Raw genomic sequence first — 115343 nt, 5'->3', positions numbered from 1 at the left:
TCCGCCGAGCGCGGCGGCGACCCGGACCGGCCCGGCAAGAAGAACCCGCTCGACCCGATGCTGTGGATGGCGGCCCGCGAGGGCGAGCCGAGCTGGGACGGCGCCTCGCTCGGCCGCGGCCGGCCCGGCTGGCACATCGAGTGCGTGGCGATCGCCCTCGACCACCTGGGCATGGGCTTCGACGTGCAGGGCGGCGGCTCCGACCTGATCTTCCCGCACCACGAGATGGGCGCCTCGCACGCGCAGGCGCTGACCCGGGAGCACCCCTTCGCCAAGGCGTACGTCCACGCCGGGATGGTCGCGCTCAACGGCGCGAAGATGTCCAAGTCCAAGGGCAACCTGGTGTTCGTGTCGAAGCTCCGGCACGACGGGGTCGACCCCGTCGCCATCCGGCTCGCGCTCCTCGCCCACCACTACCGCGCCGACTGGGAGTGGACCGACCAGGTCCTCCAGGACGCCGTCGAGCGCCTCGCGCGCTGGCGCGCCGCCGTGTCCCGGCCGGACGGGCCGTCCGCCGACCAGCTCGTCGAGGAGCTGCGCGAGGCCCTCGCCAACGACCTGGACGCACCCGCCGCGCTCGCCGCCGTGGACCGCTGGGCCGCCCGTCAGGACACCGAGGGCGGCGCGGACGAGGGGGCGCCCGGCGTGGTCTCGCGCGCCGTCGACGCCCTGCTCGGCGTGGCCCTGTAGGCACTCGCTCGGTACGTACGTACGCGGACACGGGCGAGCGGCGCCGGGCGGGAAGGCTCCGCCCGGCGCCGCCGTTCCACCGGCGCCTCACCCGGCTGTCGTACGGATCACTTGGTGATCACGATGGCGAGCAGGATGCCGGGGTTGTTGGTGTCGTAGTAGCCGATGACCGGCTGACCGTAGGCGAACGCCTCCTGTACCTGGTCACGGGTGCGGTCGAGCGGGTTGATGAACACACGCCAGTCGCCGTCCACGTACAGGTAGAGCAGCGTGGCCTGGCCGGGCAGGGGCTGGATGACGTCCCAGAAGCTCTCCGCCACGTTGCCCGACAGGGCCTGTGTGGAGATCGTGGGCGCCTGCGCCTGCGGGACCTGCTGCTGGCCGAGCTGCTGGAGCAGCTGCTGGAACGGCTGCTGCTGGCCGAGCTGCTGCATCTGCTGGCGCAGGTGCGGCGGCATCTGCTGGCCCTGGATCTGCCCCTGGCCCTGCTGGCTCTGCTGACCCTGTTGGCCCTGCTGACCGAACGGCTGCTGCTGGCCGATCTGGCCCTGTTGGCCCTGCTGGGGCGGGGCGGTGCTCGGGCCCTGCTGGCCGTACTGCTGGCCGAAGGGCTGCTGGCCGTGCTGCTGCTGTTGCGAGAACGGCTGCTGCTGGGAGAACGGCTGTTGCTGCGAGACGGGTTGCTGCTGGCCGAACGGTTGCTGTTGGCCGTACTGCTGCGAGCCGAAGGGCTGCTGACCGTACTGCTGGCCCAGCTGACTCATCTGCGGGGTGGTGCTCATGCGGGTGCCACCTTCCGTCAATGGTCGGTCCGTTTGCCTTGCTTCCTGTGCCGGCCGCGGTGGTTCAGCCCGTGACGACCAGGCCCACGACCTCGTCGTCCGAGAACCAGACGCGTACGTCGGGGGATCCGCCCGCGAACGCGGAGTGCACCGCCTGGCGGATCTCGGGGGTCGGATGGTTCAGATTGCGCCACTCCCCGGCCACGAAGAGCCGCAGCCGCGGCGGGAGTTCCGGCGGATACGGAAGCAGCTCGTCCCAGTAGCGCTCGGCGCGGCCCGAGCCCACCGCCGACGGCAGGAGCTTGGTGACCGCCGCCTTGATGTCGGGGCGGTTGCCGATCCGCTGCGAGGCCGGGCGGCCCGGCGCGTCCTGCTGCGGCGAGCCCGTCGCCCGCAACACCGCACGCGCGCGTGCGGACGTCATCGGCTGCTGGCCCGCCGCCTTGAGCATGCCCTGGAGCGAGACGACCGCGCCGACCACGATCGGGGACGCCGACGACGTGCCGGAGAACGTGTCGGTGTACCAGGCGATCTCCTCCACGCCGCCCTGGAGGTCGCCCGGCTGGTTCCAGAAGCCGCCGGTGGTCGTGGTCTCGCGGCCCCAGCCTTGCGCGTCCACGCGCGCCCCGTAATTGGAGAACGCCAGGCGCGAGCGGTCCGGGCCGTGGTCGCGGCCGTGCGTGCCGGGCGGCGGCGCGCCCGCGCCGACCAGGACGGCGTCGGACGACGGGTTGGACGGGTTGAACGGGTTGCGCCACCAAGACGGGAACTCGTCCGGACGGCGCTCGTACTGCGCGTCGTCGAGGGACTCGGCGCCGTTGCCCGCCGCCCCGACGACGACGACGCCCTTGGCCGTGGCGTGGCGGACCGCCGCGTAGTCGTCGGGCCACCACTCCAGGGCGATGTAGCCGCGCTGGTCGTCGCGGTCCTCGAAGTCGAACCTCGGTCCCGGCCGGTGCAGTTCGACGAGGATGACGTCGCCGGGCGCGAGCCGGTCCGCGGCCGCGTGGATGGTCGCCGCCGTGCCGCTGGGCAGGAAGGACGCGGCCGCCGTCACGGCGTCCGGCACGATGCCGGTGATGCCGAAGGAGTTCCGGTCGCCGCCCAGCACGCCGATCACGGCGGTGCCGTGGTTGCGCCAGGACAGGTCCTGGACCGGGGTGCCGATGACCACGCCCGCGAGCTTCGCGGACAGGTCCTCGTGGCTGAGCTGCCAGGCGCCCTCGATGTCGATGACGGTCACGCCGTCACCGCCGCCGCCGAGCCGCTGCCAGGCCCACTGCGCGTCCACGCCCTCGGGGGCCGGGCGCAGATAGCCCTGGCGGCCGGTGAAGTCGGGGGTGACCGGCGCGCCCTCCTTGCGGCGGCGGCCCTCGTCGGGCTCGCTGCCGCCGTCCTGTCGGCCGATCGCGCCCAGCGTGGCGGGGACGGCGCCGGGTTTGACGTACGCCGTGTCGACGCCGGGCAGCGCGGCCATCCGCGCGCGCAACTCAGGGGCGCGGTCCGCGCCGCCGCGCACCCGGTAGAAGAGGCTCAGGTCGGGCACGTCGTCCACGGTGCCCGCGGCTGTCGCCTGGAGCCGGTCCTCGTTGCCGAACAGCGGCTCCAGGGAGAGTTGTTCGTCGGTGAGGAACATGTTCAGGGCCGAGACGTCGGCCCCCGTCGCCGAGCGGACGCCGTGCTCCTGGGCGCGCAGCCGGGCCTCCGGCCGTGCGACGACGATGAGTTCCTGCTCGGTCGCCCGATAGGTGAATCCCGCTCCGTCGGGTCCAGGGCCACTGCCTCCCGGATCGCCGCCCTGCCGCACCTGGTCGGTCATCGCTTCACCGCTCCCTTCGGTTCCCGCACCCCGGGCGTTCGGTCGCTGCACACCCTGCTACCGCCGGGCCGGGACGTCCAGACCCCTTTCCCTCAACTGTGTTTGAACAGAAGTTGATTGGGGAACCGTGTGCAATTCATCGACAATCCCGTGTCACGCCGCATACCGGCCAAAAGCAGCGAGGCGGCTGGGGCGCGAGCGCGCGAAGGGGCGGCACCCGCACGGGTGCCGCCCCTTCGCGCCGCCGGACCGGTGCGCCCACCGGTGCGGGCACTCAGTCCTCGGAGGAATCCCCGGGCTCGGTGTCCGGCGGGGTGCCGGGCTCGTCCGACGAGGCGGTGCCGGGCTCGGCCGTGGACGCCGGATCGGGCTTGTCGCCGTCCTTGTCCGCAGCCTTGCTGTCGGCTTCGCCCTTGGGCTCCTCGGGCTTGTCGTCCGCCGCGGGCTTGGCCGTGGAGCCGGTGCCGGTGCCGGTGCCCGTGCCGGAGCCGGTGCCCGTGCCGGACTCCGCGCCCGTGTCCGGGCGCGGCTGCGGCTTCGGCGGGCGGGTGCGCTCGCTCGGCGTGTCCCGGAGGTAGGCCGCGCCCTCGCCCTCCGACGCCACCCCGCCGACCTGGCCGGGGCCGCCCCCGTCGCGCCGCCGCAGATAGCGCTCGAACTCGCGGGCGATCGCCTCGCCCGAGGCCTCCGGCAGCTCCGCGGTGTCGCGCGCCTCCTCGAGGGACTGCACGTACTCGGCGACCTCGCTGTCCTCGGCCGCCAGCTGGTCGACGCCCAGCTGCCAGGCGCGCGCGTCCTCCGTCAGCTCGCCGAGCGGGATCCTGAGGTCGATCAGGTCCTCCAGGCGGTTGAGCAGCGCGAGCGTCGCCTTCGGGTTCGGCGGCTGCGAGACGTAGTGCGGCACCGCGGCCCACAGGCTGACCGCGGGGACGCCCGCGTGCGTGCACGCCTCCTGGAGGATGCCGACGATGCCCGTCGGGCCCTCGTACTTCGTCTCCTCCAGGTCCATGGTGCGCGCCAGGTCCGGATCGGAGGTGACGCCGCTGACCGGGACCGGCCGGGTGTGCGGGGTGTCGCCGAGCAGCGCGCCCATGATCACGACCAGCTCGACGCCCAGCTCGTGGGCGAAGCCGAGCAGCTCGTTGCAGAACGAACGCCAGCGCATGGACGGCTCGATGCCCCGCACCAGGACCAGGTCGCGCGGCTTGTCGCCGCCGACGCGGACGACCGAGAGCCGGGTCGTCGGCCACGTGATCTTGCGCACGCCGCCGTCCAGCCACACCGTGGGGCGGTTGACCTGGAAGTCGTAGTAGTCCTCCGCGTCCAGTGCCGCGAAGACCTCGCCCTTCCACTCCTTGTCGAGATGCGCGACCGCGGTGGAGGCGGCGTCGCCGGCGTCGTTCCAGCCCTCGAACGCGGCCACCATGACCGGGTCGATCAGCTCGGGTACCCCCTCGAGCTCGATCACCCAGGCCTCCTTCCGACGTTCTCCTCTAAGTACGCCCCAACCTTACGGCGTCCCGCGGGGGCCTCCGCAGCCCCCCGGCGGCGCCGAGTGCCCGATCACTGCCCAGGTCATCCGCCTCTCACTCCTGCCGCGCCGGGTTCGGCCGCGGAGCCCGGAGCTCAGAGCGTGGAGCGCAGCCACTGCTCCACGCTCGCGATGTGCACGGTCGCCCAGGACCTGGCCGCTTCGGCGTCCCGGTCGCGCAGGGCGCCGAGGATCGCCCGGTGCTCGCGCAGCGTGCGGGTGACCGCGTCCTCCTGGGTGAGGCCGCGCCAGACGCGGGCCCGCGTCGTCGGCCCGGACAGGCCGTCGAGGAGGGAGCACAGGACGGAGTTCCCCGACGACTGGACGATGCCCCGGTGGAACTCCAGGTCGCAGGCCACCAGCTCCTCCACGGAGGGCGCCGCGCCGAGGGCGTCCAACTGCTCCGTCAGGGCGTCCAGTTCCGCCTCGCCGATCCGCGCGGCCGCCATCGCCGTCGCCGCCGGCTCCAGGATGCGGCGTACGGCGAGGAACTCCAGGACCGTGTCGTCGCGGTGGAAGTCGACGACGAAGCTCAGGGCCTCGAGAAGCAGCTGGGGATCGAGACTGGTGACGTACGTGCCGTCGCCCTGCCGCACGTCGAGGATGCGGATCAGGGAGAGCGCGCGCACCGCCTCGCGCAGCGAGTTGCGGGACAGGCCGAGTTCGGCGGCCAGTTCGCTCTCCTTGGGCAGCCGGTCGCCGGGGCGCAGCGCACCCGAGACGATCATGCCCTTGATCTTTTCGATGGCCTCGTCCGTGACAGCCATGGGGACCTCGCCTCGGTGAAGAGCAGCAGGAACGGATACCGGATGCCCCCTGGGGAAATAGACATCCGATGTATCGGCACATTATGTCCCCGTGCGGCCCCGCGTGGACCGGGGTTCAGCCGAAGCGTTCGATCCTGATGCGGTCCACCGGCTGCCCGCCGTCCACCAGGAGCCGCGAGGCGTGCTCGGCGAAGCCGTTGGAGCCGCAGATGTACGCCTCCCAGCCGCCGTCGGGCCTGCCGTCCCCGAGCAGGGGTGCCAAGTGCCCGGCGCGCAGGCGGCCTTCGGAGCGGGTGAGGATCACGTCCGTCTCGGCGCCGTACTCGTCGGCGTAGATGAGGTCCTCGCGGGTGCGGGCCGAGACGAGCAGCCGCAGCGGCACCGTCAGGCCCGCCCGCCGGTGGTGGCGGATCATCGACATCAGCGGGACCACGCCGGAGCCCGCGCCGAGCAGCAGCGCGGGCCGGTCGCCGGGCCAGGCGAAGAAGCCGGACAGCGGGCCGCGCACCTCCACGGTGTCGCCCTCCCGCGCGACGGTGTGCAGATGCCCGGAGACCTCGCCGCCCGGCACGTGGTCCACGGTCAGCTCGATCTCGCCGCTGTCGTCCGGCGCGGAGGCCAGCGAGTAGTGGCGCTGGGCGACATAGCCGTCCGCGGCGGTCAGGCGCAGCATCAGGTGCTGGCCCGGCAGATGCCCCTGCCACTCGGGCACCTTGAGCCGGAACGTCGTGGCGGCGCGCGTCTCCCGGTGGATCCGCGTGATGAGGGCCTGCTGCCAGTGGGCCGCGGCCTGCTCGCTCACGGCGATGCGCCCGGGCACCGCGAAGGCGGTCGGGGGGACGAAAGGGGGGACGGACGCCCCCGAGGAGGTGTCAGTCACCGGCGTACCGCTCCTCACGCCACGGGTCGCCCCGGTGGTGATAGCCGTTCTTCTCCCAGAAGCCCGGCTCGTCGTGGTCGAGGAGCTCCAGGCCCGCGATCCACTTGGCGCTCTTCCAGAAGTACAGGTGCGGGACGACGAGCCGGGCGGGCCCGCCGTGCTCGGGCGGCAGGGGCGCCCCGTCGTACTCCCAGGCGATCCAGGCCCGGCCGCCGGTCACGTCGGCGAGCGGCAGGTTCGCGGTGTATCCGGTGTGGGAGTACGCGACGACGTGCTTGGCGGCGGGCAGCGGCCCGCCCGCCCCGGCGAGGAACGCGTCCAGGCTCACACCGCCGAAGCGCACGCCGAACTTGGACCAGCTCGTCACGCAGTGGATGTCGCCCCGGTACTCGGACGCGGGCAGCGCGTGCGCCTCGTCCCAGGTCCAGGTGCGCGGGCGCGCCACCAGACCGCCGACGCGGAACGTCCAGTCCGCGGCCGCGAGGTCGGGCGTGACCTCGGCGGAGAGCACGGGCCAGGTGTCGCGGGCGTCGTACTGGCCCGGAGGAAGCCGCGGGTCGCGGTCGGCGGCGCGGGCGCGGCCGGTGAAGCCGCGGGTCGGTGCGGGGGACGGTGAGGTCATGACAGGCGCGCGGGTTCGGTCGGGGCCACGGCGTCGTTCAGGGCGCGCAGCGCGTGCGGTTCGTCGAGGGTGAGCAGGGCGCGGTCGCGCATCAGGACGCGGCCGTCCACGACGGTGTCGCGCACGTCGGCGCCAGCCGCGGCGTAGGCGAGCGTCGCGTACGGGTCGTGGCGCGGCGCCAGGTGCGGCCGGTGGAGGCCGACGACGATCAGGTCGGCGCGCTTGCCGGGCTCCAGGGAGCCGAGCGCGTCGCCGAGGCCGAGCGCCCGCGCCGACTCGATGGTGGCCATCCGCACGGCCTGCTCGGCGCCGACCGCCGTCGGGTCGCCGCCCGCCTTGTGCACGAGCGCCGCGAGCCGGACCGCGCCGAGCACGTCCAGCGTGTTCGAGCTCACGGCGCCGTCCGTGCCGATGCCGACCGTGACGCCCGCGTCGAGGAGGTCCGGTACGCGGGCGATGCCGCAGCCCAGCTTCAGGTTCGACGCCGGGCAGTGCGCGACGGCCGTACCGGTGCGGGCGAGCGCCGCGATCTCCGCGTCCGTCAGCTCGACGGCGTGCGCGAGGAGCGTGTCCGGGCCGAGCACGCCGAGCGAGTCGAGCAGCTCCACCGGGCGCATGCCGTACCGCTCGCGGACCATGGCCACCTCGGCCGCGTTCTCGGCGGCGTGCAAATGCAGCAGGGCGCCGTGGGCGCGGGCGAGCGCGGTGATCGCGGCCAGCTGGTCGGGCGCCAGGGTGTACGCGGAGTGCGCGAAGAGGACCGGCCGGGTGCCCGGCGCGGGGGTGCGGGCGGCCAGATGGGCACCCGCCCAGCCGAGCCGCTCCGCGTACGGGCGGCCGTCCGGCGGCTCCGGCACGTCCATGAACGTCGGTCCGGTGAGCAGCCGCCACCCGGCCTCGCGCGCCACCTCTTCGGCGGCCTCGTGGAACCAGTACATGTCGAGCGCGGTGGTCACCCCGCCGCGCACCGACTCGGCGATCGCCGCCCGCAGGCCCACCGCGACGGTCTCCGGCGTGAGCAGCTCGGCCTCGCGCGGCACGACCCGCTCCAGGAAGCCCTGGAGGGTGACGTCGTCGGCGGTGCCGCGCAGGAGCGTCATCGCCAGATGCGTGTGCGTGTTCACGAGCCCCGGCAGGACGAGACAGCCGCGCGCGTCGATCTCCTCGGCCGGGGCGTACTCCGCGCGCAGCCGCTCGGCGGGGCCGACGGCCACGATCTCACCGGCGCGCACGGCGACGGCGCCGTCGCTCACCACGGTGCCGGACGCGTCGACGGTCAGGACGTCGCCGCCGTGGACGAGGAGGTCTATGGGGAGCATGTGGCGCGTGTCTCCAGGGTGTTTCCGCGGGCGTCTGTCACCGGGTCCCCCCGGCCTGCGCCGGGACGTCGGCAGCCAGCAGGCGCAGCGCGTCCAAGGTTATCCGGGCGCCGCGGGCGACTCCGTCGGCGACCACCGACCGGTGCGGGTCGTAGCCGCCGGTGGCCTCCTCGTCGACCAGCTCGTCGGCGTTCGCGCCGTCCACGACGAGCGCGCCGCCCGCGACCAGGCCGCGCGTCGCGGCGAACACGTACAGGGCGCTCAGCTCCATCTCGATGGCGGCGACGCCCGCGGCCTCGTACGCCGCTGCGGGCAGCGGCACGAAGCCGGGCTGGAAGGCGGCCCGCGTCCACACCACGCCCCGGTGGTGCGGGGCCCCGGCGGCCCGCGCCGCACGCGTCAGCGCGAGCACCGCCTCCGGGGTTCCGAACGCCGGGTACTCGGCCGGGATGAGCTGCCCCGTCACGCCGTCGTCGCGCACCGCCGCGTCCGCGATCACCAGATCGCCGTCCGCGATGCCGCGCCGGATCGCGCCCGCCGTGCCGAGCCGGATGAAATGCGTCACACCCGCCTGCGCCAGCTCCTGGAAGAGCAGCAGTGCCCCGGGCGCGCCGACGCCGTGCGAGGACACGACCACGGGCAGCTCCCGCCAGCTGCCCGTGAAGGTGCGGTACTCGCGGTGGTACGACACCTCCTTCGCGTCGTCGAGGAACTCCGCGACGGCCGCGGCACGGGCAGGGTCGCCGACGACGACGGCGTACGGGGGAAGGCCGGTGCGGGGGACGCCGGTGATGGGCAGCGGGGCGGGTGACGCGGGGGACACGGTCATGGGCGCGCTCCTGACGGGACTCCGGTGGCTTGTGGGGCAGTGTGCCGGGAGCCGGGCACGGTGTCCGCGCCGGGGTCGGCGAACACCGTCGAACTCCCGTTCCGCCTGGTCGGGTACGGTGATCGAACCCACCGTCGCGCGGCCAGGACCCGCATCCGCCACCGGGAGTTGACCCCTATGAGCCAGGCGAGCAACGAGGAACTCAGGGCCGTGGTCTGGCGGGTCACCGCGCGCGGACCGGGGCTCGCCCTCATCGACCAGACGGCCCTGCCGCACGCCCTGCGGCGCCTCGACGTCCACACGGTCGACCAACTCGTCGACGCCATCGTGCGGTTGGTGGTGCGCGGCGCGCCCGCGCTCGGCGCGGCCGGGGCGTACGGCGTCGCCCTCGCCCTCGTCCAGGGGGAGCGCGAGGGCTGGGGCCGCGCGCGGGTCGACGCCGAAGTCGCCCGCGTCCGCGCGGCACGCCCCACCGCCGTGAACCTGATGACCTGCGTGGACCGCGCGGCCGCGCGCCTCGACGAAGGCCTGGGCGCGGTGCTCGCCGAGGCGGACGCCGTCGTGGAGGAAGACCTCGCGGCCAACCACGCCATGGGCCGGCACGGCGCCGACTGGCTCCTCGAACGCCTCGGCCGGGACCGGCCGCTGCGCGTCCTCACCCACTGCAACACCGGCGCGCTCGCCACGGCGGGCTGGGGCACCGCCCTCGGCGTCATCCGGGAGCTGCACCGCCGCGACCGCCTCCAGGCCGTGTACGCCGACGAGACCCGGCCCCTGCTCCAGGGCGCGCGGCTCACCGCCTGGGAGCTCGCCAGGGCGGGCATCCCGCACTACGTCCAGGCGGACGCGGCCGCCGCCGGGGTCATCCTGCGCGGCGAGGTCGACGCGGCGGTCGTCGGCGCCGACCGGATCGCCGCGAACGGCGACACCGCGAACAAGGTGGGCACCGTGGGCATCGCCCTGGCCTGCGCGCACGCGGGCATCCCCTTCGTGGTGGCCGCGCCCACCACGACCGTGGACCTCGCCACCGCGTCCGGCGCGGACATCCCCATCGAACTGCGCGCCGCGGACGAGGTCCTGGAGTGGGCGGGCGTCCGCACCGCCCCCGCCGACTCGCGCGGCCACAATCCCGCGTTCGACGTCACCCCCGGCGCGCTCGTGACCGCCCTGGTCACGGAGCGGGGCGTCCGCGAGGTGGCGAAGGGGGAGCTGCCGCTGTAGCCCCGCTCGGCCGGGCCCCCGGACGGTTCACCCGGCCAGGGCCAGTTCGAGCAGCCACTCCACGACCTCCGCGTGGTGCCGTGCCTGGCGCGGGTCGTCGCCCCACACATAGAGCCCGTGCCCGGCCACGACCACCGCGGGCATCCCCGGCCGCAGCGCCGCCTCCAGACGGTCCGCGAGCTCCGCCATGTCCTGGCTGTTCTCGATCACCGGAAGCACCACCGCGACCTCGTGGGTCTTGTGCCCGAGCCCCTTGAGCATCTCCAGGTCCCGGAACTCGATCCCCTCCGGCCGCCGCCTGCCCATGGCCACGGACGCCACGGTGTGCACGTGCACGACGGCGCCCGCCCCGGTGAGCCGCACCACGCGCGCGTGCAGGGCGGCCTCGGCCGACGGCCGTCCGGCGCCGACCGCCGAGCCCTCCGCGTCCGTCAGGACCACGTCCGCCGCGGTCAGTTCGCCCTTGTCGAGCCCGCTGGCCGTCACGGCGAGCCGTACGGGGTCACGGGAGACGACGACGGAGAGGTTCCCCGAGGTCCCGCGCATCCAGCCGAAGGAGGCGAACCGCGCGGCCTCCGCCGCGAGCACCGCCCCGGCCTCCGCCAAGCCGCTGTCCAAGCCGCTGTCCACGTCCGTGCCCGAGTCCATGCGCGACTCCCTGTCCGATTCGACGCTCACGACGTCACCAGCCCCACCTCGTCGAACGACCCCACTTCCGGATGCCCGCCGACGCCGTCGGCGAAGTACGGCTCCCCGGCACGGCGCACGCCGACCGTCCGCCACCCCGCCTCCCGGGCCGCGTTCAGCTCGCCGAGCCGGTCGGACAGGAACACCGTGCGGCCGGGCGGCACACCGATGGCGGCGGTGATGGCCCGGTAGGAGCCCGGGTCCTGCTTGGGCCCCGCGTTCTCCGTGTCGTACCAGCCGCTGACCAGGTCGGTGAGCGGCCCGTGCGCGGAGTGCGTGAACCACGCGCGCTGCGCCGCCACCGAGCCCGACGAGTACACATAGAGCCGGATTCCGGCCGCGTACCAGCTCCGCAGCCGCGGCACCACGTCGTCGAAGAAGGGGGCGACGAGGTCGCCGCGCGCAAAGCCCTCGGCCCAGACGACGCCCTGGAGCGCCTTCAGGGGCGTGGCCTTGCGGTCCTCGTCGATCCAGGCGCCGAGGACCTTCTCGATCCGTACGGCGTCCGCGTCGGGCTCGCCTATCTCCTCGCGGACCTGGGCGACGGCCCGCGCGACGACGGCCTCGTGGGACCGCTCGCCGAGCAGCGGGCCGAACCGCTCACGGGCGTAGGGGTACATGACGTCCACGACGAACCCCGTGGCGCTCGTGGTGCCCTCGATGTCGAGCACCACCGCGTCCACGGCGCCGGATCCGAGGTCCGCGCTCACGCCGCGGACCCCGCGTGACCGGAGTGGATCGCGTCGAAGTCCGGGAAGCGCCCGGCGATGTCGCTGCCGGTGAAGGTGCCGATCCAGCCGTCCTCCTCGTGGAAGAAGCGGATCGCCGTGAACGAGGGCGAGGTGCCCATGTCGAACCAGTGAGTGGTGCCGCGCGGCACCCCGAGCAGATCGCCCTTCTCGCAGTACACGGCGTGCACTTCGCCGCGTACGTGCAGATAGAAGACCCCCGCGCCCGCGACGAAGAAGCGCACCTCGTCATCGTCGTCGTGCGTGTGCTCGGCGAGGAACTTCTCCCGCGCCGCGCGAGCCGTCCGCGGCCACTGGGGGTCGTCGCTCGGATGCAGCGCGACGACGTCGACGGTGCGGAAGCCCTCCGCGGCGGTGAGCTTGTCTATCTCGGGTCCGTACGCGGCGAACACGGCGTCGGCGTCCGCGTCGGCCGGTACGTCCTCGCGCACCGGCCACCGCTCGTAGCGCACGCCCAGGGGCGCGAGCGCGGCGGCGATCGCGGCGGGGTCCGACGTGCGGCGGACGACGGTCTCGGGGCCGGACTCCGGCCAGGTCGTGAGGAGGGTCATCGGTCGCTCCCAAGGGGCAGACTGCGGTGCGTGCGCCGGCCGGACGCCTGTACGGATCGTAGCCGGGCCCGGCCCGCTGTCACGAGGGGTCCCACAGCCTGGACGGCGCCTCCGCGCGCACCACCGGAGCGATCTCCTCAGCGAACCGCTGGAGGGTCTCGACCTGTTCGGCGCGCGGGAGGCCGAACCCGTCGACCGTGAGGGACTGCAGGTCGTGCCGGTACACCTCGTGGTAGCCGAGGATCTTGTCGATGATCTGCTGCGGCGAGCCGATGAGCTGGGGCCCGTCGGCGATCGCCTCCTCGATGGTGCGGAAGGGCGTGTTGTAGCCCGCCCTGCCCTCCAGATGGGGCTTGAACGTCTGGCGCACCTTCGCCTCGTACAGGTCCCGGTAGCGGCGCACGGCCTCCTCCGCGCTGTCGGCGATGAGCAGCCCGCCCGAGCCCGCCGCCACATGGGCGTCGGCGGGGTCGTGGCCGTGGGCCTCGAACCGCTCGCGGTAGTGCGCGATCAGCTTCGCGTACGCCGCGCGCGGCTGGATCGCGTTGGCGGTGAACAGCGGATCGCCGTGCTTGGCGGCCAGTTCGGGGGAGTTCAGGGAAGTCGCCGAGCCGTGCCAGACGCGCGGCGGCCCCGCGTACGGGCGCGGCACCGTCGTCACGTCCTTCAGGGCGGGGCGGAACTCGCCCTCCCAGTCGACGTTCTCCTCCCGCCACAGCCGCCGGAGCAGCTCGTACTTCTCCTCCTGCAGATCCCACTGGCGCGCCTCGTCGAGCCCGAACAGGTCGAAGTGCCCCGCCTCGGCGCCCTTGCCGACGACCAGCTCCACGCGCCCGCGCGAGAGCTGGTCGAGCGTCGCGTAGTCCTCGGCGATCCGCACCGGGTCGAGGATCGCGACGACGGTGACGCCGGTCAGGAGCCGGATGCGGGACGTGCGGGCCGCGAGCGCGCCGAGCACGACCGTCGGGCTCGACGACAGGAAGTCGCCCGCGTGCCGCTCGCCCACCGCGTACGCGTCGTACCCGAGCCGCTCCGCCTCGACGCCGACCTCGACGACGTCCGCGAACCGGTCGGCCGCGGCGGGGAGTTCACCGGTCAGCGGGTGCGGGGAGTGGGAGATGAGGGAAAGCACCTGAAACTTCATGCTTCAAATGTGCGGGGCGAACGTTGCCGTGGTGTGGCGGCGGCATGGCACCCCTGGCGAGACATGAGTAAGGGGCGGCCGCCATGGCGACCGCCCCTTACCGACTGCCCTGAGGTCAGCTCTTCTTGCCGAGCAGGTCCTCGACCTTGCCGCGGATCTCGTCCGTGGCGAGGCCGCGGATCGTCAGCGTCGTACGGCGGCGCAGCACGTCGTCGGCCGTCTCGGCCCACTCGTTGTCACGCGCGTACACGACCTGCGCCCAGATCTCCGGGGCATCCGGGTGGACGCGCTCGGCGAGCTCCGGGTTCTCGTTCGCCAGACGGGCGATGTCGAAGGACAGCGAGCCGTAGTGCGTCGCCAGGTGACGGGCGGTGTCCGGCGCCATGCGCGGGCCGGGGGCCGGGCCGTCGACGAGCAGCCGGTGGGCGACCGCGCGCGGGTTGGCGATGCCGGGCAGCGGCAGCTTCTTCGGCAGCGTGGAGATCGGCTCGTAGTCGTCGCCCAGCGGGTGGCCCGGCAGCGACTCCAGCTTCTTCATGATGGTGCGGCCGATGTGACGGAAGGTCGTCCACTTGCCGCCCGCGATCGACAGCATGCCGCCGCGGCCCTCGGTGACGACCGTCTCGCGCTTGGCCTTGGAGGTGTCGCCCGGACCGCCGGGCAGCACCCGCAGACCCGCGAACGAGTACGTGATCAGGTCACGGGACAGCTGCTGGTCCCGGATCGAGAACGCGGCCTCGTCCAGGATCTGGGCGGTGTCCTGCTCGGTGACCGAGACGTCGCGCGGGTCGCCCTCGTACTCCTCGTCGGTCGTGCCGAGCAGCAGCATGTCCTCCCACGGCAGGGCGAACGTGATGCGGTACTTGTCGATCGGCGTGGCCAGCGCGGCCTTCCAGGGGGCGGTGCGCTTGAGGACGAGGTGCGCGCCCTTGGACAGGCGGATGGAGGGCGCCGCGTTCGGGTCCTCCATCTTGCGCAGGTGGTCGACCCAGGGGCCGGTGGCGTTCAGGACGAGGCGGGCGCTGACGCCGAACTCGTCGCCGGACTGGCGGTCCTTGAGGTCCGCGCCCGTGACCCGGCCGTTGCTGAAGCGCAGCCCGGTGACCTCGGCGTGGTTGAGGACGACGGCGCCCGCCTCGACGGCCGCGCGGACCGTCATCAGGGCCATGCGCGCGTCGTTCATCTGGTCGTCGCCGTACACCGCGACGGCCTTCAGGTTGTCGGTGCGCAGCTCCGGCACGTCCTGCGCCGCCTTGGCGGGGGAGAGCAGGTGGCCGACGCCGTCGCCGAACGCGGAGAGCGCCGAGTAGGCGAACACGCCCGCGCCGAGCTTGGCGGCGCCGTGCGGGCCGCCCTTGTACACCGGCAGGTAGAAGGTGAGCGGGTTGGCGAGGTGCGGTGCCACCTGACGCGACACCGCACGCCGCTCGAAGTGGTTCTCCGCCACCAGCTTCACCGCGCCGGTCTGCAGGTAGCGCAGACCGCCGTGGAGAAGCTTGGAGGAGGCGGAGGAGGTGGCGCCGGCGAAGTCGCCGGCGTCCACCAGGGCCACCCTGAGACCCGACTGCGCGGCGTGCCAGGCGGTGGAGATGCCCAGGATGCCGCCACCGATCACCAGGAGGTCGTACGCCGCCTTGGAAAGGCGTTCCCGGGTCTCGGCACGGCTCGGGTTGCCGCCGGCCGCCGGCGGCGTCCCGAGTGCCGAGATGACGGGGCCGCTCTCTAGGGTGGTCATGGTTATTGCTCCTCGTCAGCTGAGCTGTGGTCAGCTCTCGTCTTCGAGCCAGCCCATGGTCCGCTCCACGGCCTTGAGCCAGTTCTTGTACTCACGGGCGCGGGTGTCCGCGTCCATGCGGGGGGTCCATTCGGCGGCCCGGCGCCAGTTGGCGCGCAGGTCGTCGGTGGAAGACCAGAAGCCGACGGCGAGGCCGGCGGCGTATGCGGCGCCGAGGCAGGTCGTCTCGGCCACCATCGGACGCACCACGGGCGCGTCCAGGAAGTCCGAGAGGGTCTGCATCAGCAGGTTGTTGGAGGTCATGCCGCCGTCGACCTTGAGGGCCGCGAGCTCGACGCCGGAGTCCTTCGTCATGGCGTCGGTGATCTCGCGGGTCTGCCAGGCGGTGGCCTCCAGGACGGCGCGCGCGATGTGCGCCTTGGTGACGTACCGGGTCAGACCGGCGATCACACCGCGGGCGTCGGAGCGCCAGTACGGGGCGAACAGACCGGAGAAGGCCGGCACGAAGTAGGCGCCGCCGTTGTCCTCGACCGAGGACGCGAGCGTCTCGATCTCGGCGGCGGAGTTGATCAGACCCATCTGGTCCCGCATCCACTGCACCAGCGAACCGGTGACGGCGATGGAGCCCTCCAGGGCGTAGACCGGCTTCTGGTCGCCGATCTGGTAGCCCACGGTGGTGAGCAGCCCCGAGTAGGAGTTGATGGCCTTCTCACCGGTGTTCATCAGCATGAACGTGCCGGTGCCGTACGTGGACTTCGCCTCGCCCTCCTCGAAGCAGGTCTGGCCGAACAGGGCCGCCTGCTGGTCGCCGAGGGCGGAGGCGACCGGGATGCCGCCGAGCAGGTCGCCGAGCTTGCCGCCGCTGACCTCGCCGTAGACCTCGGCGGAGGAGCGGATCTCGGGCAGGATCCGCATCGGCACGCCGATGGACTCGGCGATGCGCTCGTCCCACTCCATGGAGTGCAGGTTCATCAGCATGGTGCGGGAGGCGTTGGTGACGTCGGTGACGTGCTTGCCGCCGTTCACACCGCCCGTCAGGTTCCAGATGACCCAGGAGTCCATGGTGCCGAAGAGGATGTCGCCCGCCTCGGCGCGCTCGCGCACGCCCTCGACGTTGTCGAGCAGCCAGCGGGCCTTGGGCCCGGCGAAGTAGGAGGCGAGGGGCAGACCGGTCTCGCGCCGGAAGCGGTCCTGGCCGACGTTGCGCCCGAGCTCCTTGCAGAGCGCGTCGGTGCGGGTGTCCTGCCAGACGATGGCGTTGTACACCGGCTCGCCGGTGTTCTTGTCCCACAGCAGCGTGGTCTCACGCTGGTTGGTGATGCCGATGGCCTTGATGTCGTCGCGGGTGATGCCGGCCTTCTCGATGGCCCCGGCGACGACCTCCTGGACGTTGGTCCAGATCTCCGTGGCGTTGTGCTCGACCCAGCCCGGCTTGGGGAAGATCTGCTCGTGCTCCTTCTGGTCGACGGAGACGATGCGGCCGTCCCGGTCGAAGACGATGCAGCGGCTGGACGTGGTGCCCTGGTCGATCGCCGCGATGAAGGGGCCTGCGGTGTGCGCGTCGGTCACGGTGTGCTCCTGAAGTACGTCGTGGTCGTGTGGTCGGCGGGTTCGCTCAGAACAGCTTGAAGAGGAAAGCGGCGAGAGCGCCGCCGATCAGCGGACCGACCACGGGAATCCACGCGTACGACCAGTCGGAGCCACCCTTGTTGGGGAGCGGGAGCAGCGAGTGGACGATGCGGGGGCCCAGGTCGCGGACCGGGTTGATGGCGTAGCCCGTGGGGCCGCCGAGCGAGAGGCCGATGCCGACCACGACGAGCGCGGTGATCAGGGCACCGAGGGTGCCGAGGCCGTTGCCGCCGTCGTTGAGGCCCTGGGTGAGGATCGCCAGGACGAGCACGGTCGTGGCGATGATCTCGGTGATGAGGTTCTGCGCGGCGTTGCGGATCTCCGGTCCGGTGGAGAAGACGCCGAGCACGGGACCGGCGGCGGGGGCCGCCTTCTGGTCGACGAGGCCTTCCTCGGCGGGCTGCGCCTTGATGATCTCGGGGTCCGTGAGGTGGGCCTGGAACTGCCCGTAGTACGTCGCCCACACGAGCACCGCGCCGATCATGGCGCCCAGGAGCTGCGAGCCCAGGTAGAGCGGTACGTCGCCCCACTTGGTGCCGCCCTCGACGGCGAGGCCGATGGTGACCGCCGGGTTCAGGTGGGCGCCCGAGACGCCACCCGCCAGATAGGCGGCCGTGAGCACCGCGAAGCCCCACCCGAAGGTGATGGCGAGCCAGCCGGCGTCCTTGGCCTTCGAGCGCTTGAGCGTGACGGCGGCGCACACGCCACCGCCCAGCAGAATGAGAACGGCGGTACCGATGGTCTCGCCGAGGAAGATGTCGTGGCTGGACACCCGCGACTCCTTTGTCCTTCGTCCAGGGGAAGCCGAACCCCGGGTCCCTCCGGTGGTCCGCGCCCTCAGGTGAGGGCGTTGCCGGCCCTTGGCTCGCCCCACTCTAACGCGTAATGCCGTTAGCTGTTCGACAATGCCGACCGGTGGACGCGAGTCTGACTCTGGGGTTACCAGCGCGTCAAGACTTCTGTAATTGAAAACACGATCGTTATTGATCGTTTCGCCCTATCGGTGGGCGGAGCCCGGACCGGAGAAGGGGCGCCTGCGCGAGCGGCGCGCCCATGGGCGCGCCGGGGCGTCCCGCGAGGCCTCAGAAGCGGCTGGCGCCCAGGTCCCGGGAGACGGCCCGCGCACAGTCCCGCACCGCCGCGATCAGCTCGGCCCGCAGCTCACCGTCCGGGCACACCCGCTCGACGGCCCCGGTGACTCCGACCGCCCCCACCGGCATCCGCCGCCGGTCGTAGATGGGCGCGGCCACGGAGGCGATGCCCTCCCAGGTCTCCTCCTCGTCGGTCGCGTACCCGCGCGCCCGCGTGAGGTCGAGGACGCCTTCGAAGGACTCGGAGTCGCAGACGGTCCGGTCCGTGAAGGCCCGCCGCTCGCTCTCCAGGGCCTCGCTGTGGGCCACCGGGTCGTAGGCCGCGAGCACCTTGCCGAGCGCCGTGGAGTGCAGCGGCTGCATGGCCCCCACCTCCAGGACCTGGCGGCTGTCGTCGGGCCGGAAGACGTGGTGCACGATCAGCACGCCCTGCTGGTGCAGCACGCCCAGGTACACGCTCTCGCCGCTGGAGCGGGCCAGGTCGTCGGTCCACACCAGGGCGCGGGCCCGCAACTCGTGCACGTCCAGATAGCTGTTGCCGAGCCGCAGCAGCTCCGCGCCCAGCTGATAGCGCCCCGACGCGGCGTCCTGCTCCACGAAGCCCTCCTGCTGGAGGGTGCGCAGGATGCCGTGGGCCGTGCCCTTGGCCAGGCCGAGGGCGGAGGCGATGTCCGAGAGGCCGAGCCGGCGCTCGCCGCCCGCGAGCAGGCGCAGCATCGCCGCGGCCCGTTCGAGCGACTGGATGTTGCGTGCCATCGCAGCCCTTTCCTCCATCCCGTGTCCCGCACCCCTGTGCCGGGCACTCGTTCCGCGGCTACCTCGCCAACGGGGTCGCCGTTCGGCAATGCTGAACACTATCGGTCGTTGCCGACCTCTGGCTAAGGGTGAGCACCCCCTCGTTTCGTGGCAGCCCCTCCGACGGCGATTTCCAGCCACACGTCCGTCCCGTGGAATGGCCTCACACCAAAACGCCCGTCCCGGCTACGCTGACCGGGTGCGCCTTCCACGGGAAGCCGCAAAGCCGACAGCCGTCGCACTCCAGGGAGCTCATTCATGGCCTCGTCGCCGACCCCCTCATCCGGTTCCGCAGCGGACGCCTCCGCCGGGAACCGAGCCGACGCCCTCCGCGAGGCGCTCGCCACCCGTGTGGTGGTCGCCGACGGCGCGATGGGCACGATGCTGCAGGCACAGGACCCCAGCCTCGACGACTTCCAGAACCTGGAAGGCTGCAACGAAGTCCTGAACGTCACCCGTCCCGACATCGTGCGCTCCGTGCACGAGGAGTACTTCGCCGCGGGCGTCGACTGCGTCGAGACCAACACCTTCGGCGCGAACTTCGCCGCCCTCGCCGAGTACGACATCCCCGAGCGCGTCTTCGAGCTCTCCGAGTCCGGCGCCCGCATCGCCCGCGAGGTCGCCGACGAGTTCACCGCCCGCACCGGCCAGCAGCGCTGGGTGCTCGGCTCCATGGGCCCCGGCACCAAGCTGCCCACCCTCGGCCACGCCCCGTACACCGTGCTGCGCGACGCCTACCAGCAGAACGCCGAGGGCATGATCGCGGGCGGCGCCGACGCCCTCCTGGTGGAGACCACCCAGGACCTGCTCCAGACCAAGTCGGCCCTGCTCGGCGCCCGCCGCGCCCTGGAGGCCACCGGCACGAACCTGCCGCTGATCTGCTCCGTCACCGTCGAGACGACCGGCACCATGCTCCTCGGCTCGGAGATCGGCGCCGCGCTCACCGCCCTGGAGCCCCTCGGCATCGACATGATCGGGCTGAACTGCGCCACCGGCCCGGCCGAGATGAGCGAGCACCTGCGCTATCTGGCCCGCCACTCGCGCGTCCCGCTCGCCTGCATGCCCAACGCGGGCCTGCCGGTCCTCGGCAAGGACGGCGCCCACTACCCGCTGTCGGCCGCCGAGCTGGCCGACGCCCAGGAGACGTTCGTCAACGAGTACGGCCTGTCCCTCATCGGCGGCTGCTGCGGTACGACGCCCGAGCACCTGCGCCAGGTCGTCGAGCGGGTGCGCGGCCTCACGCCGACCACGCGCGACCCGCGCCCCGAGCCGGGCGCCGCCTCGCTCTACCAGACTGTCCCGTTCCGCCAGGACACGTCGTACATGGCGATCGGCGAGCGCACCAACGCCAACGGCTCCAAGAAGTTCCGCGAGGCCATGCTGGACGGCCGCTGGGACGACTGCGTGGAGATGGCCCGCGACCAGATCCGCGAGGGCGCCCACATGCTCGACCTGTGCGTCGACTACGTGGGCCGCGACGGCGTCGCGGACATGGAGGAGCTCGCCGGACGCTTCGCCACCGCCTCCACGCTGCCGATCGTCCTGGACTCCACCGAGGTCGACGTCATCCAGGCGGGCCTGGAGAAGCTGGGCGGCCGCGCCGTCATCAACTCCGTCAACTACGAGGACGGCGACGGCCCCGAGTCCCGCTTCGCCAAGGTCACCGAGCTGGCCCGGGAGCACGGCGCCGCCCTCATCGCCCTCACCATCGACGAGGAGGGCCAGGCCCGCACCCCGGAGAAGAAGGTCGAGATCGCCCAGCGGCTCATCCACGACCTCACCGGGAACTGGGGCATCCTGGAGTCGGACATCCTCATCGACACCCTGACCTTCACCATCTGCACCGGTCAGGAGGAGTCCCGCAAGGACGGCATCGCCACCATCGACGCGATCCGCGAGCTCAAGCGGCGCCACCCGGACGTCCAGACCACGCTCGGCCTGTCCAACATCTCCTTCGGTCTCAACCCGGCCGCCCGCATCCTGCTGAACTCCGTCTTCCTGGAGGAGTGCGTCAAGGCGGGCCTCGACTCCGCGATCGTGCACGCCTCGAAGATCCTGCCGATCGCGCGCTTCAGCGACGAGGAGGTCACCACCGCCCTCGACCTGATCTACGACCGCCGCGCCGAGGGCTACGACCCGCTGCAGAAGCTGATGGCCCTGTTCGAGGGCGCCACCGCCAAGTCCCTCAAGGCCGGCAAGGCCGAGGAGCTGGCGGCCCTGCCCCTTGAGGAGCGCCTCAAGCGCCGCATCATCGACGGCGAGAAGAACGGCCTGGAGGCCGACCTTGACGAGGCCCTGGAGACCCGCAAGGCCCTCGACATCGTCAACGACACCCTCCTGGAGGGCATGAAGGTCGTCGGCGAGCTGTTCGGATCCGGCCAGATGCAGCTGCCGTTCGTGCTCCAGTCCGCCGAGGTCATGAAGACCGCGGTCGCCCACCTCGAACCGCACATGGAGAAGTCCGACTCCGAGGGCAAGGGCACCATCGTCCTCGCCACCGTGCGCGGCGACGTCCACGACATCGGCAAGAACCTCGTCGACATCATCCTGTCCAACAACGGCTACAACGTGGTCAACCTCGGCATCAAGCAGCCCGTGGCCGCGATCCTGGACGCCGCGCAGGAGCACAAGGCCGACGTCATCGGCATGTCCGGCCTCCTGGTCAAGTCCACCGTGATCATGAAGGAGAACCTGGAGGAGCTCAACCAGCGCCAGATGGCCGCCGACTACCCGGTCATCCTCGGCGGCGCCGCCCTCACCCGCGCCTACGTCGAGCAGGACCTGCACGAGATCTACGAGGGCGAGGTCCGCTACGCCCGCGACGCCTTCGAGGGCCTGCGCCTGATGGACGCCCTCATCGCGGTCAAGCGCGGCGTGCCCGGCGCGACCCTGCCCGAGCTCAAGCAGCGCCGCGTGCCCAAGCGCGACGCCGCCGCGATCGAGGTCAAGGAGCCCGAGGGCCCGGCGCGTTCCGACGTCGCCGTCGACAACCCCGTGCCCACGCCGCCGTTCTGGGGCACCCGCGTCATCAAGGGCATCCAGCTCAAGGAGTACGCCTCCTGGCTGGACGAGGGCGCCCTGTTCAAGGGCCAGTGGGGCCTGAAGCAGGCGCGTACCGGCGACGGACCGACGTACGAGGAGCTCGCCGAGACCGAGGGCAGGCCCCGGCTCCGCGGCCTCCTCGACGACCTGCAGACCAAGGGCCTGCTCGAAGCCGCCGTCGTCTACGGCTACTTCCCGTGCGTGTCCAAGGGCGACGACCTGATCATCCTGGACGAGCAGGGCAACGAGCGCACCCGCTTCTCCTTCCCGCGCCAGCGCCGCGGCCGCCATCTGTGCCTCGCGGACTTCTTCCGCCCCGAGGAGTCCGGCGAGACCGACGTGGTGGGCCTCCAGGTCGTCACCGTGGGCTCCAGGATCGGCGAGGCCACCGCCGAGCTGTTCGCCTCCGACTCCTACCGCGACTACCTCGAACTGCACGGCCTGTCCGTGCAGTTGGCCGAGGCCCTCGCCGAGTACTGGCACGCGCGCGTGCGCGCCGAACTCGGCTTCGGCGGCGAGGACCCCGCCGACGTCGAGGACATGTTCGCGCTCAAGTACCGCGGCGCGCGCTTCTCGCTCGGCTACGGCGCCTGCCCGGACCTGGAGGACCGCGCGAAGATCGCCGAGCTGCTCCGGCCCGAGCGCATCGGCGTCGAGCTCTCCGAGGAGTTCCAGCTCCACCCCGAGCAGTCCACGGACGCCATCGTCATCCACCACCCGGAAGCGAAGTACTTCAACGCGCGCTGAGGCCGTCCAACCGGTCGTTATCCAAGAGCGTTCGCGCGGGACGAGTCGTACACTGGTCGGTCCAGTACAGGCCGGTCTCCTTCTGGGGGCCGGCCTTCTCGTCCCTCATGGAGGTGTACGGATGACCAGTACGGTCCCCGCACTCGGTACCCGAACGGCCGAAGGCTCCGCCCTGCAGGCCGTTCTCCTCGACATGGACGGAACGCTCGTCGACACCGAGGGCTTCTGGTGGGACGCCGAGGTCGAGGTGTTCGCCGCGCTCGGCCACTCCCTCGACGAGTCCTGGCGCGACATCGTCGTCGGCGGCCCCATGTCCCGCAGCGCGGGCTTCCTCATCGAGGCCACCGGCGCCGACATCACCCTCGACGAGCTGACGGTCCTGCTCAACGACGGCTTCGAGGACCGCATCGGCCGCGCCCTGCCGCTGATGCCCGGCGCCGCCAGACTCCTCGCCGAGCTGTCCGCCCACGAGGTGCCGATGGCTCTGGTCTCCGCCTCGCACCGACGCATCATCGACCGCGTCCTCGGCTCCATCGGCGCCCACCACTTCGCCCTGACCGTCGCGGGCGACGAGGTGGCCCGCACCAAGCCGCACCCCGACCCGTATCTGCTCGCCGCGTCCGGGCTCGGCGCAGACCCGGCCCGCTGCGCGGTCATCGAGGACACCGCCACCGGCGTGGCCGCCGCGGAGGCCGCGGGCTGCCGCGTGGTGGCCGTGCCGTCCGTGGCGCCCATAGGCCCGGCCGCGGGGAGGACCGTCGTGCCCTCCCTCGAACACGTCGACCTGTCGTTCCTGCACGGCCTGATGAACACGCCCGCGGCGCGCAACTGAGCGGGGAACCAGCCAACCACCTGCCCATGGCCGAAAAGCCCAGACAGCGCGCCCGGTTGAAAGTGTGACCTTTCCCACTGGGAAGAGGGTCGACAGCTGCGGAAGCCTGTGCAGGTGGGGTGGTGCACCCCGGTTGGGGCATGCCCTTGTGTCCTGATTGGACCGGCCGTGCACGAAACCTTCCGGTGTCGGGTTATCGGTGCGTCCACGCCCGGTATCCCTGCGTGATGGCAGCCCAACTCCAGTCTCCGTCAACGCTCCTGGTGGTGCGGACTAATCTCGTCGCGAGAACATCGATGCCACCCCCCGTGCCCCTATCAACCCCACCCCGCCGTTGCCGGAAACACGGGATCAAGAGCTCTGGAGAACGTCCAGCATGAACCGCAAGACATTGGTGCTGCCGGCCCTGATAGGTCTGCTCGCCCCCGCGCTTGCCGCGTGTGGCGGTTCGGGCAGCGGGGACGGCGACGACCCCATCGCAGCGGGCACCACCGACCGGTTCACGGCCTCCAAAGAGGTACCGGCTCCCTTCGACCCGGCGTACGCCTACGACGCCGGATCCTGGAACGTACTGCGCCAGACCCTCCAGACGCTCATGGCCCTGCCGCGCGGGGGCGGCGAGCCGGAGCCCGAGGCGGCGCAGAAGTGCGGCTTCACCGACACGGGCAACGAACGCTACGCCTGCACCCTGCGCAAGGACCTCAAGTTCGCCGACGGCAAGCCGCTGACCGCCGCCGATGTGAAGTTCTCCATCGAGCGCGTGCGCGACATGAAGATCGCCAACCCCAGCGGTTCCGCCCAGCTCGTGTCCAACGTCGAGACCATCGAGGTCCAGGGCGAGCGCGGCATCGTCTTCCATCTGAAGAGCCCGGACGCGACCTTCCCCTACAAGCTCGCCACGCCGACCGCGGGCATCGTCAGCCCCGACCACTACAAGAAGAACGCGCTGCGCGACGGCTTCGCCCTCGACGGCTCGGGGCCGTACACCGTCAAGCAGGAAGTGAAGGACGACGAGCTGGTCAAGGCCGTCTTCACCAAGAACCCGAACTACAAGGGCTCCTTCACCCCGCAGAACAAGAAGGTCGAGCTGCGCACCTTCGCCACCACCACCGCCATGGGCAAGGCGCTGGACAGCGGCGACATCGACCTGATGACCCGCACCATGTCGCCGGAGCAGATCAAGCAGCTCGACGTGAACCCGGGCAAGAACGTCGACCTCGTCGACATGCCCGGCCTCGAGATCCGCTACCTCGCCTTCAACACCTCCGCGTCGACCGTGAAGGACAAGGCCGTCCGCCAGGCCATGTCACAGGTCGTCGACCGCGGCGCGCTCGTCGGCAAGGTCTACGGCTCCACCGCCGACCCGCTGTACTCCCTGGTGCCGACCACCATCACCGGCCACTCCAACTCCTTCTTCAACCGCTACAGCGAGCCCAGCGCGAAGAAGGCCAAGGACCTGCTCGCCGGCGCGGGCATCGACACGCCGGTGAAGCTGACGCTGCACTACACCACCGACCACTACGGCCCGGCCACGAAGAAGGAGTTCGAGGTCCTGCGCCAGCAGCTCAACGACAGCGGCCTCTTCGACGTCGACATCAAGGGCGACGTCTGGAACACCTTCCGCGCCGCCGCCCAGAAGGGCAAGTACGACGTCTACGGCATGGGCTGGTTCCCCGACTTCCCCGACGCCGACAACTTCCTGGCGCCGTTCCTCGCCGAGGACAACTTCCTCAGCTCGCCCTACCGCAACCGGACCATCAACAACGAGCTGATCCCCAGCTCGCGCCGCGAGGCCGACCGCCTCAGCGCCGCCAAGAGCATCGAGCGGATCCAGGACATCGTGGCCGAGGACGTCCCGGTGCTCCCGCTCTGGCAGGGCAAGCAGTACATCGCCGCACGTGACGACATCACGGGCGTCGAATGGGCTCTCAACTCCTCCTCCAACCTGCAGTTGTGGGAGCTCGCCCGTGGTGTGGGCGACTGACCGACGCCACACCCGCCGACAGAAACAACGACAAGGCACGCAAGTGAAAATCCGTAACCCGTGGCTGGCCCTGCCCCTCTCCTCCGGCCTGGCCGCCGCCCTGCTGACCGGCTGTGGCTCCGAGTCCTCCGGGTCGGCCGACGACAGCGACTCCGTGGTCGTCGGCATGTCCGACGACGTCCTCGCCACCGACCCGGCCTCCGGTTACGACCCGGGCTCCTGGCTGCTGTTCAACAACGTCTTCCAGTCGCTCATGAGCTTCCCCAAGGGCGCCACCGAACCGGAGCCCGAGGCCGCCAAGAAGTGCGGCTTCACCGACGGGACCACCAAGGTCTACTCCTGCACGCTGCGCGAGGGCCTGAAGTTCAGCAACGGCAACGCGCTCACCTCGAAGGACGTCAAGTTCTCCTTCGACCGCATGATGAAGATCAACGACGGCAAGGGCCCGGCGCTGATGTTCCCCATGCTCGACAGCGTCCGGACGCCGAACGCCAAGACGGTCGTCTTCAAGCTGAAGGTCCCCGACGCGACCTTCCCCAGCAAGATCGCCTCCGGCGCCGGCTCCATCGTCGACCACCGCGCATACCCGGCGGACAAGCTCCGCACCGACGGCGAGGCCGTGGGCTCCGGCCCCTACAAGCTCGACTCCTTCAGCAAGGACGAGGCCGTCTTCGCCGTCAACGACGGCTACCACGGCTCCGCCAAGCCGAAGAACGAGGGCGTCACCCTCCGCTTCTTCCACAGCGACCGCAAGGCCCTCAAGCAGGCGATCACCGACGAGAAGATCGACGTCGCCTACCGAGGCCTCGCCGCCGCAGACATCTCCGACATCCAGCAGGACACCGACCGCAAGCTCGAAGTCGTCGAGGGCACCAGCGCCGAGGTCCAGCACCTGGTCTTCAACGTGAAGGACCCGGTCGTCGGCAAGCCCGGCGTGCGCAAGGCCCTCGCCTATCTGATCGACCGCGAGGCGCTCGTCGACCAGGTGTACCAGGGCACGGCCACGCCGCTGTACTCGATCGTCCCGGCCGGCATCGGCAGCCACAACACCGCCTTCTTCGACACCTACGGCGCCCGCCCGCAGCGCGACAAGGCCGCCGCCGCCCTGCGCCAGGCCGGCTACGACGGCAAGGCCCGGCTCACCCTGTGGTCCACCCCGTCCCGCTACGGCCCGGCCACCGACCAGGAGCTGCGCGCCATAGCCAAGCAGCTCAACGCCAGCGGTTTGTTCGAGGCGGACGTGAAGTCCGTCGAGTTCGAGCAGTACGAGAAGGACATCAAGGCCGGCAAGTACGGCGTGTACGTCAAGGGCTGGGTGCCGGACTACCCGGACCCGGACAACTTCACGCAGCCGTTCTTCGGCAAGGGCAACGTCCTGTCGAACCGCTACGAGAACGACACGATCACCGGCAAGATCATCCCGAACACGGCCGCGCAGAGCGACCGCACCTCCACCGACAAGGACTACGGCCGGCTCCAGGACATCGTCGCCGCCGAAGTCCCCCTCCTCCCGGTGTGGCAGGCCAAGCAGTACGCGGTCGTGCGCGAGAACGTCTACGGCGTGGAGTCCTGCCTGGACGCCTCGACCGTGTTCCGCTTCTGGGAACTGAGCAAGGACTGACCGAGCGAGGCCCAGCAGAAACGACGCGGGCCCCGCTTCCCTCGGGGAAGCGGGGCCCGCGTCGCTACGTCCCGGCCGTGTGGGCACGCCCACCACCGGCCCGCCGCGCTACTGCGCCCCGGGCCGCACCAGACCGCTCTCGTACGCGTACACCGCGGCCTGCACCCGGTCCCGAAGACCCAGCTTCGTCAGCACATGCCCCACATGCGTCTTCACCGTCGTCTCGCTCACGAACAGATCCGCGGCGATCTCCGCGTTGGAAAGCCCCCGAGCCACCAGCTTGAGGACCTCCACCTCCCGCTCGGTCAGCGTGTGCAGCGTGTCCGGCACCGGCTCGTCGCCGGACGGCAGATGCCCCGCGTACTTGTCGAGCAGCCGCCGCGTGATGCTCGGCGCCAGCATGGCCTCACCGGCCGCCACCACCCGGATGGCCTGCACCAGCTCGTTCGCCGGAGCGTCCTTCAGGAGGAAGCCGCTCGCGCCCGCGCGCAGCGCCTCCACCACGTACTCGTCGAGGTCGAACGTCGTCAGGACCAGCACCTTCGCCGGGCCGTCCCGGCCGGGCCCGGTGATCTGCCGGGTGGCCTCCACCCCGTCCATCCGCGGCATGCGGATGTCCATGAGGACCACGTCGGGCTGCAGGGCCCGCACCTGATCCAGAGCCTGCAGGCCGTCTCCGGCCTCGCCGACGACCGCGATGTCCTGCTCGGCCTCCAGGATCATCCGGAAACCCGTGCGCAACAGCGGCTGGTCGTCGACCAGTAGGACGCGGATGGCCACGTAACTCTCCTTCGCCTAGCCCGGGCCCATTCTGCCCTGCTCGTCGCCGCCCGACTCCGGCGGCCTCACCGCAAGCGGATACGGCGGGGGAGCGCCGCCGAATTCCGGACAGACGGCCCTGTGGTCGCACCAGCCGCACAGCTTCGTCGGCCGCGGCCGCCAGTCACCCGACTCGGTCGCGGCGACGATCGCCTCCCACAGCGCGAGCAGCTTGCGCTCCACCCGCTCCAGATCCGCCGGCACCGGGTCATACGTGATCACATCGCCGCTGCCCAGATACACCAGCTGGAGGCGGCGCGGCAGCACGCCCTTCAGCCGCCACACCATCAGGGCGTAGAACTTCATCTGGAACAGCGCGCCCTCCGCGTACTCCGGGCGGGGCGCCTTGCCCGTCTTGTAGTCCACGATCCGGACCTCGCCCGTGGGCGCGACGTCCACCCGGTCGATGATCCCGCGCAGCTTCAGACCGGACTCCAGCTCGGCCTGCACGAACAGCTCCCGCTCGGCGGGCTCCAGGCGCGTCGGGTCCTCAAGGGTGAACCACCGCTCGACAAGCCGCTCCGCGTCCGCCAGCCAGCGCGTCAGCCGCTCGCCCTCCGCGTCGTCCGCGAACAGCTCGGCCAGCTCCGGCTTCGCCTCCCGCAGCCGGTCCCACTGCCCCGGCACCAGGGCCTTGGCGCGCGGCGCGGTCCGCTCCGCCGCGGGCGCGTCGAAGAGCCGCTCCAGGACCGCGTGCACCAGGGTGCCGCGCGTGGCCGCCTCGCTCGGCTTCTCCGGCAGCTTGTCGATCACCCGGAAGCGATACAGCAGCGGACACTGCATGAAGTCGCTGGCGCGCGAGGGCGACAGCGAATTCGGGCGCGCGGCCGTCACGGACGCCACCGCGGCGTCGGTCCTGGTCTCCATGACGACAGACCCTACGACCCACCACTGACAACGGCCGCATACCATCGACGACAGACCCTCTCGCCCTGCATGATCGAGCGTGTACCCGCGCCCACGGCAGGAGCGGGGGACGCTTCGAACGAGGGGACACCGTGGACGAAAGCGGCGGGAGCGGCAGGCCGCAGTCCGACAGCACGCCCGAGCGCGATCCGGCGGGCGCCCATCCGGCACGCCCGGAAGCGGACGGTCCCGGCCCCGAGCCGACACCGGGCCCCACGGCCGGACCCCCGGAACGCACGCCGGACGCCAGGGCTCCGGAGCCCGCGCACACCAACGACGGACCCTCAAGTCCCTCGACGGACGGCACACCCACGGAACCCCCGACGGACCGCACACCCACGGACCTCACGGACCCCGCGAAGCCGACGCCCCCGCAGCCCGCGAAGCCCGCGCCCCCCGCCCCGGAACCGGCGCAGGGCTCCGAGCCCGAGGCCTACGAGCCCGCCGCCCCCGAGGCCGTGACGACTCCTTCCGAGCCAGGGGCGGCGCCCGCCCCGGAAGCTGCGACTGCCGCCCCGGAACCGGCGCACAGCCGAGAGCCCGACCCCGCACCCCCTGGAGCGGCCCCGCCCGAGCCCCGGACGGCGACCGCCCCGGAGCCCGTGCGGACCGAGGACCGCCCCCGCGTGGACACCTCCAAGCCGCGCCCCGCAGCGAGCTCCGGCCGCACCGGCGCCGACCCGGCCAAGGAACAGCCCAAGAACCCCGGCGGCGGCCTCCTCATGGGCCGCCCCTTCGGCGTGCCCGTGTACGTGGCACCCAGCTGGTTCCTCGTCGCCGCCCTCATCACCTGGGTCTTCGGCGACCAGCTCGACCGCGTCCTGCCCGAGCTCGGCGGCGCCCGCTACCTGGTCTCGCTGTTCTTCGCCGTCGCCTTCTACGCCTCCGTGCTCGTGCACGAACTCGCCCACACCGTCGCCGCCCTCCGCTTCAAGCTGCCGGTGCGCCGCATCCAGCTCCAGTTCTTCGGCGGCGTCAGCGAGATCGAGAAGGAGTCCGAGACCCCCGGCCGCGAGTTCGTCCTCGCCTTCGTCGGCCCCCTGCTCTCCCTCGTCCTCGCGGGCGTCTTCTACGTCGCCATGCGCGCCGTCGAACCCGACACCGTGCCCGGCGTCCTGCTCGCCGGCCTGATGATCTCCAACCTCATCGTCGCCGTCTTCAACCTGCTGCCCGGCCTGCCCCTGGACGGCGGCCGCATGCTCAGGGCCGTCGTCTGGAAGATCACCGGCAGGCCGATGAGCGGCACCGTCGCCGCCGCCTGGGTCGGCCGCGCCCTCGCCATCTCCGTCCTCGTCGGCCTGCCCGTCCTCAACCAGTCCGGCGCGCTCGGCGGCGACGCCCAGGACCTCGGCGGCATGGACACTGTCACCGACGCCCTGCTCGCCGCGATCCTCGCCGCCATCATCTGGACCGGCGCGGGCAACAGCCTGCGCATGGCCCGCCTCCGCGAGCACCTCCCCGAGCTGCGCGCCCGCGCACTGACCCGCCGGGCCGTCCCCGTCGAGACCGACACCCCGCTGTCCGAGGCACTGCGCCGCGCCAACGCCGCCGGGGCCCGCGCCCTCGTCGTCGTCGACACCGACGGCGACCCGCTCGCCGTCGTCCGCGAGGCCGCCATCGTCGGCGTGCCCGAGCACCGCCGCCCCTGGGTCACCGTCAGCGGCCTCGCCCAGGACATCACCGAAGGCATGCGCGTACCCGCCGACCTCGCGGGCGAGGAACTCCTCGACCGCCTCCGCGCCACCCCCGCCACCGAGTACCTCGTCGTCGAGCCCTCCGGCGAGATCTACGGCGTCCTGTCCGCGGCCGACGTCGAGCGCGCCTTCGTCAAGGCCATGGCCCGGCCGACCTGAGACACCACGCCCCGCCGGTGGTCGGCGGCACTCGCCACGGCCGGTAGGCTGGTCACATGTCCGAACCGACCGGTGCCGCCCGCCGTCGCGGGCCCTTCAAGGTCGGGGACCAGGTCCAGCTCACCGACCCCAAGGGACGCCACTACACGTTCACGCTCGAAGCCGGGAAGAATTTCCACACCCACAAGGGTTCCTTCCCGCACGACGAGCTGATCGGCGCGCCCGAGGGCAGTGTTGTCCGCACCACGGGGAACGTCGCGTACCTCGCGCTGCGCCCCCTGCTCCCCGACTACGTCCTGTCCATGCCCCGCGGCGCCGCCGTGGTCTACCCCAAGGACGCGGGGCAGATCCTGGCCTTCGCCGACATCTTCCCCGGCGCCCGCGTCGTCGAGGCCGGTGTGGGCTCGGGCTCGCTCAGCGCCTTCCTGCTGCGCGCCATCGGCGACCAGGGCATGCTGCACTCCTACGAGCGCCGCGAGGACTTCGCCGAGATCGCCCAGCAGAACGTGGAGCGCTACTTCGGCGGCCCCCACCCCGCCTGGCAGCTCACCGTCGGCGACCTCCAGGACAACCTGTCCGACACCGAGGTCGACCGCGTCATCCTCGACATGCTCGCCCCCTGGGAGTGCCTGGAGGCCGTCTCCAAGGCGCTCGTCCCCGGCGGCATCCTGTGCGCGTACGTCGCCACGACCACGCAGCTGGCCCGCACCGTCGAGTCCATCCGCGAGCTCGGCGGCTTCAACGAGCCGACCGCGTGGGAATCGATGATCCGCAACTGGCACATCGAGGGCCTGGCCGTCCGCCCCGACCACCGCATGATCGGGCACACCGGCTTCCTGCTCACCGCCCGCCGCCTCGCGGACGGCGTCGAGCCGCCCATGCGCCGCCGCCGCCCCGCCAAGGGCGCCTACGGCGACGACTACACCGGCCCGAACGCCGACGGCGGCAACCCCCGCTGACGCGAACGGCCCGGCACCACGGCGGCCACACCCGCCGTCTCCAACGCACCGGCGCCGCCGCCGAGTTCCCGAAGTAGCACGGGAACTCGGCGGCGGCGCCGTCCTGTTGGGCCCCCGCCACCAGGCCGTACCCCGGTGTTCCGCACCCCTGTGAGGTGTGACACGATGCTGGCCATCCCACCTCCACCGGCACAGCCCTCACAGGAGAAACTCCTCGTGCAGCACCCCGCCGTCCCGGAACTGGCTCACGCGGTGAACCAGCCGTGGGCCACGCGCCCCATCCACTGGGTCGCCACCGCGGCCGCCCTCGCCGCCGTCGTCGCGGCCTCCGCCTTCCTGCAGCCGGACCCGGCCACCGCCGCCCAGACGCGCACCGAAACGGAATCCAAGGCCGCCGCCCCCGCACCGGACCCGGCGACCATCGACTACCCGCTGAACTGCGGCACCGCCAAGCCCGTCGTGGCCCAGAAGGCCTCCGGCGACCTCGACGGCGACGGCCGCCCCGAAGCGGTCGCCGCCGTCCACTGCCGGGCCGGCTCCGGCACCCCGCCCGACGGCGTCTACGTCCTCACCCGGTCCCGCCAGGGCACCCCACGCATCGTGGCCACCCTCGTCGACCCCAAGGACCGCGTCACCGCCCAGGACCTGCGCGTGCGCGGCACCACCGTCTCCGCCACGCTCCTCGGCTACTCCTCGCCCGACGTGCCCCGCTGCTGCCCCGACCGGCGCGACGCGACCAAGTGGCGATGGAAGAACGGCGCGTTCACCCGCTCGACAAGCGGCGAGGCGCGCAGCGTGTAACGGCCCGGGCCCGGGCACCACCCGTCCCGCCCGGCGAAACCCGGCGACACCAAAGAGGGCCCGCATCCGCCTCACACGGCGGATACGGGCCCAGGTGACACGTGGTCGCTAACACAGCGAAGCTATTCGGTCACTCTGCGTCGGGCCCATAGACCTCGACCTTGTCCGAAACCCGACGTACGTGAATACAGTCCCCGGGGCACTCCTTCGCCGAGTCCACCACGTCCCGCAACAGCGGAAGCGGAACCGGCGTCGACGCCCCAGGAGCCTGCAACAGCTCGTCGTCCGCATCCTTCACATACGCCAGACCGTCAATGTCCAGCTCGAAGACCTCAGGCGCGTACTGGGCGCAGATCCCGTCCCCCGTACACAGATCCTGATCGATCCAGACCTCGAGGGAGTCCTGCCCCTCACCCACGGTCCGAGCATCCTGCCCCACGGTCATCTCTCCTGCCGAAACTGCGCCAGACCCGGCCGACTTTGCAGCAAGTCCGGCCACCCCTGACGGGTGTTGAACAGTTCGACCCTACAACCGGCAGCTTTCCGATGTTGTTCGGTGGGTATTCCCCTGGCGTGAGGGAGAGCGCAAGGGTGAAGATCGGACACACCCCCACCGTCTTTGTGATCTAGGGGTTTCAATCAGCACCCACCCAGGTAGGGTCAGGAAGCGTCCAGCTCCCCTTGGAGGAGGTGAGGACCGTGGCAGCCCACGACGACGACATCAACCGCGGCATCCGGCCGGGGCGAGGGTCTGAAGACCCTGCCGGTCAGGTTGCCTATCTCGAGCAGGAAATCGCCGTCCTGCGACGCAAGCTCGCCGACTCTCCGCGGCACACGAGGATTCTCGAAGAGCGGATCGTCGAGCTGCAGACCAACCTGGCCGGCGTATCGGCACAGAACGAACGGCTCGCGAACACGCTCCGCGAGGCCCGCGACCAGATCGTGGCCCTCAAGGAGGAAGTCGACCGGCTCGCACAGCCCCCGGCAGGCTTCGGAGTCTTCCTCACGGCGAATGAGGACGGCACCGCCGACATCTTCACCGGCGGTCGCAAACTCCGCGTGAACGTCAGCCCAAGCGTCGACCTCGACGAGCTCAGGCGCGGCCAGGAAGTCATGCTCAACGAAGCGCTCAACGTGGTCGAGGCCATGGAATACGAGCGCGTCGGAGACATCGTCACCCTCAAGGAGATCCTCGAGGACGGCGAACGGGCCCTCGTGCTCGGGCACACCGACGAAGAGCGGGTGGTCAGGCTCGCCGAGCCGCTCCTGGACGTCACCATCCGCCCCGGAGACGCCCTCCTGCTCGAACCCCGCTCCGGCTACGTCTACGAGGTCGTACCGAAGAGCGAAGTAGAGGAACTGGTCCTCGAAGAAGTCCCGGACATCAGCTACGACAAGATCGGCGGCCTCGGCGGCCAGATCGAGATGATCCGCGACGCCGTCGAGCTCCCCTACCTCTACCCCGACCTCTTCAAGGAGCACGAACTCAGGCCCCCCAAGGGCGTCCTGCTCTACGGCCCTCCCGGCTGCGGCAAGACGCTCATCGCCAAGGCCGTCGCCAACTCCCTTGCCAAGAAGGTCGCAGAGGTCACCGGTCAGCCGACCGGAAAGAGCTACTTCCTCAACATCAAGGGACCCGAGCTCCTCAACAAGTACGTCGGCGAGACCGAGCGCCACATCCGCCTGGTCTTCCAGCGAGCCCGCGAGAAGGCGAGCGAAGGCACCCCCGTCATCGTCTTCTTCGACGAGATGGAATCCCTCTTCCGCACCCGCGGCAGCGGCGTCAGCTCGGACGTGGAGAACACCATCGTCCCGCAGCTGCTCGCCGAGATCGACGGCGTGGAAGGCCTGGAGAACGTCATCGTCATCGGCGCCTCCAACCGCGAGGACATGATCGACCCCGCCATCCTGCGCCCCGGACGCCTCGATGTGAAGATCAAGATCGAGCGCCCGGACGCCGAGGCGGCCAAGGACATCTTCGCCAAGTACCTCACCGAGCGCCTCCCGCTGCACGGCGACGACCTCGCCGAGCACGGCAGCGACAAGAGCGCCACGGTCCACGCCATGATCCAGTCCGTCGTCGAGCAGATGTACGCCGAATCCGAGGAGAACCGCTTCCTCGAAGTCACCTATGCCAACGGCGACAAGGAAGTCCTCTACTTCAAGGACTTCAACTCCGGCGCCATGATCGAAAACATCGTCGGCCGCGCCAAGAAGATGGCCATCAAGGCCTTCCTCGAACAGAACCAAAAGGGCCTCAGGGTCGCTCACCTCCTCCAGGCTTGCATCGACGAGTTCAAGGAGAACGAGGACCTGCCCAACACCACCAACCCGGACGACTGGGCCCGTATCTCCGGAAAGAAGGGCGAGCGGATCGTATACATCCGTACGCTCGTCACCGGAAAGCAGGGCGCCGACACCGGACGCTCCATCGACACGGTGGCCAACACCGGTCAGTACCTGTAGGAAATAGGGCGGCTGCGGGTGCCCTCCACGGGTACCCGCAGCCGACTGTTTTCCGCCGCTCGCGGACACCTCGCGGCCGCGTCCGCAACCCAGCGAGAGCAAAGCAGAAAATGATCTCCCCACCAGCGCAGAGGCGTTCTAGGCTCTTTCCTACCGCCGAGTCGCGCAGTGCGGGGACGGGCACCGCACACGCACCGGAGCACCAGCGGTACTTGAGCTGCGCCCCCGACCGAGGGCGCCGCCGGGCAAGGAGGGCCGCATGACCGTACGGCGAGTAATGGGCATCGAGACGGAGTACGGAATCTCCGTCCCCGGCCACCCCAACGCCAATGCCATGCTCACCTCGTCCCAGATCGTCAACGCCTACGCCGCGGCGATGCACCGGGCGCGACGCGCCCGCTGGGACTTCGAGGAGGAGAACCCGCTGCGGGACGCACGGGGCTTCGACCTCGCCCGCGAAGCCGCCGACGCCAGCCAGCTCACCGACGAGGACATCGGCCTCGCCAACGTCATCCTCACCAACGGGGCCCGCCTCTACGTCGACCACGCACACCCCGAATACAGCGCGCCCGAGGTCACCAACCCCCGCGACGCCGTCCTCTGGGACAAGGCCGGCGAGCGCATCATGGCCGAGGCCGCCGAGCGCGCCGCCCAGCTCCCCGGCGCCCAGCCGATCCACCTCTACAAGAACAACACCGACAACAAGGGCGCCTCCTACGGCACGCACGAGAACTACCTGATGAAGCGGGAGACCCCCTTCTCGGACATCGTGCGCCACCTCACGCCCTTCTTCGTATCCCGCCAGGTCGTCACCGGCGCCGGGCGCGTCGGCATCGGCCAGGACGGCCACGAGCACGGCTTCCAGCTCAGCCAGCGCGCCGACTACTTCGAGGTCGAGGTCGGCCTGGAGACCACCCTCAAGCGGCCCATCATCAACACCCGCGACGAGCCCCACGCCGACGCCGAGAAGTACCGCCGCCTGCACGTGATCATCGGCGACGCCAACCTCTCCGAGATCTCCACCTATCTGAAGCTCGGCACCACGTCCCTCGTCCTCGCCATGATCGAGGACAGCTTCATCGCCGTGGACCTCGCCGTCGACCAGCCCGTCCGCACCCTCCACCAGATCTCGCACGACCCGTCCCTCCAGCGCCTGATCACTCTCCGTAGCGGCCGCACTCTGACGGCCGTACAACTCCAGATGGAGTACTTCGAGCTCGCCCGGAAGTACGTCGAAGAGCGCTACGGAGCCGACGCCGACGAGCAGACCAAGGACGTCCTGACCCGCTGGGAGGACGTCCTCAACCGCCTGGAGCACGACCCCATGAGCCTCTCCGGAGAGCTCGACTGGGTCGCCAAGCGAGAACTCATGGAGGGCTACCGCCGCCGCGACGGCCTCGACTGGGACGCCGCCCGGCTGCACCTGGTCGACCTCCAGTACGCCGACGTGCGCCCCGAGAAGGGCCTCTACAACCGCCTCGTGGCCCGCGGCAAGATGAAGCGACTCCTGGACGAGCCCGCCGTCGAGCGGGCCCGCACCAAGCCCCCCGAGGACACCCGCGCCTACTTCCGCGGCCGCTGCCTGGAGCAGTACGCCGACGACGTAGCGGCCGCCTCCTGGGACTCGGTGATCTTCGACCTTCCCGGCCGGGACTCCCTCCAGCGGGTCCCGACCCTGGAGCCCCTTCGCGGAACGCGTAATCACGTGAAGGAGCTGCTCGACCGGTGCCGCACGGCGGAAGATCTGGTCCGCGTGCTCTCCGGAGGCTGAAGCGCGGCTGAAAGCGCGACGGCCGGGGAATCACAGAGGTGGGCCCCGCACGTTGCATCAAGTGCGGGGCCGATGTCGGACCCGGATTGTAGGGTCTGATCAAGAACGTCTAACCGAGCGGGGTGAGGTAGATGGCGACCAAGGACACCGGCGGCGGACAGCAGAAGGCGACGCGCTCCACCGAGGAGGTCGAGGAGCAGACCCAGGACGCGCAGGCATCCGAGGACCTCAAGGAACGCCAGGAGAAGCTGAGCGACGACGTCGACTCGGTACTTGACGAAATTGACGATGTACTCGAGGAGAACGCAGAGGATTTCGTGAGGTCATTTGTGCAAAAAGGCGGAGAATGACCTCAATGTCCGATTCTGGGGTGGGGAAGCAATGCTCGGGATGCCAGCGAACATTGCCCCTCGCTTCATTCGCCCGGGACAAGAATCGGCGTGACGGTCTCCAGGTGCGTTGTCGGGAGTGCGTGGCGGAATACGGCGCCGCGCGCTACCGCAGGCGCAGAGAGGCCGAAGGCAAGGCGGTCCGGGAGAAGGCGGACGTGCCGGACGGGCACAAGCGCTGTCCTCAGTGCGAGGAAGTGAAGCCTCACTCCGAGTGGGAACTGAACTCCACGTCGTCGGATGGCCACGCCAGCTATTGCAAGCCGTGCCGGGCCGAGCGGAATCAGCACGGCTACTTCAAGCGCAAGTACGGGCTCACCATGGAAGACCGGGACGAGATGATCGCCGCGCAGAAGGGGCTCTGCGTGATCTGTCTCAAGGCTCCGCCCGCGCACGTGGATCACTGTCACGAGACGGGTAAGGTCCGTGGCGTACTGTGCTTCAACTGCAATTCGGCCATCGGCAAGTTGGGAGATGATCCTGACGCTCTCCGTCGGGCCATCAGCTACTTGGAAGGAAACCCGTGGAAGCCAACACTCGTAGCACCGGGCGTCTACCGGCTGCCTTCCTGACGCCTGGGTCCTCGTCCTTCGTGGACTTCCTCTCCGTGCACCAGCCGGAACTGCTCCCGGGCAAGCGGACGTTGCCGCCGACGCAGGGCGTGATCGAGGCGCCGCACGGCACGACCATCGTCGCGACGACGTTCCCGGGCGGCGTGGTGCTGGCCGGTGACCGGCGCGCGACGATGGGGAACGTCATCGCCCAGCGGGACATCGAGAAGGTGTTTCCGGCCGACGAGTACTCGGCGGTGGGCATCGCCGGTACGGCCGGTCTTGCCGTGGAGATGGTCAAGCTGTTCCAGCTGGAGCTCGAGCACTTCGAGAAGGTCGAGGGCGCCCAGCTCTCCCTCGAGGGCAAGGCGAACCGCCTGTCGACCATGATCCGGAGCAATCTGGGCATGGCGATGCAGGGCCTGGCCGTGGTCCCGTTGTTCGCGGGGTATGACGTGGACCGCGAGCGGGGCCGGATCTTCTCGTACGACGTGACGGGTGGCCGCAGCGAGGAGCACGGCTTCGCGGCGACGGGTTCGGGTTCGGTGTTCGCGCGCGGCTCCATGAAGAAGCTGTACCGCGAGGACCTGACGGAGGAGCAGGCGACGACGCTGGTCGTGCAGGCGCTGTACGACGCGGCGGACGACGATTCCGCGACCGGCGGTCCGGATGTGGCGCGTCGGATCTATCCCATCGTGACGGTGATCTCCGAGGACGGCTTCCGGAGGCTGACGGAGGAGGAGTCCTCCGCGATCGCGCGCTCGATCCTGGAGCGGCGTCTTGAGCAGCCGGACGGTCCTCGCGCCGCGCTGCTCTGAGTACTCCGTTGTTGTTGTGAAGTTTTGACAGAAAGGGACGGATAGCCGGTGTCGACGCCGTTCTATGTCTCACCCCAGCAGGCCATGGCCGACCGGGCGGAGTATGCCCGCAAGGGCATCGCTCGCGGTCGCAGTCTGGTTGTGCTGCAGTACGCCGACGGCATTGTGTTCGTCGGTGAGAACCCGTCCCGTGCGCTGCACAAGTTCAGCGAGATCTATGACCGGATCGGTTTCGCGGCGGCTGGTAAGTACAACGAGTACGAGAACCTTCGTATTGGCGGTGTCCGCTACGCGGATCTGCGGGGGTATACGTACGACCGTGACGATGTGACGGCCCGTGGTCTGGCGAACGTGTACGCGCAGACGTTGGGCACGATTTTCTCCTCCAACGCGGAGAAGCCGTATGAGGTGGAGCTGGTCGTCGCGGAGGTCGGTACGACTCCGGACGGGGACCAGATCTACCGGCTGCCGCACGACGGCTCGATCGTGGACGAGCACGGCTCGGTCGCGGTGGGGGGCAATGCGGAGCAGATCAGCACCTTCCTGGACCAGCGGCATCGGGACGGGATGACGCTCGCGGAGGCGCTGAAGCTGGCGGTGCAGTCGCTGTCACGGGATACGAACGGCAGTGAGCGGGAGATTCCGGCGGAGCGTCTCGAAGTGGCGGTTCTGGACCGGACGCGGCCGCAGCAGCGCAAGTTCAAGCGGATCGTGGGCCGTCAGCTGGAGCGGTTGCTCGGTGCGGAGGGTGCGGCGGGGTCGTCTTCGGACGCGGAGGCCGATGCCGAGTCGGGTGAGGGTTCCGAGGGCGGTTCGTCCCAGGAGTAGTCCGGGAGCGGGCCGAGGGTCCGTGCAGAGCCCCGTGCTCCGGTGCGTCAGCGCCGGGGTGCGGGGCTCTGTGCTGTGGAGCCGCGGACGATGAGCTGGACGGGCAGGGGTGCGGGCTGGGGGGTGCGTCCGGCGAGGACGTCGAGGAGGGTGGTCATGGCTTGTTCGCCGAAGTCCTCGGCGGGCAGGCGGACGGTGGTGAGTTCGGGTTCGACGGCGGTGGCGAGGGTGAGGTCGTCGAAGCCGGTGATGCTGAGGTCGTCGGGGACGTGCAGGCCGAGGCGGCGTGCGGCCTTGCAGGCGCCCGCGGCGAGGACGTCGTCGTCGCAGATGAGGGCGGTGGGGCGGGGGCCGGGTGCGGTGAGCGCGGCTTCGGTGGCGGTGCGGGCGTCGTCGACGGTGAGGTCGGCCTTGACGGTGCGGTGTCGTGCGCCGGTGCCGTGGAGGGTGGTGGCGAGGGTGCGGCGGCGTACGTCGAAGGTCCAGGAGTCGATGTCGGCGGTGAGGTGGAGCAGGTCGCGGTGGCCGAGGTCGAGGAGGTGTTCGGCTGCCTGGCGGGTGCCGTCGGCGATGTCGAGGTTGACGGTGGCGGCGCCGAGGCTGTCGGCGGGGTCGCTGTCGAGCATGACGAGGGGGAGGGCGTCGCCGCGGAGGGTGGCGAGGGCGTCGGAGGCCATGGAGGAGGCGAGGACGCCGTCGAGGGCGGCGCGGGCGGAGTCGAAGGGGTCGCTGACGCGGGAGGCCTGGGTGGGGGCTCCGCTGGGGCCGACGCTGTCGGGGGAGGGGTAGAGGACGACGCTGAAGCCGTGGCGGGCGGCGACGCGGGCGGCGCCGGTGTGCAAGCGGGCGAAGAACTCGTTGGTGAGGGCGGGGACGACGAGGAGGGCGGTGCGGGTGCGGCCGAGGCGGAGGTTGCGGGCGGCGAGGTTGGGGCGGTAGCCGAGTTCGCGGGCGGTGGTGCGGACGCGTTCGGCGGTGCGCTCGGCGACGCGGCCGTGCCATTTGTCGCCGAGGACGAGGGAGACGGTGGCCTGGGAGACGCCGGCGGCGCGGGCGACGTCGCGGCTGGTGGGGCGGGGGGCCGTGGTGTCGTGCGGGGGCGTGGCCACGGACGTCTCCTGGTGGGGTGGTCGCCGCTGTGGGCGGGGTGCTTGGTGGACGGGGATCAGCGCTCATGGTACGTATGACGCGCGACGTTATACGTAACACTTGGGGCGCTGTGGCGCACGGGCGGGCGAGGAGAGCTCACTGATGGCTTCCGGTTACGGCGAGATCCTGCGTGCGCGGTACGCGACGCGGCTGCTCGCGGGCACGCTTGTGGGCCGCCTGCCCAATGCGACGGCGGCGATCGCCATCGTCCTCTTCGTGCGCGCGGAGGGCGGGACGTACAGCCTGGCGGGTGCGCTCGCGGCGGTGTACGGGGTGGCGACGGCGGTGGGGCAGCCGCTCCTCGGGCGTCTTGTGGATCTGTACGGACAGCCGAGGGTGATGCTTCCGGCGGCGGTGGCGTCGGCGCTCGGCATGGCGCTCTTCGCGGTCACCGGGCCGGACGTGCCGGTCGCCGCGTATCTGGCGATGGTGATCGCCGGTGTGTTCACACCGCCTCTGGAGGGCGGTCTGCGGGCGCTGTGGTCGGATGTGCTCGGCAAGGAGGAGCAGGTCCACACGGCGTACGCGATGGACGCGGTGGCGCAGGAGGTGATGTTCACGGTCGGGCCGCTCCTGGTGACGGGCATCGTGTCGCTGTGGTCGGCGCAGGCGGCGCTCCTGGTGGTGAACGCCATCGGGGTGCTCGGTGCGCTTTCGGTGGTGGTGTCGCGGCCTTCGCGCGCCTGGCGCTCGGCGCCCCGGGAGGCGCATTGGCTCGGTGCCCTGCGCTCGCCGGGGCTGCTCGCGCTGCTCGGGGCGTTCCTGTGCGTGGGGACGGCGCTGGGGGCGATCACGGTGGCGGGTGTCAGCTACGCGGACGGGCACGGTGGCGACGCGGTGTACGGCTGGATGATGGCGGGCCTTGGCCTCGGTGCGCTGCTCGGCGGTGTGGTCTACGGGGCGCGGCAGTGGAGCGGTGTGCCGGAGCGGCGTCTCGTGGTGTTGGTGGCGTTGCTCGCGGTCTTCTATCTGCCGCTGGTGCTCACGCCGGGCGCGGTGGGGATGGTGGTGCTGACGTCGCTGGCGGGGGTGTTCCTGGCACCGGCGCTCGCGTGTGCGTTCATCGTGGTGGACCGGCACGCTCCGCGGGGCACGGTCACGGAGGCGTTCTCGTGGCTGGTGACGACGTTCACGGTGGGGACGGCGGTGGGTACGGCTGCCGGTGGGCCGGTGGTCGAGCGGGGCGGTGCGGAGTGGGGGTTCGCGGTGCCGGGCCTCGCCGGGGTGGCGGCGGTGGTGGTGTTGTTGTGCACCAGGAGGGTGCTCGCGGTGAGTGGTGCGGGTGTGGTCGTCGCGGCCGACACAGGTGTGGGCTCTTCGGAAACTGATCGAAACGGTACTGTCGAACCCGGTTTCAGTGCGGGGCATCGGGCGTAATGTTCTGGCATGGACCGCCGCATTTTCGGGCTGGAGAACGAGTACGGTGTCACGTGCACGTTCAGGGGACAGCGCCGTCTGTCGCCTGACGAAGTGGCGCGCTACCTCTTCCGCCGTGTTGTGTCATGGGGCCGCAGCAGCAACGTCTTTCTGCGGAACGGCGCCCGCCTGTATCTGGACGTGGGCTCACACCCGGAATACGCAACACCCGAGTGTGACAACGTGACCGAGCTGGTCACCCACGACAAGGCCGGCGAGCGCATTCTGGAAGGCCTGCTCGTCGACGCCGAGCGCCGCCTGCACGAGGAGGGAATCGCGGGCGACGTCTATCTGTTCAAGAACAACACCGACTCGGCGGGAAACTCATATGGTTGCCATGAGAACTATCTCGTGGCACGCCATGGTGAGTTCTCGCGGCTCGCGGACATCCTCATTCCGTTCCTCGTCACCCGGCAACTGCTGTGCGGTGCGGGCAAGGTGCTCCAGACGCCGCGGGGCGCCGTCTACTGCGTGAGTCAGCGGGCGGAGCACATCTGGGAGGGTGTGTCGTCGGCGACGACGCGCTCCCGGCCCATCATCAACACGCGTGACGAGCCGCACGCGGACGCCGAGCGCTACCGCCGTCTGCACGTGATCGTCGGCGACTCGAACATGTCCGAGACGACGATGCTCCTGAAGGTCGGCGCGACCGATCTGGTGCTCCGCATGATCGAGGCGGGCACGGTGATGCGGGATCTGACGCTGGAGAACCCGATCCGGGCGATCCGTGAGGTCAGCCACGACACGACGGGCCGCCGCAAGGTGCGCCTCGCCAGCGGCCGGGAGGCCTCGGCCCTCGAGGTCCAGCGGGAGTACTACGAGAAGGCGGTCGACTTCGTCGAGCGCCGCGGCATCCGCACGGGCACGGTCGAGCGGGTCCTGGAGCTGTGGGGGCGCACGCTCGACTCGATCGAGTCCGAGGACCTGGACCGCATCGCCACGGAGATCGACTGGGTGATGAAGTACAAGCTCATCGAGCGGTACCGGGCGAAGAACAACATGACGATGTCGCACCCGAGGGTCGCGCAGATAGACCTCGCGTACCACGACATCCACCGCCGTCGCGGCCTGTACTACCTGCTTGAGCGGAAGGGGCAAGCCGCGCGGATCTGCAACGACTTGAAGATCTTCGAGGGCAAGTCGGTGCCGCCGCAGACGACCCGGGCGCGGCTGCGCGGTGACTTCATCCGTCGGGCCCAGGAGCAGCGCCGGGACTTCACGGTGGACTGGGTGCATCTGAAGCTGAACGACCAGGCGCAGCGCACGGTGTTGTGCAAGGACCCGTTCCGTTCGGTGGACGACCGGGTGGAGAAGCTGATCGCCGGGATGTGAGGGAGCGGCGGGCCCGGCCCGCCGCCGTTCGGCCGGTCCTCGGGGCCGGTGAGACGTCAGTGCGTGGCGGGAACGCAACGCGGGGCGCCGTACGTTCCTCGTGCGGCGCCCTTCTCACTGCGTAGAGTTGCGCGCACGCCAACTGACAAGATCGAACGATACGAGGCCCCCACCGTGCGCCGACGCTCACTCCTCCTGGCCGTTCCGGCCGGCCTGCTGACCCTGGCCGGATGTGGTGACGACAAGTCCGACAAGGCCAAGTCCAAGGACAGCAGCTCCCCGACGAATTCCACGCCTCCCAAGGGCAAGATCGTCGACGGCCCTGTGCCCGAGATCACGAAGGGCACGAAGTTCGGCGAGAAGCCGACGGTGGCCAAGGGTTCCGGCAAGCCGTCCTCCGACCTCGCGGTGAAGACGATCATCGCAGGCAAGGGCGTCGAGGTCGCCAAGGGCGACTATCTCCAGGCCCACTATCTGGGCCAGATCTGGGACACCGCGAAGGTCTTCGACAACTCCTACGACCGCAAGGCGCCCACGATCTTCCCGATCGGCGTCGGTCAGGTCATCCCGGGCTGGGACCAGGGCCTGGTCGGCAAGAAGGTCGACAGCCGCGTCGAGCTCGCCATCCCCCCGGTCCTCGGGTACGGCAAGGAGGGCAACAAGCAGGCGGGTATCAAGGGCACGGACACCCTGGTGTTCGTCGTCGACATCGTGAACACGTACGGCCCGAAGAGCTCCGCCAAGGGCGACGGCGTCGCGCAGGACAACAAGGACCTGCCGAAGGTGGGGACGAACACCGACGGCAAGGCCCCCAAGGTCGACGTGCCGAAGACGGACGCCCCCAAGAAGGTCGTGGCGACGTACGTCATCGAGGGCGACGGCGACGTGGTCAAGGAGAGCGACACGCTCCTGTGCCAGTACAAGGGCGTGCTGTGGGCGGACGGCAAGGAGTTCGACTCCTCGTACAAGAGCGGTCAGCTCGCGCAGTTCCAGCTCGCTCAGGTCATCCCGGGCTGGCGCCAGGGTCTGACCGGCAAGAAGGTCGGCAGCCGCGTCCTGGTCGTCGTGCCGCCGAAGGACGGGTACGCGGACAAGCCGCCGCAGGGCAGCCCCATCAAGAAGGACTCCACGCTGGTCTTCTCGGTGGACATCCTCGCCAAGATGTGAGGTCGCGGGATGCGAGACTGTCCCGGTTGCCCATAACGCACATAAGCAGGAGTTTTTCGTGAACATCGACAAGCCCGAGATCGACTTCCCCGTCGGTGAGGCCCCCTCCGAGCTGCAGATCAAGGACCTCTGGGAGGGCGACGGCGCCGAGGCCAAGGCGGGCGACTTCGTCAAGGTCCACTATGTGGGCGTGTCCTTCTCCACCGGTGAGGAGTTCGACGCGTCCTGGAACCGCGGCAACCCGCTGGAGTTCCAGCTCGGTGCCGGTCAGGTCATCGCGGGCTGGGACCAGGGCGTGCAGGGCATGAAGGTCGGCGGCCGTCGCGAGCTGACCATCCCGGCGCACCTGGCGTACGGCGACCGCGGTGCCGGTGGCGGCCGCATCGCCCCGGGCGAGACGCTGATCTTCGTCTGCGACCTCGTGTCCGTCTGAGACGGCTGACCCGGCCGCGGCGGTTCTCGCCGTCCGGCCGGATGTGTCCGTGGAGGGCCTGTGCCGGTGCCGGCGCGGGCCCTCCCGTCTGCCGGCGGCGGCCTCGGCGGATCCCCGCCGGGGGCGTACGCTGTGCCCTCGGCTTTTGCCACGACACGCCGTAGCGGTACGGTCATCGTTCGGAAGCACTGGTGAGTGGGGCACCTGGTGGCGGCGGGCGGTCGCCCACCGGGGAGCAGGGCCGAGAAAGGGCGTCGATGGCCATTGCCAAGGCCGAGCGGCTGATGAGTCTGGCGCTGTGTCTGCTCGGGACGAGGCGTCCGCTCAGCAAGCGTGAGCTTCGGGAGTCGATCGAGGCGTATGTCGAGGCCTTCGGGCCGGGCAGAGGCATGCCCTTCGGGCCGGGCCGGGCGGCGGCCGGTGGGCCGGGTGCCGCGGCGTCGGCGGCCGAGGAGTCCTTCAACCGCATGTTCGAGCGCGACAAGGACGATCTGCGGGAGCTGGGCCTCGTCATCGAGACGGTGGAGAACCTGGACGGCGAGACGGGCTATCTGGCCCGCCGGGACAGCAACCGGCTGCCGCCGATCACGCTCGACGCCGAGGAGGCGGCGGCGCTCGGCCTCGCCGCGAAGGTGTGGCAGCAGGCGAGGCTGGCCGGTGCCGCGAGCGGGGCGCTGCACAAGCTGCGGGCGGCGGGTCTGCCCGAGGGCGTGGACCCCTACGAGGCGCACGGCGCCCTCGAACCGCGCATCCCCGTGCACGAGGCCGCGTTCGAGCCCCTGATGCTGGCCTGCCGTGACCGCAGGCCCGTCGTCTTCGACTACCGCAAGGCGACCGCGGCCCGGCCCGAGCAGCGGCATGTCGAGCCGTGGGCGCTGGAGTGCTGGCGCGGCCACTGGTATCTGGCGGGCTGGGACCGGGACCGCGAGGACGAGCGGGTCTTCCGGCTGTCCCGCATCACGGGCAAGGTCCGCTCGCGGGCGGGCAAGTTCCGGGCCGAGGTGCCCGACGTGGTGACGGTGCGGGAGACCGTGGCGAGCTGGGCGGGTGAGAAGGCGGACCGCACCGCGCTGATCCGGCTGCGCAAGGGAGCGGGCTATCCGCTGCGCGCGCGGGCCGTCGGCGTGCGGGAGCTGGACGGCGGCTGGGACGAGCTGGAGATTCCGTACGGGCACGGGCTCGATGCCTGGCTGGTGGAGTTCGGGCCCGACGTGGTGGTGCTCGAGCCCGCCGAGCTGCGGGCCGATGTGATGGACCGGCTGCGTGCCGTGGCCAAGGGCTGAGGGGACGAGAGCGAGCAATGGCCGCGAACGCCATCGACCAGACCCGGCGGATGTTGTCCCTGGTGACGTATCTGCGCGAGCGCCCCGGGGCGCGCGTCGCGGATGTCGCGCGGGCCTTCGGCATCAGTCAGGACGAGCTGATCTCCGACCTGGACGTGCTGCCGCTGTGCGGGACGAGCTTCCGCGGGGGTGATCTGCTCGACATCGACACGGACGGCGACCGCATCTGGTGGCACAATCCGGACGCGCTCGGGGCGGACGCCGCGGAGCCGCTGCGGCTCGCCGCCGACGAGGCGACGGCGCTGCTGGTGGCGGCGCGCGCGGTGGCGACCCTGCCGGGGCTGCGCGAGGGCGACCGGCTCGCGCTGCTGCGGGCCACCGCGAAGCTGGAGGCGGCGGCCGGTGAGGCGGCCGGTGCCAGCTCGCGCCTGTCGGTGACCTTCGAGTCCGAGGGCGGTGTCTTCGCCGATGTGGACCGGGCGATCTCGGAGCGGCGCAGGCTGTGGATCCGCTACTACTCGCCCGCGCGCGACGAGCTGACCGAGCGCGAGATCGACCCGATCCGCCTGGTGAGCGTGGGCCACACGTATGTGGAGGCGTGGTGCCGCCGCTCCGAGGCGCGGCGCACCTTCCGCCTCGACCGGGTCGCCGAGATCAAGGTCCTGGACGAGCCGTCCGCGCCGCCCGAGATCGAGCTGCGGGACCTGTCGGAGGCGCTGGTGCAGCCCGCCGCCGAGGACCCCGAGGTGGTCGTGGAGGTCGGTCCGGGCGGTCGCTGGGTCGCGGAGTACTACCCGCACGACAGCGCGGAGGAGCTGCCCGACGGGGGGCTGCGGATCACGCTGCGCACCCCGGAGCCCGCCTCGCTGCGCCGCCTCGCGCTGCGCCTGGGCGGCGACGGCCGGATCGTCTCGCCGCAGGACTTGGCGGACAGCGCCCGGCAGGCCGCCCGGGAGGCGCTGGCCGCGTACGACGAGCTGCCGTACGGGGACGAGCGGGACGGGCGTGCGCCGCTCGCGCCGGGTCCCGGCGCGACGGGTGAGCGTGGGGCGTGAGGGCGCGCGGCACGGTGACAGGGCGCACGGGGGCGGAGCGTCCGCTGGCCGGCGTCCGTAGCCGGGGTGCCCTGAGGGCGCGGACGGCGGTGGACGGCGGCCGGGGCCGGGTGCGGGGGAGCGGTGCCGGCCGACGCGGGTGCGCGGCGGTCCCGGGAGCGGTGGCCGGCGGCGCGGGCGCGGGGTGCGTTCCGTTCTCGGCAGGGCGTGACCGTGTGTCGTCGGGCGGGTTCGCGCCCCGGCCTGACCGTGGGTCATCGGACCAGTTCCGGCCGGGGCGCGACCACGGGGCCCGACGCGACCCCTCTGCCGTGTGCGACCGCGTGCCCGGCCGTGGCCGTGCGCCGGGGCACGACCGTGCGCCGAAGCGGTGGCGCGGGCCGGGGTGCGACCGTGTGCCGAGGCACGACGGCGGGGCGCGACGCGGGACGGGGCCGCGGCCGACCGGGGTGAGGCGGCGGCGCCCGCGTGGTGGTGCGTGGGAACCCGCGCGGTGGAGTGCGGAGAGCGCGGAGAACAGAGCCGAGGAGACTTGCGCAGTATGTCACTGATGCCCCTTACGCCCCGCCCGGTGGCCGTCCTCTTCAAGGCCGCCTGCCCCGACTGCCGCGCGCGTTTCGAACTGGCGGCGGGCGCGCTGCGGTTGGCGATCGGTGCCAGCCGCCGCACCACCTTCTACTCCTTCACCTGTCCCGAGTGCGGCACCGCCGTGCGCAAGCCCGCGGGGGAGCGCATCGTCGAGCTCCTCACCGGCGGCGGGGTACGGACGCTGCGCCTGCACTCGACCGTCTAGGCTCGACGCATGTTCTGGGCGATGCTGGCGGTGGCCGTGGGATTCTGCGGTCTCGCCGTTCTGGGTGTGTTCGCGATCAAGGTCTTCGTGGAGGCCCAGCGGCTCGGGCGCCAAGTGACCGAGACCACACGGCGGATCAACCGTGCGGCCGAGGACCTGGAGCGGGCGGCGGCCGGTGTGGCCAAGGCGAGCCGGGACGTCGGCTGAGCGCGTGGAGGCGTCGGCTCCGGGACCGCGGGGCGACTTGCCGAGGTGGCCGTTGTCCATCGCCATGCGGCCTGCCGCCTGCCCCGACCCTCCGGGTACGCTGCTGAAGTGGTCCGAAATGTGAGGCGCGGGCCGCAACTGGGAGTATGCACGGGGATTGCCCCGCGTTTACTCCAGGGGGTTACGATCGCTGCCAAGCCCGGTGGTCGGACGACTGTCCGACAGCCGGTCCCGAAATCTGACGCCTCGGTGAAGAAGGTAGACAGCTATGGGTAGGCTCGGCCCCACCGAGATCATCCTGATCCTCGTCATCCTGGTCCTGCTCTTCGGTGCGAAGAAGCTCCCGGACATGGCCCGGTCCCTCGGCAAGTCGGCGCGCATCCTCAAGAGCGAGGCCAAGGCGATGAAGTCGGACGGCAAGCAGGACGAGGCCGCCCCGGCCGACCCGCCCGCCGACAACTCCACTCCGCAGCAGCGCACCATCCAGGCCGCTCCCGGCGATGTGAGCAGCTCCCGTCCGGTCGCCGAGCCGACCGACCACACGACGAAGCGCTGACCCAAGGCCGGCCCCGACGGTCGGCCTGCCGCACGAGATGAGGACGTGGGTTGCTCAAGTCTGCCCGCAAGAAGGAGAGGGACCCCGAGGGGCGGATGCCTCTCGCGGACCATTTGCGTGAGCTCCGCAACCGGCTCGCGAAGGGAATGCTGGCGATCGTCGTCGTGTCGATCGTCGCCGCGTTCTACAGCGAGGAACTCATGGAGTTCCTCTCCGACCCGGTGCCGCGCTGCGAGGACGGAAAGCCCACCACCGGCGGTGTCTGCGCCAAGGTCGCGTACATGGACCTGCTCTCACCGTTCACCACCACGGTGAAGGTGTCCCTCATGGTCGGTGTCGTGGTGGCCAGCCCGGTCTGGCTGTACCAGCTCTGGGCCTTTGTCGCGCCCGGCCTGCACAAGCACGAGCGCAAGTACACCTATGCCTTCGTCGCCGCCGCCGTGCCGCTGTTCTTCGGCGGCGCCTGGCTGGCGTACGAGATCATGCCCATCAGCATGCGGGTGCTGCTGAGCATCACTCCGGACGGCTCGGAGAACATCCTGCCGATGGACAAGATCCTGGACTTCAGCGTCCGGATGGTCCTGGTCTTCGGTGTCTCCTTCGAACTGCCACTGCTGCTCGTCATGTTGAACATGACGGGCATCGTCACCGGACGCCGCATGCTCACCTGGTGGCGCGGTGTCGTGATGGGCGTGTTCATCTTCGGCGCCGTGGCGACCCCGACCACCGACCCGTTCGGCATGATCGCCCTCGCGGGCCCCATCGTGGTCCTGTACTTCCTGGCCGTCGGGTTCTCCGTCCTCAACGACAAGCGCCGCCGCCGCGCCGACCCGGACGCGGAGCTGGACGACGACGAGGCCTCCGACCTCGACCTCACGCCGCAGCGCGTGGACGACATCGAGCCCGTCCCCGCGGCCAAGGCCGTACCGGAGCAGGTGAACGGCGACAGCGGCCGCTCGTCGAAGTACAACGGCTACGACGACGTCACCTGACCCAAGCGCCACCGGGAGCGCACCGGAGTACAGGGGCCGGACGCCCATCGCGTCCGGCCCCTTCTGGTTGGCGGGCGGCTCGCTGTGTAGGGTCCGCCCCGTGACCAGCGAGATCACCCTCTTCGTGAATCCCACCGCGGGCCGCGGCCGCGGCGCGCACGCCGCCCAGCCCGCCGCCGCGGCGCTGCGCGCGTCCGGGTTCTCCGTGCGCACCGTCATCGGCGAGGACGCCGGGGACGCGCTGCGCCGGGCCCGCGCCGCCGTCGACGGCGGCACCGGGGCGCTGATAGCCGTCGGCGGCGACGGCATGGCGAACCTCGCCCTCCAGGCCGTGGCCGGGACCCGCACCCCCCTCGGGGTGATCGCCGTGGGCACCGGCAACGACTTCGCGCGCGCCCTCGGCCTGCCCGTGCGCGCGCCCGCGGCCGCGGGCGCGCTGGTCGCCGACGCGCTCAAGGGCGCCCGGGTGCGGGACGTCGACCTCGGCCGGGTGGGGGAGACCTGGTTCGGCACGGTGCTCGCCTCCGGCTTCGACTCGCGGGTCAACGACCGCGGCAACCGCATGCGCCGGCCCACCGGACGCTTCAAGTACGACCTGGCGATGGTCGCCGAACTCGCCGCCTTCAAGCCCATCCCGTACCGCCTCACGCTGGACGGCGGCGCGGTGCGCGAGATCGAGGCCACGCTGGTCGCGGTCGGCAACGGCTCCTCGTACGGCGGCGGGATGCGGATCTGCGCCGGGGCCGACATGAGCGACGGCCTCTTCGACATCACGGTCGTCGGCGCCTGCGGCCGCGGCACGCTCCTGACGGTCTTCCCGCGCGTCTACAAGGGCACGCACCTGGACCACCCCAAGGTCACCGTGCACCGCGCCGCGAAGGTCGAGCTCGCCGCCGCGGACGTCACCGGGTACGCCGACGGGGAGCGGCTCGGGGCGCTGCCCCTGACGGCGCGGTGCGTCCCCGCGGCCGTCCGCGTGCTCGCGCCCTGACCCGGCGTCCGACCGGGAGCCGACCCCTCTGACCTGGGGATTCCATGCCGCCCCCGATAATGATCGTCCGATGTCGGCGGTGGCCGGTAGGCTCGAAAGCACGATGACAGAGGACCTCTCACCGGCCGAGCGATATGCGGCAGCGCGGCAGCGCGCTGCCGAGCAGGCCACCGCGCTCGCGTCCTTCCGCGCGATGTACGAATTCGGCCTCGACCCCTTCCAGATCGAGGCCTGCCAGGCGCTCGAAGCGGGCAAGGGCGTGCTGGTCGCCGCGCCCACGGGCTCCGGCAAGACGATCGTCGGCGAGTTCGCCGTGCACCTCGCCCTGCTGCAGGGCAAGAAGTGCTTCTACACCACGCCGATCAAGGCGCTCTCCAACCAGAAGTACGCCGATCTCGCCAAGCGCTACGGCGCGGACCAGGTCGGCCTGCTCACCGGTGACAACAGCGTCAACTCCGAGGCGCCGGTGGTCGTCATGACCACCGAGGTCCTGCGGAACATGCTGTATGCGGGCTCGCAGTCGTTGCTCGGCCTCGGCTATGTCGTCATGGACGAGGTGCACTACCTCTCGGACCGCTTCCGGGGCGCCGTCTGGGAGGAAGTGATCATCCACCTGCCGGAGTCGGTCACCCTGGTCTCCCTCTCGGCCACGGTGTCGAACGCCGAGGAGTTCGGCGACTGGCTCGACACGGTCCGGGGCGACACCGAAGTGATCGTCTCCGAGCACCGGCCGGTGCCGCTGTTCCAGCACGTCCTCGCCGGACGGCGGATGTACGACCTGTTCGAGGAGGAGGGCCGCCGCAAGACGGTCAACCCCGATCTGACCCGCATGGCCCGCATGGAGGCCAGCCGGGGGTACAACCCGCGCGAGCGCCGCAAGGGCAAGATGGTCCGCGAGGCCGACCGCGAGCGCGAGCGCCGCCAGCGCTCCCGGATCTGGACGCCCTCGCGCCCCGAAGTCATCGAGCGGCTCGACGCCGAGGGCCTGCTGCCCGCCATCACCTTCATCTTCAGCCGCGCCGGCTGCGAGGCCGCCGTCCAGCAGTGCCTGTACGCGGGCCTGCGGCTCAACGACGACGCCGCGCGTCTGGCGGTCCGCGAGCTGGTCGAGGAGCGCACGGCCTCCATTCCGAACGAGGACCTGCACGTCCTCGGGTACTACGAGTGGCTGGAGGGCCTGGAGCGCGGCATCGCCGCCCACCACGCGGGCATGCTGCCCACCTTCAAGGAAGTCGTGGAGGAGCTGTTCGTCCGGGGCCTGGTCAAGGCCGTCTTCGCCACGGAGACCCTCGCCCTCGGCATCAACATGCCCGCGCGCAGCGTGGTCCTGGAAAAGCTCGTGAAGTGGAACGGCGAACAGCACGCCGACATCACCCCCGGCGAGTACACCCAGCTGACCGGCCGCGCCGGACGCCGCGGCATCGACGTCGAGGGCCACGCGGTGGTGCTCTGGCAGCGCGCCATGAGCCCCGAGCACCTGGCGGGCCTCGCGGGCACGCGCACCTATCCGCTGCGCTCCAGCTTCAAGCCGTCGTACAACATGGCGGTGAATCTGGTCGCGCAGTTCGGCCGCCACCGCTCGCGCGAGCTCCTGGAGACGTCCTTCGCGCAGTTCCAGGCGGACCGCTCGGTCGTCGGCATCTCCCGCCAGGTGCAGCGCAATGAGGAGGGCCTGGAGGGCTACAAGGCCTCCATGACCTGCCACCTCGGCGACTTCGAGGAGTACGCGCGACTGCGCAGGGACCTCAAGGACCGCGAGACCGAGCTGGCCAAGCAGGGCGCCGTGCAGCGCAGGGCCGCGGCCGCGGCCGCCCTGGAGAAGCTCAAGCCGGGCGACGTGATCCACGTGCCGACGGGCAAGTACGCGGGCCTCGCCCTGGTCCTCGACCCGGGCCTGCCCGCCGGGCGGGCCAACGGGCACCGCGGCTTCGACCACCAGGACGGCCCGCGCCCCCTGGTGCTCACCGCCGAGCGGCAGGTCAAGCGGCTCGCCGCGATGGACTTCCCGGTGCCGGTGGAGGCCGTGGAGCGGATGCGCATCCCCAAGTCGTTCAACGCGCGCTCCCCGCAGTCGCGTCGCGACCTGGCCTCGGCGCTGCGCACCAAGGCCGGGCACATCGTGCCCGAGCGGCACCGCAAGGGCCGCGCGGCCGCCGCCGACGACCGCGAGATCGCCCGGCTGCGCACCGAGTTGCGCGCCCACCCCTGCCACGGCTGCGACGAGCGCGAGGACCACGCCCGCTGGGCCGAGCGCTACCACCGCCTCAAGCGCGACACGCACCAGCTGGAGCGCCGCATCGAGGGCCGGACGAACACCGTCGCGCGCACCTTCGACCGCATCGTCGCCCTCCTCACCGAGCTGGACTATCTGCGCGGCGACGACGTCACCGAGCACGGCAAGCGCCTCGCCCGGCTGTACGGCGAGCTGGACCTGCTCGCCAGCGAATGCCTGCGCGCCGGGGTCTGGGAGGGCCTCGACCCGGCCGAACTGGCCGCGTGCGTCTCGGCGTTGGTGTACGAGGCGCGGCTCAGCGACGACGCGCTCGCGCCGAAGCTGCCCTCCGGCAAGGCCAAGGCCGCGCTCGGCGAGACGGTCCGCATCTGGGGCCGCCTCGACGCGCTCGAGGAGGAGTTCCGGATCAGCCAGACCGAGGGCGTCGGGCAGCGCGAGCCCGACCTGGGCTTCGCCTGGGCGGCGTACATGTGGGCGAGCGGCAAGGGCCTCGACGAGGTGCTGCGCGAGGCGGAGATGCCCGCCGGTGACTTCGTGCGCTGGTGCAAGCAGGTCATCGACGTCCTGGGGCAGATCTCCGCGGCGGCCTCCGGCGAGGGCGGCACCGTCGCCAGGAACGCGCGCAAGGCGGTCGACCAGCTGCTGCGCGGAGTGGTGGCGTACAGCTCCGTCGGCTGAGCGCGGCGCCGTCCGCGCGGACGGTTCGTGAGGTGTGGCCCCCGCCGGGTGACTCGGCGGGGGCCACTCGCGTACCGGCCGGGGCCGTTGTGGGCTCCGGGAGTTGACGCCGGTCTCGTACACGCGGGGGAGGTCCGGGGTCGTACAGGGGGCCGGGGCGCGGCCGTGGGCGGGGCGGTGGTGCTCGCACGCCACCGTTCGAAGGGGTCACTCCACGCGTTCGAATGATCGCGATACGTGTAAATAGGGCTGAGTGTAGGCGTGTTGGCGGGCGCTCGCAGAGGGTTGCCGAATATGACTCCAGCGTGATGCGAGCGGACTAAGCTCGCCCGGAGCGCGGCGAGTTGAACGAGTTGTGACAGATTCGCGCACTTGTTCGCGCTTTGTGTCGGATATTCGATACTTCGCTTTCCCGTACGCGTTGAAACCCCCACGTACCACCCGCACATACCACCCTCACATACGGAACTCCCCACGCACTCCCCCTCCATGGCGAACTCCCCGCGCACCACGTCGTTCTCCCAGGTACTACCTGAACCCCCGCGCACCACCAGATTTCCCAGACACCACCCGAACCCCACGCATCACCCCATGCGCATCCCCCTTCCCCCCGATTTCCTCCCCCCAAGACGAGTGTTCAGAGGGCATACATGGTGAGTGTTCAATCGCCTCCCGGTGGCCGAGAAGTCCCTTACGCACGCGTGCTGTTGCTGCCAGCCATGGTGATGGCGGCGGCGACCGGAGCCGCCGTCGCCGCCGTCGCGGTGCCGGCCCGGACCGCCGTGGCCTGGTGCGGCGCCGTCGCCACGCTCGTGGTGATCGCCGTCGGCGCCGAGGCCGCGCGCCGCGGCCGCGCCATCCGGGAACTGCGCAAGAGTCACACGGAGCGGGTCGCCCACCTGGAGCGGCGCATCGCGGCCCTCGACGCGGACACCGAACGACTGGGCCGGGAACTGCTGCCCGAGACCCTCTACCGGGTCCGGCAGGGCGAGGCCCCCTCCGAGGTCGTCCGCCACGTCATCGACGGCGACGAGACCAACCGCCGCCTCCCGCTGTCGCAGCGCGTGCTGCTGCGCTCCATCCTGGACATCCTGGACCGCGAGGAGGCGATGCGCGAGAACGCCCAGCGCGCCTTCGTCAACATCGCCCGCCGCGTGCAGTCCATCGTCCACCAACAGGCCGCCGAACTCCGTGAGATGGAGGAGTTCCACGGCCGCAACCCCGAGGTCTTCGACGACCTGCTGCGCATCGACCACGGCACGGCCCTCATCGGCCGCCTGGCCGACTCGATCACGGTCCTCGGCGGCGCCCGGCCCGGCCGGCAGTGGCCCAAGCCCGTGCCGCTGTTCAGCGTGTTGCGCGGCGCCATGTCCCGGATCCTGGAGTACCAGCGCGTCGACCTGCACTCCATCGCCAAGGTCGCCATCCACGGCACCAAGGTCGAGCCGCTCATCCACGCCTGCGCCGAACTCCTGGACAACGCCACCCGCTACTCGCCGCCGCAGACCCGCGTGCACGTCACCGCGGTCGAGGTGCAGACCGGCATCGCCATCGAGATCGAGGACGGCGGCGTCAGCCTCAGCGAAGAGGCCCGCGGCCGCGCCGAGCGCATGCTCGAACAGGCCCAGCAGGGCATGGACCTGAACGACCTCGGCGAGACCCCCCGGCTCGGCATGGCGGTCGTCGGACGGCTGTCGCAGATGTACAACATGCAGGTCTCCCTGCGGCAGTCCGCCTACGGCGGCGTGCGCGCCGTCCTGATCGTGCCGCGCGACATGCTCACCGCCGCGCCCGCGCACGGCCTCGCGCACGGCATCGGCGCCTCCGCCGTGCCGCGCGTCAACGCCGACGGCACGGTCATCGAGGAGGCCCGCGACATCCGGCGCAAGAAGCCGCGCAAGGTCACCACCGTGCCGCGCCCCTCCATGCCGCTCACCGCGTCCATGGAGGACGAGATCCCCGAAGTCACCGAGTGGACGGCCAACGGCCTTCCACAGCGCAGGAGTCGAGTCAAGATGCCCCTCAGCCAGCGCTACGCGCAGGAGGCGGAGGCACAGCGGCGCGCCGAGGCGGCCATGTCCGCCGGGCCCCCGCAGGCCGTCAGTCACCCCGTCCCGAAGAAGGAGGAGCCCGAGCCCGGTCTGTGGATCGAGGCCTTCATGAAGGGCGTCAACGGCGAGGACCCGAGCCCGGGCGACCTGCCGAACGACCCGGCGGCACCGCAGCAGGTCCGCACCGAGAACGACCACGGCAGCACCGACCACGCCGACGAGGGGGGCTGGAAGTGATCCAGCAGCGGGCCAACTTCGACTGGATGCTCAAGGAACTCGCCGACGGCGTGCACGGCACTCGGCAGATCGTGGTGCTCTCCGCCGACGGGCTGCGCATCGCGCGCCACGGCGGCGACCCGGACGGCGCCGACCGCCTCGCCGCCGCCTGCGCGGGACTGCAGAGCCTCGCCGCGGCCGTGGCCACCGAGATCCCGGAGAGCGACGGCAACATGCGCATGGTGATCATTGAGGTCAACGGCGGCTACTTCTACATGATGGCCGCGGGCGCGGGAGCCTATCTGGCCGTGCTCGCCGACGAGACCGTGGACGCGGGCCTGATCGGCAACCGCATGCGGGACCTCGTCGTCCGCATCGGCGCCCACCTGACGAGCCCGCCGCGGCGAGACGGGCAGGCCGTATGACTCATCCGCAAGACCTCCCGTACGACGATATCCACGACCCCCGCTTCCAGGCCGAGGTGACGGTCCAGCGGGAGCGCCGGGGCCCGGAGACCGCCGCGAACCCGGCGAGGCTCTACATCCTCACCGGGGAGGACTCCGAGCGGGCGCCGCTCGATCTGGTCACGCTGATCGTCGCCAGGGCGGAGCCGTCGCCGACGGCGCAGCCGGAGCACTCCGCCCTGCTGCGCCTGTGCCGGACCCCGCTGTCCGTGGCGGAGCTCTCGGCCTATCTGGTGCTGCCGTTCAGCGTGGTGACCGTGCTCCTCACGGAGTTGCTCGCGGCGGACTTAGTGCAGGCGCGCGCTCCGCTCGTGCGCTCCGCGCTCCCCGACCGTTCCCTCCTCGAAGCGGTGATGCATGGACTTCAAAAGCTCTGACACGCTCACCTCCGGCCCGTTCGCCGGGCCGCGGGAGCAGGACGTCCTGCCGGCCACGGCCGCCGCCGCAGTGAAGATCGTCATCGTGGGCGGCTTCGGGGTCGGCAAGACGACGATGGTGGGCTCCGTCAGCGAGATCCGTCCGCTGACCACCGAGGAGACCATGACGCAGGCGGGCATCGGCGTCGACGACGACTACGGCTCCGAGACCAAGACCGCCACGACCGTCGCCATGGACTTCGGGCGCATCAGCATCTCCGACGAACTGGTCCTCTATCTGTTCGGCACCCCCGGGCAGGAGCGGTTCTGGTTCCTGTGGAACGGCCTCTTCGAAGGGGCGCTCGGCGCGGTCGTGCTCATCGACACGCGCCGCCTCGAAGTCAGCTTCGACGTGATAGGCCGCCTGGAGGAGCGCGGCGTGCCGTTCATCATCGCCGTGAACGACTTCCCGGACGCGCCCCGGCACCCCGTCGAGGCCCTGCGCGCGGCCCTCGACCTGGAGAAGGAGGTGCCGATCGTGCACTGCGACGCGCGGCAGCGCGCCTCCAGCCGCGACGCCCTCATGACCCTCATGCACTATCTGCACTCCCTCGCCATGGCCCGGGCCTAGGCCCGGCCGCACGACCCTTCGCGACCCCGGAGCGACCACCGTGACGACTCCCTCCTCACCCACCTCTCCCGCCTCGTCGGGCCTCACCGACGCCGCGCCGCCCGGCTGCCCCGCGCACACGGGCGCGTCGCTCGGCGCGGGCGGCCTTCGCCGTCTGTACGGTTCCGAGGCCGACGAGGACCTCGCGGGCGTGTACGAGAAGCTGCGCGCCGAGCACGGCCCCGTGGCGCCCGCCCTGATCCACAACGACGTACGCGTCTGGGCGGTGCTCGGCCACAGCGAGAACCTGCACATGGTGCGCACGCCCTCGCAGTACACCCGGGACTCCCGCGTGTGGAGCGCCGTCAAGAACGGCACCGCGGGCCCCGACCACCCGCTCGCGCCCGTGTTCACCTGGCAGCCGATGTGCAGCTTCGTCGAGGGCGCCGAGCACCAGCGGCTGCGCGGCGCGGTCACCGGCGCCATGGCGGGCCTCGACCACCGCGGCATCCGCCGCCACATCAACCGGTACAGCAACAAGCTCCTCAACGGCATCTGCGAGAAGGGCGAGGCCGATCTGGTCGGCCAGTTCGCCGAGCACCTGCCGATGATGGTGATGCTGCACGTGCTCGGCATGCCCGAGGACTACAGCGACCGCATGGTGCAGGCCGCCCGCGACATGATCAAGGGCACCGAGACGGCCATCGCCAGCAACGCGTACGTGATGGAGGCCCTCACCCGGCACGTGGTGCGCCGGCGCGCACAGCCCGAGGAGGACTTCACCAGCGCGCTGATCGCCCAGCCGCAGCAGCTCACCGACGACGAGATGGCGGAGCACCTGCGCCTGGTGCTCATCGCCGCGTACGAGGCGACGGCGAACCTGATCGCGAACGTGCTGCGGATGGTGCTCACCGACCCCCGCTTCCGCGCCCAGCTCAGCGGCGGCCAGATGACCGTCCCCGAGGCGGTCGAGCAGTCGCTGTGGGACGAGCCGCCGTTCAGCGCGATGGTCGGCTACTTCGCCAAGCAGGACACCCAGCTCGGCGGCCAGCAGATCAAGGCGGGCGACGGCCTCCTGCTGGGCATTCAGCCCGGCAACGTGGACCCGGTCGTGCGCCCCGACCTGTCCGCCAACATGCAGGGCAACCGCTCCCACCTCGCCTTCAGCGGCGGGCCGCACGAGTGCCCGGGCCAGGACATCGGCCGCGCCATCGCCGACACCGGCGTGGACGCGCTCCTGATGCGGCTCCCGGACGTCGAACTGTCCGTGGCCGAGTCCGAGCTGGCCTGGCGCTCGTCGATCCTGTCCCGGCATCTGGTGTCGCTGCCGGTGACGTTCGGCAAGCGGCCGCCGCAGGACGTCTCCGCCCGGCCCATGGCGCAGGTGCCCGCGCCCCGCAAGAACTGGGAGGTGTCCTCGCCGCTGCCGGAGGCCCTTGAGCCGTCCGCCGCCCCGGCGCCGCAGCCCGTGCCGACGGCCCCGGCGGCCGCTCCGGAGCCGGTCCGCCGCAAGGGCGCATGGCGGCGCTTCCTGGAGTGGTGGCGGGGCTACTGAGCCCCGCGGCCGCGCCTCAGCCGTCGGCCCACGTCCCGTACGACGACCAGGCGTCCAGGACCCGCTCGCTGACGAAGCGGTGTGCCGTGCCCGTGAGCGGGTCCGTGAACTCTAGGGCGCGGGCGAGGAGTTGCAGCGGGCGCCGGAAGTCGTCCGGCGCCCCGGGCGGGCACACCGCTGGGTAGAGCGGGTCGCCGAGCAGGGGCAGGCCGAGCGCGTTCATATGGACGCGCAGCTGATGGGTGCGGCCGGTGTGCGGGACGAGCCGGTAGCGCCCGAGGCGGCCGTCGTGCGCGAGGAGTTCGACCCGGCTCTCGCTGTTCGGCTCGGCGTCCGGCACCTCGTACGCGGCGAGCACACCGCGCTCCTTGACGATGTGGCTGCGGACGGTGCGGGGCAGCGCGACGGCCGGGTCGTACGGGGCCACGGCCTCGTACTCCTTGTGCACCCGCCGGTCGTGGAACAGCGTCTGGTAGGCGCCGCGCTCCTCGGGCCGTACCGTGAAGAGGAGCAGCCCGGCGGTCAGCCGGTCCAGGCGGTGCGCGGCGCCGAGCGCGGGGATGCCGAGGTCGGTGCGCAGCCGGGCGAGCGCGGTCTGGGTGACGTGGCTGCCGCGCGGCATCGTCGCGAGGAAGTGCGGCTTGTCGGCGACGACGATGTGCTCGTCGCGGTACACGACGTCCAGGGTGCCCGGCACCCGGGGCTCCGCGGGCACATCCCGGTGGAACCACACGTACAGGCCCGCCGCGTACGGGGTGTCCGGGGTGAGCGGCGTGCCGTCCGCGCCGACGACGCGGCCCTCGCGCAGCATCCGGTCGACGACGCCGGGCCCGGCCGCGAGCCGCGCCACGAGGTGGTCGCGCACGGTCTCCCAGGCGCCGTCCGCCGGGAGGCGCACCCGCACCGGGTCGACGCCGTCGCGCTGGGGGAGAGGGGCCGGGGGCACACGGCGTTTTCGTCTCACGTCGGACCAGCGTACGGGGCGGTCGGGGGCGGCGGGTTCGTGGCCGGTGGCTGGTGGGCGGCGGCTCGTGGACGCCGGTTCGCGGGCGGCGGTTCGCGGGCGGCGGCGAAAACCGCTGGGCTCCGGCAGCGCCCGGAAGCACCATGAGGGGCATGCCCTTCAAGATCTCGCACGTGGTCGAGTCCGGCGCCCTCGCGGGCCGGGACCAGCCGACGCTGCCCGCCCCCGGTCATGTGCTCCTGCGCCCCTGGGCGGGCAAGGACGTGCCCGCCGTGTACGAAGCCTTCCAGGACCCCGTCATCCAGCGCTATCACGCGCGCGTGGCCGACTCCGAGGACGAGGTCCGCGCGTGGATGGAGGACTGGCGCAAGGAGTACGCCGAGGAGACGAACGCGCAGTGGGCGGCCGTGGACGCGGACACCGACGAGGTCCTCGGCAGGGTCGCCCTGCGCATGATCAACCTCGCCGACGGGCAGGCGGAGATGGCCTACTGGACCATGCCGCGCGCCCGTGGCCGGGGCGTCGCCACGCACGCGGTGACGGCGCTGACCTCCTGGTCCTTCGACGACCTCGGCCTGCACCGCATCGAACTGCGCCACTCCACCCATAACGAGGCGTCCTGCCGCGTCGCCCTGCGGACGGGGTACGCGCCCGAGGGCACGCAGCGCAGCGCGGTCCTGCACGAGGACGGCTGGCACGACATGCACCTGCACGCGCGGATCCGTCCGTAGCCGGGAGGGGGCCGTGCCCCGCGGGAGCGGGGTCCGGCCCCGGCTGCCGGGGCGTCAGGCCGCTTCCTGCTCGGCCTCCACCTGGGCGTTCCACTCGCGCTTGGACGCCTGCCAGCCGTCCTCGTTGTGGCCGAGGCGCCAGTAGCCGGAGACGGACAGGCGCTCGCGCGGGACCTGGTGCTCGACGCGCAGCAGGCGGCGCAGCTCCTTCACGAAGCCCGCCTCGCCGTGCACGAAGGCGTGCGGGGTGCCTGCGGGGAAGTCCAGGGAGCGGACGGCCTCGACCAGGGCCTGGCCGACCGGGCGGCCCGCGCGGTGCAGCCAGACGACCTCCGCGCCGGTGGCGATCGGCTGCTCCTCCTCGGGGCCCTCGACCTCCACGAAGGCGCGCACCTCGGCGCCCTCCGGCAGGGCTTCGAGGGCGGCGGCGATCGCGGGCAGCGCGCTCTCGTCACCGGCGATCAGGTGCCAGTCGGCGGTCGGGTCCGGGGCGTACGCGCCGCCGGGGCCGAGCAGGCGCACCGTGTCGCCCGGCTCGGCGCGCAGCGCCCAGGGCCCGGCCAGGCCCTGGTCGCCGTGGACCACGAAGTCCAGGGCCAGTTCGCGGGTCTTGGGGTCCCACCAGCGCACCGTGTACGTACGGGTCACGGGCCACTGCTCGCGCGGCAGCTCCTCGCGGATGCGCTGGATGTCGAACGGCTCGGGGTAGCTCACACCCGCGGGGGCGAACAGGATCTTCACGTAGTGGTCGGTGCAGTCCCCCGCGGTGAACTCCGCCAGGCCGTCGCCGCCGAGGACCACCCGCTGCATATGAGGGGTGAGCCGTTCCGTGCGGACGACCTGCGCGACATGAGGCGTGGGACTCTTGCGTGCGGGCCGCTCTGCCATGGTGTGCCTCCCCTGATCCACAACTTGTTAGGTTCACCTAACCTAACATCCGGCCCTCGCTCACGCCTCGAGCGTGGACAGCAGTCGGCCGAGCGAACCGCCGAGGCCCCAGCGGTCGGCGAGCGCCTCCAGGGCCGCCGGATCGCGCGGCGCCCGCGGAAGCGCGACGTCCACATCCGGCAGCGGTACGTCGTCCGCGACCCGCACCACCTTCGGCGCGACGGCCAGGTACGGCCGTGCCTCGTCGAGCCGCTTGCGCTGCGAGGGCGTGAGCCTGGACTTCGGGTCGTCCACCGCCGCCATGATCCCGGCCAGGTCGCCGAAGGCGTCGAGCAGCTTCGCCGCGGTCTTCTCGCCGATGCCGGGCACGCCGGGCAGGCCGTCGCTGGGGTCGCCGCGCAGCAGGGCCAGGTCCACATAGCCGGGGCCGTCCACGCCGTACTTCTCGCGCAGCAGTGCCTCGTCCGTCATCTGGAGGGTGCCGACGCCCTTGAGCGGATACAGGACGCGGATGCCGCGCGCGTCGTCCACCAGCTGGAACAGGTCGCGGTCGCCCGTGATGATGTCGACCGGGCCGGTGGCGCGGGCCGCGTACGTGCCGATCACGTCGTCCGCCTCGTACGCCGTGACGCCGACGCGGGCGATGCCGAGGGCGTCCAGGACGTCCTCGATCACCGGCACCTGGGGGGAGAGGGTGTCCGGGGTCTCCTCGACGTCGGGGGCCGTGTCGGGGGACTCCTGCGCCACGCGGTGCGCCTTGTACGAGGGGATCAGCTCGACGCGCCAGTGCGGGCGCCAGTCCGCGTCCATGCAGGCGACCAGGTCGTCCGGGCGGTGGTCCTGGACGAGGCGGGTGATGAATTCGAGCAGGCCGCGGACCGCGTTGACCGGGGTGCCGTCCGGGGCCTTCACGGACTCGGGGACGCCGAAGTAGGCCCGGAAGTACAGGGACGCCGTGTCGAGCAGCATGAGCCGTCGGGTTTGGTGGGTCACGAGTGCATCTTGCCGCACGGGTGTGACAGGGGGTGCCCTCGCGGGGCGCCCCAGGCCCGCCCCTTCCCGCTCCGGGGGCTGCCGCCCCCGTGCCCCCGCCTTTTCGGCGCTCCGCGCCTCGTCCTCAAACGCCGGACGGGCTGAAAGTCTCCGGTGCGGGCCGCAGACGGGATCCGGCCCGGCGGCAACAGGGGAGGCCCCTGTGACCTGGGACACGTCTGGTTTGCTCCGCGCCAGCGGGGGCAGGCGCGCACGCGGAGCGGACCCGGTCGCGTTTTCAACTTCTTGACGTCAACCGGCCGGGCAGCGGGCCATCCCGCGTCGCTCCACGGCCCGCCGGCGGGGGAGGCGGGCCGTCTTCGTTCGACCCGAGAGGTGTATGTGTCCAGGCTGCAAGCCGAGCACTTGTACAAAGTGTTCGGCAGACGACCCGACGACGCGGTGACCAGGCTCCGCGCCGGAGCCGACCGTGAGGAACTGCGCGCCGAGGGGACCACCGCCGCGGTGGTCGACGCGTCCTTCACCGTCGAGCCGGGCCAGATCTTCGTCGTCATGGGTCTCTCCGGATCCGGCAAGTCCACGTTGCTGCGCATGCTCAACGGGCTCTCGGAACCGACGGCCGGGCAGGTGCTCTTCGACGGCCAGGACCTGACGAAGCTCAGCCCGCGCGAGCTGCGCGAGGTCCGGTCCCGCAAGATCAGCATGGTGTTCCAGCACTTCGCGCTGTTCCCGCACCGCAGCGTGCTGGAGAACGCCGCGTACGGCCTGGAGGTCCAGGGGCTGCCGCGCGCCGAGCGCGAGCGGCGGGCCACCGAGGCGCTCGAGCTCGCCGGGCTCAAGGGCTGGGAGAAGTCCTGGCCCGACGAGCTGTCCGGCGGCATGCAGCAGCGCGTGGGCCTGGCCCGCGCCCTGGCCACGGACGCCGACCTGCTGCTCATGGACGAGTCGTTCAGCGCCCTCGACCCGCTGATCCGGCGCGACATGCAGGACCAGCTCCTGGAACTGCAGAAGACGCTGAAGAAGACCATCGTCTTCATCACCCACGACCTCAACGAGGCCATGCGCCTCGGCGACCAGATCGCCGTCATGCGCGACGGCCGCATCGTCCAGACCGGCAGCGCCGAGGACATCCTGGTCACCCCGGCCAACGACTACGTCGCCGCGTTCACGCAGGACGTGGACCGGGCCCGCGTGCTGACCGCCGGCGCCATCATGGCCGACCCGGAGACCGTGTACGGGACCACGACGCCCGAGGGCACCGAGCTGCGCGGCGCCGCCGACGTGCTCGCCGCAGCCCCGGCGACGGTGGCCGAGGACACCCCGATCATCGAGCTGTTCACGCCGTGTTCCACGAGCGGCGTCGCCGTCGCCGTGACCGGCGCCGACGGCGCGCTCGTCGGCGTCGTACCGCGGGCGCGGCTGCTCGCCGTGCTCGGCGAGCCGATGGTGTCCGACGACGCCCCCGCCGTGTCCACGCGGAAGGCCGTGGCCACGGAGAAGAAGGTCATCCCTGCGCAGGCCGACGGCGGCACTCAGGACGACGGCGGCAAGAGCGTGGGCAAGGTGAGCAGCGGTGCCTAGGATTCATCTCGGCGACTGGGTCAACGACGCGGTCGACTGGCTCACGAAACACCTCGACTGGCTGTTCAGCTTCATCGAGTCCGTGCTCAGCGGCATGAACGACACGATCATCGACGTCCTTCAGGCGCCCGAGCCGCTGCTCCTCGCGGGCATCTTCGCCGTCATCGCGTTCTGGCTGCGCGGGCTGACGGCCGGCGTGCTGGCCTTCGTCGGCTTCGCGTTCATCGACTCCCTCGAACTGTGGGACAACGCGATGGTGACGTTGTCCCTGGTGCTCGTGGCCACGATCATCGCCCTGGTCGTCTCCGTGCCGCTCGGCATCCTGGCGGCGCGCTCGAACCGGGTCAGCGCGCTGATCCGGCCGGTGCTCGACCTGATGCAGACGCTGCCCGCGATGATCTACCTCATCCCGGCCATCCTGTTCTTCGGCATGGGCGGCCCCGCGGGCATCGTGGCGACGCTGATCTTCGCCCTCGCCCCCGGCGTGCGCATGACCGAGCTGGGCATCCGGCAGGTCGACAAGGAGCTGGTCGAGGCGGCCGAGGCGTTCGGTACGACGCCGCGCAACGTCCTGTTCCGCGTCCAGCTGCCGCTGGCGCTTCCGACGATCATGGCCGGTGTCAACCAGGTCATCATGCTGGGTCTCTCCATGGCCGCCATCGCGGGCATGGTCGGCACCGGCGGCCTCGGCGCGGACGTGAACGAGTCCATCGGCCAGCTCGACGTCGGCCTCGGCGCCGAGTCGGGCGTCTCCATCGTGATCCTTGCGATCTACCTGGACCGCATGACCGCATCGCTCGGCACCCAGGTGTCGCCGCTCGGCCGCCGCGCCGCCGCCAAGGCGCGCGCCGCGCAGGGCCTGAAGCTGTGGAACTACCGGCCGCGCCCGGCCTTCGCCATGATCGGTGTCGTCGTCCTCGCGCTCGTCGCGGGCGGCGTCGGCGCCTTCGGCGGCTCGGACGACGAGACGACCACCGCCGCGGACGGCAAGAACGTCGGCCACGGCAAGGAGCTGAACGTCGGCTACATCCCCTGGGACGAGGGCGTCGCCTCCACCTTCCTCTGGAAGGAGATCCTGGAGCAGCGCGGCTTCAAGGTGAACGCCAAGCAGCTGGACGCGGGCCCGCTCTACACCTCGCTCGCCCAGGGCGGCATCGACTTCCAGACGGACTCCTGGCTGCCGACGACGCACGCCTCGTACTGGAAGAAGTACGGCGACGAGCTGGACGACCTCGGCCGCTGGTTCGGCCCGACGTCCCTGGAGCTGACCGTCCCCTCGTACATGAAGGACGTCAACTCCCTGGAGGACCTCAAGAGCAAGAAGGGCACCTTCAAGGGCAAGGTCATCGGCATCGAGTCGAGCGCCGGCATGATGAAGCTGCTCAAGGACAAGGTGCTCAAGGAGTACGGCCTGGAGAAGGATTTCGAGGTCGTCGACGGCTCCACGCCCGCGATGCTCGCCGAGCTCAAGCGCGCGTACGCCAAGAAGCAGCCCATCGTCGTGACCCTGTGGTCGCCGCACTGGGCGTACAGCGACTTCGACCTGAAGAAGCTGAAGGACCCCAAGGGCGCCTGGGGCAAGGGCGACGGCGTGCACACCCTGTCCCGCAAGGGCTTCGGCGACGACCACCCCGAGGTCGCCGAGTGGCTGAAGCGCTTCAAGATGACCGAGAAGCAGCTCACCGGTCTCGAGGCGGAGATCAACCAGGCGGGCAAGGGCAAGCAGCAGCAGGCCGTGCGCTCCTGGCTGGAGAAGAACCCCGGCCTCGTCGACAAGTGGGCCCCCGTGGCGGCGGGCAAGGGCGCGGCTCCGGCCGAGGCCAAGCGGACCCTGAACGTCGCGTGGTTCCCCTGGGACGAGGACGTGGCGGTCACGTACCTGTGGAAGAACGTCCTGGAGCGGCGCGGCTACAAGATGAAGCTGTCGCAGTCCGACGTGGGCCCGGTCTACACCGGCCTCGCGCAGGGCGACATCGACGTGAACTTCGACGCCTGGCTGCCCAGTACGCAGAAGAACTACTGGGACAAGCACAAGGACAACCTCGTCGACATGGGCACCTGGTACAGCCCGACCTCCCTCGAGGTCGCCGTGCCGTCCTATGTGAAGGGCGTGAAGTCCCTGGAGGACCTCAAGGGCAAGGGCGGCACCTTCGACGGCAAGATCGTCGGCATCGAGCCGGGCACCGGCGTGATGCAGAAGCTCAAGGACGAGGTCCTGCCCGGCTACGGCCTGAAGGACGAGTACAAGATCGCCAGCGGTTCGACGCCCGCGATGCTCGCCGAGCTCAAGCGCGCCTACGCCAAGAAGGAGCCGGTCGCGGTCCTGCTGTGGTCGCCGCACTGGGCGTACAGCGAGTACGGCCTGACCAAGCTGAAGGACCCCAAGGGCGCCTTCGGCAAGGGCGACACGATCCGGACGATCACCAGCAAGAAGTTCCCCGAGCAGTACCCGCAGCTCACGAAGTGGTTCAAGAAGTTCAAGATGAGCGAGTCGGAGCTCGCGGGGCTCGAGAACGAGATCAAGAAGCGCGGCAAGGGCCATGAGGAGCAGGCCGTCGCCGCGTGGCTGAAGGAGCACCCGGAGGTCCCGGACCGGATGGCTCCCCAGTAGCCGCGCCCCCTTCACCCCCGGTTCCGGCCCCGTACAGGAGCGCTCCGGCGGCTTGAAGTCGTTTCGCGCCGTCGTGGCGCGCCGCCGTTTCGCGGCGGATTCCGCCCGTCCACCGGCCCCCGAGCGGGGCCGGTGGACGGGCGGACGTGTGCTCCGGGACGGGCCGGGGCGCCGAGAAGGTGCGGCGGGCGGGCCGTGGAGGTGCCGGAGTTGCGGCGCGGCGGGTCGTTCGGCGACGTTTTCGGTGCCGTCGGGCGTTGTCCGACGAGCGTGCGGCGCGGCGGGCCCGCGACGGCGCGCGCCCCGGCGCCCGGCTGGAACCTGCGCACGGACCGCCCAACTGGGTAAAACCGTTTGGCGAACATGCGTAGGGTGCAGAAAACCCATCAGGGTGAAGGCACGGGCTCGCGCGAGCCGGCCGAAGCGCGCAAGAGAAGAAGGGAGCCGAGGCGATGGACGAGCACAAGGAAAATCTCCGGGTGGGCTCGGCCGTGCGGCGGCGCCGTCGTCAGCTGGAGCTCACCCTCGCGGTCGTCTCCCGGCGCAGCGGCCTGTCGGTGCCGTTCCTGAGCCAGATCGAGAACGAGCGGGCCCGGCCCAGCATGCGCTCCCTGGAGCGGGTCGCGGACGCGCTCGGCACCACCGCGGTCGAGCTGCTCGCCGCGGCCGACCCGACCGGCACGGTCGACCTGGTCCGCGCCGACGACGAGGTGAGCCTGGCGGGCGGCACCTGCGAGACGCACGTACGGGACCTGGTGCGCGGACACCACCAGCTGCACGCCTTCGAGTACGTGGGCGACCACGACGAGGGCCGCGAGTTCCAGCACCGCAACGACGAGCTGATGTACGTCATCGCGGGCGCCGTCGAGGTCGAGGCGGAGGGCCGCGCCTACCGCCTCGGGCGCGGGGACTCGCTGTATCTGACGGGCGGCGTCCGGCACCGGTGGCGGGCCACGGCCGCCGACGCGCGGGTGCTCGTCGTCGCGGTGGGCGACCACATCGAGGCCGTGGACGCCGGGCGGCGCTGAGCGATGCCCGCAGCCCGGGTGGTCTCCCTGGTGCCGTCCCTGACCGAAGCGGTCGCCGTGACGGTGCCGGGCGCCCTGGTCGGTGCCACCGACTGGTGCAGCCACCCGGCGGACCTCGACGGCCTCGGCGTCGCCCGGATCGGCGGCACGAAGAACCCGGACGTCGCCGCGGTCGTCGCGCTCGCCCCGGACCTGGTGATCGCCAACGAGGAGGAGAACCGCCTCGCCGACCTGGCGGCCCTGCGCGGCGCGGGCCTGGAGGTCCTGGTCACGGAGGTGCGCGGGCTCGACCAGGCCTTCGCCGAGCTGTCCCGGGTGCTCGCCGCCTGCGGCGGGCCCGCCCGGCCGCAGTGGCTCGCCGACGCCGAGGACGCCTGGTCAGAGCCGCCGCGCCCGGGCCCCCGCCTCCGGGCCGCCGTGCCGATCTGGCGGCGGCCCTGGATGGTGCTCGGCCGGGACACGTTCGCGGCGGACCTGCTCGCGCGCCTGGGCGTCGACAACGTGTACGCGACGCACGCCGAGCGCTATCCGCGCGTTCCGCTGGAGGAGCTGCGCGCCGCCGGGCCCGACCTGGTGGTGCTGCCGGACGAGCCCTACCGCTTCACCCGCGAGGACGGCCCCGAGGCGTTCCCCGGACTGCCCGCCGCGCTGGTCAGCGGCCGCCACCTCACCTGGTACGGACCGTCGCTGCGCGAGGCGCCGGAGGTGCTCAGCGCGGCGCTGTCAGCAGCCGGCCGCTGAGCAGGCCCCGGGCCGTCTGGATCAGGGCCACCGACCAGGCGGTCAGCAGGACGGCGAAGAGGGCCGCGGCCAGCCAGTCGTAGGCGGCGATTCCGGTGTGCGCGCCCAGGCCTGCGGCGCCGGTGACGCAGGTGCCGACGGGGAAGGTGAAGGCCCACCAGGTCATCGCGAAGCCCATGCCCGCGCGCCGGGCGCGGACCACCATCGCGGTCGCGAGGGCCAGCCACATCAGGGCGAAGCCGAGCACCGGGACGCCGTACAGCACGGCGAAGACCGCGAAGCCCTGGTCGTAGGGGGCGGGCAGGACGCCCTTCGCCACGTCGGCGAACTTGTTGACGGCGGTGGTGGACTGGCCGAGCGGGCCCAGGACCAGGAAGACCGTGGGGGTCAGCGCGAGGGGCAGCGGGGGGCCCGTGATCAGCCGGGCGAAGATCAGCGGCAGCATCACCAGGGTGGCGAGCAGGCTGATCCCGAACATCGCGAAGCAGGCGTAGAGCAGGGTCCGCTGGGCCTGTCCCGCGGGCAGGTGGGGCACGAGCAGCGGGCCGAGGGCCGCGGCGACCATGGGGGCCACGACGGGCAGCAGCCACACCGGGGACGCCTGGTCGGCCGCGATCCTGTGCCGGACCACCATCAGATAGGGGATCGCGACCGCCGCCGCGAGGCCGATCGCCGTTCCGGCGGTGAACAGGACGGTGTCGAGGGCGACCGCCGCGTCGACGCCGATCCAGTCCCGGCCGACGAGCACGGTGGCGCCGCCGACCGCGAGCAGGGCCATGGACAGACAGCCGTAGAACGGCGCCATGGCCGGGTCGAGGAGGTGCGCGCGGGCCTGGTCCCGGTGGTGCGCCCAGTGCGCGGCGCGGGCCAGCAGGAGCGCGGTCAGCATCAGCAGGGACAGCGCCCACACGGCGGCGCAGGCCGTGCGCAGGCCCGGTATGCCGTACGGCAGCGTGACGCCCGCGTTGGCGATGATCGCCGTGCCCATGACGGAGGCGTACCAGTTGGGGCCGAGGTGCCGGACGGCGGCGAGCGGGGTGCTGGGGTGCGCCCGGGGGCGGCTGTGTGCTGCGGTGACCATGACTCCACGGTGCGCCCGGTCCGCCCGGCCCACCAGGGATCTTGGAGCTATGAGGGCATAACCTGGGCTTATGACCTCAGCCTCGCCGGGTGTCCCCGGCGCGTCGGCCGTCCCGCCGGGGGCGCCGCTCGCGCACCGGGTGCCGGACCTGGCCGCCCTGGAGCTGCTGCTCGCCGTGGCCAGGCTCGGCAGCCTCGGCCGGGCGGCGCGGGAGCTCGGCATCACCCAGCCCGCGGCGAGCGGGCGCGTCCGGTCCATGGAGCGACAGCTGGGCGTGGCCCTGGTGGACCGCTCCCCGCGCGGCTCGCGCCTGACGGAGGCGGGCGTCCTCGTCACCGACTGGGCGCGCCGGATCGTGGAGGCGGCCGAGGCCTTCGACGCGGGCGCGCAGGCGCTGCGGGGCCGCCGCGACTCCCGGCTCCGCGTGGCGGCGAGCATGACCATCGCCGAGTACCTGCTGCCCGGCTGGCTGATCGCGCTGCGCGCCCGGCGCCCGGACACGGCCGTCTCGCTGCTCGCGGGCAACTCCGCCGAGGTCGCGGAGCGGCTGCTCGGCGGCGACGCGGACCTCGGGTTCGTGGAGGGCCTCAGGACGCCGGCCGGCCTGGACGCGGCGGTGGTCGGGCACGACCGGCTGATCGTGGTGGTCGCGCCCGGCCATCCCTGGGCGCGACGGCGCGCGCCGCTCGGCGCCCCGGAGCTCGCCGCGACGCCGCTGATCCTGCGCGAGCGGGGTTCCGGCACCCGGCAGGTCCTGGACGCGGCCCTCGGCGGGCTCGCGGCGCCGCTCATGGAGTTGTCCTCGACCACCGCGGTGAAGTCCGCCGCGGTGAGCTGCGCGGGCCCCGCCGTGCTCAGTGAGCTGGCCCTCGGCGACGAGCTGGCCGCGCGTCGGCTGGTGCGGGTGCCGGTGGAGGGGGTGCGGCTGCGCCGCGAGCTGCGGGCGGTGTGGCCGACCGGGCATGTGCCTGCCGGGCCCGCGCGCGAGCTGCTCGGGCTCACGCGGGGGAGTGCCCCGTAGGGGCGCGGGGAACTGCGCGACCAGCCACGACGCGTCCGCGGACATCCGACGCCAGGGGGGCGCACCGGGTCGGGGGCTCAGGCGAGCGCCGCCTTCACCAGCGCCTCCATCACCCGGGTGTCCGTGCCCGCCTCCGGGTGCCACTGCACGCCGAGGACCCAGGCGGGGCCCGGCAGTTCGAGCGCCTCGACCGTGCCGTCGTCGGCGTGGGCGCAGGGGACCAGGCCCCGGCCGACGCGGTCCACCGCCTGGTGGTGGTACGTGGGCACGTCCGTGGCCGCGTCGGGTACGACGGCGGCGTACCGCGTGCCGGGGACCGGCGCGACCGCGTGCGTGCTGAAGACGCCGGGGGCCTTGGCGTGGCCGTCCAGGTGCTGGACCAGGGTGCCGCCGAGCGCGACGTTGAGCAGCTGCATGCCGCGGCAGATGCCGAGCAGGGGCGTCCCGGCGGCCAGGGCGGCCTCGATCAGGGCGAGCTCCCAGGCGTCCCGCTCCTCGGCGGGCGGACCCGTGCGTTCCTCGCGCGCGGCGCCGTAGCGGGCCGGTTCCACGTCGGGGCCGCCCGCGACGACCAGGCCGTCGAGGCGGGCCACGACGTCGGCCGCGTACGCGGGGTCGTCCGGCGGCAGCATCGACGCGAGGCCGCCCGCCGCCTGTACCAGGCGCGGATACCCGGCGGGCAGCAGCGCGGCGGGCAGCGTCCACACGCCCCAGCGCGCCTCGGCCTCCAGATACGTGCTCACGCCGATCAGCGGCCGCTTGGCGTTCCCGTTCACCTTGAACTCCCTCTGCACTCGCGCTAGTTCCGTTCCAGCTCGGCTTCCGCCGCGGCCAGGGCCGCGAACTCCTCCTCCGGTGCCCGCGCCACCAGATGCTTGCGGCTGTACAGGCCGAAGTAGGCGACCGCCACTCCGTACACCCCGAGCGCGATGAACGCCGCCGTGACGTCCACCAGGAACGTCGCCACCAGGGCGGCGCAGGCGAGGGCGAGCGCCACCGACGAGGTCAGGATGCCGCCGGGCGTGCGGTAGGGCCGTTCGAGGCCCGGCTCGCGGCGGCGCAGCACGATGTGGGACAGCGACATCAGGGCGTAGGAGATGGTCGCGCCGAACACCGCCACGTTCAGCATGCGGGCGCCGTCCCCGGTGGCGGCCGCGAGCGAGAAGCCGATCGCGCCCGGCACGAGCAGGCCGAGGTAGGGCGCCTTGCGGCTGCTCGTCAGGGACAGGAAGCGGGGCAGATAGCCCGCCCGTGACAGGGCGAAGAGCTGGCGCGACCCGGCGTAGATCAGGGAGAAGAAGGAGGCCACGAGGCCCGCGAGGCCCGCGTAGTTGATGACGCGGCTCAGGCCCGTGCGCTCGCCGTCCGGCTGGAGCGCGTCCACCAGCGGGTTGCCGGTCGACTGGATGGCGGCGGAGCCGCGCGCCCCGGCCGAGGCGAAGAACGTCAGGAGCGCGAGCGCCAGCAGGATGAGCATCGACCAGCGGATCGCCCGCGGCAGCGTGCGCGCCGGGTCCCTCGTCTCCTCGGCCGCGAGCGGCACGCCCTCCACGCCCAGGAAGAACCACATGCCGAACGGGAACGCCGCCCAGATGCCGAGGATCCCCAGCGGCAGCCACGAGTTGGCGCCGAAGGCGTCGTGGTCCACGGGGATGTCGTTGAGCTTCGAGCCGTCGAAGTCCATGAACGCGCCCACCGCGAACACCAGGAGCGCCACCACCGCGATGCCCGTGACGACGAAGCTGAACCGCAGGGCCTCGCCGACGCCCCACAGATGGATGCCGATGAACAGGACGAAGCAGGCGAGGTAGACCGGCCAGCCCGACTCCAGGCCGAAGAGGCCGAGCGACTCCACGTAGTCGCCGATGAAGATGGAGATCGCGGCGGGCGCGAGGATGTACTCGATGAGGATCGCCGTGCCGGTCAGGAAGCCGCCCCAGGGGCCGAGGGCGCGGCGCGCGAAGCCGTAGCCGCCGCCCGCCGTCGGCAGGACGGACGACAGCTCCGCGAGCGAGAAGACCATGCAGGTGTACATCACGCCCATGAGCGCCATCGCGATGGCCAGACCGCCGAAGCCGCCCTCCTTCAGACCGGAGTTCCAGCCCGAGTAGTCGCCGGAGACGACGTACGCGACACCGAGGCCGGTGAGCAGCACCCATCCGGCGTTGCCGCGGCGCAGCGCGCGCCGCTCCAGATAGTCGTCGCCTTCGGCGCCGCGGGCGGCGCGAGCCTTCGTCGGCTCCGTGGACTCCAGGCTCATGCGGGGCTCCCGGTGCGGCACTCAATGGATTGAAGACATACCTTTGCGGTGTGGAGGCATACCTTCGCGGTGCGGGCGGACAGAAATCAAGACCCGTGCGTAACGAGCTGGTTAACCGTCCGGCTCACCAGGGGGGCGGCAGGTCCGAGCGGGGGGCGCTCGCCTGCGCCGCCGCTCAGGTCAGGAAACCGCGCAGCAGCGCCGCCGTGCCCGCGCAGTGCTCCCGCATCATCTCCCGCGCCCCGTCCGCGTCGCCGTCGAGCACCGCCTCCACCAGGGCGGTGTGCTGGCGCTGGGAGTGCTCCAGGTTGCGCACCAGGAGCGGGATGCAGTCGAGCAGGTCGTTGACGGTCGCGCGGACCGCCGCGTACTGCGCGGTGAGCGTGGGGGAGCCGGACAGCTCGGCGAGCGTGAGGTGCAGCAGGGTGTCCAGACGGCGGTAGTCGGCGAGCGGCGCGTCGTGGGTGCGGGCCAGGGCCGCACGCAGCCGGTCGGCCTGCCCGGGGTCGAGGCCGTGCGTCGCGCACAGGCCCGCCGCGCCCACTTCGAGCACCTCGCGGAAGCGCAGCGCGTCCTCCACGTCCACGTCGGCGACCCGGCGGCGCAGCTCCGCCTCGCCCGGCGCCCCGGCGCGCGGCCGCACGAACGTGCCGCCGTAGCGCCCGCGCCGCGACTCCACCAGACCCTGGTCCTGGAGTACCTTCAGGACCTCGCGCAGCGTGACCCGGCTGATGCCGAGCAGGTCGGCCAACTCCCGCTCCGCCGGGAGCCGTTCGCCGCCGGGCACCAGGCCGAGCCGGACCACCTGGAGGATCTGCTCCAGGGCCTCCTCGAAGCCGTTGCCCGCCCGGACCGGTCGCAGTACCTGATGGAGGCGATCCTCGCCCCGCACGTGGGACATCTGCCCGTACCCCCTTCCCAAGCAATGGTTCTTGCCCATACCTTATGGCCACTCGGCTGACCCAAGGAGGCTTTTCCCGTGGCAGACCGCACACCCCCGCTCGGCGTCGAGGAGCTGCGTGCCCTCGTGGCGAGCGGTGAGATCGACACTGTCGTCCTGGCCTTCCCCGATATGCAAGGGCGGCTCCAGGGCAAGCGGTTCGCCGCCCCGTTCTTCCTGGACGAGGTCCTGGAGCACGGCACGGAGGGCTGCAACTACCTCCTGGCCGTCGACACGGAGATGAACACCGTCGACGGCTACGCGATGTCCTCCTGGGAGCGGGGCTACGGCGACTTCGCCATGCGCCCCGACCTCTCCACCCTGCGCCGCGTCCCTTGGCACGAGGGCACCGCGCTGCTCATCGCCGACCTGGAGTGGAACGACGGCTCGCCCGTCGTCGCGGCCCCGCGCCAGATACTGCGCCGCCAGCTGGACCGGCTCGCCGAGCACGGCTACACCGCGCACGTCGGCACGGAGCTGGAGTTCATCGTCTTCAAGGACACCTACGAGCAGGCCTGGGACGCGGGCTACCGGGGCCTCACCCCGGCGAACCAGTACAACATCGACTACTCCGTCCTCGGCACGGGCCGCATCGAGCCGCTCCTGCGCCGCATCCGCAACGAGATGGCGGGCGCGGGCCTGACGGTGGAGTCCGCCAAGGGCGAGTGCAACCCCGGTCAGCACGAGATCGTGTTCCGCTACGACGAGGCCCTGGTCACCTGCGACCAGCACGCCCTGTACAAGACCGGCACCAAGGAGATCGCCGCGCAGGAAGGCGTGTCGATCACCTTCATGGCGAAGTACAACGAGCGCGAGGGCAACTCCTGCCACATTCACCTCTCGCTCCAGGACGCCGACGGCACCAACGCCATGGCCGGTGACGGGCCCGGCGGCATGTCGCCCGTCATGCGCCACTTCCTCGCGGGCCAGCTCGTCGCACTGCGCGACTTCAGCCTCCTCTACGCGCCCAACATCAACTCGTACAAGCGCTTCCAGCCGGGCTCGTTCGCCCCGACGGCGGCCGCCTGGGGCCACGACAACCGCACCTGCTCCCTGCGGGTGGTCGGCCACGGCCCTTCGCTGCGCTTCGAGAACCGCCTTCCCGGCGGCGACGTCAACCCGCACCTGGCCGTCGCCGGTCTGGTCGCGGCGGGCCTGTACGGCATCGAGCAGCAGCTGGAGCTGCCCGAGGCGTGCGCCGGCAACGCCTACACCGCCGACTACGAGCACGTCCCCACGACGCTGCGCGAGGCCGCCGAGCTGTGGGAGAACAGCCCCGTCGCCAAGGCCGCGTTCGGCGACGAGGTCGTCGCGCACTACCGCAACATGGCGCGGGTCGAGCTGGACGCCTTCGACTCCGCGGTGACCGACTGGGAGCTGCGCCGCTCCTTCGAACGCATGTGAGGCACGTCTTGCTCGAATCACTCCAGGTACTGAACCCGGCGACGGAGGACGTCGTCGCGACCGTGCCCGCCGCCACGGCGGCCGACGTCGACGCGGCCGTCGCACGCGCCGTCCGGGCACAGGAGAAGTGGGCCGCCGTCGCCCCGGCCGACCGGGCCCGGCTCCTGCGCCGCTTCGCCGCCGTCATCGACGGCCACGTGGAGGAACTGGCCCGGCTCGAGGTCCGCGAGGCCGGGCACGTCATCGGCAACGCCCGCTGGGAGGCGGGCAACGCCCGGGACCTGTTCGAGTACGCGGCGGGCGGCGTCGAGCGCCTCAACGGCCGCCAGATCCCCGTCCCCGGCGGCCTCGACGTCACGATCCTCGAACCCCTCGGCGTCATCGGCGTGATCGCGCCCTGGAACTTCCCGATGCCCATCGCCGCCTGGGGCACCGCCCCGGCCCTCGCGGCGGGCAACGCGGTCGTCCTCAAGCCCGCCGAGACCACCCCGCTGACCGCCCTGCGCCTGGCCGAACTCGCCCTGGAGGCGGGCCTGCCCGAGGGCCTCTTCCAGGTCCTGCCCGGCGAGGGCGCCGTCGCGGGCGACGCGCTCGTCGAGCACCCCGGCGTCGCCAAGATCGTGTTCACCGGCTCGACCCGCGTCGGCAAGCAGATCATGGCCAAGTGCGCCGACCGCGTGAAGCGCGTGACCCTCGAACTCGGCGGCAAGAGCCCGAACATCGTCTTCGCCGACGCCGACGTGGAGGCCGCAGCCCTCGCCGCGCCCGGCTCCTTCCTCGACAACTCGGGCCAGGACTGCTGCGCCCGCACCCGAATGCTCGTGCAGCGCTCGGTGTACGACCGCTTCGTCGAGCTCCTGACACCCCTGGTCGAGTCGTACGTCGTCGGCGACCCGGCCGACGAGAAGACCCAGATGGGCCCGCTGATCTCCCGGGCCCAGCTGGAGCGGGTGCGCTCCTACGTCCCCGCGGGCGCGGGCATCCGCGGCAGCGCCCCCGAAGGGCCCGGCTTCTGGTTCCCGCCGACCGTCCTCACCGACGCGGGGCCGACGTCGCCGGTCGCCGTCGAGGAGGTCTTCGGGCCGGTCGCCGTGGTGCTGCCCTTCGAGGACGAGGCCGAGGCGGTCCGCCTCGCCAACGCCACCGAGTACGGCCTCTCGGGCTCGATCTGGACCCGGGACGTGGGCCGGGCGCTGCGCGTGTCCCAGGCCGTGCGGGCCGGGAACCTGTCGGTCAACTCGCACTCCAGCGTGCGCTATTGGACCCCCTTCGGCGGCTACGGCCAGTCCGGGCTCGGACGCGAGCTCGGCCCGGACGCCCTCGCCGCCTTCACCGAAACCAAGAACGTCTTCATCAGCACGGAAGGGCCCGCCCAGTGACCCAGGCTCAGGAAAACGTCTGCCGCCGTCTCGTCGGCCGCACCGCCGTCATCACCGGCGCGGGCAGCGGCATCGGCCTCGCCACCGCCCGCCGCCTCGCCTCCGAGGGCGCCCACGTGGTGTGCGGCGACATCGACGACACCGCGGGCAAGAAGGCCGCCGACGAGGTCGGCGGCACGTACGTGAAGGTCGACGTCACCGACGCCGAGCAGGTCGAGGCGCTGTTCAGGACGGCGTACGACACCTACGGCTCCGTCGACATCGCCTTCAACAACGCGGGCATCTCGCCGCCCGACGACGACTCCATCCTGGACACGGGCCTGGAGGCCTGGAAGCGCGTCCAGGAGGTCAACCTCACCTCCGTGTACCTGTGCTGCAAGGCCGCCATCCCCTACATGCGGCGCCAGGGCAAGGGCTCCATCATCAACACCGCCTCCTTCGTGGCCCGGATGGGCGCGGCGACCTCGCAGATCTCCTACACCGCGTCCAAGGGCGGCGTGCTCGCGATGTCCCGCGAGCTGGGCGTGCAGTTCGCCCGCGAGGGCATCCGTGTGAACGCGCTGTGCCCGGGCCCGGTGAACACCCCGCTGCTCCAGGAGCTGTTCGCCAAGGACCCCGAGCGGGCCGCGCGCCGCCTGGTGCACATCCCGGTGGGCCGCTTCGCCGAGGCCGAGGAGATCGCCGCCGCGGTCGCCTTCCTCGCCAGCGACGACTCGGCGTTCGTGAACGCCACGGACTTCCTCGTCGACGGCGGCATCTCCGGGGCGTACGTCACGCCCCAGTAGTTCACCCCGAGGCCACCCACCCGTCAGCCGGGCGTCGTGAGGCGCCCGGCTGATCTGCGTAGACAGGCACCGTGTTCATGAAGATCAAGCATCCGCTGGCCGCCGTGGCGGCCGCCCTGGCCGTCGTGGGGACCGGCCTCGCCGCCACCGCCGAGGCCGCGCCGGCCCCGCACCGGCCCGCCGCGAAGTGCCCCGCCCTCACCGTCTCGAAGGGCTGGTACGGCGACAACAAGCAGCGTCTCCAGCGCCTCCTCGACACCTACGGCCGCTGCTCGGACGCGTACGACAAGCGCCACAAGCCCCTCGCCGTCTTCGACTGGGACAACACGGTCATCAAGAACGACGTGGGCGACGCCACCATGTTCTGGATGCTGCGCCACGGCAAGATACGCACCCCCGAGCGCGGCGACTGGCGCACCACGAGCCGCTATCTCACCGCGCCCGCCGCCAAGGCCCTGGCCAAGGCCTGCCCGGCCACCGGCCGCACCCTGCCCACGCGCACGAACACGGCCTGCGCCGACGAGATCGCCGCCGTGTACGGCGAGGGCACCACGGCCACCGGCAAGGCCGCCTTCGCCGGGTTCGACCACCGCCGCATGGAGCCGCAGTACGCCTGGCTCGCCCAGCTCCTGCGCGGCTGGAGCACCGCCCGCGTCAAGGACTTCGCGGCCGCCGCCCGCGCCGAGAACCTCGCCGCGCCCATCGGCGCCGAACAGCGCGTCGGCACCGGCAAGGTCACCGGCTGGGCCCGCTACTACGACCAGCAGCGCGACCTCATCCGCGCCCTGAAGAAGGCCGGATTCGACGTGTACGTCGTCTCCGCCTCCCCCGAGCCGATCGCCGAAGTGTGGGCGAAGGGCGTGCGCGTCGACGCCCGGCACACCATCGGCATCCGCAACGTCACCCGCGAAGGCCGCCTCACCGCCCGCCTCAAGGGCTGCGGCTCCGTCGAGGACGGCGCCGACTCGATGATCACGTACATCGACGGCAAGCGCTGCGCCATCAACGAGCGGATCCTCGGCGTGCGCGGCAAGGCCGCCGAGAGGGTACAGCCCGCCGCGAAGCGCCAGGTGTTCGCCGCGGGCGACTCCGACACCGACGTGTCCTTCCTGCGCGACGCCACCGGGCTCAGGCTCGTCCTGAACCGCAACAAGGCCGAACTGATGTGCCGCGCCTACGACAACGGCGACCGGCGCTGGCTGATCAACCCCATGTTCATCGAGCCCAAGGGCAAGCAGTCCGCGCCCTACCCGTGCGCCACCACCGGCTACACCGGCCGCGACGGCACGAAGGCCCCGGTGCGCCGCGCGGACGGATCGGTCATCGCGGACCAACAGGACAGTGTGTACGGGGGTTCAGCGACCTCGTAGAACTGCTGTAGCGTCCACGCACATGCGTAACAGAAACGTTCTGGCGCTGACGCTGGCCTCGGCCGCCACCCTGGTGGCCGGGCCCGTCACGCTTCCCGCAGCCGCCGCCACGGCCGCGCCCGCGTCGCACACCGGCGCCCACTGTCCCCAGCTGTCGAAGAAGCTCACCTGGTACGGCGACAACCGCGCCCGTCTCCAGAAGGTCATCGACGAGCGGGGCACCTGCTCCAACCCGCACCTCGGCCACGGCCAGAAGCGTCCCGTCGCCGCCTTCGACTGGGACAACACCGTCGTCAAGAACGACGTCACCGACGCCACCATCAGCTGGGCGCTGCGGCACGACAAGATCCTGCGCCCCAAGAGCTGGAAGTCCTCCAGCAAGTGGATGACGGCCGCGGGCCACCGCGCCCTCACCCGGGCCTGCGGCACCCAGGTCCCCGTCGGCAGGCCGCTGCCCACCTCCACCAACACCGCCTGCGCCGACGAGATCCTCCAGATCCGCGAGGACGGCACCACGATGAGCGGCGCCGCCGCCTTCGCCGGGACCTGGCACCACCGCCGCACCGTCCCGCAGTACGCGTGGGTGCCCCAGCTCTTCGCCGGACACACCGTCAAGGAGGTGGAGTCGTACGCGAAGAAGGCCCGCACCGAGGCCCTCGCCGCCCCCGTCGGCACCACCCGCACCATCGGCAGCCACACCGTGCCCGGCTACGCGCGCTACTACGACCAGCAGCGCGATCTGATCCGCACCCTGAAGAAGGCCGGATTCGACGTCTACATCGTCTCCGCGGGCTCCGAGCCCGTCGCCGAGGTGTGGTCGCGCGGCGTGGGCATCGACCGCAAGCACACCATCGCGATCCGCTCCGTCCTGGACGGCAAGGGCCGCATCACCACCTGGAACCAGGGCTGCGGCGGCGTCGGCGTCAACAAGGGCGACGTCATCCCGTACATCGACGGCAAGCGCTGCTTCATCAACCAGGAGATCTACAAGATCAAGGGCAAGAAGGCCTGGGACAAGCAGCGCTGGAGCCAGCGCATCGCGGTCGGCGGCGGCGACGCCGACACCGACGTGACGTTCGTCGGCGACGCCACCGGCGCGCACCTCGTGCTGAACCGCAACAAGGGCGAGTTCATGTGCCGCGCGTACGACAACGCCGACGGCCGCTGGGTCGTGAACCCCATGTTCATCGAGCCGCTGCCGCAGAAGCCGGGCACCTACCCGTGCTCGACCGCCGCGTACAACGAGCCCGACGGACGCAAGGGCCCGGTCCTGCGCGAGGACGGCTCGGTGGTCCCCGACCAGCGGGACAGCATCCACTGACCGTGTGACCGGCTGGTTGTACCGGCCGGCGCGCCACGTCCTAGAGTGCCGGGATGAGCATGTCGCCTCCGCCCGGCTGGTACCCGGACCCGTCCCGACCCGCCGTCGAGCGCTGGTGGGACGGGTCCGGGTGGACCGAGCACCGGCGCACGCCCGAGGCCACGGTCCATCTGGCGCAGGCGCGGCCGGGGCTCGCCCCCACCGCGGTCCAGCCGCTGCCGGTGCGCACCGGCGGGCGACGCGCCAGGGCCGTCGCGCTGAGCGCTGCCGGGGCCGTCCTCGTCGCCTCGATCGTCACCGGCTTCCTGGTCCTCCAGGACGACGACGGCGACCCCGCGGCCGGGCCCGCGCCCACCGCGTCTGAGCCGAACGAGCCAACGCCGACGCCCACGTCCGCGTCGCCGACCGCCTCCGCGTCCCCCACCGAGGACCCGGACACCCTCACCGACGAACTCAACGGCATCACGCTGCCCGTGCCCGACGGGTGGGAGAAGGCCGACCACGCCGTCGGCGACGAACTGACCCTCCAGACGCCGGACACCTACGACTGCCCCGGCGACCCCGGCTTCTGCCGCCACGGCACGATCACCACGCGGACGGTGACCGGCACCGACGAGCGCTCCCCGGAGAAGCTCGCCAGGCGCGACATCAAGGACGCCGCGGAGGCCGCGTACGACCACGACGCGCTCGACCGCGAGCCGTTCGGCGGCATCGCGCGGCACACCCAGGTGAAGAGCGGCACCGTCGCGGTCGCGGGCCGCGGCGGCTACTACGTACGGTGGCGCGTCCACACCGAGAAGGGCCCCGGCGGGTACGTGCAGTCCGTGTCGTTCCCCTCCAGCAGCGGCTCCGAGGCGATGGTCGTCGTCCGCATCAGCGTCGACGCGGCGGACGGCGCGCCCCCGCTGTCCGACATCGACGAGGTCGTCGACGGGATCAGGCCCATCGACGACAGCGCCACGGGCGGGGGAGTGGGCAGCAGCGTGGGCCCGACGCCGTAGCGGCTCCTCCGGGCCTCGGGGGCCCACGGCTTCACAGCCTCACGGCCTCACAGGAAGGTGTGGCCCTCGCCCCGGTACGTCGGCACGGTCTCCGTCACCCGGTCGCCCACGACCAGGTGCAGCTCCGCGAACCGCTCGCACAGCTCACCGGCCTTGGCGTGCCGGAACCACACCTTGTCACCGATCCGCAGATCGTCCGCGGCGGCCCCGACCAGCGGCGTCTGCACCTCGCCCGCGCCTTCCTGGGCGGTGTACCGCAGCCCCTGGGGCAGATGCGGCACCGGCGACCGGTCCGCGCCCGCGACCCCCGACGCCGGATAGCCGCCGCCGAGCACCGTCACCACGCCACGGCCCGGCCTGCGCACGACCGGCTGCGCGAAGAGCGCCGCCGGACGCCCGCTGAACGACGTGTAGTTGTCGAACAGGCGCGGCACGTACAGACCCGATCCGGCCGCCACCTCCGTGACCGCGCCCTCGGCCGCCGTCTGCTGCACGCTGCCGGTGCCGCCGCCGTTCACGAACTCGAGGTCGGGCACGGCGTCCCGCACCGCCCGGATCGTCTCCGCACGCCGGACGGCCAGCTCCCGGCGCGCGGCGGACTGCATCAGCCGCACCGCCCGCGACTTGGCGGGGTGCCCCGCGACGGCGTCCCCGACACCGGCGACGTGCCCCTCGTACGCCATGACGCCGACGAGCCGGAAACCGGGCCGGCGCGCGATCGCCCGGGCGAGCGCGGCGACCTGGGCGGGCTCGTGCAGCGGCGAGCGCCGCGCGCCGATCCGCACCCGCCCGCCGAGCAGCTTCAGGGAGGTGTCCAACTCCAGGCACACGCGCACCTCTTCGCGGCCGTCGCCGCGCGCCTCCTCGATGAGCCGCAGCTGCGCCGGATCGTCGACCATCACCGTGACGGCCGCCGCCAGCTTGGGGTCGGCCGCGAGCTCGGCGAAGGCGGCGCGGTCCGCCGACGGGTACGCGAGCAGCACGTCGTCGAAGCCGGAGCGCGCGAGCCACAGCGACTCCGCGAGCGTGAACGACATGACCCCTGCGAACCCGTCCCGCGCGAGGACCCGTTCGAGCAGGGCCCGGCACCGCACGGACTTGCTCGCGACCCGGAGGGGTTTCCCGCCCGCCCGGCGCGTCAAGTCCTCGGCGTTGGCGTCGAAGGCCGTCAGATCGACGATCGCGAGCGGCGCGTCGAGGTGCGCGGTGGCCCGGTCGTAACGGGCCCGGTCCGCGGCCCGGTCCCGGGTGAAGTCAGCGGCTCCGCCTGTCATGGGCGCAGCCTGCCAGACACCGCTACCCAAGGGTAGGGGGACGTTCCGGGCAGATCACCCGGTGGCCTGGACTGGGTTCCCGTGGGGCTCATGTCAACCCGTAAAGTGACGCGCACGCAGGGAGCGCGCGACGCGACGGAACGGGGGGTGCATGAGCACGGAGGCGCGACGGCCCCCCGTCCCCCCACGTCCCGGCACCCCACCACGGCTGCCGACGCAGCCCGACGGCACCCCGGACGCTCCCGGCGACCCCGTCCCCCCGGACCCGCCGCCCCCGCCTTCGCACCCGTCCGCCCCGGCCGCTGAACCGCCCCCGCCGCCCGCGAGCGCCCGCTTTCCCGACGTACGGCCTCCGGTGGACCGCGACTGGGTGCTCAGCGGCCCCCGTCCGGCGGCGGAGGACTCCGACACCTCCACCCCTGCGGACCACGAGGCAGCGGTGGCGGACTTGCTGGCACCCTTCGACCGGCTCGCGCCCGAGCGGAGTGCGGGCCGTATTGATGGTGATCCCGTGTCCGGGGCAGGCCGTGCGGTCGCTGACCGCGCGTCCGGGTCGGACCGCGCCGTCGGCGCGGCCGCGTCCGAGGCGGGGAGCGACGTTGCTGACCCCGCGTCCAGGCCGGGCCACGTCGCCGGAGATCCCGCGGCGGCCTCCGGCGCCGAGGGTGAGGGCGCCCCGCCACCCCCGCCCGCCTCCGCCCGTCTCCCGGACGCGCCTCCCGCTCCGGCGAACCCCCCGCGCCCCGGCGTGCCCGAGGCCCGCGGCCCGCGCCCCGGCACGGTGCCGCCGCGGTCCCGGGCCTCCGCCGCCCGCAGGGCCCGCGGCGCCGTCGACCTGTCGCCGCGCCCCGACGGGCACCGTCCCTTCGTGTTCCTCGCCCGGCCCGCCCTGTACGACGACACCACCACCCGGCTCCGCCCCGTCGCGGCCTGGCTCCGGCCCCGCGCGGCCGCCGCCGCGGCCTGTGCCGTCCTCGGGCTCGGGCTCATCGGCGGCGCCGTGACCGGGAGTTGGCTCACCGGCGAGTCCGACGCGGCGGGCGGCTCCCGCGACACCTACGCCGCCGCGGGGACGCTCTGGCACAGCCTGCCCGTCGACGCCCTGTTCCCGCCCACCATCAAGGGCGGGGGAGCGGGCCCCGGCGGCGCCGACCGGGTCTGGAACCGCGTAGCCGTCGCCCCCGACAGCGGCTGCGCCAAGGCCTTCGACCCGCTGCTGCGCAAGGCGCTCGCCCCCGTCGGCTGCAGGCGCCTGCTGCGCGCCACCTACACCGATGCCACGAAGAGCCATCTGACCACCGTGGGCCTGCTGTTCACCAAGGCCGACGCCGACGGCATGCACGCGCTGCGCACCCGCTTCGGCCGCGAGGGCCTGGACCGGCGCACCGACCTGATGCCCCGCGCGTACGCCGCCCGGGGCACCCCCGCCGCCGTCTTCGGTGCCGCGCAGCGGGCCACCTGGACCCTGTCGGTCCTGCCCGACGCGCCCGTCGTCGCCTACGCCGTGTCCGGGTTCGCCGACGGCCGCGCCGTCACCGAACCCGAACCCGCCGCCGAGGCCATGAAGGCGGGCGCCACCTCTGCCCCCGCCCAGGCCGGACTCGGCCACGACGCCAAGGGCATCGCCGACCGTGTCGAGCGCAGCCTGCGCAAGACCGCCACCGCGGCCCCGGAGAAGCCCTGATGAGCCCGCTGCCGACGCGCCGGCACGCACCCGTCGCGGTCGCCATCGCCGGAGCCCTCGCGCTGCTGCCCGCCACCCCCGCCCGCGCCGACGACGGCATCCGCGCCCAGCAGTGGGCCCTCGACGCCATGGGCACGAGCCAGGCCTGGCGCACCACCAAGGGCGAGGGCGTCACCGTGGCCGTCCTCGACACCGGGGTCGACGGCTCCCACCCCGACCTCAAGGGCAGCGTCCTGCCCGGCAAGGACATGGTGGGCTTCGGCGCCCGGCGCGGCGACCGCACCTGGGCCCGGCACGGCACCGCCATGGCCGGGATCGTCGCCGGGCACGGCCACGGCGAGGGCCGCGGCGACGGTGTGCTCGGCATCGCCCCCGGGGCCCGGATCCTGCCGGTGCGGGTGATCCTGGAGGACGGCGACCCGGCCCGCGGAAAGGCCCGCCAGACCCGCGGCAACGCCCTCGCCGAAGGCATCCGCTGGGCCGCCGACCACGGCGCCGACGTCATCAACCTCTCCCTCGGCGACGACTCCAAGTCCGCGCACCCCGAGCCCTCCGAGGACGCCGCCGTCCAGTACGCCCTCAAGAAGGGCGCCGTCGTCGTCGCCTCGGCGGGCAACGGCGGCGAGCGCGGCGACCACATCTCCTACCCCGCCGCCTACCCGGGCGTGATCGTCGCGACGGCCGTCGACGAGAACGGCGCGCGGGCCTCCTTCTCCACCCGCCGCTGGTACGCCACCGTCAGCGCCCCCGGCGACGACATCGTCATCGCCGACCCCGACCGCAAGTACTACGAGGGCTGGGGCACCAGCGCCGCCTCCGCCTTCGTCTCCGGCGCCGTCGCCCTCGTCCGGGCCGCCCGCCCCGGCCTCTCCCCGGCGCAGATCAAACGGCTCCTCCAGGACACCGCGCAGGACGCCCCCGCGGGCGGCCGCGACGACTCCCGCGGCTTCGGCCTCATCGACCCCGCGGCCGCGCTGAGCCGCGCCGCCGGACTCAAGCCGGATTCCCTGCGGGCCAGGGCCCACGGCGGCACGTACGCCAAGAAGTACTTCGGTCCGGGCCCCGCCGAGGACACGGACGACGACACGCACTCGGCCTGGCTGGGCCCGGTGGCCGCAGCCCTGGGCACGGCCCTCCTCGCGGCGGGCGCCTACCTCTGGCGGGGCCGCCCGCGCCGCCGCTGAGCAGCGGGCTAGTGTCGAGGACGTGCAGACGAAAAACATCCCCGACCCCGGCTTCTCCGACGACGACGGCTCCGCGGCCCCGGAGCTGCGCGCGGCCCTTGAGGCCTGGTCCCAGGACCGGACCGCCCACGGCCCGGTCCTGAAGGCCCTGGCAGGCGCCAGGCTCCTCGTGCCGGTGGTGGCCGTCCTCGGCGAGGTCGAGGAGGACGAGAACGGACTGCGCCGGGAGAAGACGAGCGACATGGCGGTGCCCACGCTCAAGGCGGGCGAGCGCACCGCGCTGCCCGCGTTCACCTCCACCGAGGCCCTCGCCCTGTGGGACCCGGCCGCGCGCCCCGTCGCCGTACCGCTGCACCAGGCGCTCCAGGCGGCCGCCCACGAGAAGGCCGACACGATCGTCCTCGACCTCGCGGGCCCCGTCCCCTACGAGCTGAACCGCCCCGCGCTCATCGCCCTCGCCGAGGGCCGCGACAGCGCCGACGCGCTCACCGACCCGGCCGTGCGCGAGGCGGTCCGCGCCGCGGTCGCCGCCGAGCCCGCCGTGCTCCGGGCCCACCTCGGCCCGGGCACGGCCGACGGCACCCTCGCCCTGGTCCTCGCCCCGGGCGCGGCCCCGGCCGACACCGCCCGGCGCGTGGCCGAGGCCCTGGCCGCCGACGAAACACTGAGGGCCCGCCTGGTGCGCGGCCTCGACCTGGCACTGCTGCCGGCCGAGGCGACGCCACCGGGCGAGCCCCTCTACGTACGCTGACGGTCAGCCGAAGACCGGCCCCGTGTACTTCTCGCCCGGCCCCTGCCCCGGCTCGTCCGGCACCACGGAGGCCTCGCGGAAGGCGAGCTGCAGGGACTTCAGGCCGTCCCGCAGCGGGGCCGCGTGGAAGGAGCTGACCTCGGTCGCGCTCGCGTCGAGCAGACCGGCCAGGGCCTGGATGAGCTTGCGGGCCTCGTCCAGGTCCTTGTGGGTCTCGCCCTCCTCGGCCAGGCCCAGGTTCACCGCCGCCGCGCTCATCAGGTGCACCGCGACCGTCGTGATCACCTCGACCGCGGGCACGTCCGCGATGTCGCGGGTCATGGCGTCGAAGTCGGGGCTCTCGGCGGGGGCGGCCGCAGGGGTCGGGGAGGGCGTGGGGCTCGTGTCACTCATGTCCCACACCCTAGAGCCGCCCGCGAGCCGTTAGCCCCACCCCCCAGGACCTGCTAACCTGGGGTGACGACCGGCCGGATGCCCGCGCTTCGACGCAGGAACCGGCCCACAAGTGGAGGCTCCGATCTCCCACCTGGCCGCTCCCCGAGCGGCGGGTCACCGGTCAGGCGGTCCGCTCCCCAGTGTGAGGCCCGCCCGATGCGCCCCGTGTTCACCGCGGAGGTGCTCCGGTATGTGTATGGAGCCCCTGCTGTGATCAGTCGGGGCATTTTTTGTGCCCCCGGCGGGTTGGTCGAAAAACAGACGTAACGCGGCTGTCCGCCAGACCGTCGCGTGGTGCTACCGAGGAGGATCCATCAGCGCCGAGCCCCGCATCAACGACCGGATTCGCGTTCCCGAGGTGCGACTTGTCGGTCCCAGCGGCGAGCAGGTCGGGATTGTCCCGCTTGCCAAGGCCCTGGAGCTTGCGCAGGAGTACGACCTGGACCTGGTCGAGGTCGCGGCGAACGCCCGTCCGCCCGTGTGCAAGCTCATGGACTACGGGAAGTTCAAGTACGAGTCGGCCATGAAGGCCCGTGAGGCGCGCAAGAACCAGGCGCACACGGTCATCAAGGAGATGAAGCTCCGGCCGAAGATCGACCCGCACGACTACGACACCAAGAAGGGTCACGTCGTCCGGTTCCTCAAGCAGGGCGACAAGGTCAAGATCACGATCATGTTCCGTGGTCGCGAGCAGTCCCGGCCGGAGCTCGGCTACCGACTGCTGCAGCGCCTCGCCGAGGACGTCCAGGACCTCGGGTTCATCGAGTCGAACCCGAAGCAGGACGGCCGCAACATGATCATGGTCCTCGGTCCGCACAAGAAGAAGACCGAGGCGATGGCCGAGGCCCGTGAGGCCCAGGCAGCTCGCAAGGCGGACGCGAAGGCCAACCCCGGCAAGTCGCAGAACGCCGCCGAGGGTGAGCTTTCCGAGGCCCCGGACGAGCTTTCCGAGGCCCCGGCCGAGGCTCCCGCCGAGGCCTGATCCCCGGACGCGAGTCCAGGGATGCCAACCGAACACATGACGCTCCCGGATGCCCGGTTTCGCGACCGGGCATCGGAGCGCCACTGACGAGGAGAGAACGGCGCTATGCCGAAGAACAAGACGCACAGCGGTGCCAGCAAGCGCTTCAAGATCACCGGCTCCGGCAAGGTGCTCCGCGAGCGCGCCGGCAAGCGCCACCTGCTCGAGCACAAGTCGTCCCGCGTGACGCGTCGCCTCACCGGCAACGCCGAGATGGCCCCGGGCGACGCCAAGAAGATCAAGAAGCTTCTCGGCAAGTGACGTCGCGGCCCCCGGTGACGGGGGCCACGCGACGCCAGGACCGGGACATCAGTCGAATCGGGCCGTGTGACGACCACCACGGCCCCGCTACAAGGAGTTAACAAGTGGCACGCGTCAAGCGCGCAGTCAACGCGCACAAGAAGCGTCGGGCGATCCTCGAGCAGGCCAGCGGCTACCGCGGCCAGCGGTCGCGCCTGTACCGCAAGGCCAAGGAGCAGGTCACCCACTCCCTGGTCTACAACTACAACGACCGCAAGAAGCGCAAGGGCGACTTCCGTCAGCTGTGGATCCAGCGCATCAACGCCGCTGCCCGCGCCAACGGCATCACCTACAACCGCTTCATCCAGGGTCTGAAGGCCGCCAACATCGAGGTGGACCGCAAGATCCTGGCCGAGCTGGCCGTCAACGACGCCAACGCCTTCGCGGCGCTCGTCGAGGTCGCCCAGAAGGCCCTGCCTTCCGACGTCAACGCCCCCAAGGCCGCGTGACGTTGCACTGAGCTCGAACCGCGACTGGACCCGCAGGCCCCCTGAGCCTGCGGGTCCAGTCGCGTTCACCCCCCCGCCTCTCGACCCCGTACACCTGAAAGCGACTCGATGGCACACGGTCCCGAACTGATCTCCCCGCGTTCGCCGCGCGTCAGTGGCGCGCGGCGGCTTGGCAAGCGGAACTTCCGGGGGAAGGAGCGGCTCTTCCTCGCGGAGGGGCCGCAGGCGGTGCGGGAGGCGGCCGGGCACCGCGGCGGCGGCGGGGCCACGCTCGTCGAGCTGTTCAGCACCGTCGAGGCCGCCGAGCGGTACGCGGACATCGTGGCGGACGCGCGCGCCGCCGGGGCACGGGTGCACCTCGCCGACGAGAGCGTGATCGCCGACATCTCGACCACCGTCACCCCGCAGGGGCTCGTCGGGGTCTGCCGCTTCCTCGACGTGCCGTTCGAGGAGATCCTCGCCGGGCGGCCCAAGCTCGTGGCCGTGCTCGCGCACGTACGCGACCCAGGGAACGCGGGCACCGTGCTGCGCTGCGCCGACGCCGCCGGTGCCGACGCCGTGGTCCTCACCGACGCCTCCGTGGACCTCTACAACCCCAAGGCGGTGCGCGCCTCCGTCGGCTCGCACTTCCATCTGCCGGTGGCCGTGGGCGTGCCGGTCGAGCAGGCCGTACGCGGTCTGCGGGCGGCCGGGGTCCGGGTGCTCGCCGCCGACGGCGCGGGCGAGGACGACCTGGACGCCGAGCTGGACAAGGGCACCATGGGCACCGAGACCGCGTGGATCTTCGGCAACGAGGCCTGGGGGCTGCCGGAGGAGACCCGCGCACTCGCCGACGCCGTGGTGCGCGTTCCGATCCACGGCAGCGCCGAGAGCCTGAACCTCGCGACCGCGGCAGCCGTATGCCTCTATGCGTCCGCCCGTGCACAGCGTGCCGCCGGAGGGTGCCGCTCCGTCACCCCCGGCTAGTAGTGTGTCGGGCTCGGGGGCCCACTGCGCCGGCTCCGAGAGGCGGGGACAAGGGGAATGAGCGTCGGCACGAGCAGAGCACCGGGAGTGCGGGGCATCCTGTGCCCTCCCGCGGGCCACGCGGGCCCGGCGGGCCCCGGTCTCGGTGAGCTCGGCATCGATCCGGACGACCTGCCCGACGGCCTCGTCGTCGCCGACGAGAGCGGGCGCGTCATCTGTTTCAACGCCGCCGCTGCGCGCATCACCGCCGTGCGCGCGGCCGACGCGCTCGGCATCCGCATCGAGAGCGCCCTGCCCCTGGAGGACCTCGAAGGGCGCAGGTGGTGGCAGCTGACCGATCCGTACGGCGGCCTCGTCACCCGCGTCGCCCAGCCCGAGCGCAATCTGCTGCTCCCCGGCGGCCGGGAGGTGCTCGTCTCCGCCCGCTACGTACGGTCGCGGCCGAAGGGCCCGCTGAGCCGTCTCGTCGTCTCGCTGCGCGACACCGAGGCCCGGCGGCGCACGGAGCGCAGCCACGCCGAGCTGATCGCGACGGTCGCCCACGAACTGCGCTCCCCGCTGACGTCCGTGAAGGGCTTCACCGCCACGCTGCTCGCCAAGTGGGAGCGGTTCACCGACGACCAGAAGCGGCTGATGCTGGAGACCGTCGACGCCGACGCGAACCGCGTGACCCGGCTGATCGCCGAGCTCCTCGACATCTCCCGCATCGACTCGGGCCGGCTCGAGCTGCGCCGCCAGCCCGTCGACATCGGGGCCGCCGTCGGGCGCCACATCCAGGCCCACGTCGCCGCGGGGCAGGACGCGGACCGCTTCCTGGTCCGCCTCCAGCAGCCGCTGCCCGACCTGTGGGCCGACCCGGACAAGATCGACCAGGTGCTCAGCAACCTCCTGGAAAACGCGGTGCGCCACGGCGAGGGAACTGTCACGATCGACGTGGCGCCCTCGCCGTCCCTGCGCGTGCGGGGAGCGACCGACACCGCGGTCACCGTCAGCGACGAGGGATCCGGCATTCCGGAGGAGTCGATGGGCCGCGTCTTCACCCGCTTCTGGCGGGGCAGCAAGCGCGGCGGGACGGGACTGGGGTTGTACATCGTGAAGGGCATCGTCGAGGCACACGGCGGCACGATCACCGTCGGCCGCGCGGCGAGCGGCGGCGCCCAGTTCCGATTTACCTTGCCCGTGGGGGCTCCGGCGTATCTTCAGTGAGCGCCGTCCGAGCAGCCCGCGGGCGCATTCGTTCTCCGCACCCCCGTTAGACTCGGTCGCTGGCACCTTGTGTCCCCATCTCGGGACAACTCGTCTCCGACCTGTTGACGGGGACCATCCGCCAGTCAACCGGAAGCACGGGAAGAGATGTCGGCACCGAACAAGTCGTACGACCCTGTCGAGGTCGAGGCACTGAAACCTGAAGAGATCGAGCGCGTGCGGGACGAGGCGCTCGCCGCCTTCGCGGCCGCCGCCGACCTCGACCAGCTCCAGGAGGCGAAGAGCGCGCACTGCGGCGGCACCTCGCCGCTCGCCCTCGCCAACCGCGAGATCGGCGCGCTGCCCCCGCAGGCCAAGGCCGAGGCGGGCAAGCGCGTGGGCATGGCCCGCGGCGCCGTGAACAAGGCGCTCGCCGCCCGCCAGACCGAGCTCGAGGCCGAGCGCGACGCCCGCGTCCTGGTCGAGGAGGCGGTGGACGTCACGCTGCCCTACGACCGCGTCGCGGCCGGTGCCCGGCACCCGCTGACCACGCTGTCCGAGCGCATCGAGGACATCTTCGTCGCCATGGGCTACGCGGTCGCCGAGGGCCCCGAGGTCGAGACCGAGTGGTTCAACTTCGACGCCCTGAACATCGGCCCGGACCACCCGGCGCGCGGTGAGCAGGACACCTTCTTCGTCGAAGGCGCCGACGGCTCTGCCGACTCCGGTGTGGTCCTGCGCACGCACACCTCGCCCGTGCAGATCCGCTCGCTCATCGACCGCGAGCCGCCGGTCTACGTGATCTGCCCCGGCCGCGTGTACCGCACCGACGAGCTGGACGCGACCCACACCCCGGTCTTCCACCAGGTCGAGCTGCTCGCCGTGGACGAGGGCCTGACCATGGCGGACCTCAAGGGCACCCTGGACCACATGGTGCAGGCGCTGTTCGGCGGCGAGGGCATGAAGACCCGGCTCCGGCCGAACTTCTTCCCCTTCACCGAGCCGTCCGCCGAGATGGACATGGTGTGCTACGTGTGCCGCGGCGAGTCCGTGGGCAACCCGGACCGCCCCTGCCGCACCTGCTCCTCCGAGGGCTGGATCGAGCTCGGCGGCTGCGGCATGGTCAACCCCAAGGTGCTGGCCGCCTGTGGTGTGGACCCCGAGAAGTACAGCGGATTCGCCTTCGGGTTCGGCATCGAGCGGATGCTGATGTTCCGCCACAACGTCGAAGACATGCGAGACATGGTCGAGGGTGACGTCCGCTTCACCCGGCCGTTCGGGACGGAGATCTGATGCGCATCCCGCTTTCCTGGCTGCGGGAGTACGTCGACCTCCCCGCCACCGAGACCGGCCGTGACGTGCAGGCCAAGCTGATCGCCGCGGGCCTCGAAGTCGAGTCCGTGGAACAGCTCGGCGCGGGCCTCAAGGGCCCCCTCGTCGTCGGCAAGGTCCTCACCATCGAGGAGCTGGAGGGCTTCAAGAAGCCCATCCGCTTCTGCACCGTGGACGTCGGTCAGGCCAACGGCACGGGCGAGCCGCAGGAGATCGTCTGCGGCGCCCGCAACTTCGCCGTGGGCGACAAGGTCGTCGTGGTCCTGCCCGGCGCCGTGCTGCCCGGCGACTTCGCGATCGCCGCGCGCAAGACGTACGGCAAGACCTCGCACGGCATGATCTGCTCCGGCGACGAGCTGGGCATGGGCGACGACGGCAGCGGCGGCATCATCGTGCTCCCGCCCGAGCACGAGGCCGGCACCGACGCCATCGAGCTGCTCGAACTCGTCGACGAGGTCCTGGACATCGCCGTCACGCCCGACCGCGGCTACTGCCTGTCCCTGCGCGGCGTCGCCCGCGAGACGGCCACCGCGTACGGCCTGCCGCTGCGCGACCCGGCGCTGCTCGACGTCCCGGCCCCGAACTCGTTCGGCTACCCGGTGCAGATCAGCGACCCGGTCGGCTGCGACCGCTTCACCGCGCGCACCGTCACCGGGCTGCGCCCCGACGCCCGCTCGCCGATCTGGCTCCAGCGCCGCCTGCAGAAGGCGGGCATGCGCCCGATCTCGCTGGCCGTCGACGTCACCAACTACGTGATGCTGGAGCTCGGCCAGCCGCTGCACGCCTACGACCGCTCCCGCGTCCAGGGCACCATCGGTGTCCGCCGCGCCGAGCAGGGCGAGAAGTTCACCACCCTCGACGGCACCCAGCGCGTCCTGGACGCCGAGGACCTGGTGATCATCGACGAGCGCGGCCCCATCGGCCTCGCGGGCGTCATGGGCGGCGCCAACACGGAGATCGCCGACCACGACGACATCGACGGTGTCACCACCGACGTCGTCATCGAGGCCGCGCACTTCGACCCGGTCACCGTGGCCCGCACCGCGCGCCGCCACAAGCTGTCCTCCGAGGCGGCCCGGCGCTTCGAGCGGGGCGTCGACCCGCAGGCCGCGTCCGCGGCCGCGCAGCGGACCGTCGACCTGCTCGTGCTGCTCGCGGGCGGTACCGCGGAGGCGGGCGTCACCGAGGTCATCGCGCCCTCCGCGCCGCACACCATCACGATGCCCGCCGACCACCCGGACCGCGTCGCCGGTGTCGCGTACGGCCGCGAGACGGTCGTGCGCCGCCTCCAGCAGGTCGGCTGCGACGTGTACGGCCAGGACACCCTGACCGTCACCGTGCCGTCGTGGCGCCCCGACCTCGCCGAGGTCAACGACCTCGCCGAGGAGGTCATCCGGCTGGAGGGCTACGAGAACCTGCCCTCCACGCTGCCGCGGCCCCCGGCCGGGCGCGGCCTGACCGAGCGGCAGCGGCTGCACCGCCGTGCCGGGCGCGTGCTCGCGGGCGCCGGTTACGTCGAGGCGCCGAACTACCCGTTCGTGAGCGAGCAGGTCTTCGACCAGCTCGGCCTGGACGCCGACGACCCGAACCGCCGCGTCGTGAGGCTCGTCAACCCGCTCTCGGACGAGGAGCCCGCGCTCCGTACGACGCTGCTGCCCGGCCTCCTCACCGCGCTGCGCCGCAACGACGGCCGCGGCAGCCACGACCTGGCCCTCTTCGAGACCGGCCTGGTCTTCCACCCGGTGGAGGGCGCGCCCGTCCCCGGGCGCCTGCCCGTCGACCGGCGTCCCACGGACGAGGAGATCGCCGAGCTCAACAGCGCCCTGCCCGAGCAGCCGCGGCACGCCGCGGTCGTGCTCGCGGGCGCCCGCGAGCGGTCCGGCTGGTGGGGCAAGGGCCGCCCGGCCGACTGGGCCGACGCCGTCGAGGCGGCGCGCGCCCTGGCCCGCGAGGCCGGTGCCGAACTCATCGTCCAGCAGGGCCAGTACGGCCCCTGGCACCCGGGCCGCTGCGCTGAGCTGTCCGTGTACCTGGAGGACGCGGACGTCCCCGAGGGCGTGGAGGGCAACATCGTCCCCATCGGCCACGCCGGTGAGCTGCACCCGCGCGTCACCAAGACGCTCGGCCTGCCCGCCCGTACCTGCGCGATGGAGCTGAACCTGGATCTGCTCCAGAAGGCGGGCGAGGGCGCGCTCCGGGCGCCGCGCGTCTCGTCCTTCCCGGTGGCCACGCAGGACGTCGCGCTCGTCGTCGACCAGGACGTCCCCGCGGCCGTCGTCGAGGCGTTCCTGCGCGACGGCGCGGGTGAACTCCTCGAGGACATCCGTCTGTTCGACGTCTTCACCGGCGAGCAGCTGGGCGAGGGCAAGAAGTCGCTCGCGTACGCGCTGCGCTTCCGCGCTCCCGACCGCACGCTGACGGTCGAGGAGGCCTCGGCCGCCCGCGACGCCGCGGTGGCGCGCGCCGCCGAGACGACCGGCGCGGTGCTGCGCGGGGCCTAGCACCGGCCCGGCGCACAAAAGCGCTGCTGAGGGGGCGTGTCCGCGAGAGCGGATGCGCCCCCTCCGGCGTGTCGGGGCACCGCCGGAGTGCCGCTCACTCGTTTGAGTGACAACTGCCGTTGATCTGACCCGATCCGGCCACCCGGTCGACAGAATCAATCCGGCCGCAGGGGCCGGTCCCGTACGCGGCCCGCACGCTGAACCGGGGCCTTAGGGGGGCCGTCGGCATGATCCGTACCAAGCCTCGTACGCCCCGCCGCGGCGCGGGAACCCGGCGCGGACCGCGGCTGCGGGCCCGCGGGCCGGGGGACGGATGCGACGAGCGTCCGTCGGCGACGTTCGAGCGGCCGTGCCGCCGTGGGCTGCGGCGGGTGCTCACGCTCGGCCTGCCGGCGGTGTGGGGCGCCGTCGCCATCACGTACAAACTGGCCTGTCCGCTCGCGCAGCAGCACGGTCTGGGGGCGCGCATCGTCACCAGCGCCGTCTTCTTCGCCGTCGGCACGGGGCTCATATTCCATGTGCGGCACGCGCTGATCCGGGAGTTGCGGCAGATCCGCGAGGTCGCGGGCGCCGCGCAGAACGTCCTGCTGCGGCCGCTGCCGCCGCGCATCGAAGGGCTCGCCCTGGCCGCGGGCCGCCTCTCCGCGTCGCACGGCGCCTCCGTCGGCGGCGATCTGTACGAGGTCGCGGCCACCGACCACGGCGTGCGCGTCGTCATGGGCGACGTGCGCGGCCACGGCCTCGCCGCGATCGGCACCGTCGCCGCCGTGCTCGGCAGCTTCCGCGAGGCCGCCCACGACGAGCCCGAACTGCCGCAGGTGCTGCGGCGCCTGGAGCGGGCCCTGGCCCGGCACTTGCGGGAGCGCTCCCGCACCGAGCATCCGGCGAGCGGCGCCGCGGCGCCGGACAACCCGGTCGCCGAGGAGTTCGTGACCGTCCTCCTGGTGGAGATCAGCCAGGACGGCGAGGTGTGGGCGCTCAACTGCGGCCATCCGTGGCCGTACCGGCTGCGCGGCCGCGCCCAGGAGATGCCCGGCGGCGAACCGCTGCCGCCGCTCGGCCCCTTCCCGCTGCCCGCCGAACTCCCCGTGCAGCACTGCGGCAGGCTGCTGCCCGGCGACGCCCTGGTGCTGCACACGGACGGGGTGGCGGACGCGCGCGACGGCTCGGGGCGGTTCTTCCCGCTGCAGGCCGTGCTCGGCGAGGCCGCGAGGGCCCAGCCGGTGTCGCCGCAGCAGGTGATCCAGGCCGTGTACGCGAGGCTCCTGCGGCACATCGGCCGCCTCCCGTCCGACGACGCGGCGCTGCTCGTCCTGCGCAACGACCGCAAGAGGGTCCCCCGACAGCAGACGGAGACCGGGCGGTGCGCCCGCACCATGAGCTGAACACCGCCCGGTGTGGTGCGGCCCGCGCCGTCCGCGCCGTCGTGGAACTGCCGGGCAGACGACGGACGTACGGACGGCGCCGACGAGGGGCCGTCGCGCTGAGTGAGGGGGGAGCCGACGGCCCGGCCGCCTCCTGGTGAGGTCCCTCAGTCAACCGACCGCGTGCCCCGTGCGGCAGAGCGCGTACCCCCCGGATGCGAGCACTCCGTTCACACCCCGTGTGAAGGGCGCTCCACTACGCTGGGCGGACCGAGCCACCGGAGGGCATTCATGCAGCCCAACACCCTGCTCGACGCGATCCTCGACGAAGCCGGCATCTCGCACGCGGGCCTGGCCGCACATGTGAACCAGGCGGGCAAGGCCCGCGGCCTCGCGCTGAGATACGAACACACCGCCGTGGCCCGCTGGTTGAAGGGCCAGCGCCCGCGCGGCCAGGTGCCCGACCTGATCTGCGAGGTGCTCGCGGCGCGGCTGCAGCGCACCGTCACGCTCGACGACATCGGCCTCGGCGTGCCCGGCGGCCCGGCCGTCCGCGGCGGCTCGATGGCCTCCACGCTCTCCGGGTTCGTCGAGCGGGCGACGGCGCTGTGGCGGTCGGACGAGCAGCAGCGCCCGCATCTGCTCGGCGCGCCCGCGGTGACCGGGACGCCCGCCGTGATGCCGGTGTGGGAGTGGGAGAACCCGCCGGAGGACACCGACGTCTCGCGCGGTGGCCGGCACCCGGTGAGCATGGCGGACCTGGAGATGCTGCGCGCGGGCCGAGCGCACTACGAGCAGATGTACCGCAAGACCGGCGGCATCGCGACCCGCAGCCGCATCGTCGGCTTCCTCAACGCGGAGGCGGCGCCGCTGCTCCGCGGCAGCTACACCGACGCGATGGGGCGCCAGTTGCACCGCGCGACCGGCGGCCTGGTGGCGATAGCGGGCATCTGTGCCTACGACTCGGACGCGCACGGTCTCGCCCAGCGCTACTTCCACCAGGCGCTGCGCCTGGCGAAGGCGAGCGGGGACCGGGGGCTCGGCGCGTATGTGATCGCGCTGCTCGTCAACCAGTCCCTGTTCATGCGCGAGTTCCGCCAGGCGGTGGCCTTCGCGGAGGCCGCGCTGCGCGCCGCGGGCCGGGACATCACGCCCGCGCTCGCCTCCGACCTCTACGCGATGCAGGCCAAGGCGTACGCGCACCTGGGCGACGGCAGCAGCGCGCTGTCGTGCATCCGGCGTGCCGAGGTCGCCGCCGACCGCATCCGGCGCGGCCGGGAGCCGGACGAGACGGGCTATGTCCAGCCGGGCCTGGTGAACGTACAGGTGGCGGAGGCGCTGCTCAGCCTCGGCGATCTCGCGGCGGCGCGCGAACACGCGGCCGCCGCGGTGGACACCCCGGCGCACGACCGGGGCCGGGTGCACCGGCTCGCCATGCTCAGCCAGATCGAGCTGCGCCAGGGGAACACCGACGAGGCGGTGGCCACGGCGGTGGAGATGGCCGAGCAGGCGCGCGGGATGGAGTCCCAGCGGCTGCGCGACCGGCTGCGGGCGGTGCGCGAGTACCTGGTCCGCAGCGACTGCGCGGGCACGGCGGAGGCCGCCGAGCTGATCGACGGAGCGCTGCGGGTACCGCTGTGAGGAGCGGGGGCGCAGCGAGGCGCGGTTCTCTGTGACGCCGTGACCCCGGCGGAAGGGGTGCGGAACGACGCCTGACACGTGCTACGTCGCTCCGCCGTGCGCCGAGTGCTCTCACACCCTCCTGCTGCGATATTGCCATCTACTCGGCGGAAGGTGGCAGAACCGTGCAGTGGACGAAGCAGAGCGAACAGACTGTGTATGGAAACCGATGGTTCACCGTCAATCTCGCAGATGTCGAGCTGCCGAACGGCCGGCACCTCGACCACTTCCTGATACGGCTCCGCCCGGTGGCGATCGCCACGGTGGTCAACGAGGCCAACGAGGTGCTGCTCCTGTGGCGGCACCGCTTCATCACCGACAGCTGGGGCTGGGAGCTCGCGGCCGGGGTGGTGGAGGACGGAGAGGACATCGCCTGCGCGGCGGCGCGTGAGATGGAGGAGGAGACCGGCTGGCGGCCGGGACCCTTGCGACACCTGATGAGCGTCGAGCCGTCCAACGGGCTCACGGACGCCCGGCACCACATCTACTGGTCGGACGAGGGGACCTACATCGGCCACCCCGAGGACGACTTCGAGTCGGACCGACGCGAGTGGGTGCCGCTCAAGCTCGTTCCCGACATGGTGGCGCGCGGTGAGGTCCCGGCCGCCAACATGGCGGCGGCGCTCCTCCTGCTGCACCATCTGCGCCTCGGCGAGGACGCGCGCTGACCGCTCGGACGCGGCCCTGGGTCAGTGTCCGATGGCCTGCCAGACCGCCACGGCGAGCGCACCGACCGCGGTGAGCGCGGCGAGGGCCGGCAGTGGCCAGCGGGTGTGTTCCAGGGCCGCGATCCGCACGGACAGGTCGTCCTGGTCCTTGGTGTGCTGTACGTCGCGCTGGGTGAGTAACGCGAGCTGTCCGTCGACGCGGGCGAGACCCACGTCCAGGCTCCGACGTAACTCTGCGAGTTCTTCCGGGACCACGGGACGCTCGGGGTCGGTGGTCACGAGTCCGCTCCTCTCGGTAGTGGGTCGCATCCCCCCTGTGCGCAGCGGAAAGTCAACTCGCCTGGTGGTCGGGGCGGGAGAGTGTGCGCAGGGCATATGCGAGCCCGTCGCGCACACGGTGTGTGAACGACACGGGCCCGGCACTCGGCGAGTGCCGGGCCCGTGAACTGGCCGGAAACTGACTTGAATTCAGCCACACAGCGTAGCGGCTACCGGAGCACACCCATCCATATCCCTGCGCGTGCCCGGCCGCGCGCGCGTCAGCCGTACGTGTAGAAGCCCGAACCCGACTTGCGGCCCAGACGGCCCGCGTCGACCATGCGCTGGAGCAGCGGGGGAGCGGCGTACAGGGGCTCCTTGTACTCGGCGTACATGGAGTCGGCGACGGACGCCACCGTGTCGAGGCCGATGAGGTCGGCCAGCTTGAGCGGGCCCATCGGGTGGGCGCAGCCCATCTCCATGCCGTTGTCGATGTCCTCGCGGCTGGCGATGCCCGACTCGAACATCCGGATCGCGGAGAGCAGATACGGGATGAGGAGCGCGTTCACCACGAACCCGGAGCGGTCCTGGGCGCGGATGGCGTGCTTGCCGAGCACCTTCTCCGTGAACAGCTGCGCCCGGCTGAGCGTGCCCTCCGACGTGGTCAGGGCCGGAATCAGCTCGACGAGCTGCTGCACGGGGGCGGGGTTGAAGAAGTGGATGCCGATGACCTGGTCGGGCCGCGACGTGGCCACGGCCAGCTTCACCAGCGGGATGGAGGAGGTGTTGGAGGCGAGGATCGCGTCCTGGCGCGTCACCACCTGGTCGAGCACCTGGAAGATCTCGGTCTTGACCTGCTCGTTCTCCACGACGGCCTCGATGACGAGGTCGCGGTCGGCGAATTCGCCGAGGTCCGTGGTGAAGCTGAGCCGCGCGATCGTCTCGTCCCGCTCCTCCTCCGAGAGCTTGCCGCGCTCGGCCGCCTTGGACAGGGAGTTGTACAGCCGCGTGCGGCCGATCTCCAGGGCCTCTCCGGTGGTCTCCGCGACCTTCACGTCCAGGCCGGAGCGGGCGCAGACCTCTGCGATCCCGGCGCCCATCTGGCCACAGCCCACCACTCCGACGCGCGCAATGTCGGCCATAGAGTCGGTCACCTCGTGCCTTTCGCTCATCTACAGGGGCGGCAGGTCCCCCGTGTGATGCCGGTCCCTGCCTCGCCGGTGAACGTTACTCCGCGCGTCGCGGTGCGCGGCCGCCCGGGTCGGGCATGCTGTCCCCGAACGGCCAGGGCTTGTCCGGGGATTTCGAGAATCAGGGGACGGGAACATGAGGCGTATGTCACGTCGGGCCTTCACCGTGGCGGCGGCATCGGTGGCCGCGGGGCTCGCGAAAGGCGGGGACGCGGCGGCGGGTGCGGGCTCCAGACACCGGGGGCGCGAGATGCGGGGCATGTGGGTGGCGACGGTGGTGAACATCGACTGGCCCTCCAAGCCGGGCCTGTCGCCGGACCAGCAGCGCGCGGAGCTGATCGCCCACCTCGACGAGGCCGTGCGCCGCCGCCTCAACGCGGTGGTCCTCCAGGTGCGACCGACCGCCGACGCGTTCTGGCCGTCGACCTACGAGCCCTGGTCGGAGTACCTCACGGGCACGCAGGGCAAGGACCCGGGCTGGGACCCGCTGGGCACCGCCGTGCGCGAGGCGCACTACCGCGGCCTGGAGCTGCACGCCTGGTTCAACCCGTTCCGGATCGCCATGCACGCCGATCCCTCCCGGCTCGTGCCGGGCCACCCCGCGCGCGTGCACCCCGAGTGGGTGGTGCCCTACGGCGGGAAGCTGTTCTACAACCCCGGTCTGCCCGAGGTCAGACGGTTCGTGCAGCAGGCCATGCTCGACGCCGTGCGCCGCTACCGCCTGGACGCCGTGCACTGGGACGACTACTTCTACCCGTACCCGGTGGCGGGCCAGGTCTTCGACGACGACGACGCCTTCGCGCGCTACGGCGGCGCCTTCCCCGACCGGGCCTCGTGGCGGCGGGACAACATCGACCGCCTCGTGCGCGAGATGGGCACCCGCATCAAGAAGACCCGGCCGGGCACGCAGTTCGGGATCAGCCCCTTCGGGGTCTGGCGCAACGCGGCCACCGACCCGACAGGATCGGACACGCGGGCGGGCGTACAGACCTACGACGACCTGTACGCGGACACCCGCGGCTGGGTGCGCAAGCGCTGGCTGGACTACATCTGTCCGCAGCTCTACTGGCACATCGGCCTGCCCGCCGCCGACTACGCGAAGCTGGTGCCCTGGTGGGACGAGGTGGCCCGGGGGACGGGCGTGCGCCTGTACGTGGGCGAGGCGCTGTACAAGGCGGGTGACCCGGCGCAGCCCGCGCCCTGGCAGGACCCGACCGAGCTGTCCCGCCACCTCACGTACGCGAAGGGCTTCCCGCGGGTGCGCGGGCACGTGTTCTACTCGGCGAAGCACGTGGCCGCCGACAGGATCGGCGCGATGCAGCGCGTTGTCGACGACCACTACACGTACCCGGCACCGTAGCGTCCGCGGCCGGGGCGGCGCCTAGTCGTTGGTGGCGAAGGGGCGCACGACGGTGTCGGGGCCCGGGGACATCACTGTCTCGTGACCGTCCTCGAACCGGACGCGGTACGGCGGGCCGCCGTTCGCTCCGAGGACCTCGATGACTTCCGCAGTCCGGTCGTGCTGTCCGACGATCCTGCCGTGGATCAGCAGCCGGTCGCCCACGGATGCTTGCATGGGGAGTGACCTCCTCGTCCGCGTCGCTGTTGGTGGCGGTGCGTGGCGGACAGTGTACGACCGGTGGCCTCGGTTGGCGCCTACCCGCGCGCGCGTTGGGTGGCGGCGATGCACACCAGGACGGCGGCGGCCGTGAGCGGCGCGGCGGGGGTCAGCGTCTCGCCGAGCAGGAACACCGACCAGACCAGGGTGAGCAGCGGCTGGGCGAGCTGGAGCTGGCTGGCCTTGGGGATGCCGATCGCGGCCATGCCCCGGTACCAGACCAGCAGGCCGAGGAACTGCGAGCCGATCGCCGAGTACAGCAGGCCCGCCGTGCTGTGCCCGGTGAGCCGGAACGCCTCGTGCGGCAGGGCGAGCGCCGCCCAGAGGACGCCGAGCGGCAGGCACGGGACGAGGGCCCAGCCGATGACCTGCCAGCCGGGCATGTGCCGGGCGAGGCGGCCGCCCTCGGTGTAGCCGGCGGCGCACACCACGAGCGCGCCGAACAGATAGAGGTCGGCGGTCGTCAGCGCGCCGCCGCTCTGCTGGACCGTGAACGCGACCACGGCGGCGGCGCCCGCGAGCGCCGCCGCCCAGAAGGCGCGCGAGGGCCTGGCGCCGGTGCGCAGTACGGAGAACACGGCCGTCGTCAGCGGCAGCAGACCGACGACGACGGCCGCGTGCGCGGTGCTCGACGTCTGCAGGGCGAGCGTCGTGAGCAGGGGGAAACCCACCACCGTGCCGCCCGCGACGACGGCGAGCCCCGGCCAGTCGGCGCGCCGGGGCGGCGGCACGCGCAGCGCCAGCAGACAGCCGCCCGCGACGAGGGCGCTCAGCACGCAGCGCAGGGCGACGAAGCTCCAGGGGCCGATGCCTTCGAGGCCCCAGGCGGTGGCGGGGAACGTGAGCGAGAACGCGGTGACGCCGAGGGCGGCCTGGAGGGTGCCGACGCGGCGGGAGGAGGGGACGGCCTGGGGGACTCGCGGGACCGCTATCCGCCGCTGTTCAGTAGCGCTATCCTGTGCTCTCATGCAACAGCGTAGCAGTGTGGGTGAGTTGGCGTATCAGCTGCGAAATGAGCTGGACCGCTACTCTCCAGGTGGAAAGCTGCCCTCCAGCCGGGCCCTGGTCGAGCGGTTCCGGGTGAGCCCGGTGACCGTGTCGCGCGCCCTCGCACAGCTCGCCGCGGAGGGCCTGGTCGTCACCCGGCCCGGCGCCGGTGCCTTCCGCGCGCACGCGCCGGGCACCGCCGTCCCGGTGGGTGACACCTCGTGGCAGGAGGTGTCCCTGAGCGCCGACGCCACCGCCGACGTGGTGCCGCGCTCGGTGGACGCCTCCGGGGTGCTCGCCACGCTCGCCGCGCCGGGCCCGGGCGTCATCGAGTTCAACGGCGGCTATCTGCACCCCTCGCTCCAGCCCGAGCGCGCGATGGCCGCCGCCCTCGCGCGGGCCGGGCGGCGGCCCGGCGCCTGGGAGCGGCCCCCGGTCGACGGCCTGCCCGAGCTGCGCGAGTGGTTCGCGCGCGGCATCGGCGGCGCGATCACCGCGGCCGAGGTCCTGATCACCGCGGGCGGGCAGAGCGCCCTGACGACCGCGCTGCGGGCGCTCGCCCCGCCCGGCGCGCCGGTGCTCATCGAATCGCCCACGTACCCCGGTCTGCTCGCCATCGCGCGGGCCGCCGGGCTGCGCCCGGTGCCGGTGCCGGTGGACACCGACGGGGTGCGCCCCGAGCTGCTCGCCGCCGCGTTCGAGGCGACCGGGGCGCGCGTGTTCGTCTGCCAGCCGCTGTTCCAGAACCCCACCGGCGCCGTGCTGTCCGCCGAGCGCCGCCCCGAGGTGCTGCGCATCGCCCGCGCCGCCGGGGCGTTCGTCGTCGAGGACGACTTCGTGCGCCGCCTCGTCCACGAGGACGCGGGGCCGCTGCCGAGGCCCCTGGCGTCCGATGACCGGGACGGCGTGGTCGTGCACGTGTGCTCGCTCACCAAGGCCACCTCGCCGAGCTTCCGGGTCAGCGCCCTCGTCGCGCGCGGGCCCGTCCTGGAACGGCTGCGCACCATCCAGGTCGTCGACCACTTCTTCGTGCCCAGGCCCCTCCAGGAGGCCGCGCTCGAACTCGTCGGCTCCCCGGCCTGGCCCCGCCATCTGCGCTCCGTGGCGGGGGAGTTGAAGGAGCGCAGGGACGCGCTGGTGGCCGCGCTGCGGCTGCGCCTGCCCGCGCTCGCCCTGCCGCACGTCCCCGCGGGCGGCTACCACCTGTGGCTGCGCCTTCCCGACGGCACCGACGAACTCGCCCTGGCGGCGGCCGCGTTGCGCGCCGGGGTCGCGGTCGCCCCCGGCCGCCCGTACTTCGCTGCGGAGCCCCCGGCAGGGCACATCCGCATCGGCTTCGCCGCGCTCGCGGGCACGGCGGAGATCGCCGAAGGCGTCCGGCGGCTGTCAGTGGCCTGTGATGAGGTGACGGCATGACCGACACGAACCACGCGCTGCCCGACGGGTACGAGCTGTCCACCGACCCCGCCCGCATCGACGCAGGCCGCGTCCACCACTGGCTGTCCACCGACGCCTACTGGGCCCTCGGCCGCCCCCGCGCCAAGCAGGACGCCGCGATCGCGGGCTCCCTCAACTTCGGCGTGTACGAGACCGCGTCGGGCGACCAGGTGGCGTACGCGCGCGTGGTGACCGACCGGGCCACCTTCGCCTGGCTCTGCGACGTCTACGTGGACCGCTCGGTGCGCGGCACCGGCCTGGGCACCGCCCTCGCCGCGGGCATACGCGATCACCTGGCGGCCCACGGGCTGCGCAGGATCCTGCTCGCGACCGGGGACGCCCACGGCGTCTACGAGAAGATCGGCTTCAAGGGCCTGCAGAACCCGGACATGTGGATGGTGCTCGGCGAGCAGTGACCACGCGGGCGTAGCGCGTCGTCAGGAGCAGGTCCTTGGCCGGGCCCCGGACGCGCCAGCGCGTGCGCCAGGAGTCCGCGTCGTCCACGACGAAGTCGCCCCGGTAGAGGTCCGCCGCGCACGGGTGGTCGGCCGTGTGGCGGCCGGTGCGCAGATCCAGGCCGTGGAAGAAGCGCCCGTCGGCGAAGCGCACGAGCACGGTGCCCGCGGGCTCGCCCGGCAGGAAGCGCAGGGTCCGCTCGGCGGGGCGCGGGGTGCCCCGCCAGGTGAACGTGCCGGACTCGTGGTGCAGCAGACCGCCGCCCGGCAGTGGGGTGAACCGGGTGGTGCCGCTGAAGCTGCCCTCCGCGGGCCCGTCCGCGCCCGCGGCGAAGTCCCGTACGGTCCGCTCCACCCGCCACTCGCCGGCGAGGTGGGCGAGCGCGTCGGGCACGGGAAAGGACATACCGGCAGCGTACGCGGCCCGCGCCGGGCCCCGTCCCGCCGGTCTACCGGTCGACGACGGCGAGGCTGACCTCGTCGTACCGGGTCCCCGCGATGCCGTCCGCGGGCGCCGCCGCGTCGATCGCGGCGAGGTCGTCGGCGGACAGCTCGACGGTGGCGGCGGCGAGGTTCTCCCGCAGATACGTCTCGCGGCGCGTGCCCGGGATCGGCACCACGTCGTCGCCGCGGTGCTGCACCCAGGCCAGGGCGAGCTGGCCCGCCGTGACGCCCTTCTCGGCGGCGAGCACGCGGAGGGTGTCGACGACGGCGAGGTTGCGCTCCAGATTGCCGTCGGCGAAGCGCGGCTGGGTCCGGCGCACGTCGTTCGCCTCCAGGCCCTCGACGGAGGTGACCCGGCCGGTCAGGAAGCCGCGGCCGAGCGGTGAGAACGGCACCAGACCGATGCCCAGCTCCCGGCACACCGGCGCGGTCTCCGCCTCCAGGTCGCGGGTCCACAGCGACCACTCGCTCTGCAGCGCCGCGATCGGGTGCACGGCGTGCGCGCGCCGTACCGTCCGCGCGCTCGCCTCGGAAAGACCGAGGTGGCGGACCTTGCCCGCCGCGACCAGGTCGGCCATCGCGCCGACGGTCTCCTCGATCGGCACGCTCGGGTCGACGCGGTGCAGGTAGTACAGGTCGATGTGGTCGACGCCGAGCCGCGCGAGCGAGGCGTCGCACGCCTGGCGCACGTACGCGGCGTCGCCGCGGATCAGCGGGGGCTCGCCGAGCCGGTTCGCGAAGCCGAACTTCGTGGCGATGACGGCCCGCTCGCGGCGCCCGCCGGACAGGGCGCGGCCCAGCAACTCCTCGTTGTGCCCGGCGCCGTAGAAGTCGGCGGTGTCGAACAGGGTGACGCCGAGGTCGAGGGCGCGGTGGATCGTGGCGGTCGACTGCGCGTCGTCCGACGCGCCGTAGCCGTGGCTCATCCCCATGCAGCCGAGTCCCTGCGCCGAGACCGTCAGGGCGCCGAGCTCGCGGGTGGGCAGGCCGGTCATGTCGTACCTCCAGGTGGTGCGGTGGTCTGCGCGGATCCCCGCGGTGCGGTGATCACGTCCGTGACCGTAGGAGTTGGAGCGCGCTCCAACGCAAGCGCGGGACCGGGGCGGGGCCGGAGCGGGGGCCCGCACCAGTGCGGCGGCTCCGGGTGGCCCCAGGGCCGGAGTGGCGGCTGGCCGGATGGCCGTCCGGCGCGCGTGTTCGTAGCGTGAGCGGGGTTCGCGGACCGTCCTGCACCTCCCGTCCACCCCATCCCGGAGCGTCATGCGTGCCGTCACCTTCACCGCGGCGGGCCTCGGGCTCGCCGCCCTGCTCGCGGGCGGCGTGCCCGCCACGGCCCAGCCGCCGGACCCGGCGGGCGGGGCCCTGGCCGCGTACCGGAACCAGCACCTGACCTGGGGCGCCTGCTCGCCCGGTCAGAAGGAGCTGCGGGCGGCGGGCGCCCGGTGCGCCGACGTCACCGTGCCGCTCGACTACGCCGAACCCGAAGGCCGCACCCTCACGATCGCGGTCTCCCGGATCGAGGCCGAGGCCCCGGCGGGGGAGCGGCGCGGCGTCCTGCTCTCCAACCCCGGCGGGCCCGGCGGCCTCGGCCTCGCCTCCACGCTCGCCCTGCGCCCGGCCCTGAAGGACGTGGCGCGCGCCTACGACCTGATCGGCTTCGACCCGCGCTTCCTCGGCGAGAGCACCCCGCTGACCTGCGATCCGGCCCGCGAGCCCGCCGAGCCGGGGCCGACCACCACACCGCGCAGGGACTTCGAGGAGAGCCTGGCGGCCGCCCGCGAGGACGCCCGCCGCTGCCACGCCCGCGGCGACAATGCCCGGCTCCTTCCGCACGCCTCGTCGCGCAACGTCGCCCGCGACATGGACGTGATCCGCGCGGCCCTCGGCGAACGCCGCCTCTCGTACTACGGCGTGTCGTACGGCGCCGACCTGGGCGCCGCCTACACGCAGATGTTCCCGGACCGCGTGGACCGCTTCGTCGTCGACTCCGTCACCGACCCGGCCGCCACGCAGTACGAGCAGTTCCAGCGCTCCGGCGGGCCCGCCGAGGCCGCCCTGGACGAGTGGGCGGCGTGGACGGCCCGCCGCGACTCCCCCTACCACCTGGGCCGTACGGCCGCCGCGGTCCGGCGGCAGGTGGAGTCGCTGCTCGCCCGCGCCGAGCGGCGGCCCTTGCGCGTCGACGGGCTGCGCCTGAACGCGCCGCTGCTGCGGATGATCCTCAAGCAGCCCCTCGTCCAGGCCGAGAACGACCCGACGGCGGCCGCCGTCGTCCGCGACCTGGTCGCGGCCGCCCACGGCGGGACCGCCGAGCCGGGGCCCGAACTCGCCCGCATGATCGAGCTGTTGAAGTCGCCCGAGCTCGCGGACGGCATGCTCGGCGGCATGATCTTCATGTGCGGCGACGGCGGCTGGCCTGCCGGGGGCTGGCCCGGCGCCCCGGAGACGTACTGGCGGAACAGCTTGCGCAGCCGCGCCACCGAGCCCGTCTTCGGACCGTTCGTGAACGGCGTGACGGCGCCCTGCCCCTACTTCCCGGCGCCGCGCGAGCCCGCCGTCACCATCGGCAACGACGTGCCCGTGCTGCTCCTCCAGGCGAAGCGCGACCACACCCGGTACCGCGACGCGCTCGCCATGCACCGGGCGCTGCGCGGCTCCCGCATGGTCACGGTGGACCTCCGCGGGCACGGCGTCTACGGCCGCGAGGCCGAAGGACTCGACCCGGTGCCGTGCGCCGACCGGGCCGTGAACGCCTACCTCGGCGGGGGCGACCTGCCCCGCGAGGACGTCACCTGCCCGACGGCGTGAACCGCCGGGAGGCCGGCGTCGGCTATGCGAAGTGGTCCACGCCGGTGAGCTCGGCGGAGAGCTCCCACAGCCGGGCCGCCGACCCGGGGTCCCTGACCCACGGCTTGACGCCGCCGACGAGCATGTCGTCGGTGGTGGCGGGCCCGGCGACGTCGCAGTCCTGGCAGTAGGCGCCGCCGCGGTCCGCGAGCAGGGGCGAGGTGGCGGCCCACACGGCCGTCGCCGCGCCCTGCGCCGGGGACTTGAAGCCCTCGGCCGGGGTGCCGTCCGCCCCGACCCAGCCCAGGGCGAGCTGCTCCTCGCGCGGCACGTGCCGCTGCAGCGGGGTGAGGACGCTGCCCGGGTGCACGGCGAAGGCGCGCGGCCCCCCGCTCCCGGCGAGCCGGTCCAGGTGCAGGGCGAACAGCGCGTTGGCGGTCTTCGACTGCGCGTACGCGAGCCAGCGGTCGTAGCCTCGGTGGAAGTGCGGGTCGGCCCAGCGGATGTCCGAGAGGAAGTGCCCCGAAGAGGCCACCGCCACCACCCGGGCCCGCCCCGGGCTCAGCGCCGGGGCGAGGCGGTTGACCAGGGCGTAGTGACCCAGGTGGTTGACGGCGAAGTGCGCCTCCCAGCCGGGCCCGACCCGGGTCTCGGGGCAGGCCATGACGCCCGCGCCCGCGATCAGCAGGTCGAGGGCGCGGCCCGTGTCCAGGACGCGGTCGGCGAAGGCGCGCACGCTGTCGAGGTCGGCGAGGTCCAGGGCGGCCACCTCCGTGCCGGGAAGGCCGCCGAGGGCCGTCGCGGCCGCCTCGGGCCTGCGCGCCGGGACGAGCACGCGGGCACCGGCGCGGACGAGCGCCCGGGTCGTCTCCAGGCCGAGTCCCGAGTGGCCGCCGGTGACGAGCGCGGTCCTGCCCTTGAGGGACACGCCCTCCAGCACGTCGTCGGCGGTGCTCCACGCGCCGTGTCCGGAACCGGTTCCGCGCTGCTCAGCTGTCTTGGTCGTCATGGCCGGAACGCTAGAACCTAGACTGCGATCTAGATCAAGCCGAGCACGCGCGGAGGCGAAGGTGGCACAGCGGGCCGAGGGCAAGTCCATCGGGCAGGTCGCGCGGGAGACCGGGCTCAGCGTGCACGCGCTGCGGTTCTTCGAGCGCGAGGAGCTGTTCCTGCGGCCGGTACCGCGCACCGGCGGCGGGCGGCGCGTGTACGAGCCCGCCGACGTGGAGTGGCTCCTGCTCTGCAACCGGCTGCGCGAGTCCGGCATGCCGATCGCGACGCTCAAGCGCTTCGCCGGCCTCGTCCGCTCGGGCCCGGGCAACGAACCGGAGCGGCTCGCGCTGCTCCAGGAGCACGAACGCGCCGTCCGCGCGAAGCTGGCCGAGCTCGGCGCGAGCCTGGAGATCATCCACGGCAAGGTCGTGGCGTACGAACGCCATGTGCGCGAGGGCACGGCGACGGGCGTCTGGGCCCCGGGGCCGTGACGCCGCCCGCCTGCCCGCACGGGCGCCCGGCGATTTTCGTACGGCCTTGGCCAGGGCCCTGTCAGGACCACCCCGCCCACGAGATATCTTGATGTCGAGCAATGTTGCAGACGTGGAGCGGAGCACCCGGTGACTGACTCGACCATCATCTACACACACACTGACGAGGCCCCCGCCCTCGCGACGCATTCCTTCCTGCCCGTGATCCAGGCGTACGCCTCGACGGCCGGTGTCCGCGTCGAGACCCGTGACATCTCCCTGGCGGGCCGGATCATCGCGAGCTTCCCGGAGCGCCTGGAGCCGAGCCAGCGCATCGAGGACGCGCTGGCCGAGCTCGGCGAGCTGGCCAAGACGCCGCAGGCCAACATCATCAAGCTGCCGAACATCTCGGCGTCGATCCCGCAGCTGAAGGCCGCCGTGGCCGAGCTGCAGGAGCAGGGCTACGCGCTGCCGGACTACCCGGACGACCCCAAGACCGACGAGGAGCGCGACATCCGCGCCCGCTACGACAAGGTCAAGGGCTCGGCCGTCAACCCGGTCCTGCGCGAGGGCAACTCCGACCGCCGCGCCCCCGCGTCGGTCAAGAACTACGCCAAGACGCACCCGCACCGCATGGGCGCCTGGTCGGCCGACTCCAAGACGAACGTCGCCACCATGGGTGAGAACGACTTCCGCTCCACCGAGAAGTCCGCCGTCGTCGCCGAGGACGGCGTGCTGCGCATCGAGCTGGCCGCCGCGGACGGCACCACCACCGTGCTGCGCGAGTCGGTACCGGTGCTCGCGGGCGAGGTCGTGGACGCCTCCGTGCTGCACGTCGCCGCGCTGCGCGAGTTCCTCACCGCGCAGATCGCCCGCGCCAAGGCCGAGGGCGTGCTGTTCTCCGTGCACCTGAAGGCCACGATGATGAAGGTCTCGGACCCGATCATCTTCGGCCACGTCGTGCGCGCCTTCTTCCCGCAGACCTTCGAGAAGTACGGCGACGTCCTCGCGGGCGCGGGCCTGACCCCGAACGACGGCCTCGGCGGCATCTACAAGGGCCTGGAGGCCCTGCCGAACGGCGCCGAGATCAAGGCGTCCTTCGACGCCGAGCTGGCCGCGGGCCCCGAGCTCGCGATGGTCGACTCCGACCGCGGCATCACCAACCTGCACGTGCCGAGCGACGTCATCGTCGACGCCTCGATGCCGGCGATGATCCGCACCTCCGGCCACATGTGGGGCCCGGACGGCCAGGAGGCCGACACCCTCGCGGTGCTGCCCGACAGCTCGTACGCGGGCATTTACCAGGTCGTCATCGACGACTGCCGCGCCAACGGCGCCTACGACCCGGCCACCATGGGCACGGTGCCGAACGTCGGCCTGATGGCCCAGAAGGCCGAGGAGTACGGCTCCCACGACAAGACCTTCGAGGTCGCGGCCGCGGGCACCGTCCGCCTGGTCGACCAGCAGGGCAACGTGGTCATCGAGCAGGCCGTCGCCGCCGGTGACATCTTCCGCGCCTGCCAGACCAAGGACGCCCCGATCAAGGACTGGGTGAAGCTCGCCGTCACCCGCGCCCGCGCCACCGGCGACCCGGCCGTCTTCTGGCTGGACGAGGGCCGCGCCCACGACGCGCAGCTCATCGCCAAGGTCGAGCAGTACCTGCCGGAGCACGACACCGAGGGCCTGGACATCAAGATCCTGGCTCCGGTCGACGCGATCAAGTTCTCCGTGGAGCGCATCCGCCGCGGCGAGAACACCATCTCCGTCACCGGCAACGTGCTGCGCGACTACCTGACCGACCTGTTCCCGATCCTGGAGCTCGGCACCAGCGCCAAGATGCTCTCGGTCGTCCCGCTGATGAACGGCGGCGGCCTGTTCGAGACCGGCGCCGGCGGCTCCGCCCCGAAGCACGTCCAGCAGCTGGTCAAGGAGAACTACCTGCGCTGGGACAGCCTCGGCGAGTTCCTCGCGCTCGCGGTCTCCTTCGAGCACCTGGCGCAGACCACGGGCAACGCCCGCGCCCAGGTCCTCGCGGACACCCTGGACCGCGCCACGGCCTCGTTCCTGAACGAGAACAAGTCGCCGAGCCGCAAGCTGGGCGGCATCGACAACCGCGGCAGCCACTTCTACCTGTCCCTGTACTGGGCCCAGGAGCTGGCCAAGCAGACCGACGACGCCCAGCTCGCCGAGGCCTTCGGTCCGCTCGCCAAGACGCTGACCGAGCAGGAGCGGAAGATCGTGGACGAGCTCGTCGCCGTCCAGGGTTCCCCGGTCGACATCGGTGGGTACTACAAGCCCGACGTCACCAAGGCGGCGGCCGCCATGCGCCCGTCGGCCACGTTCAACGAGGCCATCGCGTCGCTCGCGTAACGGCGCCCGCCCGCCAGGTGCCATGAGGCAGGCGCACCGCTCGCCCCGGTCGGCAACCGCCGACCGGGGCGGTGGTGTCTTGGCCACCGGACACCGGTGCCGTCCGGGAGACCGGGGCGGCACAAGATCTCCATTGCATAGATCTGCAAGAGCTTGTATATTCATGCCATTCACGAGGAGGAGTCCATGACGGTACGCGCAGCGGTGGCGGGGGCGAGCGGATACGCGGGCGGGGAACTGCTGCGCACGCTGCTCACGCACCCCGAGGTCGAGATCGGCACCCTCACCGCCAACTCGAACGCGGGCCAGCCCCTCGGCGCCCTCCAGCCGCATCTGACGCCGCTCGCCGAGCGCGTCCTGGAGCCGACCACCGCCGAGACGCTCGCCGGGCACGACGTCGTCTTCCTCGCCCTGCCGCACGGCCAGTCCGCCGCGGTCGCCGAGCAGCTCGGCCCGGACGTGCTCGTGGTGGACATGGGCGCGGACTTCCGCCTCGCGGACGCCGCGGACTGGGAGAGGTTCTACGGCAGCGAGCACGCCGGCACCTGGCCGTACGGCCTGCCGGAGCTGCCGGGTGCCCGCGCCGCCCTCGCGGGCACCAAGCGCATCGCGGTGCCCGGCTGCTACCCCACGGCCGTCTCGCTCGCGCTGTTCCCCGCGTACGCCGCGGGCCTGGTCGAGGACGAGGCGGTGATCGTCGCGGCCTCCGGCACCTCGGGGGCGGGCAAGGCGGCCAAGCCCCACCTCCTCGGCTCCGAGGTCATGGGCTCCATGTCGCCGTACGGCGTGGGCGGTGTGCACCGGCACACCCCCGAGATGATCCAGAACCTCAGCGCGGCGGCGGGCACGCGCGTGTCGGTCTCCTTCACGCCCACCCTCGCGCCCATGCCGCGCGGCATCCTCGCCACGTGCAGCGCCAAGGCCAGGCCGGGCGTCACCGCCGAGAGCGTGCGCGCCACGTACGAGAAGGCCTTCGCCGACGAGCCGTTCGTGCGTCTGCTCCCGGAGGGGCAGTGGCCCGCCACGGCCTCCGTCTACGGCTCGAACGCCGTGCACGTGCAGGTCGCCCACGACCCGGGCTCCGGCCGCGTGATCGTGATCAGCGCCATCGACAACCTCACCAAGGGCACCGCGGGCGGCGCGGTGCAGAGCATGAACATCGCCCTGGGGCTCCCCGAGGAGCTGGGGCTCTCGACGATCGGAGTCGCACCGTGAGTGTCACGGCAGCCAAGGGATTCCAGGCTGCGGGTATCGCCGCCGGGATCAAGGAGAACGGCAACCCGGACCTGGCCCTCGTGGTCAACAGCGGGCCCCGCCGCGCCGCCGCGGGCGTCTTCACCTCCAACCGCGTGAAGGCCGCCCCCGTGCTCTGGTCCGAGCAGGTCCTCAAGGGCGGGCAGGTGGCCGCGGTCGTCCTCAACTCCGGCGGCGCCAACGCCTGTACCGGCCCCAAGGGCTTCCAGGACACGCACGCCACCGCCGAGAAGGCGGCCGAGGCGCTCGGGGTGGACGCGGCCGAGGTCGCCGTCGCCTCCACCGGCCTCATCGGCGTCACGCTCCCCATGGACAAGCTCCTGCCGGGCGTCGAGGCGGCCGCGGCCGCGCTGTCCCCGCACGGCGGCGAGAAGGCCGCCATCGCCATCAAGACGACCGACAGCGTGCACAAGACGGCCGTCTTCGAGGGCGAGGGCTGGACCGTCGGCGGCATGGCCAAGGGCGCGGGCATGCTCGCCCCCGGCCTCGCCACCATGCTGGTCGTCCTCACCACCGACGCCGACCTGCCCGCCGCCGACCTGGACAAGGCGCTGCGCGAGGCGACCCGCCTCACCTTCGACCGGGTCGACTCCGACGGCTGCATGTCCACCAACGACACCGTGCTGCTCCTGGCCTCCGGCGCGGCCGACGTCACGCCGGGCCAGGCGGAGTTCGCCGAGGCCGTCCGCGGCGTCTGCGACGACCTCGCCCGGCAGCTCATCGGCGACGCCGAGGGCGCGAGCAAGGACATCCGCATCGAGGTCGTGGGCGCCGCGAGCGAGGACGACGCCGTCGAGGTGGGCCGCTCCATCGCCCGCAACAACCTCCTCAAGTGCGCCATCCACGGCGAGGACCCCAACTGGGGCCGCGTCCTGTCCGCCATCGGCACCACCGGCGCCGCCTTCGAGCCGGACCGCCTCAACGTCGCCATCAACGACGTCTGGGTCTGCAAGAACGGCTCCGTGGGCGAGGACCGCGACCTCGTCGACATGCGCTACCGCGAGGTGAAGATCACCGCCGACCTGGCCGCGGGCTCCGAGTCCGCCGTCATCTGGGCCAACGACCTCACCGCCGACTACGTCCACGAGAACAGCGCCTACTCGTCCTGAGCCCGGCGGGACCGCTCGGTCCCGCCCCGGGCAGCCCGTCCTGAACCCAAGGACCCTGAACACCCCATGAGCACCCGCAAGCACACCGCCCTGCCCAAGGCGCAGACCCTCATCGAGGCGCTGCCCTGGCTGACCCGGCACCGCGGCAAGACCGTCGTCATCAAGTTCGGCGGCAACGCCATGGTGGACGCCGAGCTGAAGGCGGCCTTCGCCCAGGACGTCGTCTTCCTGCACCACGCGGGCCTGCGCCCCGTCGTGGTGCACGGCGGCGGCCCGCAGATCAGCGCCCAGCTCGACAAGCAGGGCCTGGTCAGCGAGTTCAAGGCGGGCCTGCGCGTCACGACGCCCGAGGCCATGGATGTCGTCCGCATGGTCCTGGCCGGGCAGGTGCAGCGGGAGCTCGTGGGCCTGCTCAACGAGCACGGCCCGCTGGCCGTGGGCCTGACCGGCGAGGACGCGCACACCATCACCGCTACCCGGCACCGCCCGCTCATCGACGGCGAGCCGGTCGACATCGGGCGGGTCGGCGAGGTCACCGACATCGACACCGGAGCCATCCAGGCGCTGCTCACCGACGGCCGCATCCCGGTGGTCTCCTCCATCGCCCGCTCCCAGGACGAAGGTGACACGGGGCATGTCTACAACGTCAATGCTGATACGGCGGCTGCGGCACTCGCTGCGGCGCTTGGTGCCGAGACGCTGATGGTCCTCACCGACGTGGAGGGCCTCTACGAGGACTGGCCCCGCAGCGACGACGTGATCAGCCGCCTCACCGCCACGGAACTGGAGAAGCTCCTGCCCGAGCTGTCCAGCGGCATGGTCCCCAAGATGCGGGGGTGTCTGCACGCGGTGCGCAACGGCGTGCAGACGGCCCGCGTCATCGACGGCCGGGTCCAGCACTCGATCCTGCTGGAGATTTTCACGGATGAAGGAATCGGCACGATGGTCGTGCCCGACGCGCCGACCGAGGGAGCCACGGCATGACCGCCGCCACCCCGTCCACCCCGTCCACCCCGTCCACCCCGGCCCCCTCGTTCAACGCGTCGCTGACCGCGCGCTGGCAGGGAGCGCTCATGGACAACTACGGCACCCCGCGCCTGCCCCTGGTGCGCGGCGCGGGCAGCAGGCTCTGGGACGCGGACGGCAAGGAGTACGTCGACTTCGTCGGCGGCATCGCGGTGAACGCGCTCGGCCACGGGCACCCGGCCGTGGTGGACGCCGTCTCACGGCAGATCGCCGCGCTCGGCCACGTCTCGAACCTCTTCGTCGCCGAGCCGCCCGTCGCGCTCGCCGAGCGGCTGCTCCAGCTCTTCGGCCGCGACGGACGCGTGTACTTCTGCAACTCCGGCGCGGAGGCCAACGAGGGAGCCTTCAAGATCGGCCGGCTGACGGGCCGCCCGCACATGGTCGCGACCGAGGGCGGCTTCCACGGCCGCACCATGGGCGCGCTCGCCCTCACCGGCCAGCCCGGCAAGCAGCAGCCGTTCCTGCCGCTGCCCGGCGACGTGACGCACGTACCGTACGGAGACGTCGACGCCCTGCGCGCGGCGGTCACCGAGGACACCGCCTTCGTGATCATCGAGCCGATCCAGGGCGAGAACGGCGCCGTGGTGCCGCCCGCCGGATATCTGAGGGCGGCCCGCGAGATCACCCGCGCCACCGGCACCCTCCTGGTCCTCGACGAGGTGCAGACCGGCGTCGGCCGCACCGGCCACTGGTTCGCGCACTTCGCCGAGGAGGACGTGCTCCCCGACGTCGTCACGCTCGCCAAGGGCCTCGGCGGCGGCCTGCCGCTCGGCGCCACCGTCGCCTTCGGCGCGGCCGCGGAGCTGCTGCGCCCCGGCCACCACGGCACGACCTTCGGCGGCAACCCCGTCGCCTGTGCCGCAGGGCTCGCCGTGCTCGACACGATCACCGCCGAGGGGCTGCTCGACCGCACCAAGCGCGCGGGCGAACGGCTCCGGCACGGAATCGAGTCAGCGGGGCACGGCATGGTCGACCATGTCAGGGGCGCGGGCCTCCTGCTGGGTATGGTGCTCACCGAGCCGCTGGCCGCGCAGGTGCAGCAGGCGGCTCAGGACGCCGGCTTCCTGGTCAACGCGCCCGCCCCCGATGTCGTACGGCTGATGCCTGCCCTGAACGTGGGCGACACCGAGGTGGACGCCTTCCTCCGGGCCCTGCCCGGCGTCCTCGACCAGGCCGCGGCCGCGGCGAACGGGGACGGACGATCCGGAGAATGAGACGACGATGAGCCATGCGCAGCGCAACGAGCGCGGGGAGTCCGCCGGGCCCGCGGTGCCACAGACCCGCACG

At 72.1% G+C, this 115343-nt stretch carries 104 protein-coding genes (2 of these 104 only partly in view); 68 read left to right on the top strand and 36 right to left on the bottom strand.

Annotation, left to right across the window (positions count from 1 at the left end; genetic code table 11):
- Positions 1 to 690 carry the 3' portion of a cysteine--1-D-myo-inosityl 2-amino-2-deoxy-alpha-D-glucopyranoside ligase gene (gene mshC / locus CP982_RS09690; protein WP_150510136.1) on the top strand. Its footprint begins 540 nt before the window's first position, so 690 of the gene's 1230 nt are visible here — the last part of the coding sequence; its start codon lies off the left edge, out of view; it ends in the stop codon at positions 688 to 690.
- A 107-nt stretch (positions 691 to 797) separates the two neighbouring features.
- Here mshC and CP982_RS09685 read toward each other — a convergent pair whose 3' ends face one another.
- From CP982_RS09685 to CP982_RS09650, 8 genes are all read right to left on the bottom strand, one after another.
- On the bottom strand, positions 798 to 1472 hold the full coding sequence (locus CP982_RS09685; RefSeq protein ID WP_150510135.1) for a hypothetical protein: 675 nt from the start codon (positions 1470 to 1472) through the stop codon (positions 798 to 800).
- 64 nt (positions 1473 to 1536) lie between these two features.
- On the bottom strand, positions 1537 to 3291 hold the full coding sequence (locus CP982_RS09680; protein WP_150510134.1) for a S8 family peptidase: 1755 nt from the start codon (positions 3289 to 3291) through the stop codon (positions 1537 to 1539).
- Between the two features lie 274 nt (positions 3292 to 3565).
- Complete coding sequence (locus CP982_RS09675) at positions 3566 to 4759, bottom strand: PAC2 family protein (RefSeq protein WP_150510133.1); 1194 nt, start codon at positions 4757 to 4759, stop codon at positions 3566 to 3568.
- A gap of 158 nt (positions 4760 to 4917) precedes the next feature.
- Positions 4918 to 5589, bottom strand: coding sequence for a FadR/GntR family transcriptional regulator (locus tag CP982_RS09670; RefSeq protein WP_150510132.1), 672 nt, complete (start codon positions 5587 to 5589; stop codon positions 4918 to 4920).
- A 115-nt stretch (positions 5590 to 5704) separates the two neighbouring features.
- Positions 5705 to 6469, bottom strand: a complete 765-nt coding sequence (locus CP982_RS09665; RefSeq protein ID WP_150510131.1) for a ferredoxin reductase — start codon at positions 6467 to 6469, stop codon at positions 5705 to 5707.
- Entirely contained in the window at positions 6462 to 7091 is a 630-nt protein-coding gene (locus CP982_RS09660) for a sulfite oxidase-like oxidoreductase (protein WP_150510130.1), read from the bottom strand. The genes CP982_RS09665 and CP982_RS09660 overlap by 8 nt, the downstream gene beginning before the upstream one ends.
- On the bottom strand, positions 7088 to 8410 hold the full coding sequence (locus CP982_RS09655; protein WP_150510129.1) for an amidohydrolase: 1323 nt from the start codon (positions 8408 to 8410) through the stop codon (positions 7088 to 7090). Before CP982_RS09655 ends, CP982_RS09660 begins: the two co-directional genes overlap by 4 nt.
- A 37-nt stretch (positions 8411 to 8447) precedes the next feature.
- Positions 8448 to 9239, bottom strand: coding sequence for a phosphorylase family protein (locus tag CP982_RS09650; RefSeq protein WP_150510128.1), 792 nt, complete (start codon positions 9237 to 9239; stop codon positions 8448 to 8450).
- A 177-nt stretch (positions 9240 to 9416) separates the two neighbouring features.
- On the opposite strand from CP982_RS09650, the gene mtnA reads away from it, so the two are divergent.
- Positions 9417 to 10460, top strand: coding sequence for an S-methyl-5-thioribose-1-phosphate isomerase (mtnA, locus tag CP982_RS09645; protein WP_150510127.1), 1044 nt, complete (start codon positions 9417 to 9419; stop codon positions 10458 to 10460).
- Positions 10461 to 10487: 27 nt separating this feature from the next.
- On the opposite strand, the gene mtnB is transcribed toward mtnA, so the two are convergent.
- The 8 genes from mtnB to CP982_RS09605 all read right to left on the bottom strand — a co-directional run bounded on the left by mtnB (position 10488) and on the right by CP982_RS09605 (position 18802).
- On the bottom strand, positions 10488 to 11108 hold the full coding sequence (gene mtnB / locus CP982_RS09640; protein WP_150510126.1) for a methylthioribulose 1-phosphate dehydratase: 621 nt from the start codon (positions 11106 to 11108) through the stop codon (positions 10488 to 10490).
- Positions 11109 to 11134: 26 nt separating this feature from the next.
- Positions 11135 to 11857, bottom strand: coding sequence for an acireductone synthase (gene mtnC, locus CP982_RS09635; protein WP_150510125.1), 723 nt, complete (start codon positions 11855 to 11857; stop codon positions 11135 to 11137).
- Complete coding sequence (locus tag CP982_RS09630) at positions 11854 to 12447, bottom strand: 1,2-dihydroxy-3-keto-5-methylthiopentene dioxygenase (RefSeq protein ID WP_150510124.1); 594 nt, start codon at positions 12445 to 12447, stop codon at positions 11854 to 11856. Before CP982_RS09630 ends, mtnC begins: the two co-directional genes overlap by 4 nt.
- A gap of 79 nt (positions 12448 to 12526) precedes the next feature.
- Positions 12527 to 13591, bottom strand: coding sequence for an LLM class flavin-dependent oxidoreductase (locus CP982_RS09625; RefSeq protein ID WP_150510123.1), 1065 nt, complete (start codon positions 13589 to 13591; stop codon positions 12527 to 12529).
- Positions 13592 to 13706: 115 nt separating this feature from the next.
- Positions 13707 to 15326, bottom strand: coding sequence for a glycerol-3-phosphate dehydrogenase/oxidase (locus CP982_RS09620; RefSeq protein WP_150510122.1), 1620 nt, complete (start codon positions 15324 to 15326; stop codon positions 13707 to 13709).
- A gap of 30 nt (positions 15327 to 15356) precedes the next feature.
- Positions 15357 to 16895: a glycerol kinase GlpK gene (gene glpK, locus CP982_RS09615; RefSeq protein WP_150510121.1), complete on the bottom strand. Its 1539-nt coding sequence runs from the start codon at positions 16893 to 16895 to the stop codon at positions 15357 to 15359.
- 46 nt (positions 16896 to 16941) lie between these two features.
- Positions 16942 to 17727, bottom strand: coding sequence for an MIP/aquaporin family protein (locus CP982_RS09610; RefSeq protein ID WP_144002519.1), 786 nt, complete (start codon positions 17725 to 17727; stop codon positions 16942 to 16944).
- A 310-nt stretch (positions 17728 to 18037) separates the two neighbouring features.
- Positions 18038 to 18802 carry an IclR family transcriptional regulator gene (locus CP982_RS09605; protein WP_150510120.1) on the bottom strand — a complete coding sequence of 255 codons (765 nt, stop codon included), beginning with the start codon at positions 18800 to 18802 and terminating at the stop codon, positions 18038 to 18040.
- Positions 18803 to 19099: 297 nt separating this feature from the next.
- On the opposite strand from CP982_RS09605, the gene metH reads away from it, so the two are divergent.
- From metH to CP982_RS09585, 4 genes are all read left to right on the top strand, one after another.
- Positions 19100 to 22630: a methionine synthase gene (gene metH / locus CP982_RS09600; RefSeq protein ID WP_150510119.1), complete on the top strand. Its 3531-nt coding sequence runs from the start codon at positions 19100 to 19102 to the stop codon at positions 22628 to 22630.
- Positions 22631 to 22751: 121 nt separating this feature from the next.
- Positions 22752 to 23462 carry an HAD family hydrolase gene (locus CP982_RS09595; RefSeq protein WP_150510118.1) on the top strand — a complete coding sequence of 237 codons (711 nt, stop codon included), beginning with the start codon at positions 22752 to 22754 and terminating at the stop codon, positions 23460 to 23462.
- Between the two features lie 376 nt (positions 23463 to 23838).
- A complete protein-coding gene (locus tag CP982_RS09590) occupies positions 23839 to 25446 on the top strand; it encodes an ABC transporter substrate-binding protein (RefSeq protein WP_150510117.1) in 1608 nt (535 codons plus the stop codon).
- Positions 25447 to 25489: 43 nt separating this feature from the next.
- A complete protein-coding gene (locus CP982_RS09585; protein ID WP_150510116.1) occupies positions 25490 to 27067 on the top strand; it encodes an ABC transporter substrate-binding protein in 1578 nt (525 codons plus the stop codon).
- A gap of 108 nt (positions 27068 to 27175) precedes the next feature.
- Here CP982_RS09585 and CP982_RS09580 read toward each other — a convergent pair whose 3' ends face one another.
- Positions 27176 to 27847 (bottom strand): response regulator, encoded by a 672-nt coding sequence (locus CP982_RS09580; protein WP_016639462.1) that lies wholly within the window; start codon positions 27845 to 27847, stop codon positions 27176 to 27178.
- 15 nt (positions 27848 to 27862) lie between these two features.
- Positions 27863 to 28753, bottom strand: a complete 891-nt coding sequence (locus tag CP982_RS09575; RefSeq protein ID WP_150510115.1) for a RecB family exonuclease — start codon at positions 28751 to 28753, stop codon at positions 27863 to 27865.
- A gap of 131 nt (positions 28754 to 28884) precedes the next feature.
- On the opposite strand from CP982_RS09575, the gene CP982_RS09570 reads away from it, so the two are divergent.
- The 3 genes from CP982_RS09570 (at position 28885) to CP982_RS09560 (ending at position 32405) form a co-directional block, all read left to right on the top strand.
- Entirely contained in the window at positions 28885 to 30645 is a 1761-nt protein-coding gene (locus tag CP982_RS09570; protein ID WP_150510114.1) for a site-2 protease family protein, read from the top strand.
- Positions 30646 to 30701: 56 nt separating this feature from the next.
- Complete coding sequence (locus CP982_RS09565; RefSeq protein WP_030684343.1) at positions 30702 to 31604, top strand: tRNA (adenine-N1)-methyltransferase; 903 nt, start codon at positions 30702 to 30704, stop codon at positions 31602 to 31604.
- 216 nt (positions 31605 to 31820) lie between these two features.
- Complete coding sequence (locus tag CP982_RS09560) at positions 31821 to 32405, top strand: hypothetical protein (protein ID WP_150510113.1); 585 nt, start codon at positions 31821 to 31823, stop codon at positions 32403 to 32405.
- Between the two features lie 130 nt (positions 32406 to 32535).
- On the opposite strand, the gene CP982_RS09555 is transcribed toward CP982_RS09560, so the two are convergent.
- Entirely contained in the window at positions 32536 to 32850 is a 315-nt protein-coding gene (locus CP982_RS09555; RefSeq protein ID WP_150510112.1) for a ferredoxin, read from the bottom strand.
- A gap of 254 nt (positions 32851 to 33104) precedes the next feature.
- On the opposite strand from CP982_RS09555, the gene arc reads away from it, so the two are divergent.
- The 6 genes from arc (at position 33105) to prcA (ending at position 39228) form a co-directional block, all read left to right on the top strand.
- Entirely contained in the window at positions 33105 to 34871 is a 1767-nt protein-coding gene (arc, locus tag CP982_RS09545) for a proteasome ATPase (RefSeq protein ID WP_150510111.1), read from the top strand.
- Between the two features lie 259 nt (positions 34872 to 35130).
- Positions 35131 to 36642, top strand: a complete 1512-nt coding sequence (gene dop, locus CP982_RS09540; RefSeq protein WP_342355617.1) for a depupylase/deamidase Dop — start codon at positions 35131 to 35133, stop codon at positions 36640 to 36642.
- 131 nt (positions 36643 to 36773) lie between these two features.
- The gene (locus tag CP982_RS09535; protein ID WP_006350198.1) at positions 36774 to 36992 is read left to right on the top strand and encodes a ubiquitin-like protein Pup; all 219 of its coding nucleotides are present in this window, start codon (positions 36774 to 36776) and stop codon (positions 36990 to 36992) included.
- Between the two features lie 5 nt (positions 36993 to 36997).
- Positions 36998 to 37603 carry an endonuclease domain-containing protein gene (locus CP982_RS09530; RefSeq protein WP_150510110.1) on the top strand — a complete coding sequence of 202 codons (606 nt, stop codon included), beginning with the start codon at positions 36998 to 37000 and terminating at the stop codon, positions 37601 to 37603.
- The gene (prcB, locus tag CP982_RS09525) at positions 37555 to 38400 is read left to right on the top strand and encodes a proteasome subunit beta (RefSeq protein WP_150510109.1); all 846 of its coding nucleotides are present in this window, start codon (positions 37555 to 37557) and stop codon (positions 38398 to 38400) included. Before CP982_RS09530 ends, prcB begins: the two co-directional genes overlap by 49 nt.
- A 48-nt stretch (positions 38401 to 38448) precedes the next feature.
- The gene (prcA, locus tag CP982_RS09520; protein ID WP_150510108.1) at positions 38449 to 39228 is read left to right on the top strand and encodes a proteasome subunit alpha; all 780 of its coding nucleotides are present in this window, start codon (positions 38449 to 38451) and stop codon (positions 39226 to 39228) included.
- A 47-nt stretch (positions 39229 to 39275) separates the two neighbouring features.
- Here prcA and CP982_RS09515 read toward each other — a convergent pair whose 3' ends face one another.
- Positions 39276 to 40337, bottom strand: coding sequence for a LacI family DNA-binding transcriptional regulator (locus CP982_RS09515; protein ID WP_150510107.1), 1062 nt, complete (start codon positions 40335 to 40337; stop codon positions 39276 to 39278).
- A 142-nt stretch (positions 40338 to 40479) separates the two neighbouring features.
- On the opposite strand from CP982_RS09515, the gene CP982_RS09510 reads away from it, so the two are divergent.
- From CP982_RS09510 to CP982_RS09430, 17 genes are all read left to right on the top strand, one after another.
- A complete protein-coding gene (locus tag CP982_RS09510) occupies positions 40480 to 41754 on the top strand; it encodes an MFS transporter (protein ID WP_150510106.1) in 1275 nt (424 codons plus the stop codon).
- Between the two features lie 9 nt (positions 41755 to 41763).
- Positions 41764 to 43125: a Pup--protein ligase gene (gene pafA, locus CP982_RS09505; RefSeq protein ID WP_138958692.1), complete on the top strand. Its 1362-nt coding sequence runs from the start codon at positions 41764 to 41766 to the stop codon at positions 43123 to 43125.
- Positions 43126 to 43299: 174 nt separating this feature from the next.
- Complete coding sequence (locus tag CP982_RS09500) at positions 43300 to 44292, top strand: FKBP-type peptidyl-prolyl cis-trans isomerase (RefSeq protein ID WP_150510105.1); 993 nt, start codon at positions 43300 to 43302, stop codon at positions 44290 to 44292.
- 58 nt (positions 44293 to 44350) lie between these two features.
- The gene (locus CP982_RS09495) at positions 44351 to 44725 is read left to right on the top strand and encodes an FKBP-type peptidyl-prolyl cis-trans isomerase (protein WP_150510104.1); all 375 of its coding nucleotides are present in this window, start codon (positions 44351 to 44353) and stop codon (positions 44723 to 44725) included.
- 257 nt (positions 44726 to 44982) lie between these two features.
- Positions 44983 to 46008: a helix-turn-helix transcriptional regulator gene (locus CP982_RS09490; RefSeq protein WP_150510103.1), complete on the top strand. Its 1026-nt coding sequence runs from the start codon at positions 44983 to 44985 to the stop codon at positions 46006 to 46008.
- Between the two features lie 17 nt (positions 46009 to 46025).
- Complete coding sequence (locus CP982_RS09485) at positions 46026 to 47063, top strand: helix-turn-helix transcriptional regulator (RefSeq protein ID WP_229879028.1); 1038 nt, start codon at positions 46026 to 46028, stop codon at positions 47061 to 47063.
- A gap of 550 nt (positions 47064 to 47613) precedes the next feature.
- Positions 47614 to 47856: a phage terminase large subunit family protein gene (locus CP982_RS09480; protein ID WP_225987050.1), complete on the top strand. Its 243-nt coding sequence runs from the start codon at positions 47614 to 47616 to the stop codon at positions 47854 to 47856.
- Positions 47857 to 47865: 9 nt separating this feature from the next.
- Positions 47866 to 48063 (top strand): hypothetical protein, encoded by a 198-nt coding sequence (locus CP982_RS09475; RefSeq protein WP_150510102.1) that lies wholly within the window; start codon positions 47866 to 47868, stop codon positions 48061 to 48063.
- Between the two features lie 268 nt (positions 48064 to 48331).
- Complete coding sequence (gene tatA / locus CP982_RS09470) at positions 48332 to 48619, top strand: Sec-independent protein translocase subunit TatA (RefSeq protein ID WP_144002497.1); 288 nt, start codon at positions 48332 to 48334, stop codon at positions 48617 to 48619.
- Positions 48620 to 48669: 50 nt separating this feature from the next.
- A complete protein-coding gene (tatC, locus tag CP982_RS09465) occupies positions 48670 to 49611 on the top strand; it encodes a twin-arginine translocase subunit TatC (RefSeq protein WP_483409922.1) in 942 nt (313 codons plus the stop codon).
- 100 nt (positions 49612 to 49711) lie between these two features.
- The gene (locus tag CP982_RS09460; RefSeq protein WP_150510101.1) at positions 49712 to 50602 is read left to right on the top strand and encodes a diacylglycerol kinase; all 891 of its coding nucleotides are present in this window, start codon (positions 49712 to 49714) and stop codon (positions 50600 to 50602) included.
- A 103-nt stretch (positions 50603 to 50705) separates the two neighbouring features.
- Positions 50706 to 53513 (top strand): DEAD/DEAH box helicase, encoded by a 2808-nt coding sequence (locus CP982_RS09455; RefSeq protein ID WP_229879027.1) that lies wholly within the window; start codon positions 50706 to 50708, stop codon positions 53511 to 53513.
- A gap of 650 nt (positions 53514 to 54163) precedes the next feature.
- The gene (locus CP982_RS09450; protein WP_150510099.1) at positions 54164 to 55801 is read left to right on the top strand and encodes an ATP-binding protein; all 1638 of its coding nucleotides are present in this window, start codon (positions 54164 to 54166) and stop codon (positions 55799 to 55801) included.
- Positions 55798 to 56205 carry a roadblock/LC7 domain-containing protein gene (locus CP982_RS09445; RefSeq protein WP_030684294.1) on the top strand — a complete coding sequence of 136 codons (408 nt, stop codon included), beginning with the start codon at positions 55798 to 55800 and terminating at the stop codon, positions 56203 to 56205. The genes CP982_RS09450 and CP982_RS09445 overlap by 4 nt, the downstream gene beginning before the upstream one ends.
- Positions 56202 to 56621, top strand: a complete 420-nt coding sequence (locus CP982_RS09440; protein ID WP_150510098.1) for a DUF742 domain-containing protein — start codon at positions 56202 to 56204, stop codon at positions 56619 to 56621. The genes CP982_RS09445 and CP982_RS09440 overlap by 4 nt, the downstream gene beginning before the upstream one ends.
- Positions 56602 to 57231 carry a GTP-binding protein gene (locus CP982_RS09435; protein WP_150510097.1) on the top strand — a complete coding sequence of 210 codons (630 nt, stop codon included), beginning with the start codon at positions 56602 to 56604 and terminating at the stop codon, positions 57229 to 57231. The genes CP982_RS09440 and CP982_RS09435 overlap by 20 nt, the downstream gene beginning before the upstream one ends.
- Before the next feature lie 40 nt (positions 57232 to 57271).
- Positions 57272 to 58765: a cytochrome P450 gene (locus CP982_RS09430; protein ID WP_150510096.1), complete on the top strand. Its 1494-nt coding sequence runs from the start codon at positions 57272 to 57274 to the stop codon at positions 58763 to 58765.
- A gap of 16 nt (positions 58766 to 58781) precedes the next feature.
- Here the strand turns inward: CP982_RS09430 and CP982_RS09425 are convergent, their stop codons facing one another.
- Positions 58782 to 59729: a pseudouridine synthase gene (locus CP982_RS09425; RefSeq protein WP_150510095.1), complete on the bottom strand. Its 948-nt coding sequence runs from the start codon at positions 59727 to 59729 to the stop codon at positions 58782 to 58784.
- A gap of 152 nt (positions 59730 to 59881) precedes the next feature.
- Between CP982_RS09425 and CP982_RS09420 the strand changes: the two genes are divergently transcribed.
- Positions 59882 to 60460 (top strand): GNAT family N-acetyltransferase, encoded by a 579-nt coding sequence (locus CP982_RS09420; RefSeq protein WP_150510094.1) that lies wholly within the window; start codon positions 59882 to 59884, stop codon positions 60458 to 60460.
- Positions 60461 to 60514: 54 nt separating this feature from the next.
- On the opposite strand, the gene CP982_RS09415 is transcribed toward CP982_RS09420, so the two are convergent.
- The gene (locus CP982_RS09415) at positions 60515 to 61348 is read right to left on the bottom strand and encodes a siderophore-interacting protein (RefSeq protein ID WP_150510093.1); all 834 of its coding nucleotides are present in this window, start codon (positions 61346 to 61348) and stop codon (positions 60515 to 60517) included.
- Between the two features lie 60 nt (positions 61349 to 61408).
- Complete coding sequence (locus CP982_RS09410) at positions 61409 to 62317, bottom strand: 5'-3' exonuclease (protein ID WP_150515394.1); 909 nt, start codon at positions 62315 to 62317, stop codon at positions 61409 to 61411.
- Between the two features lie 405 nt (positions 62318 to 62722).
- Here CP982_RS09410 and CP982_RS09405 point away from each other — a divergent pair, with 405 nt between their 5' ends.
- The 4 genes from CP982_RS09405 (at position 62723) to CP982_RS09390 (ending at position 68302) form a co-directional block, all read left to right on the top strand.
- Positions 62723 to 63922, top strand: coding sequence for a quaternary amine ABC transporter ATP-binding protein (locus tag CP982_RS09405; protein WP_150510092.1), 1200 nt, complete (start codon positions 62723 to 62725; stop codon positions 63920 to 63922).
- Positions 63915 to 66533 (top strand): ABC transporter permease/substrate binding protein, encoded by a 2619-nt coding sequence (locus CP982_RS09400; RefSeq protein ID WP_150510091.1) that lies wholly within the window; start codon positions 63915 to 63917, stop codon positions 66531 to 66533. The genes CP982_RS09405 and CP982_RS09400 overlap by 8 nt, the downstream gene beginning before the upstream one ends.
- A gap of 452 nt (positions 66534 to 66985) precedes the next feature.
- On the top strand, positions 66986 to 67561 hold the full coding sequence (locus CP982_RS09395) for a helix-turn-helix domain-containing protein (RefSeq protein WP_030684272.1): 576 nt from the start codon (positions 66986 to 66988) through the stop codon (positions 67559 to 67561).
- 3 nt (positions 67562 to 67564) lie between these two features.
- Entirely contained in the window at positions 67565 to 68302 is a 738-nt protein-coding gene (locus CP982_RS09390) for a helical backbone metal receptor (RefSeq protein WP_150510090.1), read from the top strand.
- On the opposite strand, the gene CP982_RS09385 is transcribed toward CP982_RS09390, so the two are convergent.
- The gene (locus tag CP982_RS09385) at positions 68271 to 69383 is read right to left on the bottom strand and encodes a TDT family transporter (RefSeq protein WP_150510089.1); all 1113 of its coding nucleotides are present in this window, start codon (positions 69381 to 69383) and stop codon (positions 68271 to 68273) included. The two genes, CP982_RS09390 and CP982_RS09385, sit on opposite strands and share 32 nt — an antisense overlap.
- A gap of 70 nt (positions 69384 to 69453) precedes the next feature.
- Between CP982_RS09385 and CP982_RS09380 the strand changes: the two genes are divergently transcribed.
- Positions 69454 to 70404, top strand: coding sequence for a LysR family transcriptional regulator (locus CP982_RS09380; protein ID WP_150510088.1), 951 nt, complete (start codon positions 69454 to 69456; stop codon positions 70402 to 70404).
- Positions 70405 to 70481: 77 nt separating this feature from the next.
- On the opposite strand, the gene CP982_RS09375 is transcribed toward CP982_RS09380, so the two are convergent.
- From CP982_RS09375 to CP982_RS09365, 3 genes are all read right to left on the bottom strand, one after another.
- On the bottom strand, positions 70482 to 71180 hold the full coding sequence (locus CP982_RS09375; RefSeq protein ID WP_229879026.1) for a gamma-glutamyl-gamma-aminobutyrate hydrolase family protein: 699 nt from the start codon (positions 71178 to 71180) through the stop codon (positions 70482 to 70484).
- A 23-nt stretch (positions 71181 to 71203) separates the two neighbouring features.
- Positions 71204 to 72664, bottom strand: a complete 1461-nt coding sequence (eat, locus tag CP982_RS09370) for an ethanolamine permease (protein ID WP_150510087.1) — start codon at positions 72662 to 72664, stop codon at positions 71204 to 71206.
- Between the two features lie 175 nt (positions 72665 to 72839).
- Positions 72840 to 73565, bottom strand: a complete 726-nt coding sequence (locus CP982_RS09365) for a FadR/GntR family transcriptional regulator (RefSeq protein WP_150510086.1) — start codon at positions 73563 to 73565, stop codon at positions 72840 to 72842.
- A gap of 78 nt (positions 73566 to 73643) precedes the next feature.
- On the opposite strand from CP982_RS09365, the gene CP982_RS09360 reads away from it, so the two are divergent.
- From CP982_RS09360 to CP982_RS09335, 6 genes are all read left to right on the top strand, one after another.
- Positions 73644 to 75008 (top strand): glutamine synthetase family protein, encoded by a 1365-nt coding sequence (locus tag CP982_RS09360; protein ID WP_150510085.1) that lies wholly within the window; start codon positions 73644 to 73646, stop codon positions 75006 to 75008.
- A gap of 8 nt (positions 75009 to 75016) precedes the next feature.
- A complete protein-coding gene (locus CP982_RS09355) occupies positions 75017 to 76387 on the top strand; it encodes an aldehyde dehydrogenase family protein (RefSeq protein ID WP_150510084.1) in 1371 nt (456 codons plus the stop codon).
- Positions 76384 to 77172 (top strand): 3-oxoacyl-ACP reductase, encoded by a 789-nt coding sequence (locus tag CP982_RS09350; protein ID WP_150510083.1) that lies wholly within the window; start codon positions 76384 to 76386, stop codon positions 77170 to 77172. The genes CP982_RS09355 and CP982_RS09350 overlap by 4 nt, the downstream gene beginning before the upstream one ends.
- Before the next feature lie 77 nt (positions 77173 to 77249).
- Positions 77250 to 78542, top strand: a complete 1293-nt coding sequence (locus CP982_RS09345) for an HAD family hydrolase (RefSeq protein ID WP_150515392.1) — start codon at positions 77250 to 77252, stop codon at positions 78540 to 78542.
- Between the two features lie 22 nt (positions 78543 to 78564).
- Positions 78565 to 79863: an HAD family hydrolase gene (locus tag CP982_RS09340; protein WP_184925426.1), complete on the top strand. Its 1299-nt coding sequence runs from the start codon at positions 78565 to 78567 to the stop codon at positions 79861 to 79863.
- Between the two features lie 53 nt (positions 79864 to 79916).
- Positions 79917 to 80864 (top strand): DUF2510 domain-containing protein, encoded by a 948-nt coding sequence (locus tag CP982_RS09335; RefSeq protein ID WP_150510082.1) that lies wholly within the window; start codon positions 79917 to 79919, stop codon positions 80862 to 80864.
- Between the two features lie 47 nt (positions 80865 to 80911).
- Here CP982_RS09335 and CP982_RS09330 read toward each other — a convergent pair whose 3' ends face one another.
- Positions 80912 to 82138, bottom strand: coding sequence for an amino acid deaminase/aldolase (locus CP982_RS09330; RefSeq protein WP_150510081.1), 1227 nt, complete (start codon positions 82136 to 82138; stop codon positions 80912 to 80914).
- Positions 82139 to 82493: 355 nt separating this feature from the next.
- On the opposite strand from CP982_RS09330, the gene CP982_RS42470 reads away from it, so the two are divergent.
- From CP982_RS42470 to CP982_RS09315, 3 genes are read left to right on the top strand one after another with little or no spacing between them, the layout of a single operon-like run.
- On the top strand, positions 82494 to 83822 hold the full coding sequence (locus CP982_RS42470; protein WP_242785895.1) for a hypothetical protein: 1329 nt from the start codon (positions 82494 to 82496) through the stop codon (positions 83820 to 83822).
- The gene (gene mycP / locus CP982_RS09320; protein WP_150510080.1) at positions 83822 to 85006 is read left to right on the top strand and encodes a type VII secretion-associated serine protease mycosin; all 1185 of its coding nucleotides are present in this window, start codon (positions 83822 to 83824) and stop codon (positions 85004 to 85006) included. The genes CP982_RS42470 and mycP overlap by 1 nt, the downstream gene beginning before the upstream one ends.
- A 22-nt stretch (positions 85007 to 85028) precedes the next feature.
- Positions 85029 to 85757, top strand: a complete 729-nt coding sequence (locus CP982_RS09315; protein ID WP_150510079.1) for an SseB family protein — start codon at positions 85029 to 85031, stop codon at positions 85755 to 85757.
- A gap of 3 nt (positions 85758 to 85760) precedes the next feature.
- Here CP982_RS09315 and CP982_RS09310 read toward each other — a convergent pair whose 3' ends face one another.
- Positions 85761 to 86150 carry a DUF1844 domain-containing protein gene (locus CP982_RS09310; RefSeq protein WP_150510078.1) on the bottom strand — a complete coding sequence of 130 codons (390 nt, stop codon included), beginning with the start codon at positions 86148 to 86150 and terminating at the stop codon, positions 85761 to 85763.
- A 355-nt stretch (positions 86151 to 86505) separates the two neighbouring features.
- Here CP982_RS09310 and infC point away from each other — a divergent pair, with 355 nt between their 5' ends.
- From infC to CP982_RS09255, 10 genes are all read left to right on the top strand, one after another.
- Positions 86506 to 87174: a translation initiation factor IF-3 gene (gene infC / locus CP982_RS09300; RefSeq protein WP_229879034.1), complete on the top strand. Its 669-nt coding sequence runs from the start codon at positions 86506 to 86508 to the stop codon at positions 87172 to 87174.
- A 105-nt stretch (positions 87175 to 87279) separates the two neighbouring features.
- Positions 87280 to 87474 carry a 50S ribosomal protein L35 gene (gene rpmI, locus CP982_RS09295; RefSeq protein ID WP_030418114.1) on the top strand — a complete coding sequence of 65 codons (195 nt, stop codon included), beginning with the start codon at positions 87280 to 87282 and terminating at the stop codon, positions 87472 to 87474.
- Between the two features lie 104 nt (positions 87475 to 87578).
- Complete coding sequence (gene rplT / locus CP982_RS09290; RefSeq protein WP_016642495.1) at positions 87579 to 87962, top strand: 50S ribosomal protein L20; 384 nt, start codon at positions 87579 to 87581, stop codon at positions 87960 to 87962.
- Positions 87963 to 88070: 108 nt separating this feature from the next.
- Positions 88071 to 88928 (top strand): TrmH family RNA methyltransferase, encoded by an 858-nt coding sequence (locus CP982_RS09285; protein ID WP_150510075.1) that lies wholly within the window; start codon positions 88071 to 88073, stop codon positions 88926 to 88928.
- A gap of 57 nt (positions 88929 to 88985) precedes the next feature.
- Complete coding sequence (locus CP982_RS09280; protein ID WP_150510074.1) at positions 88986 to 90134, top strand: sensor histidine kinase; 1149 nt, start codon at positions 88986 to 88988, stop codon at positions 90132 to 90134.
- A 147-nt stretch (positions 90135 to 90281) separates the two neighbouring features.
- Positions 90282 to 91406 (top strand): phenylalanine--tRNA ligase subunit alpha, encoded by a 1125-nt coding sequence (pheS, locus tag CP982_RS09275; protein WP_150510073.1) that lies wholly within the window; start codon positions 90282 to 90284, stop codon positions 91404 to 91406.
- A complete protein-coding gene (pheT, locus tag CP982_RS09270; protein WP_150510072.1) occupies positions 91406 to 93946 on the top strand; it encodes a phenylalanine--tRNA ligase subunit beta in 2541 nt (846 codons plus the stop codon). The genes pheS and pheT overlap by 1 nt, the downstream gene beginning before the upstream one ends.
- Positions 93947 to 94173: 227 nt before the next feature.
- Entirely contained in the window at positions 94174 to 95331 is a 1158-nt protein-coding gene (locus tag CP982_RS09265) for a PP2C family protein-serine/threonine phosphatase (RefSeq protein ID WP_150510071.1), read from the top strand.
- Between the two features lie 270 nt (positions 95332 to 95601).
- The gene (locus tag CP982_RS09260; RefSeq protein ID WP_150510070.1) at positions 95602 to 96951 is read left to right on the top strand and encodes an NsdA family TPR-like regulatory protein; all 1350 of its coding nucleotides are present in this window, start codon (positions 95602 to 95604) and stop codon (positions 96949 to 96951) included.
- Between the two features lie 164 nt (positions 96952 to 97115).
- Positions 97116 to 97658 carry an NUDIX hydrolase gene (locus CP982_RS09255; protein WP_030680876.1) on the top strand — a complete coding sequence of 181 codons (543 nt, stop codon included), beginning with the start codon at positions 97116 to 97118 and terminating at the stop codon, positions 97656 to 97658.
- A gap of 21 nt (positions 97659 to 97679) precedes the next feature.
- Here CP982_RS09255 and CP982_RS09250 read toward each other — a convergent pair whose 3' ends face one another.
- Both CP982_RS09250 and CP982_RS09245 read right to left on the bottom strand, forming a co-directional pair.
- On the bottom strand, positions 97680 to 97937 hold the full coding sequence (locus CP982_RS09250) for a hypothetical protein (protein ID WP_150510069.1): 258 nt from the start codon (positions 97935 to 97937) through the stop codon (positions 97680 to 97682).
- A gap of 260 nt (positions 97938 to 98197) precedes the next feature.
- A complete protein-coding gene (locus CP982_RS09245) occupies positions 98198 to 99058 on the bottom strand; it encodes a 3-hydroxybutyryl-CoA dehydrogenase (RefSeq protein WP_144002463.1) in 861 nt (286 codons plus the stop codon).
- A gap of 184 nt (positions 99059 to 99242) precedes the next feature.
- Between CP982_RS09245 and CP982_RS09240 the strand changes: the two genes are divergently transcribed.
- Positions 99243 to 100466, top strand: a complete 1224-nt coding sequence (locus tag CP982_RS09240; protein ID WP_150510068.1) for a glycoside hydrolase family 10-like protein — start codon at positions 99243 to 99245, stop codon at positions 100464 to 100466.
- 21 nt (positions 100467 to 100487) lie between these two features.
- Here CP982_RS09240 and CP982_RS09235 read toward each other — a convergent pair whose 3' ends face one another.
- Together CP982_RS09235 and CP982_RS09230 are read right to left on the bottom strand one after the other, a co-directional pair.
- Positions 100488 to 100682 (bottom strand): DUF1918 domain-containing protein, encoded by a 195-nt coding sequence (locus tag CP982_RS09235; protein WP_150510067.1) that lies wholly within the window; start codon positions 100680 to 100682, stop codon positions 100488 to 100490.
- An 80-nt stretch (positions 100683 to 100762) separates the two neighbouring features.
- Positions 100763 to 101692 (bottom strand): DMT family transporter, encoded by a 930-nt coding sequence (locus CP982_RS09230; RefSeq protein ID WP_150510066.1) that lies wholly within the window; start codon positions 101690 to 101692, stop codon positions 100763 to 100765.
- On the opposite strand from CP982_RS09230, the gene CP982_RS09225 reads away from it, so the two are divergent.
- Positions 101691 to 103127, top strand: coding sequence for an aminotransferase-like domain-containing protein (locus CP982_RS09225; RefSeq protein ID WP_150510065.1), 1437 nt, complete (start codon positions 101691 to 101693; stop codon positions 103125 to 103127). The genes CP982_RS09230 and CP982_RS09225 overlap by 2 nt on opposite strands.
- Complete coding sequence (locus CP982_RS09220; protein WP_150510064.1) at positions 103124 to 103564, top strand: GNAT family N-acetyltransferase; 441 nt, start codon at positions 103124 to 103126, stop codon at positions 103562 to 103564. Before CP982_RS09225 ends, CP982_RS09220 begins: the two co-directional genes overlap by 4 nt.
- Here the strand turns inward: CP982_RS09220 and CP982_RS09215 are convergent.
- Positions 103515 to 104009 carry a DUF6314 family protein gene (locus CP982_RS09215; protein ID WP_150510063.1) on the bottom strand — a complete coding sequence of 165 codons (495 nt, stop codon included), beginning with the start codon at positions 104007 to 104009 and terminating at the stop codon, positions 103515 to 103517. The two genes, CP982_RS09220 and CP982_RS09215, sit on opposite strands and share 50 nt — an antisense overlap.
- A gap of 43 nt (positions 104010 to 104052) precedes the next feature.
- On the bottom strand, positions 104053 to 105042 hold the full coding sequence (locus CP982_RS09210; protein ID WP_150510062.1) for an aldo/keto reductase: 990 nt from the start codon (positions 105040 to 105042) through the stop codon (positions 104053 to 104055).
- A 265-nt stretch (positions 105043 to 105307) separates the two neighbouring features.
- Here CP982_RS09210 and CP982_RS09205 point away from each other — a divergent pair, with 265 nt between their 5' ends.
- The gene (locus CP982_RS09205) at positions 105308 to 106855 is read left to right on the top strand and encodes an alpha/beta hydrolase (RefSeq protein WP_150510061.1); all 1548 of its coding nucleotides are present in this window, start codon (positions 105308 to 105310) and stop codon (positions 106853 to 106855) included.
- Between the two features lie 22 nt (positions 106856 to 106877).
- Here CP982_RS09205 and CP982_RS09200 read toward each other — a convergent pair whose 3' ends face one another.
- Entirely contained in the window at positions 106878 to 107843 is a 966-nt protein-coding gene (locus CP982_RS09200) for an oxidoreductase (RefSeq protein WP_150510060.1), read from the bottom strand.
- 61 nt (positions 107844 to 107904) lie between these two features.
- Here CP982_RS09200 and CP982_RS09195 point away from each other — a divergent pair, with 61 nt between their 5' ends.
- The 7 genes from CP982_RS09195 to CP982_RS09165 all read left to right on the top strand — a co-directional run.
- Positions 107905 to 108318, top strand: coding sequence for a MerR family transcriptional regulator (locus CP982_RS09195; RefSeq protein WP_229879024.1), 414 nt, complete (start codon positions 107905 to 107907; stop codon positions 108316 to 108318).
- 129 nt (positions 108319 to 108447) lie between these two features.
- Entirely contained in the window at positions 108448 to 110667 is a 2220-nt protein-coding gene (locus CP982_RS09190) for an NADP-dependent isocitrate dehydrogenase (RefSeq protein WP_150510058.1), read from the top strand.
- A 186-nt stretch (positions 110668 to 110853) separates the two neighbouring features.
- Positions 110854 to 111882, top strand: coding sequence for an N-acetyl-gamma-glutamyl-phosphate reductase (argC, locus tag CP982_RS09185; protein ID WP_150510057.1), 1029 nt, complete (start codon positions 110854 to 110856; stop codon positions 111880 to 111882).
- Complete coding sequence (argJ, locus tag CP982_RS09180; RefSeq protein WP_150510056.1) at positions 111879 to 113030, top strand: bifunctional glutamate N-acetyltransferase/amino-acid acetyltransferase ArgJ; 1152 nt, start codon at positions 111879 to 111881, stop codon at positions 113028 to 113030. Before argC ends, argJ begins: the two co-directional genes overlap by 4 nt.
- Before the next feature lie 66 nt (positions 113031 to 113096).
- Positions 113097 to 114014, top strand: coding sequence for an acetylglutamate kinase (argB, locus tag CP982_RS09175; protein ID WP_150510055.1), 918 nt, complete (start codon positions 113097 to 113099; stop codon positions 114012 to 114014).
- Entirely contained in the window at positions 114011 to 115270 is a 1260-nt protein-coding gene (locus tag CP982_RS09170) for an acetylornithine transaminase (RefSeq protein WP_150510054.1), read from the top strand. The genes argB and CP982_RS09170 overlap by 4 nt, the downstream gene beginning before the upstream one ends.
- Before the next feature lie 7 nt (positions 115271 to 115277).
- On the top strand, positions 115278 to 115343 hold the 5' end (the start) of the coding sequence (locus CP982_RS09165) for an arginine repressor (RefSeq protein ID WP_030680925.1). Its footprint extends 480 nt past the window's final position; only the first 66 of its 546 coding nucleotides appear in the window; its start codon is at positions 115278 to 115280; the stop codon falls past the right edge of the window.

This window comes from Streptomyces spectabilis (assembly GCF_008704795.1).
Taxonomy (GTDB): Bacteria; Actinomycetota; Actinomycetes; order Streptomycetales; family Streptomycetaceae; genus Streptomyces; species Streptomyces spectabilis.
Note: the sequence above shows the minus strand (reverse complement) of the source record. Positions and strands in the feature narration are given on the sequence as shown.

Bases quoted from the DNA above. Each gene is read 5' to 3' on its own strand.
- CP982_RS09555 (WP_150510112.1), bottom strand. From the start codon at position 32,850: ATGACCGTGGGGCAGGATGCTCGGACCGTGGGTGAGGGGCAGGACTCC.
- CP982_RS09205 (WP_150510061.1), top strand. From the start codon at position 105,308: ATGCGTGCCGTCACCTTCACCGCGGCGGGCCTCGGGCTCGCCGCCCTG.
- CP982_RS09510 (WP_150510106.1), top strand. From the start codon at position 40,480: ATGGCTTCCGGTTACGGCGAGATCCTGCGTGCGCGGTACGCGACGCGG.
- pheT (WP_150510072.1), top strand. From the start codon at position 91,406: ATGCGCATCCCGCTTTCCTGGCTGCGGGAGTACGTCGACCTCCCCGCC.
- CP982_RS09230 (WP_150510066.1), bottom strand. From the start codon at position 101,692: ATGAGAGCACAGGATAGCGCTACTGAACAGCGGCGGATAGCGGTCCCG.
- CP982_RS09330 (WP_150510081.1), bottom strand. From the start codon at position 82,138: ATGACAGGCGGAGCCGCTGACTTCACCCGGGACCGGGCCGCGGACCGG.
- CP982_RS09535 (WP_006350198.1), top strand. From the start codon at position 36,774: ATGGCGACCAAGGACACCGGCGGCGGACAGCAGAAGGCGACGCGCTCC.
- CP982_RS09310 (WP_150510078.1), bottom strand. From the start codon at position 86,150: ATGAGTGACACGAGCCCCACGCCCTCCCCGACCCCTGCGGCCGCCCCC.
- CP982_RS09475 (WP_150510102.1), top strand. From the start codon at position 47,866: ATGTTCTGGGCGATGCTGGCGGTGGCCGTGGGATTCTGCGGTCTCGCC.
- CP982_RS09595 (WP_150510118.1), top strand. From the start codon at position 22,752: ATGACCAGTACGGTCCCCGCACTCGGTACCCGAACGGCCGAAGGCTCC.
- pafA (WP_138958692.1), top strand. From the start codon at position 41,764: ATGGACCGCCGCATTTTCGGGCTGGAGAACGAGTACGGTGTCACGTGC.
- CP982_RS09200 (WP_150510060.1), bottom strand. From the start codon at position 107,843: ATGACGACCAAGACAGCTGAGCAGCGCGGAACCGGTTCCGGACACGGC.
- CP982_RS09410 (WP_150515394.1), bottom strand. From the start codon at position 62,317: ATGCTGCTCGACACGGCGTCCCTGTACTTCCGGGCCTACTTCGGCGTC.
- CP982_RS09170 (WP_150510054.1), top strand. From the start codon at position 114,011: ATGACCGCCGCCACCCCGTCCACCCCGTCCACCCCGTCCACCCCGGCC.
- CP982_RS09380 (WP_150510088.1), top strand. From the start codon at position 69,454: ATGACCTCAGCCTCGCCGGGTGTCCCCGGCGCGTCGGCCGTCCCGCCG.
- CP982_RS09660 (WP_150510130.1), bottom strand. From the start codon at position 7,091: ATGACCTCACCGTCCCCCGCACCGACCCGCGGCTTCACCGGCCGCGCC.
- CP982_RS09650 (WP_150510128.1), bottom strand. From the start codon at position 9,239: ATGACCGTGTCCCCCGCGTCACCCGCCCCGCTGCCCATCACCGGCGTC.
- CP982_RS09415 (WP_150510093.1), bottom strand. From the start codon at position 61,348: ATGGCAGAGCGGCCCGCACGCAAGAGTCCCACGCCTCATGTCGCGCAG.
- CP982_RS09590 (WP_150510117.1), top strand. From the start codon at position 23,839: ATGAACCGCAAGACATTGGTGCTGCCGGCCCTGATAGGTCTGCTCGCC.
- CP982_RS09280 (WP_150510074.1), top strand. From the start codon at position 88,986: ATGAGCGTCGGCACGAGCAGAGCACCGGGAGTGCGGGGCATCCTGTGC.
- CP982_RS09265 (WP_150510071.1), top strand. From the start codon at position 94,174: ATGATCCGTACCAAGCCTCGTACGCCCCGCCGCGGCGCGGGAACCCGG.
- metH (WP_150510119.1), top strand. From the start codon at position 19,100: ATGGCCTCGTCGCCGACCCCCTCATCCGGTTCCGCAGCGGACGCCTCC.
- CP982_RS09575 (WP_150510115.1), bottom strand. From the start codon at position 28,753: ATGGAGACCAGGACCGACGCCGCGGTGGCGTCCGTGACGGCCGCGCGC.
- tatA (WP_144002497.1), top strand. From the start codon at position 48,332: ATGGGTAGGCTCGGCCCCACCGAGATCATCCTGATCCTCGTCATCCTG.
- CP982_RS09670 (WP_150510132.1), bottom strand. From the start codon at position 5,589: ATGGCTGTCACGGACGAGGCCATCGAAAAGATCAAGGGCATGATCGTC.
- CP982_RS09630 (WP_150510124.1), bottom strand. From the start codon at position 12,447: ATGACCCTCCTCACGACCTGGCCGGAGTCCGGCCCCGAGACCGTCGTC.
- CP982_RS09435 (WP_150510097.1), top strand. From the start codon at position 56,602: ATGGACTTCAAAAGCTCTGACACGCTCACCTCCGGCCCGTTCGCCGGG.
- CP982_RS09455 (WP_229879027.1), top strand. From the start codon at position 50,706: ATGACAGAGGACCTCTCACCGGCCGAGCGATATGCGGCAGCGCGGCAG.
- pheS (WP_150510073.1), top strand. From the start codon at position 90,282: ATGTCGGCACCGAACAAGTCGTACGACCCTGTCGAGGTCGAGGCACTG.
- CP982_RS09385 (WP_150510089.1), bottom strand. From the start codon at position 69,383: ATGGTCACCGCAGCACACAGCCGCCCCCGGGCGCACCCCAGCACCCCG.
- CP982_RS09215 (WP_150510063.1), bottom strand. From the start codon at position 104,009: ATGTCCTTTCCCGTGCCCGACGCGCTCGCCCACCTCGCCGGCGAGTGG.
- dop (WP_342355617.1), top strand. From the start codon at position 35,131: ATGACCGTACGGCGAGTAATGGGCATCGAGACGGAGTACGGAATCTCC.
- argC (WP_150510057.1), top strand. From the start codon at position 110,854: ATGACGGTACGCGCAGCGGTGGCGGGGGCGAGCGGATACGCGGGCGGG.
- argB (WP_150510055.1), top strand. From the start codon at position 113,097: ATGAGCACCCGCAAGCACACCGCCCTGCCCAAGGCGCAGACCCTCATC.
- mtnB (WP_150510126.1), bottom strand. From the start codon at position 11,108: ATGGACTCGGGCACGGACGTGGACAGCGGCTTGGACAGCGGCTTGGCG.
- CP982_RS09285 (WP_150510075.1), top strand. From the start codon at position 88,071: ATGGCACACGGTCCCGAACTGATCTCCCCGCGTTCGCCGCGCGTCAGT.
- mycP (WP_150510080.1), top strand. From the start codon at position 83,822: ATGAGCCCGCTGCCGACGCGCCGGCACGCACCCGTCGCGGTCGCCATC.
- CP982_RS09220 (WP_150510064.1), top strand. From the start codon at position 103,124: ATGACCGACACGAACCACGCGCTGCCCGACGGGTACGAGCTGTCCACC.
- CP982_RS09680 (WP_150510134.1), bottom strand. From the start codon at position 3,291: ATGACCGACCAGGTGCGGCAGGGCGGCGATCCGGGAGGCAGTGGCCCT.
- CP982_RS09420 (WP_150510094.1), top strand. From the start codon at position 59,882: ATGCCCTTCAAGATCTCGCACGTGGTCGAGTCCGGCGCCCTCGCGGGC.
- CP982_RS09335 (WP_150510082.1), top strand. From the start codon at position 79,917: ATGAGCATGTCGCCTCCGCCCGGCTGGTACCCGGACCCGTCCCGACCC.
- CP982_RS09395 (WP_030684272.1), top strand. From the start codon at position 66,986: ATGGACGAGCACAAGGAAAATCTCCGGGTGGGCTCGGCCGTGCGGCGG.
- CP982_RS09210 (WP_150510062.1), bottom strand. From the start codon at position 105,042: ATGACCGGCCTGCCCACCCGCGAGCTCGGCGCCCTGACGGTCTCGGCG.
- CP982_RS09340 (WP_184925426.1), top strand. From the start codon at position 78,565: ATGCGTAACAGAAACGTTCTGGCGCTGACGCTGGCCTCGGCCGCCACC.
- eat (WP_150510087.1), bottom strand. From the start codon at position 72,664: ATGAGCCTGGAGTCCACGGAGCCGACGAAGGCTCGCGCCGCCCGCGGC.
- rpmI (WP_030418114.1), top strand. From the start codon at position 87,280: ATGCCGAAGAACAAGACGCACAGCGGTGCCAGCAAGCGCTTCAAGATC.
- CP982_RS09605 (WP_150510120.1), bottom strand. From the start codon at position 18,802: ATGGCACGCAACATCCAGTCGCTCGAACGGGCCGCGGCGATGCTGCGC.
- CP982_RS09480 (WP_225987050.1), top strand. From the start codon at position 47,614: ATGCCCCTTACGCCCCGCCCGGTGGCCGTCCTCTTCAAGGCCGCCTGC.
- CP982_RS09655 (WP_150510129.1), bottom strand. From the start codon at position 8,410: ATGCTCCCCATAGACCTCCTCGTCCACGGCGGCGACGTCCTGACCGTC.
- CP982_RS09260 (WP_150510070.1), top strand. From the start codon at position 95,602: ATGCAGCCCAACACCCTGCTCGACGCGATCCTCGACGAAGCCGGCATC.
- CP982_RS09565 (WP_030684343.1), top strand. From the start codon at position 30,702: ATGTCCGAACCGACCGGTGCCGCCCGCCGTCGCGGGCCCTTCAAGGTC.
- CP982_RS09620 (WP_150510122.1), bottom strand. From the start codon at position 15,326: ATGACCACCCTAGAGAGCGGCCCCGTCATCTCGGCACTCGGGACGCCG.
- CP982_RS09390 (WP_150510090.1), top strand. From the start codon at position 67,565: ATGCCCGCAGCCCGGGTGGTCTCCCTGGTGCCGTCCCTGACCGAAGCG.
- CP982_RS09530 (WP_150510110.1), top strand. From the start codon at position 36,998: ATGTCCGATTCTGGGGTGGGGAAGCAATGCTCGGGATGCCAGCGAACA.
- CP982_RS09685 (WP_150510135.1), bottom strand. From the start codon at position 1,472: ATGAGCACCACCCCGCAGATGAGTCAGCTGGGCCAGCAGTACGGTCAG.
- CP982_RS09440 (WP_150510098.1), top strand. From the start codon at position 56,202: ATGACTCATCCGCAAGACCTCCCGTACGACGATATCCACGACCCCCGC.
- CP982_RS09225 (WP_150510065.1), top strand. From the start codon at position 101,691: ATGCAACAGCGTAGCAGTGTGGGTGAGTTGGCGTATCAGCTGCGAAAT.
- CP982_RS09245 (WP_144002463.1), bottom strand. From the start codon at position 99,058: ATGGCCGACATTGCGCGCGTCGGAGTGGTGGGCTGTGGCCAGATGGGC.
- CP982_RS09450 (WP_150510099.1), top strand. From the start codon at position 54,164: ATGGTGAGTGTTCAATCGCCTCCCGGTGGCCGAGAAGTCCCTTACGCA.
- CP982_RS09485 (WP_229879028.1), top strand. From the start codon at position 46,026: ATGGCCGCGAACGCCATCGACCAGACCCGGCGGATGTTGTCCCTGGTG.
- CP982_RS09365 (WP_150510086.1), bottom strand. From the start codon at position 73,565: ATGTCCCACGTGCGGGGCGAGGATCGCCTCCATCAGGTACTGCGACCG.
- CP982_RS09235 (WP_150510067.1), bottom strand. From the start codon at position 100,682: ATGCAAGCATCCGTGGGCGACCGGCTGCTGATCCACGGCAGGATCGTC.
- CP982_RS09490 (WP_150510103.1), top strand. From the start codon at position 44,983: ATGGCCATTGCCAAGGCCGAGCGGCTGATGAGTCTGGCGCTGTGTCTG.
- CP982_RS09345 (WP_150515392.1), top strand. From the start codon at position 77,250: ATGAAGATCAAGCATCCGCTGGCCGCCGTGGCGGCCGCCCTGGCCGTC.
- mtnA (WP_150510127.1), top strand. From the start codon at position 9,417: ATGAGCCAGGCGAGCAACGAGGAACTCAGGGCCGTGGTCTGGCGGGTC.
- CP982_RS09240 (WP_150510068.1), top strand. From the start codon at position 99,243: ATGAGGCGTATGTCACGTCGGGCCTTCACCGTGGCGGCGGCATCGGTG.
- CP982_RS09625 (WP_150510123.1), bottom strand. From the start codon at position 13,591: ATGAAGTTTCAGGTGCTTTCCCTCATCTCCCACTCCCCGCACCCGCTG.